At 66.0% G+C, this 108322-nt stretch carries 110 protein-coding genes, 2 tRNA genes and 1 riboswitch; of the genes, 47 read left to right on the top strand and 65 right to left on the bottom strand.

Annotated features, from left to right (window positions below; translation table 11 throughout):
- The 5 genes from Q8M85_RS22665 to Q8M85_RS22685 all read left to right on the top strand — a co-directional run.
- Positions 1-574 (top strand): MFS transporter (locus Q8M85_RS22665; protein WP_305549132.1); only part of this gene is annotated, 574 nt, incomplete at its 5' end.
- Positions 575-667: 93 nt separating this feature from the next.
- Entirely contained in the window at positions 668-793 is a 126-nt protein-coding gene (locus tag Q8M85_RS22670; protein WP_305549135.1) for a hypothetical protein, read from the top strand.
- A 182-nt stretch (positions 794-975) separates the two neighbouring features.
- On the top strand, positions 976-1878 hold the full coding sequence (locus Q8M85_RS22675) for a LysR family transcriptional regulator (RefSeq protein ID WP_305549138.1): 903 nt from the start codon (positions 976-978) through the stop codon (positions 1876-1878).
- 85 nt (positions 1879-1963) lie between these two features.
- Positions 1964-2371, top strand: a complete 408-nt coding sequence (gene wrbA / locus Q8M85_RS22680) for an NAD(P)H:quinone oxidoreductase (protein WP_305549141.1) — start codon at positions 1964-1966, stop codon at positions 2369-2371.
- 126 nt (positions 2372-2497) lie between these two features.
- The gene (locus Q8M85_RS22685; RefSeq protein WP_305549144.1) at positions 2498-3202 is read left to right on the top strand and encodes a GntR family transcriptional regulator; all 705 of its coding nucleotides are present in this window, start codon (positions 2498-2500) and stop codon (positions 3200-3202) included.
- Positions 3203-3342: 140 nt separating this feature from the next.
- Here the strand turns inward: Q8M85_RS22685 and Q8M85_RS22690 are convergent, their stop codons facing one another.
- The 5 genes from Q8M85_RS22690 to Q8M85_RS22710 are packed head-to-tail and all read right to left on the bottom strand — an operon-like array spanning position 3343 to position 8116.
- Positions 3343-4101 carry an SDR family NAD(P)-dependent oxidoreductase gene (locus Q8M85_RS22690; RefSeq protein WP_305549503.1) on the bottom strand — a complete coding sequence of 253 codons (759 nt, stop codon included), beginning with the start codon at positions 4099-4101 and terminating at the stop codon, positions 3343-3345.
- A 17-nt stretch (positions 4102-4118) separates the two neighbouring features.
- Positions 4119-4934, bottom strand: a complete 816-nt coding sequence (locus tag Q8M85_RS22695) for an ABC transporter permease (protein WP_305549147.1) — start codon at positions 4932-4934, stop codon at positions 4119-4121.
- Between the two features lie 10 nt (positions 4935-4944).
- Positions 4945-5799 carry an ABC transporter permease gene (locus Q8M85_RS22700; protein ID WP_305549150.1) on the bottom strand — a complete coding sequence of 285 codons (855 nt, stop codon included), beginning with the start codon at positions 5797-5799 and terminating at the stop codon, positions 4945-4947.
- 4 nt (positions 5800-5803) lie between these two features.
- Entirely contained in the window at positions 5804-6964 is a 1161-nt protein-coding gene (locus tag Q8M85_RS22705) for a PotD/PotF family extracellular solute-binding protein (RefSeq protein WP_305549153.1), read from the bottom strand.
- Positions 6965-6994: 30 nt separating this feature from the next.
- On the bottom strand, positions 6995-8116 hold the full coding sequence (locus Q8M85_RS22710; protein WP_305549156.1) for an ABC transporter ATP-binding protein: 1122 nt from the start codon (positions 8114-8116) through the stop codon (positions 6995-6997).
- A 99-nt stretch (positions 8117-8215) separates the two neighbouring features.
- Here Q8M85_RS22710 and Q8M85_RS22715 point away from each other — a divergent pair, with 99 nt between their 5' ends.
- A complete protein-coding gene (locus tag Q8M85_RS22715) occupies positions 8216-9007 on the top strand; it encodes a helix-turn-helix transcriptional regulator (RefSeq protein WP_305549159.1) in 792 nt (263 codons plus the stop codon).
- Positions 9008-9659: 652 nt separating this feature from the next.
- Here the strand turns inward: Q8M85_RS22715 and Q8M85_RS22720 are convergent.
- From Q8M85_RS22720 to Q8M85_RS22745, 6 genes are all read right to left on the bottom strand, one after another.
- A tRNA-Pro gene (locus tag Q8M85_RS22720) sits at positions 9660-9736 on the bottom strand.
- 46 nt (positions 9737-9782) lie between these two features.
- Positions 9783-10748 carry a DMT family transporter gene (locus Q8M85_RS22725; protein ID WP_305549162.1) on the bottom strand — a complete coding sequence of 322 codons (966 nt, stop codon included), beginning with the start codon at positions 10746-10748 and terminating at the stop codon, positions 9783-9785.
- Between the two features lie 92 nt (positions 10749-10840).
- On the bottom strand, positions 10841-11707 hold the full coding sequence (locus Q8M85_RS22730; protein ID WP_305549166.1) for a DMT family transporter: 867 nt from the start codon (positions 11705-11707) through the stop codon (positions 10841-10843).
- A 119-nt stretch (positions 11708-11826) separates the two neighbouring features.
- Entirely contained in the window at positions 11827-12909 is a 1083-nt protein-coding gene (locus tag Q8M85_RS22735; RefSeq protein ID WP_305549169.1) for a glycosyltransferase family 87 protein, read from the bottom strand.
- Between the two features lie 4 nt (positions 12910-12913).
- On the bottom strand, positions 12914-14020 hold the full coding sequence (gene leuB, locus Q8M85_RS22740) for a 3-isopropylmalate dehydrogenase (protein WP_305549172.1): 1107 nt from the start codon (positions 14018-14020) through the stop codon (positions 12914-12916).
- Between the two features lie 55 nt (positions 14021-14075).
- Entirely contained in the window at positions 14076-14951 is an 876-nt protein-coding gene (locus Q8M85_RS22745; protein ID WP_305549175.1) for a LysR family transcriptional regulator, read from the bottom strand.
- Positions 14952-15035: 84 nt separating this feature from the next.
- Between Q8M85_RS22745 and Q8M85_RS22750 the strand changes: the two genes are divergently transcribed.
- On the top strand, positions 15036-15926 hold the full coding sequence (locus tag Q8M85_RS22750) for an epimerase (RefSeq protein WP_305549177.1): 891 nt from the start codon (positions 15036-15038) through the stop codon (positions 15924-15926).
- On the opposite strand, the gene Q8M85_RS22755 is transcribed toward Q8M85_RS22750, so the two are convergent.
- The 4 genes from Q8M85_RS22755 to Q8M85_RS22770 form a co-directional block, all read right to left on the bottom strand.
- A complete protein-coding gene (locus Q8M85_RS22755; protein WP_305549180.1) occupies positions 15890-16954 on the bottom strand; it encodes an endonuclease/exonuclease/phosphatase family protein in 1065 nt (354 codons plus the stop codon). The two genes, Q8M85_RS22750 and Q8M85_RS22755, sit on opposite strands and share 37 nt — an antisense overlap.
- Positions 16926-17966, bottom strand: coding sequence for a hypothetical protein (locus Q8M85_RS22760; protein ID WP_305549183.1), 1041 nt, complete (start codon positions 17964-17966; stop codon positions 16926-16928). The genes Q8M85_RS22755 and Q8M85_RS22760 overlap by 29 nt, the downstream gene beginning before the upstream one ends.
- Positions 17967-18042: 76 nt before the next feature.
- Positions 18043-19338: an HlyD family type I secretion periplasmic adaptor subunit gene (locus Q8M85_RS22765; protein ID WP_305549186.1), complete on the bottom strand. Its 1296-nt coding sequence runs from the start codon at positions 19336-19338 to the stop codon at positions 18043-18045.
- Positions 19335-21098: a type I secretion system permease/ATPase gene (locus Q8M85_RS22770; RefSeq protein WP_305549189.1), complete on the bottom strand. Its 1764-nt coding sequence runs from the start codon at positions 21096-21098 to the stop codon at positions 19335-19337. The genes Q8M85_RS22765 and Q8M85_RS22770 overlap by 4 nt, the downstream gene beginning before the upstream one ends.
- Before the next feature lie 141 nt (positions 21099-21239).
- Here Q8M85_RS22770 and Q8M85_RS22775 point away from each other — a divergent pair, with 141 nt between their 5' ends.
- Positions 21240-22055 carry a VacJ family lipoprotein gene (locus Q8M85_RS22775; RefSeq protein ID WP_305549192.1) on the top strand — a complete coding sequence of 272 codons (816 nt, stop codon included), beginning with the start codon at positions 21240-21242 and terminating at the stop codon, positions 22053-22055.
- The gene (locus Q8M85_RS22780; RefSeq protein WP_305549195.1) at positions 22045-22653 is read left to right on the top strand and encodes a phospholipid-binding protein MlaC; all 609 of its coding nucleotides are present in this window, start codon (positions 22045-22047) and stop codon (positions 22651-22653) included. Before Q8M85_RS22775 ends, Q8M85_RS22780 begins: the two co-directional genes overlap by 11 nt.
- 64 nt (positions 22654-22717) lie before the next feature.
- Here the strand turns inward: Q8M85_RS22780 and Q8M85_RS22785 are convergent, their stop codons facing one another.
- Both Q8M85_RS22785 and Q8M85_RS22790 read right to left on the bottom strand, forming a co-directional pair.
- Positions 22718-23677 (bottom strand): sensor histidine kinase, encoded by a 960-nt coding sequence (locus tag Q8M85_RS22785; RefSeq protein WP_305549197.1) that lies wholly within the window; start codon positions 23675-23677, stop codon positions 22718-22720.
- A gap of 150 nt (positions 23678-23827) precedes the next feature.
- Positions 23828-26137 (bottom strand): transglycosylase domain-containing protein, encoded by a 2310-nt coding sequence (locus Q8M85_RS22790; RefSeq protein ID WP_305549200.1) that lies wholly within the window; start codon positions 26135-26137, stop codon positions 23828-23830.
- 274 nt (positions 26138-26411) lie between these two features.
- On the opposite strand from Q8M85_RS22790, the gene Q8M85_RS22795 reads away from it, so the two are divergent.
- The 4 genes from Q8M85_RS22795 to Q8M85_RS22810 all read left to right on the top strand — a co-directional run bounded on the left by Q8M85_RS22795 (position 26412) and on the right by Q8M85_RS22810 (position 29636).
- The gene (locus Q8M85_RS22795; protein ID WP_305549203.1) at positions 26412-26750 is read left to right on the top strand and encodes a P-II family nitrogen regulator; all 339 of its coding nucleotides are present in this window, start codon (positions 26412-26414) and stop codon (positions 26748-26750) included.
- A gap of 27 nt (positions 26751-26777) precedes the next feature.
- A complete protein-coding gene (locus Q8M85_RS22800) occupies positions 26778-28145 on the top strand; it encodes an ammonium transporter (protein ID WP_371135348.1) in 1368 nt (455 codons plus the stop codon).
- A 174-nt stretch (positions 28146-28319) separates the two neighbouring features.
- Positions 28320-28748, top strand: coding sequence for an EamA family transporter (locus Q8M85_RS22805; RefSeq protein ID WP_305549209.1), 429 nt, complete (start codon positions 28320-28322; stop codon positions 28746-28748).
- Between the two features lie 24 nt (positions 28749-28772).
- Positions 28773-29636 carry a DMT family transporter gene (locus Q8M85_RS22810; protein ID WP_305549211.1) on the top strand — a complete coding sequence of 288 codons (864 nt, stop codon included), beginning with the start codon at positions 28773-28775 and terminating at the stop codon, positions 29634-29636.
- Between the two features lie 271 nt (positions 29637-29907).
- Here the strand turns inward: Q8M85_RS22810 and Q8M85_RS22815 are convergent, their stop codons facing one another.
- The 6 genes from Q8M85_RS22815 to smpB form a co-directional block, all read right to left on the bottom strand.
- Positions 29908-31227: an acetyl-CoA hydrolase/transferase family protein gene (locus tag Q8M85_RS22815; protein ID WP_305549214.1), complete on the bottom strand. Its 1320-nt coding sequence runs from the start codon at positions 31225-31227 to the stop codon at positions 29908-29910.
- A 56-nt stretch (positions 31228-31283) separates the two neighbouring features.
- Complete coding sequence (locus tag Q8M85_RS22820; protein ID WP_305549217.1) at positions 31284-32159, bottom strand: DMT family transporter; 876 nt, start codon at positions 32157-32159, stop codon at positions 31284-31286.
- 6 nt (positions 32160-32165) lie between these two features.
- Positions 32166-33341 (bottom strand): amino acid aminotransferase, encoded by a 1176-nt coding sequence (locus tag Q8M85_RS22825; RefSeq protein WP_305549220.1) that lies wholly within the window; start codon positions 33339-33341, stop codon positions 32166-32168.
- A 119-nt stretch (positions 33342-33460) separates the two neighbouring features.
- Entirely contained in the window at positions 33461-34324 is an 864-nt protein-coding gene (gene sseA / locus Q8M85_RS22830; protein ID WP_305549223.1) for a 3-mercaptopyruvate sulfurtransferase, read from the bottom strand.
- Between the two features lie 90 nt (positions 34325-34414).
- Positions 34415-34702, bottom strand: a complete 288-nt coding sequence (locus Q8M85_RS22835; RefSeq protein WP_305549226.1) for a hypothetical protein — start codon at positions 34700-34702, stop codon at positions 34415-34417.
- Positions 34703-34834: 132 nt separating this feature from the next.
- Complete coding sequence (smpB, locus tag Q8M85_RS22840; RefSeq protein WP_305549229.1) at positions 34835-35314, bottom strand: SsrA-binding protein SmpB; 480 nt, start codon at positions 35312-35314, stop codon at positions 34835-34837.
- 49 nt (positions 35315-35363) lie between these two features.
- On the opposite strand from smpB, the gene Q8M85_RS22845 reads away from it, so the two are divergent.
- Positions 35364-35804 carry a potassium channel family protein gene (locus Q8M85_RS22845; RefSeq protein ID WP_305549232.1) on the top strand — a complete coding sequence of 147 codons (441 nt, stop codon included), beginning with the start codon at positions 35364-35366 and terminating at the stop codon, positions 35802-35804.
- A gap of 37 nt (positions 35805-35841) precedes the next feature.
- Here Q8M85_RS22845 and Q8M85_RS22850 read toward each other — a convergent pair whose 3' ends face one another.
- On the bottom strand, positions 35842-37776 hold the full coding sequence (locus Q8M85_RS22850; RefSeq protein WP_305549235.1) for a lytic transglycosylase domain-containing protein: 1935 nt from the start codon (positions 37774-37776) through the stop codon (positions 35842-35844).
- 134 nt (positions 37777-37910) lie between these two features.
- Between Q8M85_RS22850 and dapA the strand changes: the two genes are divergently transcribed.
- The 3 genes from dapA (at position 37911) to Q8M85_RS22865 (ending at position 41102) form a co-directional block, all read left to right on the top strand.
- Positions 37911-38783 (top strand): 4-hydroxy-tetrahydrodipicolinate synthase, encoded by an 873-nt coding sequence (dapA, locus tag Q8M85_RS22855; protein WP_305549237.1) that lies wholly within the window; start codon positions 37911-37913, stop codon positions 38781-38783.
- A gap of 365 nt (positions 38784-39148) precedes the next feature.
- Entirely contained in the window at positions 39149-40177 is a 1029-nt protein-coding gene (locus tag Q8M85_RS22860) for a proline racemase family protein (protein WP_305549240.1), read from the top strand.
- Between the two features lie 73 nt (positions 40178-40250).
- Positions 40251-41102: a DMT family transporter gene (locus Q8M85_RS22865; RefSeq protein WP_305549243.1), complete on the top strand. Its 852-nt coding sequence runs from the start codon at positions 40251-40253 to the stop codon at positions 41100-41102.
- A gap of 31 nt (positions 41103-41133) precedes the next feature.
- Here Q8M85_RS22865 and Q8M85_RS22870 read toward each other — a convergent pair whose 3' ends face one another.
- The gene (locus Q8M85_RS22870; RefSeq protein ID WP_305549246.1) at positions 41134-42090 is read right to left on the bottom strand and encodes an L-malyl-CoA/beta-methylmalyl-CoA lyase; all 957 of its coding nucleotides are present in this window, start codon (positions 42088-42090) and stop codon (positions 41134-41136) included.
- A 139-nt stretch (positions 42091-42229) separates the two neighbouring features.
- Here Q8M85_RS22870 and dgcA point away from each other — a divergent pair, with 139 nt between their 5' ends.
- The 5 genes from dgcA to Q8M85_RS22895 all read left to right on the top strand — a co-directional run bounded on the left by dgcA (position 42230) and on the right by Q8M85_RS22895 (position 45782).
- Entirely contained in the window at positions 42230-43192 is a 963-nt protein-coding gene (gene dgcA, locus Q8M85_RS22875) for an N-acetyl-D-Glu racemase DgcA (protein ID WP_305549248.1), read from the top strand.
- Positions 43193-43196: 4 nt separating this feature from the next.
- Complete coding sequence (locus Q8M85_RS22880) at positions 43197-44060, top strand: D-amino-acid transaminase (protein WP_305549251.1); 864 nt, start codon at positions 43197-43199, stop codon at positions 44058-44060.
- A gap of 102 nt (positions 44061-44162) precedes the next feature.
- Positions 44163-44612, top strand: coding sequence for a YaiI/YqxD family protein (locus tag Q8M85_RS22885; RefSeq protein ID WP_305549254.1), 450 nt, complete (start codon positions 44163-44165; stop codon positions 44610-44612).
- Positions 44613-44799: 187 nt separating this feature from the next.
- Entirely contained in the window at positions 44800-45486 is a 687-nt protein-coding gene (locus tag Q8M85_RS22890) for an AzlC family ABC transporter permease (protein ID WP_305549257.1), read from the top strand.
- Positions 45483-45782, top strand: coding sequence for an AzlD family protein (locus Q8M85_RS22895; protein ID WP_305549260.1), 300 nt, complete (start codon positions 45483-45485; stop codon positions 45780-45782). Before Q8M85_RS22890 ends, Q8M85_RS22895 begins: the two co-directional genes overlap by 4 nt.
- Before the next feature lie 151 nt (positions 45783-45933).
- Here Q8M85_RS22895 and Q8M85_RS22900 read toward each other — a convergent pair whose 3' ends face one another.
- The 5 genes from Q8M85_RS22900 to Q8M85_RS22920 all read right to left on the bottom strand — a co-directional run bounded on the left by Q8M85_RS22900 (position 45934) and on the right by Q8M85_RS22920 (position 48451).
- Positions 45934-46488 (bottom strand): F0F1 ATP synthase subunit B, encoded by a 555-nt coding sequence (locus Q8M85_RS22900; protein WP_305549263.1) that lies wholly within the window; start codon positions 46486-46488, stop codon positions 45934-45936.
- A gap of 3 nt (positions 46489-46491) precedes the next feature.
- The gene (locus tag Q8M85_RS22905; protein ID WP_305549266.1) at positions 46492-47016 is read right to left on the bottom strand and encodes a F0F1 ATP synthase subunit B'; all 525 of its coding nucleotides are present in this window, start codon (positions 47014-47016) and stop codon (positions 46492-46494) included.
- Positions 47017-47084: 68 nt separating this feature from the next.
- Complete coding sequence (locus Q8M85_RS22910) at positions 47085-47321, bottom strand: F0F1 ATP synthase subunit C (RefSeq protein WP_125325857.1); 237 nt, start codon at positions 47319-47321, stop codon at positions 47085-47087.
- 42 nt (positions 47322-47363) lie between these two features.
- Positions 47364-48119 (bottom strand): F0F1 ATP synthase subunit A, encoded by a 756-nt coding sequence (locus tag Q8M85_RS22915; protein WP_305549272.1) that lies wholly within the window; start codon positions 48117-48119, stop codon positions 47364-47366.
- Between the two features lie 2 nt (positions 48120-48121).
- The gene (locus Q8M85_RS22920) at positions 48122-48451 is read right to left on the bottom strand and encodes an AtpZ/AtpI family protein (protein ID WP_305549274.1); all 330 of its coding nucleotides are present in this window, start codon (positions 48449-48451) and stop codon (positions 48122-48124) included.
- Between the two features lie 193 nt (positions 48452-48644).
- Here Q8M85_RS22920 and Q8M85_RS22925 point away from each other — a divergent pair, with 193 nt between their 5' ends.
- Positions 48645-48974, top strand: a complete 330-nt coding sequence (locus Q8M85_RS22925) for a metalloregulator ArsR/SmtB family transcription factor (RefSeq protein WP_305549276.1) — start codon at positions 48645-48647, stop codon at positions 48972-48974.
- Here the strand turns inward: Q8M85_RS22925 and Q8M85_RS22930 are convergent.
- From Q8M85_RS22930 to Q8M85_RS22940, 3 genes are all read right to left on the bottom strand, one after another.
- A complete protein-coding gene (locus tag Q8M85_RS22930) occupies positions 48971-49276 on the bottom strand; it encodes a hypothetical protein (RefSeq protein ID WP_305549279.1) in 306 nt (101 codons plus the stop codon). The genes Q8M85_RS22925 and Q8M85_RS22930 overlap by 4 nt on opposite strands.
- 56 nt (positions 49277-49332) lie before the next feature.
- Positions 49333-49569 carry a hypothetical protein gene (locus Q8M85_RS22935; protein WP_305549282.1) on the bottom strand — a complete coding sequence of 79 codons (237 nt, stop codon included), beginning with the start codon at positions 49567-49569 and terminating at the stop codon, positions 49333-49335.
- A gap of 231 nt (positions 49570-49800) precedes the next feature.
- Complete coding sequence (locus tag Q8M85_RS22940; RefSeq protein WP_305549285.1) at positions 49801-52299, bottom strand: FAD-dependent oxidoreductase; 2499 nt, start codon at positions 52297-52299, stop codon at positions 49801-49803.
- 207 nt (positions 52300-52506) lie between these two features.
- Between Q8M85_RS22940 and Q8M85_RS22945 the strand changes: the two genes are divergently transcribed.
- Both Q8M85_RS22945 and speB read left to right on the top strand, forming a co-directional pair.
- Positions 52507-53796: a C13 family peptidase gene (locus tag Q8M85_RS22945; RefSeq protein ID WP_305549288.1), complete on the top strand. Its 1290-nt coding sequence runs from the start codon at positions 52507-52509 to the stop codon at positions 53794-53796.
- 136 nt (positions 53797-53932) lie between these two features.
- On the top strand, positions 53933-54907 hold the full coding sequence (gene speB / locus Q8M85_RS22950; protein ID WP_305549291.1) for an agmatinase: 975 nt from the start codon (positions 53933-53935) through the stop codon (positions 54905-54907).
- On the opposite strand, the gene Q8M85_RS22955 is transcribed toward speB, so the two are convergent.
- Complete coding sequence (locus Q8M85_RS22955) at positions 54908-55876, bottom strand: AraC family transcriptional regulator (RefSeq protein ID WP_305549294.1); 969 nt, start codon at positions 55874-55876, stop codon at positions 54908-54910. It lies immediately after the preceding gene.
- 169 nt (positions 55877-56045) lie between these two features.
- Between Q8M85_RS22955 and Q8M85_RS22960 the strand changes: the two genes are divergently transcribed.
- Both Q8M85_RS22960 and Q8M85_RS22965 read left to right on the top strand, forming a co-directional pair.
- On the top strand, positions 56046-56813 hold the full coding sequence (locus Q8M85_RS22960) for an SDR family oxidoreductase (RefSeq protein ID WP_305549298.1): 768 nt from the start codon (positions 56046-56048) through the stop codon (positions 56811-56813).
- 15 nt (positions 56814-56828) lie between these two features.
- Positions 56829-58340, top strand: a complete 1512-nt coding sequence (locus Q8M85_RS22965; protein ID WP_305549301.1) for an NAD(P)/FAD-dependent oxidoreductase — start codon at positions 56829-56831, stop codon at positions 58338-58340.
- 64 nt (positions 58341-58404) lie between these two features.
- Here the strand turns inward: Q8M85_RS22965 and Q8M85_RS22970 are convergent, their stop codons facing one another.
- Positions 58405-58959 (bottom strand): winged helix DNA-binding protein, encoded by a 555-nt coding sequence (locus tag Q8M85_RS22970; RefSeq protein ID WP_305549304.1) that lies wholly within the window; start codon positions 58957-58959, stop codon positions 58405-58407.
- Between the two features lie 115 nt (positions 58960-59074).
- Here Q8M85_RS22970 and Q8M85_RS22975 point away from each other — a divergent pair, with 115 nt between their 5' ends.
- Positions 59075-60166 (top strand): LLM class flavin-dependent oxidoreductase, encoded by a 1092-nt coding sequence (locus tag Q8M85_RS22975; protein ID WP_305549308.1) that lies wholly within the window; start codon positions 59075-59077, stop codon positions 60164-60166.
- A 10-nt stretch (positions 60167-60176) separates the two neighbouring features.
- Complete coding sequence (locus tag Q8M85_RS22980; RefSeq protein WP_305549311.1) at positions 60177-60671, top strand: flavin reductase family protein; 495 nt, start codon at positions 60177-60179, stop codon at positions 60669-60671.
- Positions 60672-60723: 52 nt separating this feature from the next.
- Here Q8M85_RS22980 and Q8M85_RS22985 read toward each other — a convergent pair whose 3' ends face one another.
- The 5 genes from Q8M85_RS22985 to Q8M85_RS23005 are packed head-to-tail and all read right to left on the bottom strand — an operon-like array spanning position 60724 to position 67277.
- Entirely contained in the window at positions 60724-62286 is a 1563-nt protein-coding gene (locus Q8M85_RS22985) for an indolepyruvate oxidoreductase subunit beta family protein (protein ID WP_305549314.1), read from the bottom strand.
- Entirely contained in the window at positions 62283-64430 is a 2148-nt protein-coding gene (locus Q8M85_RS22990) for an indolepyruvate ferredoxin oxidoreductase subunit alpha (protein WP_305549317.1), read from the bottom strand. The genes Q8M85_RS22985 and Q8M85_RS22990 overlap by 4 nt, the downstream gene beginning before the upstream one ends.
- Positions 64431-64433: 3 nt before the next feature.
- Positions 64434-64922: a MarR family winged helix-turn-helix transcriptional regulator gene (locus Q8M85_RS22995; protein WP_305549320.1), complete on the bottom strand. Its 489-nt coding sequence runs from the start codon at positions 64920-64922 to the stop codon at positions 64434-64436.
- Complete coding sequence (locus tag Q8M85_RS23000; protein WP_305549323.1) at positions 64919-66484, bottom strand: NAD(P)/FAD-dependent oxidoreductase; 1566 nt, start codon at positions 66482-66484, stop codon at positions 64919-64921. The genes Q8M85_RS22995 and Q8M85_RS23000 overlap by 4 nt, the downstream gene beginning before the upstream one ends.
- Position 66485: 1 nt before the next feature.
- On the bottom strand, positions 66486-67277 hold the full coding sequence (locus tag Q8M85_RS23005) for a cyclase family protein (RefSeq protein ID WP_305549326.1): 792 nt from the start codon (positions 67275-67277) through the stop codon (positions 66486-66488).
- Between the two features lie 129 nt (positions 67278-67406).
- Here Q8M85_RS23005 and Q8M85_RS23010 point away from each other — a divergent pair, with 129 nt between their 5' ends.
- From Q8M85_RS23010 to Q8M85_RS23035, 6 genes are all read left to right on the top strand, one after another.
- On the top strand, positions 67407-68975 hold the full coding sequence (locus Q8M85_RS23010) for an NAD(P)/FAD-dependent oxidoreductase (RefSeq protein ID WP_305549328.1): 1569 nt from the start codon (positions 67407-67409) through the stop codon (positions 68973-68975).
- 38 nt (positions 68976-69013) lie between these two features.
- Positions 69014-70537 (top strand): ABC transporter substrate-binding protein, encoded by a 1524-nt coding sequence (locus Q8M85_RS23015; RefSeq protein WP_305549331.1) that lies wholly within the window; start codon positions 69014-69016, stop codon positions 70535-70537.
- Positions 70538-70629: 92 nt separating this feature from the next.
- Positions 70630-71640 carry an ABC transporter permease gene (locus Q8M85_RS23020; RefSeq protein WP_305549334.1) on the top strand — a complete coding sequence of 337 codons (1011 nt, stop codon included), beginning with the start codon at positions 70630-70632 and terminating at the stop codon, positions 71638-71640.
- On the top strand, positions 71633-72499 hold the full coding sequence (locus Q8M85_RS23025; RefSeq protein WP_305549337.1) for an ABC transporter permease: 867 nt from the start codon (positions 71633-71635) through the stop codon (positions 72497-72499). The genes Q8M85_RS23020 and Q8M85_RS23025 overlap by 8 nt, the downstream gene beginning before the upstream one ends.
- The gene (locus Q8M85_RS23030) at positions 72496-73365 is read left to right on the top strand and encodes an ABC transporter ATP-binding protein (protein WP_305549340.1); all 870 of its coding nucleotides are present in this window, start codon (positions 72496-72498) and stop codon (positions 73363-73365) included. Before Q8M85_RS23025 ends, Q8M85_RS23030 begins: the two co-directional genes overlap by 4 nt.
- Positions 73358-74158, top strand: coding sequence for an ATP-binding cassette domain-containing protein (locus tag Q8M85_RS23035; protein ID WP_305549343.1), 801 nt, complete (start codon positions 73358-73360; stop codon positions 74156-74158). Before Q8M85_RS23030 ends, Q8M85_RS23035 begins: the two co-directional genes overlap by 8 nt.
- Here the strand turns inward: Q8M85_RS23035 and Q8M85_RS23040 are convergent, their stop codons facing one another.
- The 4 genes from Q8M85_RS23040 to Q8M85_RS23055 form a co-directional block, all read right to left on the bottom strand.
- Complete coding sequence (locus tag Q8M85_RS23040) at positions 74159-75166, bottom strand: hypothetical protein (RefSeq protein ID WP_305549346.1); 1008 nt, start codon at positions 75164-75166, stop codon at positions 74159-74161.
- 76 nt (positions 75167-75242) lie between these two features.
- Positions 75243-76025 carry a metal ABC transporter permease gene (locus Q8M85_RS23045; protein WP_305549349.1) on the bottom strand — a complete coding sequence of 261 codons (783 nt, stop codon included), beginning with the start codon at positions 76023-76025 and terminating at the stop codon, positions 75243-75245.
- Positions 76018-76785 carry a metal ABC transporter ATP-binding protein gene (locus tag Q8M85_RS23050; protein WP_305549351.1) on the bottom strand — a complete coding sequence of 256 codons (768 nt, stop codon included), beginning with the start codon at positions 76783-76785 and terminating at the stop codon, positions 76018-76020. Before Q8M85_RS23050 ends, Q8M85_RS23045 begins: the two co-directional genes overlap by 8 nt.
- Positions 76782-77264, bottom strand: coding sequence for a Fur family transcriptional regulator (locus Q8M85_RS23055; protein WP_305549354.1), 483 nt, complete (start codon positions 77262-77264; stop codon positions 76782-76784). Before Q8M85_RS23055 ends, Q8M85_RS23050 begins: the two co-directional genes overlap by 4 nt.
- A 67-nt stretch (positions 77265-77331) precedes the next feature.
- Here Q8M85_RS23055 and Q8M85_RS23060 point away from each other — a divergent pair, with 67 nt between their 5' ends.
- The gene (locus Q8M85_RS23060) at positions 77332-78279 is read left to right on the top strand and encodes a zinc ABC transporter substrate-binding protein (protein ID WP_305549357.1); all 948 of its coding nucleotides are present in this window, start codon (positions 77332-77334) and stop codon (positions 78277-78279) included.
- A 103-nt stretch (positions 78280-78382) separates the two neighbouring features.
- Here the strand turns inward: Q8M85_RS23060 and Q8M85_RS23065 are convergent, their stop codons facing one another.
- From Q8M85_RS23065 to Q8M85_RS23095, 7 genes are all read right to left on the bottom strand, one after another.
- Entirely contained in the window at positions 78383-79831 is a 1449-nt protein-coding gene (locus Q8M85_RS23065) for a cobyric acid synthase (RefSeq protein WP_305549360.1), read from the bottom strand.
- Positions 79828-80883 carry an iron ABC transporter permease gene (locus Q8M85_RS23070; protein WP_305549363.1) on the bottom strand — a complete coding sequence of 352 codons (1056 nt, stop codon included), beginning with the start codon at positions 80881-80883 and terminating at the stop codon, positions 79828-79830. Before Q8M85_RS23070 ends, Q8M85_RS23065 begins: the two co-directional genes overlap by 4 nt.
- 109 nt (positions 80884-80992) lie before the next feature.
- Positions 80993-81919 carry an ABC transporter substrate-binding protein gene (locus Q8M85_RS23075; protein WP_305549366.1) on the bottom strand — a complete coding sequence of 309 codons (927 nt, stop codon included), beginning with the start codon at positions 81917-81919 and terminating at the stop codon, positions 80993-80995.
- The gene (locus Q8M85_RS23080) at positions 81920-82684 is read right to left on the bottom strand and encodes an ABC transporter ATP-binding protein (protein WP_305549370.1); all 765 of its coding nucleotides are present in this window, start codon (positions 82682-82684) and stop codon (positions 81920-81922) included.
- Positions 82681-83130 (bottom strand): DUF1636 domain-containing protein, encoded by a 450-nt coding sequence (locus tag Q8M85_RS23085; RefSeq protein WP_305549372.1) that lies wholly within the window; start codon positions 83128-83130, stop codon positions 82681-82683. The genes Q8M85_RS23080 and Q8M85_RS23085 overlap by 4 nt, the downstream gene beginning before the upstream one ends.
- Positions 83131-83159: 29 nt before the next feature.
- Positions 83160-83385, bottom strand: a riboswitch (cobalamin riboswitch).
- A gap of 177 nt (positions 83386-83562) precedes the next feature.
- A complete protein-coding gene (locus Q8M85_RS23090) occupies positions 83563-84045 on the bottom strand; it encodes a gluconokinase (RefSeq protein WP_305549506.1) in 483 nt (160 codons plus the stop codon).
- A gap of 14 nt (positions 84046-84059) precedes the next feature.
- Entirely contained in the window at positions 84060-84815 is a 756-nt protein-coding gene (locus Q8M85_RS23095) for an SDR family oxidoreductase (protein WP_305549375.1), read from the bottom strand.
- A 65-nt stretch (positions 84816-84880) separates the two neighbouring features.
- Here Q8M85_RS23095 and Q8M85_RS23100 point away from each other — a divergent pair, with 65 nt between their 5' ends.
- Positions 84881-85783: an SMP-30/gluconolactonase/LRE family protein gene (locus Q8M85_RS23100; protein WP_305549378.1), complete on the top strand. Its 903-nt coding sequence runs from the start codon at positions 84881-84883 to the stop codon at positions 85781-85783.
- A complete protein-coding gene (gene gndA, locus Q8M85_RS23105; protein ID WP_371135350.1) occupies positions 85774-87177 on the top strand; it encodes an NADP-dependent phosphogluconate dehydrogenase in 1404 nt (467 codons plus the stop codon). The genes Q8M85_RS23100 and gndA overlap by 10 nt, the downstream gene beginning before the upstream one ends.
- An 11-nt stretch (positions 87178-87188) precedes the next feature.
- Here the strand turns inward: gndA and Q8M85_RS23110 are convergent.
- From Q8M85_RS23110 to Q8M85_RS23125, 4 genes are all read right to left on the bottom strand, one after another.
- A tRNA-Met gene (locus tag Q8M85_RS23110) sits at positions 87189-87265 on the bottom strand.
- Between the two features lie 143 nt (positions 87266-87408).
- Positions 87409-89409, bottom strand: coding sequence for a hydantoinase/oxoprolinase family protein (locus tag Q8M85_RS23115; RefSeq protein WP_305549380.1), 2001 nt, complete (start codon positions 89407-89409; stop codon positions 87409-87411).
- A gap of 73 nt (positions 89410-89482) precedes the next feature.
- Complete coding sequence (rpoN, locus tag Q8M85_RS23120) at positions 89483-90730, bottom strand: RNA polymerase factor sigma-54 (RefSeq protein ID WP_305549383.1); 1248 nt, start codon at positions 90728-90730, stop codon at positions 89483-89485.
- 58 nt (positions 90731-90788) lie between these two features.
- Positions 90789-92465 (bottom strand): DNA polymerase Y family protein, encoded by a 1677-nt coding sequence (locus Q8M85_RS23125; protein WP_305549386.1) that lies wholly within the window; start codon positions 92463-92465, stop codon positions 90789-90791.
- A gap of 166 nt (positions 92466-92631) precedes the next feature.
- Between Q8M85_RS23125 and Q8M85_RS23130 the strand changes: the two genes are divergently transcribed.
- Entirely contained in the window at positions 92632-93075 is a 444-nt protein-coding gene (locus Q8M85_RS23130; protein ID WP_305549389.1) for a cytochrome c, read from the top strand.
- Between the two features lie 56 nt (positions 93076-93131).
- Here the strand turns inward: Q8M85_RS23130 and Q8M85_RS23135 are convergent, their stop codons facing one another.
- Genes Q8M85_RS23135 through Q8M85_RS23145 form a run of 3 tightly spaced genes read right to left on the bottom strand, consistent with a single transcriptional unit; the run spans position 93132 to position 93917 of the window.
- Complete coding sequence (locus Q8M85_RS23135; RefSeq protein WP_305549392.1) at positions 93132-93395, bottom strand: I78 family peptidase inhibitor; 264 nt, start codon at positions 93393-93395, stop codon at positions 93132-93134.
- On the bottom strand, positions 93386-93643 hold the full coding sequence (locus tag Q8M85_RS23140) for an I78 family peptidase inhibitor (protein WP_305549395.1): 258 nt from the start codon (positions 93641-93643) through the stop codon (positions 93386-93388). Before Q8M85_RS23140 ends, Q8M85_RS23135 begins: the two co-directional genes overlap by 10 nt.
- A complete protein-coding gene (locus Q8M85_RS23145; protein ID WP_305549398.1) occupies positions 93636-93917 on the bottom strand; it encodes an I78 family peptidase inhibitor in 282 nt (93 codons plus the stop codon). The genes Q8M85_RS23140 and Q8M85_RS23145 overlap by 8 nt, the downstream gene beginning before the upstream one ends.
- Before the next feature lie 93 nt (positions 93918-94010).
- Between Q8M85_RS23145 and Q8M85_RS23150 the strand changes: the two genes are divergently transcribed.
- The 5 genes from Q8M85_RS23150 to Q8M85_RS23170 are packed head-to-tail and all read left to right on the top strand — an operon-like array spanning position 94011 to position 97620.
- Positions 94011-95147 carry an S-(hydroxymethyl)glutathione dehydrogenase/class III alcohol dehydrogenase gene (locus Q8M85_RS23150; RefSeq protein ID WP_305549401.1) on the top strand — a complete coding sequence of 379 codons (1137 nt, stop codon included), beginning with the start codon at positions 94011-94013 and terminating at the stop codon, positions 95145-95147.
- Positions 95144-95905: a hypothetical protein gene (locus Q8M85_RS23155; protein WP_305549404.1), complete on the top strand. Its 762-nt coding sequence runs from the start codon at positions 95144-95146 to the stop codon at positions 95903-95905. Before Q8M85_RS23150 ends, Q8M85_RS23155 begins: the two co-directional genes overlap by 4 nt.
- Before the next feature lie 3 nt (positions 95906-95908).
- Entirely contained in the window at positions 95909-96379 is a 471-nt protein-coding gene (ybaK, locus tag Q8M85_RS23160; RefSeq protein WP_305549407.1) for a Cys-tRNA(Pro) deacylase, read from the top strand.
- A 53-nt stretch (positions 96380-96432) separates the two neighbouring features.
- A complete protein-coding gene (locus Q8M85_RS23165) occupies positions 96433-96813 on the top strand; it encodes a hypothetical protein (RefSeq protein WP_305549411.1) in 381 nt (126 codons plus the stop codon).
- 51 nt (positions 96814-96864) lie between these two features.
- Positions 96865-97620 carry an NYN domain-containing protein gene (locus tag Q8M85_RS23170; RefSeq protein WP_305549413.1) on the top strand — a complete coding sequence of 252 codons (756 nt, stop codon included), beginning with the start codon at positions 96865-96867 and terminating at the stop codon, positions 97618-97620.
- Positions 97621-97667: 47 nt separating this feature from the next.
- Here the strand turns inward: Q8M85_RS23170 and Q8M85_RS23175 are convergent, their stop codons facing one another.
- Together Q8M85_RS23175 and Q8M85_RS23180 are read right to left on the bottom strand one after the other, a co-directional pair.
- Positions 97668-98534, bottom strand: coding sequence for a LysR family transcriptional regulator (locus Q8M85_RS23175; RefSeq protein ID WP_305549416.1), 867 nt, complete (start codon positions 98532-98534; stop codon positions 97668-97670).
- A gap of 372 nt (positions 98535-98906) precedes the next feature.
- A complete protein-coding gene (locus Q8M85_RS23180) occupies positions 98907-99389 on the bottom strand; it encodes a RidA family protein (protein WP_305549419.1) in 483 nt (160 codons plus the stop codon).
- A gap of 261 nt (positions 99390-99650) precedes the next feature.
- On the opposite strand from Q8M85_RS23180, the gene Q8M85_RS23185 reads away from it, so the two are divergent.
- A complete protein-coding gene (locus tag Q8M85_RS23185) occupies positions 99651-100688 on the top strand; it encodes an LLM class flavin-dependent oxidoreductase (RefSeq protein WP_305549422.1) in 1038 nt (345 codons plus the stop codon).
- Positions 100689-100718: 30 nt separating this feature from the next.
- Here Q8M85_RS23185 and Q8M85_RS23190 read toward each other — a convergent pair whose 3' ends face one another.
- On the bottom strand, positions 100719-101630 hold the full coding sequence (locus Q8M85_RS23190) for a rhodanese-related sulfurtransferase (protein ID WP_305549425.1): 912 nt from the start codon (positions 101628-101630) through the stop codon (positions 100719-100721).
- 100 nt (positions 101631-101730) lie between these two features.
- Between Q8M85_RS23190 and pncA the strand changes: the two genes are divergently transcribed.
- Together pncA and pncB are read left to right on the top strand one after the other, a co-directional pair.
- Positions 101731-102339: a bifunctional nicotinamidase/pyrazinamidase gene (gene pncA, locus Q8M85_RS23195; protein ID WP_305549428.1), complete on the top strand. Its 609-nt coding sequence runs from the start codon at positions 101731-101733 to the stop codon at positions 102337-102339.
- Positions 102340-103632, top strand: coding sequence for a nicotinate phosphoribosyltransferase (pncB, locus tag Q8M85_RS23200; RefSeq protein WP_305549431.1), 1293 nt, complete (start codon positions 102340-102342; stop codon positions 103630-103632).
- 4 nt (positions 103633-103636) lie between these two features.
- Here pncB and Q8M85_RS23205 read toward each other — a convergent pair whose 3' ends face one another.
- From Q8M85_RS23205 to Q8M85_RS23220, 4 genes are all read right to left on the bottom strand, one after another.
- Positions 103637-105115, bottom strand: a complete 1479-nt coding sequence (locus Q8M85_RS23205) for an inorganic phosphate transporter (protein WP_305549434.1) — start codon at positions 105113-105115, stop codon at positions 103637-103639.
- Between the two features lie 56 nt (positions 105116-105171).
- Positions 105172-106080 carry a phosphotransferase enzyme family protein gene (locus Q8M85_RS23210; protein ID WP_305549437.1) on the bottom strand — a complete coding sequence of 303 codons (909 nt, stop codon included), beginning with the start codon at positions 106078-106080 and terminating at the stop codon, positions 105172-105174.
- Positions 106077-106499 carry an alternative ribosome rescue aminoacyl-tRNA hydrolase ArfB gene (gene arfB, locus Q8M85_RS23215; protein WP_305549440.1) on the bottom strand — a complete coding sequence of 141 codons (423 nt, stop codon included), beginning with the start codon at positions 106497-106499 and terminating at the stop codon, positions 106077-106079. The genes Q8M85_RS23210 and arfB overlap by 4 nt, the downstream gene beginning before the upstream one ends.
- Before the next feature lie 105 nt (positions 106500-106604).
- Complete coding sequence (locus tag Q8M85_RS23220; RefSeq protein WP_305549442.1) at positions 106605-108290, bottom strand: aconitase X; 1686 nt, start codon at positions 108288-108290, stop codon at positions 106605-106607.
- Between the last annotated feature and the right edge of the window lie 32 nt (positions 108291-108322).

The following is a 108322-nucleotide window of genomic DNA, read 5'->3' on the forward strand; positions in this document are numbered from 1 at the left end:
GGGTGCCGCCTGGATCCCGCTCTGGTTCTTCCTGAACCTCTATCTGCAGACCGTGCTGAACCTGTCGGCCTTCGGTTCGGGCCTGGCACTTCTGCCGATGACGCTGGTCATCATGGTCATGATGGTCCGGCTGACCGGCCCTTTGATCGGCAGGTTCGGCGTCAAGCCGGTCATGGTCACCGGCCTGCTGTCCCTCGCCGTGGCGCTGGCGTTCTTCGCTGGCTTGCCCGCCGACGGCACCTTCGCGGCCAACGTCCTGCCGGTCTCGCTCCTTGCGGCGATCGGTATGTCGCTGGCCTATATCCCGGTCACGATGACCGGCATGGGTGGAGCGGCCCCGCAGGACACCGGTCTCGCATCAGGCCTGATCAACACGACCTATCAGGTCGGATCAGCCCTAGGCCTTGCGGTGATGGTTTCGTTCGCCGCCTCGATGCAAGGCGAACCCGAGGCGATGCTGGCGGGCTACCAGACAGCCTTCCTGGGCGCCGCCGTGGTTGCCGCGCTGGCCACCCTGGCCTCTCTGGTCTTCGTTCGCGGCGGTGCGGCCGCCGCCGACGTGCCGGTGGGCTGAACCAAGATCCCCGTGTCCCTGTCCTGCGGGGCGCGGGGACTTCCCGTCCAAACCCGACAAACACCGATCAACCTCTCACGAAAGGAACATGACATGCTTACCCAACTCGCCCGCGCCTGGCGCATCTATTCGCACGAAAAAGCCAGGTCCGCACTTGCCATTCGCCTTGGCCCGCACCTGGCCCGTGATATCGGCACCGAAAAGCCAACGGCAACCTAGATCCGACCGTCCTGCGGGGTGCCTTGCAGCCCAGGGCACCCCTAACCACAAGACTTGAGGCAGCAATCCTTTCAGCAGTGCCAACCGTCCTTGGTAAAGCGCACTCCGGATTATCCAACTTTCCCGCCGGACAGCTACCCATCATGCTTCATCAAGCAGCGCGAAGGGGACCGGACGCAAAGATGGACAAGCTTTCTGTCATGCAAGCCTTCTGCCGCATCGTTGATCGAGGCAACTTTGCGCGGGCGGCAGAGGATCTGGGAGTTTCCGCTACCCTCCTCAGCCGCGAGGTGCGGCTCCTGGAAGAAAACCTCGGCACCATGCTCATCACCCGCACCACCCGCAGCATGTCGCTGACCCAGGCGGGGCGGGTCCATTACGACGAAGCGAAGGGCATACTAGATGCTGTCCACCGGGTCGAGGACAACATCCGCGAAAGCGCGCGGGCGGTCGTTGGCCACTTGCAAATCAATGCGCCTTTGTCCTTCGGACAACTCGTGGGAGCCATGCTTCCAGCGTTTCTGCGGTGCTATCCCGATCTGCGTGTCAGCCCGACGCTGGATGACCGGGTGATCGACATGGTCGAGGGCGGCTTCGACCTGACCTTGCGCATCCGTTCCAGTCTGAAGGTCTCTACGCTCCGGGCCCGCAGACTTGGCGTGGTCCGGGTCGGCATTTCGCGGCACCCGGTTGTCTGGCCCGAACGCGGCACTCCGACGACACCGGCGGACCTCTCGGCGCATGTTGTGGTCGGCTACCTCTTGTCGGAACATTTGACACGCTGGGATCTGCGGGGTCCTGATGGGGCCTTCTCCCTCGCCGTCGACCCCTGCGCCAGGGTCAGTAGCAGCGTCGTCCTGCGGGACCTGCTGATTGCCGGCTGCGGCCTTGGCACGCTGCCCGACTTCATTTCCCGCGCGCCCGAGGTCTCAGGCGCGCTTCAGCGTGTCCTGCACCGGTTCGAACTCCCGCCGCGCGAGATCTGGGCGATCTCTACAGTAGGCCCTTCCAAGCACCTGCGGATCGCCGCCTTCCTCGACCATCTTGAACAGGCACTGGCCCGGGAACTCCCCCCTTCGGTGTAAAGTCTGACTTGCGCTGCGAGGGGTATTTCCCGCTACCCCCAGCATCGATCTTACGGGCAGAGAAACCCCTGCTAGTCAGGATCAGATGACCCGCATACTCGTGCTTTACTATTCCAGCTACGGCCATGTCCTGATCCTAGCCGACGCCGTGGCCGAAGGCGCCCGGACCGGGCCTGGAGCCGCGGTCGACCTCCGTCGCATCCCAGAAACGGTGCCGGCGGACATCCGCAAGAGTGCTGGCTTTGTCGAGGATGACGCCCCGGCTGCCAGCCCGGCCAATCTTGCCGATTATTACGGCATCCTGTTCGGCACACCGACCCGGTTTGGCCTGATGGCCGGGCAGGTGAAGCAGTTCATCGATCAGGCGGGCGGCCTCTGGATGCGCAACGAGCTGGTCGGCAAGGTCGCCGGGGTGTTCGTCTCGACCGGCTCGCAGCATGGCGGACACGAGGCCACGATGCAGCTCCAGTCGCCGACGGCTGAGCCGATGTGATAGTGCCACGCCGAACCGCGTCGTCAGAAGCGAGGTCGGGATCGTCAAGGTAAAGGTTGCCAGCGAAACGAAGCCGATCGCGTCCGTATTCTGGAACAAGGCCGGCCGGCCGGCTGGAGTTGGCTGATGAATACCCCTGACAAGGCATTGAACGATACGCGCAACCTGTCCGAACAGCCGCATGAGCGCATCCGGCGCGACCTTCTGAATGGCGAGCTGTTCCCCGGCGAAAAGTTGCAGATCGAGGCGATCTCCGACCGCTATGGCATCGGCATCGCCCCCGTGCGCGAGGCGTTGAGCCGCCTGTCTTCGGAAGGGCTGGTTGAACGCAAGAGCCAGCGCGGCTTCTTCGTGGCCGAAATCTCGATGACTTCGCTGGAAGAGCTGGTCCAGACTCGGATCTGGCTGGAAACTCTTGCCCTGCGCGAAGCGATCAAGAACGCGACCGAAGACTGGGAGGAACAGCTGGTGCTTGCCTATCACCGTCTGGCGCGCACCAACCGCCGCATGCCCGCCGAGGCGGGCCGCGAAATCTGGGAAGAATGGGAGCAGCGCCTCAAAGAATTCCATATGCTGCTGCTCGACCGTTGTGGGTCCAGCTGGTTTCTCGGTTTCTGCTCGACCATCATGGATCAGGCGGTTCGCTATCGCAAACCGTCAATGAACGTGCACCCCAGTCTCCTGCGTCGCGAGGGTGCCGCGGCCGAACACCAGGCACTTTTGAACGCAGTCATCGACCGGGACGCCGATGGAGCATGTCTGCTTCTTGCGGATCACTACAATACGACGCTCGAAGGATTGCGTGCGGTTATCGAGCCCGGCCAGCAGTGACTAATTCTGAGAAGAGCTGACCTCGCTCCAACCGCGACGAATGGGCACCAAGGTCTAAGCTCGTTGCTCCGTCCGTCTTGGACGCAGTGGCTTGATGCGGTCACATGTGCCGCCTTATCGAGCGCTTTTCAGTTCTGGACTCAGATGCACTCGGCTCCGTCGAGCACCAATGCATGACCTGTCATGAAGGACGACTGATCCGAGGCTAGGAACACGATTCCGCGGGCGATTTCTTCAGCGGTGCCCCAGCGGCCCATCGGGATGTTCCGCGTAACATAGTCCTCCAGCGCGCCGCGGCCGCCCATCTGGCGCTCGAACCCGTCGTTGAAAGGGGTGTCGACGAACCCGGGGCAGAGTGCATTGCAGCGCACGTTGTGGCTTGCATAGTCGACCGCCATCTGTCGGGTCATGGCGATGACCGCGTGCTTGGTTGTGGCGTATGCGATCATCTCGCGGTCGAACTGCACGCCCGAGTTCGACGAGGTGATGATGATCGACCCCTTGCCTTGCGCGGTCATCACCGGCATTGCCGCCCGGGCCGCCACGAAGTGCGACCGGACGTTCAGGCGCCACGAGGCGTCCATCTGGTCGGGAGTGACCTGGTCCAGACGGCCTGGGATCTGGATGCCGGCATGCGAGTGCAGGATGTCCAAGCGTCCGTGCCGGGTTGCGGCACCTGTAATCTCGGCGGTCAGAGCAGCATCGTCGCTTACGTCGACCGCGCGGGCTTCAGCCTTGCCACCGGTCTGCGCGATCTCTTCCGTCACGGCCCGCGCGCGGTCGCTGTCACGATCAGTCACGATGACAAGCGCACCTTCTGCAGCCATGGCTATTGCACCCGCCCGGCCAATGCCCGATCCCGCGCCGGTCACGAAGGCCACGCGATCTTCGAGCAGCATCTTGGAACGCATTGACATCATCCCGCCTTCCGTCCGCGCTGCAGGATCGCCTGTGCCGCGACAAGAAGCAGAAGGGACACCCCCAGGACCATCGTGCCGATGGCATTGATCTCGGGTGTGACCCCACGGCGGATCGAGGAAAAGACGTAAATTGGCAGCGTGGTCTGCGATCCCGCAACGAAGAAGGCGATGATGAAGTCGTCGAAGCTGAAGGTGAAGGCCAGCAGGAACCCGGCAAGGATGCCGGGGAAAATCTGCGGCAGCGTCACCTGCCGGAACGTGCCCCAGGGCGTCGCACCCAGGTCGGCCGAGGCCTCGATCAGGCTGCGGTCCATGCCCGCCATCCGGGCGCGGACGATGATGATGACCAGCGCCATCGCGAACAGCCCATGCGCCGCGATCAGCGAGCCGTACCCGAGCGTAAGCTTTGGGGCGGCGTCGGCCAGCGGCCAGATCGCCGCCAGAATCGGGTTCAGCCAGTCAAAGACCGTGACGAGGGCGATCAGCGTTGCGATGCCGATCACGATTCCGGGCACCATGACGGCGATGTAGATCAGCGCGTCGAAGGCCAGGCGCAGCCGTCCCCTCACCGATTGCAGCGCCATTGCGGCCATCGTGCCGAAGAGGGTGGCCAGCACGGCCGAGCTTAGCGCCACGGTCAGACTGGTGGTCAGCGCGTCCATGACGAAGGGGTTGGACAGCGCCTTTCCGTACCACTGGGTCGAAAAGCCCTGGAACTGCGAGGCGTGGCGTCCGGCGTTGAAGCTGAACAGCGCGATGATCCCGATCGGGATGTACAGGAACAGATAGACGGCAAGCGCATAGATCCGCATGGTTCCCCCCTTACATCAACGAGACATCGTCGCGCCCGCCCGCCCAGCGGCGGGTGAAGTGCAGATAGGCCGCGACGGTGACCAGCATCACCAGCACCAGCGCCACCGCGACGGCCGAGCCGAAGGCCCAGTTCCGCGACTGCAGGAACAGGTCGACCAGTGCATTGCCGATGAAGAAGACCTTGCCACCCCCCAGCATGGCCGGGATCAGGAACTCGCCCATCAACAGGATGAAGACCAGCATGCAGCCCGTCGCGACACCCGGCATCGACAGGGGCAGCGTGACCTGCAGGAAGCTGCGCCAGGGCGGGCTGCCAAGGTCCGAGGACGCTTCGAGCAGACGCTTGTCCAGCCGCTCCAGCGCCACATAGATCGGGAACACCATCAGCGGCAGATAGCCGTAGACGATGCCGACCAGCACCGCGAAGGGGGTATTGATCAGGCGCGGGTTGCCAAGCCCCAGGGCGTTCAAGAGTGAGGGGATACCCTGCCCGCCCAGTAGGTAGATCCAGGCATAGCTTCGGATCAGGATCGAGGTCCAGAACGGCACGATCACCAGGATCAGCAGCACCGTCCGCCATCTGGGCGAGGTCCGCAGCGCCAGGAAGTAGGCCAGCGGATAGGCGATCAGCAGGCAGATCAGCGTGCCAAGCGGCGCCAGGATCAGCGTGTTCTTGAACGCGGCCCAGCGGGCACCGAGGTTCAGGAAATTATCGAAGGTGAAGGCGGGCACATAGCCGCCCGCCGCCCCCCGTTCGCCAAAGGAAAACACGAAGACGACGATCAGCGGCAGGACCAGCATGCACAGGAACCATGCCCCGGCGGGGGCAAGGAACAGCCATGTCTTCAGGTCCCGCCGCTGCATGGGATCAGGCCGACTTGAAGCGCGCCATCAACTCGGCGCGGTTCGGGTCGGTCAGCGTCACCGCCGCACCGAATTCCAGCGCCGACAAGAGGTCGGCGGCGGGATACATGATCGGGTCGTTCAGCATCTCGGGCGGCAGGATCGCGTTCACCCGCGCATCCGCCACCGGATAGCCGTGGAACGCCACTTCCTTCGCGTTCACCTCGGGCGCGAGCAGGTAGTTGATCAGCGCATAGGCCGCGTCCCGGTGCGGTGCGCCCTTCGGGATGGCGAAGAAGTCGGACCAAAGCTCGCCGCCTTCCTTGCCCAGCACATAGTCGATCTCGGGCATGTCGCGGTGCAACTGCAACCCGTCGCCGGTCCAGGCGATCGACATCCAGGCATCGCCCGACCGCATCGACGGCTGGTAGTCGGAGTTGATGGCAAAGAGATGCGGCTTGGCGTCAATCAGCAGCTTCTCGGCCTCGGCCAGTTCGGCCGGATCGACCGAGTTGAAGGAATAGCCGAAGTATTTCAGCGCGTTGCCGATGGTGGTCAGCTGATAGTCATGCACCATGGTCCGGCCCGAGAACTCGGCCATGGTCATGTCCCAGAATTCCTTCCAGGTCGTCGGCTTCGGCAGGCCGCCCAGGTTCGCCGTGTTCACCACAAAGCCCGTGGTGCCCCAGTTGCGCGGGACGGCATAGACCGTGCCATTCACCGTGCCCGCGTCCGCAAAGCGCGCATCGAAACTTGCCGCGTCGTAGTTCGGCAGCATCGACAGGTCCAAGGGCTCGATCAGGTCTTCGTCGACATAGGTGGTGATGGTGTAGTTGGTCGGCACGAACACATCCCAGCCCGAGCCGCCGGCCTGAAGCTTGGCCAGCATCTCCTCATTCGATCCGAAGACGTTCAGGTCGACCGCCGCCCCGGTTTCCGCCGTGAAGGCGTCGAAGTTGGCCGGGTCGTGATAGTTCGGCCAGCTTGCCACCACCACCCGGTCGCCGATCGAGCCTTGCGCATGGGCGGCCCCACGCAGCCCCGGCACCGCGGTTCCCAGCACGCTGGTCGCCAGCCCCAGGCCCGTCACGCCAAGGAAGTGCCGCCGCGTCACCGAGCCTTTCTTGTAGCGATAAAGCTCTGCCATGAACTTCTCGCGCGAGAGGAAGTCATTCCGGTCTGTCATGGTGATTCTCCCAGTTGCTTCGTTCGTGTTTCAATCGTCCGACAGGATCAGCGCGGCCCCGTCCGTCCATGAGGCAAAGGCCTGATCCCCCGGTTCGAACCCGCCTTCGCTGGCTTCGGCCTGACGCGAGACCAGCACCAGGAAGTCGCCCAGATCGATGTTGCGGACGAGGTATTCGGTGTGTTCGCCCAGAAAGATGCGGTTGATGACCTCGACCGGCACGGTCTGGCCGGCGGTCTCGCGGGACAGCGCGATCTGCTCGGGGCGCAGGCTGGCCGTGGCGGTCTGCCCCACGGCGATATCCACCGGGGCCACGCCAGCTATCTGCCGACCGGCGGCCACTGCAAGCTCGGTCCGTCCGGCTGCAACCTTGGTCACCTTTCCGGCGAAGAAGTTCGATTTCCCGACAAAATCGGCCACATATCGGGTGGTCGGCCGGTCATAAAGCTCACGCGGACTGCCTACCTGGACGATCCGCCCGCCCCGCATGATGCAGATGCGGTCAGACATTGACAGCGCCTCTTCCTGGTCATGGGTGACAAGGATGAAGGTGATGCCCAGCTGCCGCTGCAGGGTCTGAAGCTCGATCTGCATCTCGCGACGCAGTTTCTTGTCCAGGGCCGCCATCGGTTCGTCTAACAGCAGAAGCTTCGGCTGGTTCACGATCGCGCGGGCAAGCGCCACGCGCTGCTGCTGTCCACCCGACATTTCCCATATCCGTCGCGGGCCGAAGCCGGGCATACGCACGGTCTCCAACGCCTGGTCGACCGCGCGGGCGATCTCGGTCTCGGGCGGGCGGGGGCGGCGCTGGCGCAGGCCATAGCCGATGTTCTGCGCCACGGTCAGGTGCGGGAACAGCGCATAGTGCTGAAAGACCATGTTCACCGGGCGCTGATGCGGTGGCACATCGTTAACCCGCTGCCCGTCCAATAGGATGTCTCCCGAGGTCGGCGTCTCGAACCCCGCCAGCATCCGCAACGCGGTCGTCTTGCCACAGCCAGAGGGGCCGAGGAACGACAAGAACTCTCCTCGACGGATCGCTAGGTTCAAACCCTCTGCCGCGACCACAGCGCCATAATGTTTGCTCGCCCCGCGAAGTTCCGCGATCGGGGCAGCTTGCGTTTCGGAAAAAGGTTTCAGGTTGCTTTCCATCGAACGGTGTATATGCCTTGAATCCAGGTTCACCGTAGGAACGACACCATTCGATGTATATACCACAAATTGCATACTTGGACGGTGCATGGTGGCAAGATGGATAGGGCGAGCCTCTTGGCACGAACCGGTGCTGTGGTTGATGCAATCGGACAGGATGGCTTCGCCCCCGCCCTGACGAGTCTTCTGCAGGCCGTGGCGCCGTATACCTATACTGTGGTTTTCGGCTACATCGGTTCCGCCCGACCGCTGGACCTTTACGACGATTTCCCAGACGCCAAGCGGCAGATCTTCGTGACCGATTATCAAGAAGGTCCCTACCTACTCGACCCGTTCTATCTTGCGGTGACACGCCCCGTGCCGGCCGGTCTTTACCGGATGCGCGATCTTGCGCCAGACCGATTCTATCAGGGTGAATACTTCCGAAACTACTACATTCAGACCGGGCTTGCCGAAGAGATCGGCTTCTTTGTCGATTTCCCTGATGGTGCGACGGTCATTCTATCGCTGATGCGCGATGAGCGGCCCTTTTCCACGCGCGAGATGAAAGCCCTGGCTGAAGTTCAGCCCCTTGTAGCCGCAAGCATCCGCCGGCACTGGGCCGATCTCTCTTCGCGGTTCGATACCGCGTCACAAAAGCGAAATGGACCAGCAAAAGAGACCGATCTCGAAAGGTCGTTCCACAGTTTTGGAGACGGGCTCCTTACAGCGCGTGAGCGCGAGATCGTCGAACACACACTGAAGGGTCATTCGGCCGAAGCGGTCGGCCGCATCCTGGGCAACTCGCCGGGAACGGTGCGCATTCACCGGCGCAACATCTATGCAAAGCTGCGTATAAGCTCACAGGGAGAATTGTTCTCACGTTTCATCCAGACACTGGCTCGGACTTGAACCGGAGATTGCGCACCCCCGGACCTCTCTTCCAATTGCACAACCGTGTGAAACGAAGGCCAACCCAAATCCTCGCTGCCGTTTAGGAGCATTGGCGGAAACCTGCCACCGGCCGAGTTCCCCAGATCCAGATCTAGATGATGGGCGGCGAGAAGCGCGCCGCACTCCGCTCTGCCTTGCCAAGCGCCGATCTGGGTGCCTGGCGGCATTTCGTGGTCGGCGTCGCTACGCCAAGTCGCTATGGCCCTGGCGTGCTGGGAGATGCCGAGTTGTTGGTTGTCTCGTCGGTAGGTAGCGATCACCGTTATCTTCGTCACTCCCGCAACCGAGACCGAGCGCCGCTGGCTGAACGAGTTGCGCGAAGCATCGGACGTATCCGGGGTTCTCAAACTGCAGCAGCCACAAGGAACCGATGCGCGGGTTCGTGTTCTGCGGCTGCTTCTCGACACAAGTGAAATGTGACTGAAGGAACTGTCAGCCGTTTCCAGAGAAGAATCAGGTCTGACGAGGTGTTGCGCGCGCTCCTTCAATCTTGGGTCCATCTCGACATGGGCCGACTTTCTACTGAAAAGGTCCGCCCGAGCGATCCGGGAAACTGTTCCGGACGTGCAAACTCACATTCTACAACGCTTTGATTTTTCGGGAATTTTATTGGTCGGAGCGAGAGGATTCGAACCTCCGACCCCCTGCTCCCGAAGCAGGTGCGCTACCAGACTGCGCTACGCTCCGACCGTGGGCGGGGGTTACCCCGTCCCACGGCCTTTGGCAAGAGGCGTCACGCCTGATCGCCGCCCTTGTCGAAACGCTTCAGCCAGCCCGAGATGCGGGGCAACGTGCCCATTTCCAGGCGTGAGCGGTTCTCCAGTACGGGGCGGTTCTGGCTGATCAAGGGCGTGCTTTCCCGCAGAACGATGTAGATACCCGAGGCGATGATCACGGCAGAACCAACAGCGGTATAAAAGTCGACGCTTTCGTTGAAGAACAGCCAACCGTACAGCACAGCCCAGATGATCTGGGAATACTGCATCGGTGCCACGATGATCGCCGCGGCGACCCGGTAGGCAGCGATGCTGGCCAAGGCACCGATCATGCCCAGGAAGGCCATCACCGCAGTCAGGGCCAGATCCTCGACCGGCATCGGCTGATAGACGAAGGGCATGGTCGCTCCGGTGGCGACAAAGGTCAGCACCATCGGATACAGCATCAGCACCACGGACCGTTCATCCCGCCCGATCTTGCGCACGATGATCGAACTCAGCGACCCCGTGGTGGCCGCCCCCAGCGCGGCAAGGTGGCCCAGCGAGAAGCCGTCTCCACTGCCGGGACGAAGGACGATCAGCACGCCCAGAAGACCGACGATCACCGCGATACCACGGCGCATGCCGACCTTCTCGCCCAGCATGGGGATTGCCATCAGAGTGATGAAAAGGGGCATCGCGAAGAAGATCGCGTAACAGGTCGCCATCGGCAGGACCGAAAAGGCGTAGAACCCCATCACCCCCGTCACCACCGCGCTGACCGTGCGTATTGCCGTCCACCAGGGATGGCGCGGGATCAAGGTGCTTTCGCGGCGGTCGCTCAGCAAAAGCACGGTGACCAGTGGAAAGCCCATCAGTCCGGCAAAGAACATGGTCTGGAAGGCGGAATAGGTGCCGCCCAGGTACTTCACCACGACGTCGTGGGTGGCATAGGCAGCAAAGGCGGCCAGCGACAGAAGCGCACCGCGAAGCGAAGGAGACATGCGAAAAGATCCGGGGCTGGGCGTGAAGCTCACGCCACGTTAGCGGAAACACTCTCGCCTGTTCGCCGGGCGGATGCAAGACCACGCGGGGCTCAGGCCAGGGACTTTTGCCGCTCTTGCCGCCAGACCACCAGGATGCCCGCAGCCGCGATGATGACCATGCCCAGAGCAGTGCTTGCGGTCATCGGCTCGGCAAAGAACAGCGCCCCGAAGACCGCGGCCCAGGCGATCTGCGAATATTGGGTCGGAGCCACCACCACAGGCGGCGCGGCGCGGTAGGCCGCGAACATCAGCATCGTGCCGGCCAGGCCGAAGACCGATATGCTGGCGACGGTGGCAAGATCGTGCGGCGGCATCGGCTGATAGCGGGACGGCAGCAAGAGGAAGGCAGCAATGCACTGGCCCAGCACCGGGTAAAGCAGCATCGCGACCAAGGACTCGGCCGCCCCTGTCCTACGGACGATCAGATAGTGGACCGCCGCCATCAGCATCCCCACGACAGCCGCCAGATGACCGATCCCGAAATCGATCCGCCCGGGGTTCAGCGCCACGATCACGCCGACCAGCCCCAGCACCACCGCGACCCCGCCCATCGCATCCACCCGGTCGCCCAGGATCGGCCAGGCCAGAAGTGTCAGGACCAGTGGCAGTGTGAAGAAGATCGCATAGGCCTGGGCCAAAGGCATTGCCGTGAAGGCATAGGTGACCAGAAGCGCATTGGCGATCAGCGCAACGACCCGGATCGCCATCAGCCAGGGATGCACCGGGCGCAGCTGTCCCCGGTCCTTCAGCCACAGCAGGGCGATCAGCGGCAGGGTGAACAGGCTTGCGAAGGCCACGATCTGCACCGGATTGTAGGTCCCGCCCAGAAACTTGATCGTGCCATCCGCCACCGAGAACAGCGCGAAGCCCGCCAGCCCGAGAAGGACACCCCGGACATTCGCAGAAAGGATGGACATGATGGGCTACGGTTCCTGTCGCCGTCTGGCGACTCTGGGTATTTGCAACTCTGCCGCGACGCATAGCAAGCCCGGGCTTCGGCGTCACGGTGCAAACGGCAGCGCTCTGACCGCCTGTTTCAGTCGCGGTCCAGCTGCCGTGTCGCCTGAACGGCCGCTTGCAGGACAAGGGCGAAGCCAAGCAGGACCAGCCCCGGCGTCAGCGGCGCGTTGAAAAGCCACAGGGGGATCGCGACGGTGGGCATGAAGGCGGCAAGCACCAGAAGGCTGCACCGCCGCCACGGCGCTCCCTCGGTTCCCTTTGCCCGGTCGCAGGTCAAAAGCAGCGCCGCCGCGGCGATCCCGTAGTCGTAGGTCAGCCAGTAGGGCACTGCGACCAAGGTGGTCATGATCGCAAGCGCGGCGCGCAGGTCGGCATCCCGGCACTGCCGCAGCGCCCATCCGGCGACGCCGATGACCGGGACTGCGACGGCTGCATGGACGGTCAGCGCAACCTGCGGATCAACCTCCAGCACGCGCAAGGCGCCGAAGATGGTCGGCATCATGCCCAGGAAGATCCCGAAGAAATCCGTCATGACCCGCGACTGGTAGGGCAGGGTCTGCGTCAGGTAGCCGGACCAGCTTTCCCAGCCGAACAGCACGCCGGACAGGATGACCAGCCCCGCCGCCGTCAGCGAGGCCGAGGCAATCACCAGCCAGCGCCTTTCGATCAGCAGCAGCAGCGGCAAGAGGACGCCAAGCTGCGGCTTGATCGTCAGACAGCCGATCAGGACACCGGCCAGGACAGGCCGCTCCATCCGAAACGCCAGCCCTCCCAGCAGCAGGGCCGCCGACAGAAACCCGTTCTGCGCATGGTAGAGGTTGTCGAAGATCGAGGGCAGCACCATCGCTGTCGCCAATGCCAGGCTTATGATGATCGGCCCGACGAAGGCCCGCAGCGCCCAAAGGTAGGCCACCAGCGTCAGGCCCAGGAACCCCGCCATCGCGGGGAAATAGCCAAAGAACCCAAGCGGCCAGATCACCAGCAGGTAATGCGGCGGATAGCTCCAGTTCCGCCAATGCGTGTCAGGGCCGAACTGATCGGTCAGATGCCGGAAGTAGGTGGCGTGATCGGCAAAAAGATCCAGAACCTGTCCGTTCAGCACCAGCCGCGCCGCCGTCCAGTAGTTCGCGAAGTCCTTGTCGATCAGCCATGCTTCCATTCAGTTACAGGCTTGCGTCCAGGGCTGCGATGACAGCGTCGCCCATCTGGCTGGTCGAGACCGGGGTGCCGCCCTCAGGTCCCATCAGGTCGGCGGTCCGCACGCCGTCGGCCAGTACCTTCTCGACCGCCTTTTCTACCCGAGTCGCGTCTTCGCCCATGTCGAAGCTGTAGCGCAGCGCCATCGCAAAGCTCAGGATGCAGGCGATCGGGTTGGCCTTGCCTTGCCCGGCGATGTCGGGCGCGCTGCCATGCACGGGTTCGTACAGCGCCTTCGGGCGGCCGTTGGCCATCGGCAGGCCCAGGCTGGCCGAAGGCAGCATCCCAAGCGACCCGGTCAGCATCGCCGCCATGTCCGACAGCACGTCGCCGAAAAGGTTGTCGGTCACGATCACGTCGAACTGCTTCGGCCAGCGGCACAGCTGCATCGCGCCGTTGTCGGCATACATGTGGGTCAGGGCGACATCCGGGTAGTCGCGGTCATGCACTTCCTGCACCACCTCGCGCCACAGGATGCCTGATTCCATCACGTTGGCCTTCTCCATCGAGCAGACCTTGTTGTTGCGCTTGCGGGCAAGTTCGAAGGCCGACCGCGCGACGCGGGCAATCTCGGATTCCGTATAACGCTGGGTGTTGATCCCCACGCGTTCGTTGCCTTCCTTGAAGATCCCCCGAGGCTCGCCGAAGTAGACGCCGCTGGTCAACTCGCGCACGATGACGATGTCCAGACCCGCCACGACCTCACGCTTCAGGCTGGAGAAATCTGCCAGAGCGTCAAAGCACTGCGCCGGGCGCAGGTTCGAAAACAGGTCCATCTCCTTGCGCAGACGCAGAAGCCCCCGCTCGGGTTTGACGGAAAAGTCCAGGCTGTCATATTTCGGCCCGCCCACTGCACCCAGCAGCACAGCGTCAACCGCCTGCGCCTTGGCCATCGTGGCATCGGTCAGCGGCGTGCCATGCGCGTCATAGGCGCAACCGCCGACCAGGTCCTCGGACACGTCGAAGTGGACGCCGCGCTTGGCCCCCATCCAGCCGATGATCTTCTTCACCTCGGCCATGACTTCCGGGCCGATGCCGTCGCCAGCAAGGATAAGGAGGGAAGGATTTGCCACGTGCGTGCTCCTGGAAAAAGTGTCGCGGTTCGCCTAGCCCTTCGGCCCGAAAACTTCAAGCGGCGAAGGCTGCGCCAAGGGCATCCCACACCCGACGCAACCGGGGCGATTGGCGCAGGCGGGGGGCGGCGGTCAGCCAGACCGGCAGGCTGGGCAGGTCGGGGATCACGTCGATCCGTTCCAGCAGCGGATCGAGATCGCCCAGCGCGCGCAGGATGCCGCCCAAACCGCATCCGGCACGGACGAGTTCGACATAGGTCAGCGGGTCGTCGCAGCGTACCGGAAAGAAGCTGCGGCCTACCTCCATCCCCAGCCCGCGCATGACCCGAATGATCTGGTCCATCCGGTCCTGTCCGACGAAGTCGTGCTGCATCAGGTCTTCCGCGCGGGTCGGGCGTCCCTTGCGGTCCAGGTAGCTGCGGGCGGCGAAAAGCCCCAGTGGCAGCTGGCCGATCTGCCGCGCCACCAGGTCTGCTTGTGTCGGCCGGTACATGCGCAGGGCGATGTCGGCCTCACCGAAAAGCAGGTTCTCGGTCGTGTCCGACGGGACAAGATCGATCTGGATGCCCGGCTCCTCGTCCCGCAGACGTGCAAGGATCGGAGGCAGGATCACATGTGACACGACGCGGCTGGCGGTGATCCGCACCGTCCCCTCGATCCCGTCCGTGCGCCCCTTGGCGGTCAGCGCCAGCTCTGCCGCCGCCACCTGCATCGCGCGGGCTGCTGGCAGCATTGCGTTCCCCGCCTCGGTCAGAGCCTGACCCTGCGCCGTCCGGGTGAACAACTGGACCTGCAGCGCCGCCTCGATTGCCTGGATGTGGCGGCCAAGAGTGGGCTGGCTGATCCCGGTGGCCCGCGCTGCGGCCGACAACGACCCGGCCTCGGCTACGGCCAGGTAGGAACGGATCAGTGTCCAGTCGAGTGTGCCCATTCACTTATGAATACTGGGTGGATAATTTCATGCAATTCCTTTTGCGATTGCCCGACCGCATATCCTGTGGAAAGGAGTTCGTTCATGACACAGACAGCACTGGTTCTTGGCGCGTCCGGCGGGTTTGGCGGTCAGGTCGCAAACGCTCTGCAAGGCGCAGGCTGGACCGTTCGGCGCTACAAACGCGGCACCGACATGGCACAGGCGGCGAAAGGCGCGGACCTGATCGTCAACGGGTTGAACCCTCCCGCCTATCACGACTGGGACCGCCTGATCCCCGAGATCACCGCATCGGTCCTGGCGGCCGGAAAGGCCTCGGGCGCGACGCTCCTCGTGCCCGGAAACGTCTACCCCTACGGCACCCAGCCCGGTCCCTGGAACGCCGGCACGCCGCACCGGCCGGTCAGCCGCAAAGGCCGCATCCGCGCCGAGATGGAGGCGCGGTATCGCGCTGCAGCAGACCAGGGCCAGCGCACGATCCTGCTGCGGGGCGGCGACTTCCTCTTGCCCGAGGCACCGCAGATGGTGATGAACCGCCTGATCCTGGGCGAGGTGGCCAAGGGAAAGGTCACCACGCTGGGCGATCCCCACGCGCTGCACGCCTATGCCTACCTTCCTGACATGGCCCGCGCGGCGCTGGCTTTGGCGGCATTGGGCGATGCGCTGCCCGCCTATGCCGACATCCCATTCGGTGGCCACGCCTTTACCATCTCCGACCTTGCGGCCCGGATTTCCCGCCTGTCCGGTCGCCCGATGCGCATCAAACGCTTCCCGCGCTGGATCTTCACTGTCGCCAGCCCGGTCTGGGAACTGGCGCGCGAACTGCGCGAGATGCTGTATCTCTTCGACCACCCGCACCAGCTTGATCCCGCCCCCCTGCGGCGCTGGCTGCCGGACTGGCAGGACACCGATCTCGACACGGTGATCGCGCGTCACCTTCAGGGCAGGATGATGTCGACCCAGACCGGAAAGTGATGCGACGCGGCGGCCAGTTCGGGCATCAGCGGATCGTCCGGCGCGGGCCACAGGACGCCCGCCCCGGAGACCACCAGGTCGGCGGCGGGTAGCACATAGTCCAGCCGCAGACCGCCAAGGTGGTCGTAGATCACCGTATCCAGCGCCGGATCGCCGAGGTGTGCTGGCTCTGCGCGACCGTGCTGTCCCGTCGGCTTCGGGTCCTGCAGCAAAGGATGCGCAAGAAGCCCCCCGATCCCCTCACGTCGCCCGTCGCCGTCGTCGGGGTCCAGATTGCCGTCTCCCAGCAGGACGAAGGGCGCGTCGGGCGGGTGCATCGGCAGCCTGCCGTCCAGCAACATCCCCCAGAAGGCCGCCTCGTCATGATTGCGCCGACCGTTGCGGTCCTTGGGCCCGTCAAAGACCGGCGGCGTCGCATGCCAGGCCAAGAGGTGCAAGCGACCCGCGTCGGTCCTGATCGGCACGTCCCAGAATCCGGTCGTCGCCAGGCGCTGCACCAAAGCCAGCTCTGGCGGGTCGTCGGACAGACTGCCCGGCAGGTCCCGCCACAGAAAGGCCGAGAAATCCCGCGCGCCTTCCTCGATCGGCAGCCGCGACAGCACCGCCATCCCGGCATGGCCCGAGAACAGCCCGAACCCTTGCGCATCGCGCGCATCGCCCAGCCTGCCGTTGCCGTCGATATCGAACCCGGTCTGCATCCCGGTGTTCGGTCGCAAGGCGAATTGATGGGGATAGTCCAGGCCTGCCGCACGCAGTTGATCGGCCAGCAGCCCCAGCGCGACCCCGCCCCGGTCGTAATCGACCGATGTCAGCAGCACCACATCCGCCTTCAGCGCCACGAGAACCCGAACCACGGCCCCAGCCTGCGGGTCCCCTGCGGCAAGGTCCTTTACCAGAAGTCCCGGACCCGACCGGTCCAGCGCGACGTTCCAGGTGGCGATGCGCAGCGTCTCGGCCTCTGCCGGCAGCGCAAGCAGGAACGCCAGAAGAAGAAGGCGGCTAAAGATCGTCGTCCTCGTCCTCGTCATCCGCGCTGCGGTCCAGCTTGGACGGCTCGATCGCGCCCAGGACCGCCAGCTTTGCCGCCCGCTTGATCCGTATCATGTCGGCGATCCGCGCCATCGCGACCGCCCGCATGATCAGCGCCGCGGGCAGATAGGCCCAAAGCGCCATCGCCCAGATCAGCGTCTGTGGCGAGGTCAGCGTCTCGGCCGGGATGCCGGTGCTTAGAAGTGCGACCACGGCCGGGATGACGAAGGGCAAAAGGAAGCCCACGGCCAGGTTGGCATGAGAATCCCGCACCAGCCGGTCGACGACGTCGCCCCCGGCGGTCGGCTCGAAGGTGGGCAGGTTGACCCAGACGTTGAACGCCGCCTTGGTCGACGGCCAGCCGACAAGCTTCAGCACGATCACGAACAGCGCCAGCGAGAACAGCGAGATCAGGTAGGCCGTCCCCGCCGCGATCTTGACCTGTGCGATCTGCGCGGGCGTGGCATTGGCGTCCAGCATGTAGCTGACCAGCCGCACCGGCGAATACGGGAAGTCAAGCGAGGCGCCGATCAGAAGGCCCACAGCATGAAAGAAGCGCGAGACGGTGGTCGAATGTTCGATATCGGCGACGATGGCCGACAGGATCACCACGATCGTCAGCATCATCAGAAAGCGGATCCGGTTGTAGGGCGCGCCGTCGCGGAACTCGATCAGGCTGGGGTAGACGGCGTTGTATTCGAAGAACACAAGCGCGCCGCCGAACAGCGCGACCAGCGCAACGATCTGCTTGGTGTCGGTGCCGATGCCGGGCAGGATGACCGAGGGCACGACGATCAGGATCATCACCAGAAAGGCCCGCACAGCCGCAGCCGTCGCGCGGGACAGCCAGGTCCGCGCCCAGCCGTCGGTCGACACCACAGCGGTCAGTCGCAACCTGCTGCGCAACCCTTCAATCAATGCGGTGCCGCTTGCCACAATTCCGCCCAATTCCACACCGTCTCCAGCCGACTCGCCCTGGTTGTGCGCATCTAGACCAAGCTTTGTGGCCATTTCAGGGTCAGTCTAGGCCGAACGGGCGAAGTCGTGCAGATTCATCGCACAATCTTGGTCACCTGTTGCCCAGGCGTCAGCTTTCGCGGAAGGCGCGGCCAAGGTAGTCGGTGAAGGGTTTGACCAGATAGGCAAGCGGTGTCCGGTCCCCCGTCTGCAGGAAGACATCGACCGGCATCCCGGGGAGCAGCACCTGATCGCCAAGGCGGGTCGCTTCGCCCGCGTTCAGTTCCAGCTCGGCACGGTAGTACTGCGTTCCCGTCGCGGGGTCGCGCAGCGCATCGGCCGAGACCATGACCACCGTCCCCTGCAGATGTGGCGTCGTCCGCGAGGAGAAGGCCGGAAACACAAGTTCCGCCGCCTGGCCGACGATCACCTCGTTGATGTGGATCGGGGCGATGCGCGCGGTGATCACCAGGGGCCGGTCCTGCGGAACAAGGTAAAGCACCGGCTCGCCCGCGCGCAGCACGGCGCGGGGCGTCGTCACTTGCAGGCCCAGGACAATGCCGGACACCGGTGCCCGGATCTCCAGTCGGTTGATGCGTTCGGCCAGGGCACGGCGACGCTCGGCCAGTTCCAGCATCTGCGCCTCGATGTCGCGCAGCTCGGTCGTCGCCGCTTCTCGCCGGGTGCTTGCAAGGCCGGATACCTGCATCTCGGTTTCGGTGATCTGGCCGTCGCTGCGCGCAAGCTCGGCCTCCAGCGCGCCAAGTTGCCCCGAAAGCCGCGCCTTTTCCCGTTCCAGGGACAAGAGCGGTCCGGCCCGCGCCAAACCCTTGGCGCGCAAGCCCCGCTGCACCGCCAGTTCCTGCTCGACAAACTCCAGCTGCGTGCGGACCGCGCCGCTCTGGGCCAGAAGTCCGCCCGACTGCGCGGCAATCTGGTCGATGCGCCGCAGCAGAAGCGTGCGCGCCTCGTCCAGCGTCGTGCGTCGAGCCTCGAACAGGCGGCGCTGACCGTCCAGTTGCGCCGCGACCGCGGGCGTGGTGGCGGCAAGGGCCAGAAGGTCCGCCGCGAACTCAACGACGGCGCTGCCGTCGCGCTCGGCCTCCAGGCGGGCGGCCTGGCTGGAAAGCGCGCTCAGCCGCCCATCGACGATGACCAGTTCCGACTGCAGCGCCGCCCCGTCCAACCGAATCAAAGGGTCCCCGGCCGAGACCCGTTCCCCTTCGACCACCAAGATCGCCTCCACCACGCCGCCTTCGGGGTGCTGGACGATCTGGCGGTCGCGCTCGACCTCGATCTGACCCTGGGCGATGACCGCACCCGCGATCCGCGCGGTTGTCCCCCAAAGCCCCAAGACCAGGACCAGCGCCACGAAGGCAGCCAGGCCCAGGATCACGGGCCCGCGGATCGAAAGCACTCCGCTCATGCGACACCCGCGGGGGCTGTGGTACGCGCGATGTCTCCCGCGTTCCGAACCATTTGCCGCAGGACGGCATCGCGCGCGCCGAAGGCCGCTGCGGTGCCCTGGTGCAGCACCAAAAGCAGGTCGCAGTCCTGCAGCGCCGCGGGTCGGTGCGCCATGATCAGCACGGCGGCCCCCATCTCTTTCGCGGCCCGGATCGCCTGGTTCAGTGCCTGCGCCCCCTCGTTGTCGAGGCTTGAATTCGGCTCGTCCAGGATCAGAAGCACCGGGTCGCCATACAGGGCCCGTGCCAGGCCGATGCGCTGGATCTGGCCTCCTGACAGACGACTGCCCACGCTTGCCACCTGGGTGTCATAGCCTTCAGGCAGCTCCAGGATCATCTCATGCGCTGCGGCCGCCTGCGCCGCCGCGACAATCCGGCCCGGATCGGCACCGGACTGCAGCCGGGCAATGTTCTCGGCGATGGTGCCGTCAAATAGCCCCACCCGCTGCGGCAGATATCCGATCAGGCTGCCCAGGACGTCGGGATCGAACTGGTTCAGCGCCGCGCCCTCCAGCCGGATGCGACCCGCGCTGGGCCCCCAGACCCCGATCAACGCGCGCGCCAGCGTGGACTTTCCCGAGGCCGATGGCCCGATCACCCCCAGCGCCTGCCCGGGACCCAGCCGGAAAGACAGATCCCTCAGCACCGGGGTCGCGCCACCAGGCGGCACCACGGTCAGCCCCTGCACCTCCAGCACCGCCCGCGGTCGGGGCAGCGGAGTGCGTGTCGGCACACTGGGCTCAGCCGACAACAACCCGGCGAGCCGCACCCGCGCCTGCCGCGCCCGGGTCAGGACCGGCCACTGCCCCACCGCCTGCTCGACCGGCTGCAAGGCACGCCCCATCAGGATAGAGGCCGCGATCATCGCCCCCGCCGAAAGCTCTTGCCGCAAGACAAGCCAGGCCGCGAGCCCCAGCATCGCGGATTGCAGGAACAGGCGGAACGTCCTGATCAGGACCGTATAGCGCCCAGAAGCGTCCGAGGCAGTCAGCCCCGCCACCAGCGCCTGCTCCCGCCACCGATGCAGCCGGATGAAGGCTGCCTGGGTCATCCCCAGCGCCTGGATGACCTCGGACTCGGCCTTCAGGTTCTCGGCCTGCCGGTCGGCCGCAAGCATGGCCAGGGTCGCGGTGTGCAGGGGCCGCTCGGTGCTGCGCTGGTTCAGCCAGCTGAAAAGCACGATCATCAGGCCACCGCCCAGGGCCAGCCACCCCAGCCAGGGATGGAAGACGAAGATCGCCGCTGCAAAGACCGGCGCCCAAGGCGCATCGAACAGCGCCAGAAGCACAGGGGAGGCCCAGAACCGCGCGATGGCGTCCAGGTCGCGCTGCGCGACCTGTGCCGCATGGTCCTGCGGGGCGACGGCCAGCCTGCGGAACGCGGCAGACAGGACGCGCGGATCAAGGCGGGCCTGAAGCCGGGCACCCAGCCGCGCGGTGATCCGGGTGCGGGCATGGTCTAGAAGGCCCATCAGCAGAAACAGAAACCCCATCAGCAGCGAAAGCGCCAGCAAGGTTTCTTCCGACCGAGAGACCAGGACGCGGTCATAGACCTGCAGCATGTAAAGCGGCGCGGTCAGCATCAGCAGGTTGACCATCGTCGAGAAGATCAGGGCGATCATGATGGCTTGACGCGACTCGGCTCCGGCGGCCGCAAGCTCGGCCAGTCCGGGCGCAGGACTGGGCACTTGGTCGGGCGCTGTGATCATGGGCCTTGCCATCCAACTCGTCCTTGGCGTGTTCCTGCCAGCCGCGACGTCTGTGCCACGCTTCGCCGTTGTGTTGGACAAGTCACGGACTTATGCCTTGCCAACGCCGACGCAAGACTATGCTTAGCGGCGTATTGGCCGCACAGTAGGATCATGGGTCTGAACATTTCCTTTATTTCCGGGCAGCATCTGCGCAGAACGCTTGCCCTTCTCGCAGTCGCGGGTCTTGCGGCCTGCGGTGCCGCGCCGTCGGGTGACGGCTTCAATGATCCGTTCGAACCCGCAAACCGCAAGGTCCATGCCTTCAACAAGGGTGTCGACCGTGCGCTGGTTGGTCCCGCCTCCAAAGGCTTCGGCAGCGTCCCCGAGCCGGTGAAGCGTGCGGTCGGCAATGTCGCGGACACGCTCGACCTGCCTGGCGACATCGCGAACAACCTGCTGCAACTGCGCCTCGTGGCTGCGGCCGAGAACACGCTGCGGCTGGCCGCCAACCTGACCTTCGGGCTGGGCGGCACCATCGACATCGCTTCCGAGCTTGGCCTGCCGGAAAACCCCACCGATTTCGGCGAGACGCTGCATGTCTGGGGCGTGGGCGAGGGGCCTTATGTCGAACTGCCGCTTGCCGGCCCCTCGACCGTGCGCGACACGGTCGGCAGCGTGGTCGATGTCGCGCTGAACCCGGTCCGGTTGGCACTGCCCAAGAAAGAGGCCACCGCCGCCACGGTCCTCAAGCTGTTCTCACGCCTTGGTGATCGCGACCGCTTCTCGGATACGGTGGATTCGCTCCTATATGAAAGTGCAGACAGCTATGCTCAGGCGCGGCTCCTTTACCTGCAGAACCGGCGGTTCCAGCTGGCGAAGGCGGGCGGTGCCGCCGCAGCCAACGACGACGGGTTCATTGACCCCTATGCAGATGCACCCAGCGACGACGCCTTCATCGACCCCTATGAGGACCCCTATGCCCAGTGACCTGACCCTCTCGCGCCGCGGCTTCGTGGCTGGACTGGCAACTGCCGCGGCACTGGCCGCGCTGCCCCGCCCCGCCCTGGCGCTGACGGCCGAAGCCGCGAAGGGTCTGGTCGACAAGACGGTCGCCGACATCAATTCGATCATCAACTCGGGCAAGTCCGAAGCCGCAATGCTGCGCGACTTCGAGCAGCTCTTCGCCCGCTATGCCGACGTGCCCGCCATCGCGCGCTCGGTCCTTGGCACGGCAGCCCGCTCGGCCTCGAAGGGGCAGCTTTCGGCCTATACCAAGGCCTTCCAGGGCTACATCAGCCGCAAATACGGCCGCCGCTTCCGTGAATTCCAGGGCGGCAAGATCGACGTCGCCGAGGCCCGCGCGGTGAAAAGCTACTACGAGGTAATCTCGACCGCCCGCCTCAAGGGTGAGGCCCCGTTCGAGGTGCGCTGGCACGTCAGCGACAAATCCGGCAAGAGCCTGTTCTTCAACATCATCATCGAGGGCGTGAACATGCTGGCCTCGGAACGCACCGAGATGGGCGCGCTTCTGGACCAGCGTGGCGGCAGCCTTGACCGGCTGATCGCGGATCTCTCCAGCCTCTAGGCCTGTCCGGCCCCTGCGCCCGTCCGGCCCCTGCGCCCGTCCGGCCCTTCAGACCGCCAGCCCTTCAGACTGGCGGGGACCGCTTCTCGACGGTGATCGCATAGTGCAGGCCGTCCGGCCCGAAGGTCCGGCTGGATGTGCCACCCAGCTGGGACGGGACGATCATGTCCAGGATCATCGAGCCAAATCCGCTGCGCTGCGAAGGCGCGGCGGGACCGACCCCCGATTCGATCCATTGGAAGGTGAAGCCTCGCCCGGCATCGCTTGACCAGGACACATCCAGGCTTCCGCTCGCATCCTTCAGTGCCCCGTACTTCAACGAGTTGGTCGTCAGTTCGTGGATCGCCATCGACATCATCTGCGCCTCGCTGGCCCCCAGCAGCACCTCTGGCCCACCGATGGTCATCTGGGCCGCAAGGTCATCGTGGCCGTACTGAAGCTGGCGGGCGATCACTTCGCCAAGGGACATGCGATCCCAGTTGGTGCCGATCAGGTAGGAATGGGTCCTGGCCATCGACTGCATGCGCGCGTCGAACCGTTCCAGGAAGGTCGGCAGCGTTTCGGAAGACCCCGCCGTCCGCCGGGCGATGACCTGAACCAGGCTCAAAAGATTGCCGACCCGGTGCTGAAGCTCGTGCGCAATCGCGTTCTTCTGCTCTTCCGCCCGGACCAGTTCGGTGATGTTCTCGGTGATCTGCACCACATGGCCGATGCTGCCGTCGGGACCGATCAGTGGAGTGTGGCGGCAGCGCCACCAGGCTTCGGTTGTGCGGCTCAGGTCGTTCGGGTCCGGGATGCTGTAGGCCAGCCGCTCGATTGAATTGGCTTCGCCAGCCAGCGCGCGCCGCATGGAGTGTTCCAGCGGTCTACGCCGCTCCTCGACCTCCGGGAACGCTTCGAAAAGGTGGCGCCCGATCAGCTCCGGCAAGGTCCGGCCGACCGTCTCTAGATACATGTCACTGGCCATCACGTAGCGAAGGTCGCGATCAAGCACCATCAGCGAGGCGGGCATGTCGCGCAGCACGGTGAGATCCAGAGTGGGATCAGTAGAGCCAAACATAAAGGACAATTCCCGATTAACCGCGAACCCACACCCTGCCACGGCTCAGGATAGGGCCTTCCTGGACCATATTCGAACTTCAAGACTGCCAGCGGCGTGCCCGCCGATCAAGCCTCAGTTGCCCAGCACGTCGTCCAGCAACTGTTCCACCAGATCGCCGCGCCTGCCTTCGACCGGGCCTTCCATCACCGCGCCCTCGGGCGGCGGGCCATCGAACACCGGCACATCCTCGGGCAGGGGGGCGGTATAGGCCTGGGGCAGCGGCTGTTCGTACTGCTCGCCATCGAAAAGCGGGGCGTTGGGGTCGTCGAAATAGGGCACGTCCTCAGCCGAGATCGCTCCATCACTGCCGCCGACCGGGGCATAGGTCGAATCGGGGATGTCCTTGATCAGCGGCTTCGGCGGGACCCCTTCGTTGATCCGTACCATGACTTCATGCCAGATCTCGGCAGGCAACCCGCCGCCCGTCACCCCGGTCAGCGGCGAGTTGTCGTCATAGCCCATCCAGACGCCGACGACGTAATCGGCGGTAAAGCCCACGAACCACGCATCCCGCGCGCTTTGCGTGGTGCCGGTCTTGCCCGCCGCTTCGCGGTCTTTCAGCCGTGCCCGACCTCCGGTGCCGGAATTCAGCACCTCGGTCATCATGTAGGTCAGCGCGTGGGCCGCCTTCTCCGAGATCACCCGCTCGCCGATGCCGCCGCCCGCGCCGAACAGGGGCTCGTCCATACCCTTCAGCTTCAGCGAGTCGAAGCCATAAGGCGCGACCGAGGATCCCCCGTTCAGAATCCCTGCGAAGGCCCCGGTCATGTCGATCAGCGTCGATTCCGACACGCCCAGGGCCAAAGCCGGGCCGTCGGCAAAGTTCTGCGCCAGGCCGAAGTCGGTCGCCACCTGCTTCACCAGATCGCGGCCCACCGCCTCGGACACGCGGACCGCCGGGATGTTCCGGCTTTCAGCCAGGGCTTGCGTCAGCGTGATCTGACCCTTGAACTTCTTGTCGTAATTCTGTGGACACCAGTCGCCCGACCCGGCCGTGTAGATGCACATGGGCGTGTCCTCGACATAGTCCAGCGGGCTGTAGCCCAGGTCCATCGCCACGGCATAGATGAAGGGTTTGAAGGTCGATCCCGTCTGCCGCAGCGCCTGCGTCGCGCGGTTGAAATCGCCCGCGTTGGGCAGGTTGCGCCCGCCGACCATCGCCCGCACCGCGCCATCCGCGCTCATGACCACGATGGCCGCCTGGGCCTTTGACCCCGCCTTCACCTTGTTCTCGAAGATCCAGGTCAGGGCCTCTTCGGCCTTCTTCTGCATCTCCTGGTCCAGCGTGGTCTCGATGACCACGTCTTCCGTCGTGTCCCGTGCCAGGTAGTCCGGGGTCGTCTCCATCACCCAGTCGGCGAAATAGCCGCCCGACTTCTGCCGTGCCGCCTTGGACAGCGCGGCCGGACTGGCCCGCGCGGTGTCGGCCTCGGCCTTGGTCAGGTAGCCCTGTTCCTCCATCAGCCCGACAACCACCGCCGCCCGGTTCCGCGCCCGCTCCAGGCTTGCCGTCGGCGCAAATGTGGACGGAGCCTTCAACAGCCCCGCCAGCATCGCCGCCTCGGCCGCGCTGACGTCCTTGGCCGACTTGCCGAAATACCGCTGCGCCGCCGCCTCGAAACCCCGCGCGCCCGCCCCCAGATAGGCGCGGTTGAAGTAGATCGTCAGGATGTCTTCCTTGGAGTACTTGACCTCCATAGCCATCGCGAAGGGGACTTCCTTCAGCTTGCGCCAGATGCCACCCCTGCGGCAGTCCTTCTCGTAGTCGGCCTCGGACTTCCACTTCGTCGGGTCCCACTGCACCCCCAGACACAGAAGCTTGGCCGTCTGCTGGGTGATGGTCGAGCCGCCGTTGCCTTCGAACGCGCCGCGCCCTTCGGACAGGTTGATGCGGATCGCGCTGGCGATGCCGCGCGGACTGATCCCGAAATGCCAGTAGAACCGTCGATCCTCGGTCGCCACGACCGCGTCGTGCAGGTCGGGCGACACGCTTTGTGCCGTCACCATGCCCCCGAAGGTCTCGCCCCGCCAGGCGAAGACCTCACCCTTGCGGTCCAGCATCGTCACCGATCCGCGCGCGCGACCGTCCACGACCGCCTCCAGCTCGGGCAGTTGCGCGTAGTAGTACCACACGAACCCGCCCAGAATCAGCGCCCCGATCGCCGAGCCCCGCCAGGCGATGCCCCAGATCACCCGCCAGATCGCCACAAACAGCCCGACCACCAGCCCGTGCTGCCGTCTGGGCCGTGCCGCACGCGCCCGCTTGCGCGGCTCTTTCGGCGGCGCAGGCTTGCGCGGCCCGCCACCCGACGGGGCCGCGCGCGAAGTCGAATACCTCTTGTCTGCAACAAGGGGGCCACGCCCCCGGTCTTTCGCTGCCATGCCTGCTCTGCCACTCGCAACCTGGGCCATTCCGACCCCTTTGCAGGCGACAATATCCCGGATCTGACGGAAAGCGAAGTCAGCTGGACGACGATTCGCGTCGCTCCGCCGCCCAAGAATTAGGCATACGCCAGGATAAGTGCAAAAAATGTGCACTTATGCCCCCGGCACGTCCCGGCCGCGCGGTCCATTCCTTGTGCATTCGCAGCAATGCCCGCCCTCATTCCCAACGAAGGGTCCGCGCCCTGAATGCCGCACAAGAGAGGGGAAGCACGTGAAGCTCATCATTGCAGCAATCAAGCCGTTCAAGCTCGAGGAGGTCCGCGAAGCGCTGACCGCCATCGGCGTGCGCGGGATGATGGTGACCGAGATCAAGGGGTTCGGCAGCCAGTCCGGCCATACCGAGATCTACCGTGGTGCCGAATATGCCGTGAACTTCGTGCCGAAGGTCCGGCTCGAGATCGTCGTCTCCGACGCCCTGTCCGATCAGGTCGTCTCGACGATCCAGAAGACGGCAAAGACCGACAAGATCGGCGACGGAAAGATTTTCGTTCTGGACGTAGAACACGCCGTGCGGGTCCGCACTGGCGAAATCGATGACGATGCGCTGTGAAAGCGTGGGGAAGGGGTAACCACTGACATGAGCAACCACATGAAACTTGCTGGCCTCGGTGCGCTTGGCGCAGCGCTTTTCGCCAGCCTGCCCGCCTGGGCGCAGGAGGCCACGACCGAAGTGGCCGAAGCCGCCGCCGAGGTGGTCGAGGAAGTCGTCCCCGTCATGGACAAGGGCGACGTAAGCTGGATGATGGTCTCGACCATCCTCGTCCTCTTCATGACCCTGCCGGGTCTGGCGCTGTTCTACGGCGGCCTGGTGCGGTCGAAGAACATGCTGTCGATCCTGATGCAGACCACTGTCATCGCCTGCGTGATGATGATCGTCTGGGTGGTCTACGGCTATTCCTTCGCCTTCGGCGGCTCGACCTCGCCCTGGTGGGGCGGCACGGGCAAGCTGTTCCTGTCCGGTGTCAATGCCGACAGCATGTCCGCCACATTCTCCGCCGGCTACGAGATACCGGAGTACCTGTTCATTGCCTTCCAGATGACCTTCGCCGCGATCACTCCGGCGCTGATCATCGGCGCCTTTGCAGAGCGGGTTAAGTTCAAGGCCGTGCTGGTGTTCTCGGTCCTCTGGGGCACCTTCTCGTACTTCCCGATCGCCCACATGGTCTGGGATGCAAACGGCTACCTCTTCGCCAAGGGTGCGATCGACTTTGCCGGCGGCACAGTGGTCCACATCAACGCCGGGATCGCGGCACTGGTTGGGGCCTTGGTGATCGGTCCGCGGATCGGCTACGGCAAGGACAACATGGCGCCGCACTCGATGGTGATGACGATGATCGGGGCTTCGATGCTCTGGGTCGGCTGGTTCGGTTTCAACGTCGGTTCGAACCTTGAAGCCAACGGTGGCGCGACGCTGGCGATGATCAACACCTTCATCTGCACCGCAGCCGCGACTCTGGCCTGGTGCGGCATCGAAGCGATGCAGCGGGGCAAGGCGTCGATGCTGGGTGCGGCCTCGGGCATGGTGACCGGCCTTGTCGCCATCACCCCGGCCTGCGGCACTGTTGGCCCGATGGGCTCCATCGCGCTGGGTATCATCGCCACGCTCGCAAGCTACCTCTTCGTCACCGTGGTGAAGCACAAGATGAAGTACGACGACAGCCTGGACGTGTTCGGTATCCACGGGGTCGCCGGGATTGTCGGCGCGGTCCTGACCGGGGTCTTCTCGGCTGCAGCCTTCGGTGGGGTCAAGGGCGACGACTACGCGATGATGGCGCAGCTCTGGATCCAGATCGAGGGTGTGCTGATCACCATCGTCTGGTCTGGCGTCGTGTCCTTCATCGCCTTCAAGCTGGTGGACATGACCATCGGCCTCCGGGTGGACAACGACACGGAACGCCAGGGCCTCGACCTCACCACCCACGGCGAGCAGGCCTACCACTCGTAAACGCACGACCGGCGGCAGGAACCTCCTCCCTCCTGCCGCCGCAACCAGACGGCCCGTGGGTCCTCCCCCCGCGGGCCGTTCTGCAATTTGGCCTGGCTGTACGACGTGAAGTAGGCATCGACGCGATACACCTGCGCGTGTAGCTTCGATCCTGCCGCGGGTAAGGAATTCGAGATGACATCAAGCTGGCAGTTCTGGGCCGTCTTGTCTGCCGTGTTCGCCGCCCTCACCGCAATCTTCGCCAAGATCGGGGTCAGCGGCCTGCCCTCGGACTATGTCACGCTGCTGCGCACGTGCGTCGTCCTGGCGGTCCTTGCCCTCATCGTCGCCGGGACCGGCCAATGGCAGAACCCGGCCCAGGTCTCCTGGACCACTCTGGCTGCCATCGCGCTTTCCGGCCTCGCCACTGGAGCGTCCTGGCTTTGCTATTTCCGCGCGCTGAAACTTGGCGATGCATCGCGCGTGGCGCCGATCGACAAACTCAGTGTCGTGCTTGTGGCGATCTTCGCCGCCATCTTCCTGGGCGAGCGTCTGTCTGCGGTGAACTGGACCGGGGTCCTTCTCATAGGCGTCGGGGCGGTCCTCGTTGCGCTAAAGGTCTAGGACACAAGGAAAATCAGTCAGCTCATGCCAGATCAGGGAAATCCGCTGCGCGGAGTTGGCCTTGTGGTCGCCGCGACGATGCTGTTTGCGGCCGCCGACACGCTCGGCAAACATCTCGCCATGCTTTACGCCGTGACCATGATCCTGGCGGTGCGCTACAGCGTGAACCTGGCGCTGGTCGCGCTGGTCATGGCCCCGCGTCACGGCGCGGCCCTGTGGCGGACCAACCGCACCGGCCTGGTGATCCTGCGCGGCCTCTGCCTGGCGCTGGCTTCCATCTCCATGCTGCTGGCGCTGCGGGTGATGCCGGTCGCCGAAACGGTGGCGATCATCTATGTCACCCCCGTCCTCGTCATGCTGACCGCCGCGACCGTCCTGGGCGAACGCATCAGTCGGCTTGGCTGGATCGCTGCCGCGCTGGGTTTCGCGGGCGTCCTCCTCATCGCCCGCCCCGGCAGCGGCCTTGATCCCTGGGGTGTGGCGCTGTCGCTGATGAACGCGAACCTGGCCACCGGCTATCACGTGCTGACCCGCGTCCTCGCGCGCACGGAAACCACGATGGCGCTCATGGCCCACACCGCGCTGGTCGGGGCGGTGGTCTTCATTTCCCTGACCCTGGCACTGAATACCGAGACCATGCCGTCCGCCCTTGATGCCGGCCTGATGCTGACCCTGGGCGCACTGGCGACCGCCGGGCACCTGATGTTCACCTCGGCCTACCGCGAGGCCCCGGCCTCCACCCTGGCGCCGGTCAACTACATGCACATCGCCTTCGCGACGATCCTGGGCTGGCTGGTGTTCCAGCAACTGCCCGATGCACTGGGCTTTGCCGGCATGGCCCTGATCGCGGCGGCAGGGCTTCTGGCGGCCTGGAAGGCCAGCCGATAACAGCGGAAAGCGCGTGGCGCGCATTGCGTGCCTGAACGCACGGCTCCAGGCTGCGCAGCCTCCTTTCACATTTGCCCAAATATCCCCGCCGGAGGCATAACCCGGGCCGTTTTGCGTTCTTCACGCAAAACGGCAAGACAAAAGGACTTCGCGCCGCAAGGCGCTCAATGTGAAAACCGCTGCCCCCTGCGAGGTGTTAAGAAATGCTGAACAGAAAAACCCAAGCCATTGATTCAAATGGGGACTCAGAGTTTGTCCGCCGTGGACACCTTCAGAAGAACCCCCGCGGGATCAGCCGGTGTTCATAGGCATCCCGCTCCAGCTCCTCCCGGAAATCGGGGTGCGCGATGGAAATCAGCGCCTGCGCCCGATCGGCGATCGACCGCCCCTTCAGGTTCACCATCCCGTATTCCGTCACCACATACATCATGTCGGTCCGCGGCGTCGTCACCACGTTGCCCCGTGTCAGCGCCGTCACGATCCGGCTCCGCCTCTCCCCCTTCTTCTCGTAGGTCGAGGCGAGGCACATGAAGCTTTTCCCACCCTTCGACCCATAGGCCCCCCGCACGAACTGCAGCTGCCCCCCGGTCCCCGAGATGTGCCGGAACCCGTCCGTCTCGGACGCCACCTGCCCCTGCAGGTCGATCTGGGTGGTGTTGTTGATCGACACCACCCGGTCGTTCCGCATGATCATGTGCGGCAGGTTGGTGTAATCGACCGGATGAAACTCCACCTCCGGGTTCCGGTCGATGAAATCGTACAGATACTGCGCCCCGAGCGCGAAGGTGCAGACCATGCGCCCCGGGTTCAGCTGCTTCTTCGCCCCCGTCACCCGCCCGGCGCGATACAGGTCCACGATCCCGTCGGTCATCATCTCGGTGTGGATGCCCAGGTCGGAAACCGGGCTCTCGGCCAGCAAGGAGCACACCGCGTTCGGCATCCCCCCGATCCCGATCTGCAGGCAGGACCCGTCCTCGACCTCGGCCGCGATCAGGCGGGCGACGGCCTTGTCGACCTCGGTCGCCGGGGCCTTCGGCAGTTCCGCCATCGGGCGGTCGAATCCCGGGATGATGAAGTCGACCTCGGACACATGCACGCCCGTCCCTTCGCCCATGACGTAAGGCAGCGTCGGCGTCTCCTCGACAATCACCACCTTGCCGCGTTCGACCAGAGCCCGCATCCACAGCGTGTTAGGCCCGAAGTTGAAGTAGCCCTCGGCATCCATCGGAGCGGTCTTGAAGACCACGATGTCCGGCGGGTCGATGAAGCGGCGATAGTAGTCCGGCACCTCGCCCAGGTTCACCGGCAGGTAATGCGCCATCCCGGCGTCGTGCTTCCTGCGGTCGTAGCCGGAGAAATGGGTGGAGAACCAGTGGACGTGCCGCCCGTCCGGGTCCGCCTCCAGCACCGCGCGCGGGCGGGCGGTGAGGACCGAACGGAAGCGAAGGTTGGTCAGCGGGCCCAGCCGGGCCGCCAGTGCCTCGTCAAAGGCGTCGGGCTGGCCCAGCACGGCCCCGAAGTCAAGCCACATGCCCGGTTGCACCAGCGCCGCCGCTTCCTCGGCCGTGATCCTGCGCGCCGATCTTGTCATGGCTTCCCCCCGGAGCTTGGCGGCAGTCAATCACGGGCCGGGGGTTCTGCCAAGCTTTAGCTCGACAGGCTGATCAAGGCGGTTCCGATGACCGCCAGCACGGCCCCGGCCCAGGCCGTCGGCCCCGATATCCGGCGATAGGCGGCCCAGACCATCGGCAGGATCAGGATCGGGGTGGTCGAGGACAGGGTGGTGACGATCCCGACATCCCCCCTCGCCAGCGCGGCCATCAGGAAGGACATGCCGACGACCATTCCAGCAAGGGCTGAAAGGCCGATCTGCCGAAGCTCGGGCCGCGAGGGCAGAGTGGCGGGCCGAAGTGCGGGGAGAGTGAGCAGCGCGATGAAGAAAAGCGCCCCCGTCCCGGACCGCACCACCATTGCGGCCACCGGATCGGCGCCGGCCAGCATCGCCGGGCGGGCAAGCAGGCTTCCCAGCGCCTGCGCGAAAGAGGTCACCAGTCCCAACAGGATCCCGATCCACAGCGGCTTTGGCGTCCGTGCGCCCTCGTCCTGCTTCGGACCCATCACCGCCAGCGCAATCCCGGCGACGATCAGGCCGACGCCTGCGGCCTGAAGCGGGCTGACAGTCTCGGCGCGAAAGCCGAAACCAAGGATCAGCGCGAAGGGCGACGCGGTGGTGAACAGCAGCGCCGAGATGCGCGGCCCCGTATACTGGATCGTCGCGATATAGGTCAGTGAGCCGACCATGATCCCAGACACCGAGGATGCGGTCAGCCAGAGGACCATTTCTGGGTCCAGCGACCTCCAGCCGCCCGTGACCAGCACGACGACGACGGTCATCAGGAACGCGAGGCTCATCTGCCAGCGCGACAGTTGCAGCGGCCCGACCCGCCCCGAGACAGAGTCGATGAACATGGCCGAAGCCGCAAAGGCCGCCGCCGCTGCAAGGGACAGGGCGACGGCCAGCATGCTGCGTCAGATCACCTGCGCGATGGCTGCGGCAAGGATCGGAACGGTCTTGGCGTTCAGCCCGGCAATGTTGATCCGGCTGTCCCCGACCATGTAGATTCCGTGTTCTTCGCGCAGCCGGTTCACCTGCGCCTCGGTCAGGCCCAGACGGCTGAACATGCCGCGATGATGTGCGACAAAGTCGAAGCGGTCAGAGTTGGTGGCGCGGCGCAGCTCATCGGCCAAGGCTTTCCGCAGGCCCAGCATGTTCTGGCGGACCTCCTCAAGCTCGGCCTTCCACTCGGCGGTCAGCGCCTGATCTTCAAGGATCATCGTCACCAGCCGCGCGCCGTGGTCGGGCGGGAAGCTGTAGTTCTGCCGGTTCAGGAAGTTCAGGTTGCCCTGCACCACGGCCTTGCGGTCGGGCGACGTGAGGGCCACCAGAATCCCCGTCCGCTCGCGGTAGATGCCGAAGTTCTTGCTGCACGAGGCGGCGATCAGCACCTCGGGGAAGGCGGCGGCGACCTTGCGGGTGGCGGCGGCGTCTTCTTCCAGCCCGTCGCCAAAACCCTGGTAGGCGAGATCGACGAAGGGCACGGCCTGCTTCTTCTGCAGAAGCGCAATCACCTGATCCCACTGGTCTGCGCTCAAGTTCGCACCCGTCGGGTTGTGGCAGCAACCGTGCAGCATCACCGCATCGCCCGCCGCCACGCCCTCAAGGTCGGCCATCAGGCCAGGGAAGTCGATGCCCGAGGTTGCAACGTCGAAGTAGCGATACTCCACCCCCGTCATGCCAAGGTATTTCACGATCGAGGGATGGTTCGGCCAGGTCGGGGCCGACATCCAGACGCGGGCCTTGGGGTTGGCCATCTTGATCAATTCCAGCGCCTGCCGGATCGCGCCGGTCCCGCCGGGGGTGGCGACCGAGGCCGCGCGGTCAGCAAAGCCGTCGCCCAGGATCATCGAAACCAGCGCCGCGTTATAGGCGGGTTCGCCCGCAAGGCCGGTGTAGGTCTTGGTCTTCTCCGTCTCCCACAGCTGCTTTTCCGCCGCCTTGACCGCACGCATGACCGGGGTCAGGCCGGTCGCGTCCTTGTAGACGCCGACGCCAAGGTCGATCTTGGTGGTCCGGGGGTCGTCCCGGTACATGGCGATAAGTTGCAGGATCTTGTCCTGCGGCTGGGGATTCAGGGTTTCAAGCATGGGATTTCCCGGGGGTTTGGACGCCAGCCCAGTGCCACAACGCGAAACGGACGGCAAGCGGCGAAGGGGGTAGTCGCCTGCCGGTCGCGAATACCATTCCCACTTTTCGCTGGCAGGCGTCAGGGGCCGGTCGCCACCCGCAGATCGTCATACATGCCCCACTCGGCCCAGGACCCGTCATAAAGCGCGTGGTTCCGGTGGCCGATCCGCTCCAGCGCCAATGACAGGACGGCAGCCGTCACGCCCGAGCCGCAAGAGGTGATCGCGGGTTTCTTCAGGTCGACGCCTGCCGCCTCGAACACCTCGCGCAGGGCGGCGGGCGATTTCATCGTGCCGTCGGGGTTCAGCACCTCGGCGAAGGGGATGTTCTTCGACCCCGGAATATGGCCCGACCGCAGACCCGCGCGGGGTTCCGGCGCCTCGCCCCGGAAGCGCGGGGCCGAACGGGCGTCGAGGATTTCCGCCTCGCCCAGCTTGGCGGCATGGGCGACTTGCGTCACGTCCTTCACCAGATGGTTCTGGCGGGAAACGGTCATGTGCCGGTCGCGGATCACCGGGGGCATGTCCTCGATTTCGCGACCTTCGGCCTGCCATCTGGGGAAGCCGCCGTCCAGAACGGCCACGTCGGTCTTGCCCATCAGCCGGAAGGTCCACCAGACCCGCGCCGCGCTGAAGATGCCCGCGCCGTCATAGATCACCACCTGATGCCCGTCGCCCACGCCCAGTGCCCGCATCCGCGAGATGAACTTCTCGGGCGGGGGGGCCATGTGGGGCAGGCTGGACCGCTGGTCGGAAATCTCGTCAATGTCGAAGAAACGCGCGCCGGGAATATGAGCGGCGGCGTATTCGGCCTTCGCGTCGCGGGTCTGCGCCGGAAGATACCAGCTGGCGTCCAGCACCCGAAGGTCGGGGTCACGCAAATGCCTGGCAAGCCAGTCGGTCGAGACCAGCGTCCTGGGGTCATCCTGCGGCGATGGGGTCATGCGGGCCTCCCGGGGGTTGAGCCGGATATACGCATTCAGGCGCGGCCCGTGCAAGCGGCGCGGAGACGCATTGCCCCCGCGCCAGCGTCGTTACTTCACCAGAGCCTTCTTCAGCATCCCGGCGATGACCGTCAGGATCGCGCCGCCGATGCCGCCTCCGGCCACCGACTGAATGATGGCGCCGATGTCGAGGTTGGCCGCCGCACCCGCTGCCGCGCCGGCATCACCGCCCAGCATCCCCATCAAAAGCCCGCCAAGCCCGCCGCCCACGGCGCCTACGACCGAGTTGCCTGCTGTCCCGAGGCTGAGGTTCTTCAGGCCCGCTCCCGCCGCGTTGCCGCCCAGAAGGCCTGCAATGATCTGGATGATTAATTCCATTACCCGTAACTCCCACTTTCCGCCGGTTCCCGCACCGGGTTTGCCCGGCTTACCCCCCGGACTTTCTGTCCAGTATGGGAAAGTGTGCCAGATTGACGCAGATCCGGCAAGAAATGTTCGATCAGTGCAAGATCAGCCGCGGCTGTTCTGCTTCAGAAGCCGGGCCTTGTCGCGGTCCCAGTCGCGCTTGGCGCTGGTCTCGCGCTTGTCGGCCAGCTTCTTGCCCTTTGCGATCCCGAGCTTAAGTTTCACGATCCCGCGGTCGTTGAAGTACATCTTCATCGGAACGATGGTCATGCCCTCGCGGCCCACCGCCGACCACAGGCGCGACAATTCCTTCTTCGACACCAGAAGCTTGCGCCGCCGCCGTTCGTCATGCCCGAAGGTCTTGGCCTGCAGATAGGGCGCGATGTAGCCGTTGATCAGCCAAAGCTCGCCGCCTTCCACGGATGCATAGCTTTCCGCGATGTTCGACCCGCCCTGGCGCAGGCTTTTCACCTCGGACCCGAACAGCATGATGCCGGCCTCAAGATCGCTTTCGATCGAGTAATCGAAACGCGCCCGCCGGTTTTCGGCGATCAGCTTGGAGTTGGGATCGGACTTGGCCACCATGATGATCGTCAGATAAGGTCTGGGGCAGGCTTAGTCCAGAAGGCACGCCATGTTACTGCAAATTGCCCTGGGGTCCGGGCTGCTGGTCCTGAACGTGCTGGTCATGGCCGTGGCGGCGCTGCTGCTGGAAAGTGCTTTCCGGGTGGCGCATCCTTGGCTGGTCCGTCCGCCGCAGCGGTTGAAGCTGCTTCTCTTGCTGGTGGCCGTGGGGGTCTGGGTGCTGCTGGTGCTGACCGTGAACATCTGGATCTGGGCCTATGTCCTGTTCGAGACCGGGGTCTTCAAGTCGATGGAGGAGTCGCTTTACTTCGCCATCGTGGCCTTTTCGACCCTGGGGTTGGGGGATGTTGTGCCGACGGACGAATGGCGCATCTTCTCGGCGATGGCTGCGGTAAATGGCCTGCTCAGCTTCGGCCTCTTGACCGCGCTCCTGGTCGAGGCGCTGCGCCAGGTTCGACTGGCGCAGCTGGAAATGCGGCACAAGGGCTAGCCGTCCGCCCGGAACGTAGGGCGGGCAATCTGCCCACCTACCCTTTCAATTCGTCGGTGATCCTGACAGGTCCCACCGCGCCTTTCAGCTTGGCACGGTAGATCACCACGCCCTCGGCCACCCGCATCACATAAGTGCGCGTCTCGGCAAAGGGGATGGTCTCGACCCAGTCGACCACATCCACGTCCGGTCGGCGGGGATCGCCGAATTCGCCGATCCAGCGGCGCGGACGACCGGGTCCTGCGTTATAGCCCGAGGCGATCAGCGCGATCGAGGGGCCGAATTCTCCGGCCATCTCGGCAAGGTAGGCCGATCCCATCGCGACGTTGTAGGCCGGGTCCGAGATCAGCTTGGCAGCATCGAAGGGCTTGCCCAGTTTCCCGGCCATCAGCTTTGCCGTCCCCGGCAGGACCTGCATCAGGCCCCGCGCATCGGCGGATGAACGGGCGGCAGGGTCGAACTCGCTTTCCCTCCGTGCGATCGACAGGGCCAGTGCCCGGCTGACCTTCAGCCCGTCGGGCACGAAGTCCGGGATCGGGTAATAGGCGTGCGGCAGGATCACCCCGCGTTCGGCTGCCTGCTTCGCGACCAGGACGGCCAGGTGCGGTTCACCCCATGCCAGTGTCATGTCTGCCATCTGGGCAAGGCCCGTTGCGTCCTGGCTTTCGCCAAGGTGCAACAGAAACCGCTTGGCCAGCGTCTTGTCCCCGGCCTTGCGCAGAAGCTCTGCCGCGGCCAGCACCGACGACTGAGTGAATTTCGCCCCGCGCCAGTCGGGGGTGCCGGGCCGGGCCAGAAGGCCCGCATCCAGCGACAGCCCCAGCCGCTCGGCGGCAAGCAACCCGTAGAACGCGGTCTGGTGCGCCGCCGCCGCCTTGTAGCTGGCGGTGCCGTCCTGGCCCGCCGCCTCTTGCGCCCGACCGATCCAGTAATGTGCCCGCGCCAGGCTGATTGGCGTAGAGACCCCGGCCAGCAGGTGCTGGAAATGCTTCTGCGCCGCCCCCGGATCGTTCAGCCGGCGCAGCGCGATGAAGCCCGCCAGGAATTCGAGATCGGCATAGGCCGAGGCACCGCCGTCCACCGGGATATGATGGTTCGCGGCGATCCGGTAGGCCTCCTTGGCGCGACCCTGCCGCATCAGCCAGCGCGCCAGCAACGCGCGGCGTTCGGCCCAGGGCTTCGCGCGGCCCAGGCCTTCGGCCGATTTCGAGCGTTCCAGGATCAGCTCCGCCGCCTCGTCGTAGAGGTCCTTCTTCATTCGCCAGATGAAGCGGTCGTAGGCCAGGCCCGCATCCCCGGCCTTGGCCTTCGGCACCGCCTCGATCAGCCCGCTCACGCCCTTGCTTTCCGCCTGCAGGGCCAGCCGCGCGCGCGCCAGAACCTGAAGGTCTCGGGACACCCTGGGCAGCATCCGTTCAGCTTCCCTGGTCCTGCCTTCCCAAAGCAGGGTGTCCAGCCGCAACTCATGCACAAAGCCGACCGCCTCGGGGGCAAGGCCGATCAGTTCCTTCTCCTGGTCGGGCGAGAAGGGCAGCGAAGCCCAGGCCCGCATCGCTTCGGTCTCGGCATCGGCGGCGCGACCGGCGGCCTGCAAGGCCCGGACATAGGCGATGGCCCCAACGCCGGTTTCCGGGGGGCCGGCATCGAACCAGGCGATCACGCGGGCAGGGTCTGTCGACCGCGCGACGGCCTCCTCCCCCTTCTCACGCAAAAGCGGCAAGCCAGGCCAGTCCGGCCGACGCCTGAGGAAGTCCTCATAGTCGCCCAACCGCCCCGCGCCTGCCCGAAGGCGCTGCCAGTCGATCACGTCACGCCCGACGCCCGAAGGCGCCACGGCCAGCGCGCCGTCGAAATCCTTGCCCGCGGCCAGCTCCAGCGCCGTCCGCATCGCCTGTGTCGTGTCTGCTGCTGCCGCAAGCGTCTGGAGGCCAAGGGCCAGGACCAGCGCCCGGATCATGTTCTTGCTGCTCATGCTGCTGAATCTGCCTGACTGCCGGCCTGTGGACAACCCACGAGTGCGTTAATGCGCAAGACTTGGCATCGGGACTGCCAGCCGCTATGAGAAGCGCGCTTACGGGCAATATCGCCCATCATAGGAGAAGCGTCATGATCAGAGGGTCCCTTCCTGCCCTGGTGACGCCGTTCAAGAACGGCGAACTGGATCTGGTGACGCTGAAGAAACTTGTCGACTGGCACATCGCCGAAGGCTCGCACGGGATCGTGCCAGTTGGAACAACCGGGGAAAGCCCGACGCTTTCCCATGCCGAGCATCAGAAGGTCATCGAAGAGGTCGTCGCCGCCGTTGCGGGCCGCATCCCGGTGATTGCCGGGGCGGGGTCGAACAACACCGTCGAAGGCATCAGCCTGATGCGCCATGCCGAAAAGGTCGGCGCGACCGCCGCGCTGGTCGTGACGCCCTATTACAACAAGCCCACGCAAGCGGGCCTGATCGCGCATTACACCGCACTGCACGACTGCTGCAGCCTGCCGATCGTGATCTACAACATCCCCGGCCGGTCGGTCGTGGACATGACGCCGGAAACGATGGGCACGCTTGCGAAGCTGCCGCGGATCATCGGCGTCAAGGATGCCACCGGCAAGATCGAGCGCGTCAGCCAGCAGCGCGCGTCCTGCGGGGCGGACTTCATCCAGCTTTCCGGCGAAGATGCGACGGCGCTGGGTTTCAATGCGCATGGCGGCGTCGGTTGCATCAGCGTGACCGCGAACGTCGCCCCGCGCCTCTGCGCCGAGTTCCAGGAGGCGACGCTGCGCGGCGACTACTCCAAGGCGCTGGAATATCAGGACAAGCTGATGCCGCTGCACGAGGCGATCTTCATCGAACCCGGTCTCGTCGGCGCGAAGTACGGGTTGTCGCTTCTCGGTCTGTGCTCGGAAGAGGTGCGCCTGCCGCTGGTGGGCCTGACCGATGGCACCAAGGCCAGGATCAAGGCCGCGATGAAGCACGCCGGGCTGATCTGAGCCGCCACTCGTCCACGCGTGTCCTGTTCTCCTCGCCGGGTCGCCCCCGACGAGGAGACGCAGTCGAACGAGGAGGCTCGCCGAAGCTCCGGCGCGGTCACGCCCGTGCTGCGATTCGCGCCTGAGGGTTAACCGCCCCTCTGTCCCGCGCGCGTATGGACGGAAACCAGACGCAAGGAAGACAGAAGGAAGACTGCCGTCTCCATCGGAAAACGTCGGGATTATCCCAGCGTTTCAAGGCAATTCCAGCTTCCGCCGCCCCCCGTTGCGTGCCCCTTCAAGATTCCCCCGTTCACCCTTCCTTAACCCCGCCCCGCTTGCCATTCTCTCTGCCCCGTGGTCACCCTCCCGCGATGGAGGACCCCATGCGCAGCTCGAAAACCATTCACGTCATTTCCGCCCATGCCGAGGGCGAGGTAGGCGATGTCATCGTCGGCGGTGTCACGCCGCCTCCGGGCGCGACCTTGTGGGAGATGCGCGACGCCTTGTGGCGCGACCAGACCCTGCGCAATTTCGTCCTGAACGAACCGCGCGGCGGGGTGTTCCGGCACGTCAACCTTCTGGTCCCGCCCAAGGACCCCCGCGCCCAGATGGGCTTCATCATCATGGAGCCCGAGGACAACCCGCCGATGTCCGGCTCGAACTCGATCTGCGTGGCGACCGTGCTGCTGGACAGCGGGATCATCCCGATGACCGAACCCGTGACCGAGATGGTGTTGGAAGCGCCGGGGGGACTGGTGACCGTCCGTGCCGACTGCCGCCACGGCAAGGCCGAACGCATCCACGTCCGCAACCTTCCCTCCTTCGCCGACCGGCTGGATGTGCCGCTGGACGTGCCGGGCGTCGGTCGGCTGACCGTGGACACGGCCTATGGCGCCGACAGTTTCGTCGTGGTGGACGCCGAGGCCCTGGGCTTCACCCATGCGCCCGAGGACGCACATGCGATGGCAAGGCTGGGCGTCCAGATCACCACCGCGGCGGATGAGCAACTGGGGTTCCACCACCCGGAAAACCCTGATTGGACACATTTTTCCTTCTGCCTCTTCGCGGGCCCCTTAACCCGTGTGGCCGACGGATGGGAGACGAAACACGCCGTCTCGGTCCGCCCCGGCAAGATCGACCGATCCCCCACCGGCACTGCCGTCTCGGCCCGCCTCGCGATCCTTGCGGCGCGGGGCCAGATAGGTCCGGGCGAGGTGCTGCGCGCGTATTCGCTGATCGGCGGGCAATTCGAAGGACGGATCGTCGGGGCCGCGAAGGTCGGCGACCTGAATGCCATCCTCCCCGAAATCTCGGGCCGCGCCTGGATCACCGGCACGCACCAGCACATGCTGGATCCAGCCGATCCCTGGCCGCAAGGCTACCGGCTGTCCGACACCTGGGGTGCTCGGTAATGCTTGTCGAGCGCTTTGTACGCTCCTCGCTCAGCGTCACCAACGCGTGCGCGCAGGGCTCGAGGAGGATTGCTTGCCCCTGACCGACAACCAGCGCGGCGCGCTTTACATGACCGCCTCCATGGCGGGCTTCGCGGTCGAAGACGTCTTCGTCAAGGCTGCCGCAGCAAGCCTTCCCCTGGGCCAGGTGCTGCTGACCATCGGATTTGTCGGCATGCTGGTCTTTGCCGCGATGGCTGTCAGCAAGGGCGAGGCGTTGCTGCCCGCCGCCTTCCTGTCGCGCCCCATGCTGGTCCGTTGCGGATTCGAGATCACGGGCCGGCTCTTCTATGGCCTGGCAATCACCCTGACGGCGCTGTCAACCACCTCGGCGATCCTGCAGGCCACGCCCCTGGTCGTCGTCGCCGGTGCCGCACTGGTCTTTGGCGAAAGGGTCAGCCCGCACCGCTGGCTTGCCGTGCTGCTGGGCTTTCTGGGGGTCCTGGTCATCCTGCGCCCGGGCTCGGACTTCTCTGCACTCTCGCTCCTCGCCGTCGTCGGCCTTCTGGGCTTTGCCGGACGGGATCTCGCCACACGGGCCGCGCCCAGCGGGCTGTCCAACCGCCAGCTTGGCGCATTGGGCTTTGCGATGCTGGCGACGGCCGGGGCGATCCTGCTCGTCTTCAGCGGCGGCGCGACGGTTCCCACACAATCGGGCCTGGCCTACCTGACCGGAGGAACCGTCTTCGGCGTTCTCGGCTACCATGCCCTGACCTATGCCATGCGGACGGGTGAAGTCTCGGCCGTTACGCCTTTCCGCTACACCCGGCTGATCTTTGCTATGGTGCTGGCGATGCTCCTCTTCGCAGAGCGCCCGGACCTTGCAACATGGGTCGGCGCGGCGCTGGTCGTGGGGTCGGGAATCTTTGCGCTGACCCGAAAGTAGGGTGGGCGATACCGCCCACCCTACGCTTGCGCTACCCGCCGATCAGTTCCGCCTGCCGCACGATCACTTCGGCCTGCCGCATGCTTGCGATGTCCACCAGCCGCCCCTTGTAGACCGCCGCGCCCTGGCCTGCCGCCTTTGCCGCCTCCATCGCCGCCAGGATCTCGCGCGCCTCGGTCACCGCCGCCTCGGAGGGCGTGAAGACCTCGTTCGCCAGAGACACCTGTTTGGGGTGGATCGCCCATTTCCCGACCATCCCCAACGTCGCCGACCGCCGTGCCTGGGCCTTGAAGCCCTCTTCGTCGCTGAAATCGCCGAAGGGTCCGTCCACCGGCAAAACGCCATGTGTCCGGCAAGCCGCCACGATTGCCGCCTGCGCCCAGTGCCAGGGGTCGGACCAGTATTTCGCCCCCTCGCGGTGCATGTAGTAATTCTCCTGCGTCCCGCCGATGCCGGTGGTCTGCATCCCCATGCTGGCAGCAAAATCCGCCGCCCCCAGGCTCATCGCCTGCAACCGGGGGCTACTGGCCGCGATCTCTTCGACATGGGCGATCCCCGCCGCCGTTTCGATGATCACCTCAAGGCTGATCCGCTTTGTCCGCCCCGCCGCAGCCTCGCAGGCCGTCACGAGGGCATCCACCGCATAGACATCCGCCGCGCAGCCGACTTTGGGGATCATGATCTGGTCCAGCCTTGGACCCGCCTGTTCCAAGAGGTCCACCACGTCGCGATACCAGAACGGCGTGTCGAGGCCGTTGATCCGCACGCTCAGCGTCTTTCGGCCCCAGTCCACCTCCGAGATTGCCTTGATGATGTTCGCCCGGGCCTGCGGCTTGTCCGCCGGGGCGACCGAATCCTCCAGGTCCAGGTTGATCACATCCGCCGCACCAGCCGCCATCTTGGCGAAAAGCTCGGGTCGCGAGCCGGGGCCGAAAAGCTGGCAGCGGTTCGGGCGGGCGGGGGCGGCTGGTTGCAGGCGGAAGCTCATGGGGATTCCTGTGGGTAAGGATATTACGTGGGTTGCTGGCCCAGGGTTATTATGTTGCGTGCCGCAGTGCAACATTCCATTTGCGCTTGCAGAAACCTTGCGCCTTCCACCGCCCGCTCCGGCTCGCTAAAGTCAGCGCATGATCACCGCCCAGGCCGAGACGTTCCCGCTTCGCAACCCGTTCACCATTTCGCGTGGCTCCAAGACCGAGGCGCGGGTGGTCACCGCAACCGTCACGCGCGGTGGCCATCGCGGTTGGGGCGAAGGGCTGCCCTATCCCCGCTATGGCGCGACAGTGGAGGCGGCCATTGCCGCCATTCTCGCGTTGCCGGAAGCGATCACGCGGCGCGAGTTGCAGACGGTCATGACACCCGGCGCCGCCCGGAACGCGGTGGATTGCGCGCTCTGGGATCTTGAGGCGAAGGCTTCCGGCAAGCCGGTCTGGCGGCTTGCGGGCCTTGCCGAACCGAGGCCGGTAGAGATTGCCTTTACCCTCTCTCTCGATACTCCCGAGGCCATGCGCGCTGCTGCCGCCCGCAATGCGCACCGGGCGGTTCTGAAGGTCAAGCTTGGAACCCCCGCCGACATGCCGCGGATCGAGGCGGTGCGACAGGGAGCGCCGAACGTCCGGCTCATCGTCGATGCGAACGAGGGCTGGACGCCGGAGGTATACTCCGACCTTGCGCCACACCTGATCCGCCTGGGAGTGGAAATGGTGGAACAGCCGCTGCCGCAGGGGGCCGAAGACATGCTGGCCGAGATTGCCCGCCCGCTGCCAGTCTGCGCCGATGAAAGCGCCCATGACGCGGACTCGTTGCCCGGGCTTCTGGGCAAGTACGACGTCGTGAACCTGAAGCTGGACAAGACCGGGGGCCTGACCGAGGCGCTTCGGGCACGGGACGAGGCGCTGCGGTTGGGGCTGCGGGTGATGGTCGGCTGCATGATCTCGACCTCGCTTTCCATGGCCCCGGCGATCCTGGTGGCCCAAGGGGCCGACTGGTCTGACCTTGACGGCCCCTCCGACATGGCGCAGGACCGCGACCATCCGGTCACCTACGACGACCGCCACATCCATCCGGCTTCGCCGCTTCTATGGGGATAACAGCATGACCCGCACCGTCTATGTGAATGGCGACTACCTGCCCGAGGCGCAAGCGAAGGTGTCGATCTTTGATCGGGGGTTTCTGATGGCCGACGGGGTCTATGAGGTGACCTCGGTGCTGGACGGCAAGCTGATCGACTTCGACGGCCACATCCGGCGGCTGGAGCGGTCGCTGAAGGAGCTGGATATGAGCTGCCCTATCGGGGCGGAAGAGCTGCTGGCGATGCACCGCGAGCTGGTTTCGCTGAACGGGATCGACCAGGGGATGATCTACCTGCAGGTGACGCGGGGCAATCCGGGGGACCGCAGCTTCATGTTCCCGGCGGCAGACGTGCCGGGGACGGTGGTGGCCTTCACCCAGGATATCCCGAACCTGGCGGATGCGCCCGCCGCGAAGACGGGCTTCAAGGTCATCACGATCCCGGACCTGCGGTGGAGCCGTGTCGATATCAAGACGGTGCAGCTTTTGTATCCCTCGATGGGGAAGATGGCGGCGAAGAAGGCGGGTGTCGATGACAGCTGGTTCACCGACGAGGCGGGGGCGGTGACCGAGGGGACCTCGAACAACGCCTATATCGTGAAGGGGAACCGGATCATCACCCGCCAGCTGGGCAACGATATCCTGCATGGGATCACCCGGGCGGCGGTGCTTCGCTTTGCAGCGGAGGCCCAGTTTGAAATCGAGGAGCGGCCCTTCACGGCAGAGGAGGCCCAAGGGGCGGATGAGGCGTTCTCGACTGCTGCGTCGATCTTCGTGATGCCTGTCGTGGAGGTGGATGGCAAGCCGGTCGGGTCCGGCAAGCCGGGGCCGGTGGCGATGCGGCTGCGGGAGGTCTATCTGGACGAGATGCGCAAGGCGGCGATCTGAGGTGTCCACGGTGGACAAATGCGGCGTTGCCTTTGGGATCAAGGGCTTGCGATTTTCTGTTAGGGGTTTCTTAACCCCTGTCCATGGGTGGCTGAGGGCCGCATGACGATCTATATCGACGCCGATGCCTGCCCGGTGAAGGCCGAGGCCGAGACGGTCGCCACCCGGCACAAGGTGCGGATGGTGCTGGTGTCGAACGGGGGGATCCGGCCCTCGCAGAACCCGTTCGTAGAGAGCGTCTTCGTCTCTAGCGGGCCGGATGAGGCCGACAAGTGGATCGCCGAGGCTTGCGGGCCGGGGGATGTCGTCGTCACCGGGGATATTCCCTTGGCGGCGAAATGCGTGGCGGCAGGGGCGCGGGTGGTCAAGCACAACGGCGAAGAGCTGACGGCGGCCAACGTCGGGATGGCTCTGGCGACGAGGGATCTGATGCAGGATTTGCGGTCGGCTGATCCGTTCCGACAGGGCGGAGGCAAGATGTTCTCCAAAGCGGACCGGAGTCGGTTTCTGGACGTGCTGGACCGGGTCGTACGGTCTGCGACGCGGGTTTGATCGGAGAGTCGGTCTGAAGCCCGACCTACGGGGCGGGTCCGCGTGGTGCGGGGTGTTTGGCGGCGGCGGTGCGCTGTAGCGCACCCTACGATGGGGTTGCAGTGGCGCTTCGGAAGCATAGAGTTGCGCGGGTGTCGGGCCGGGGAGTCTGGGTGAACCCCGACCTACGGGTGCGATGAGCCGGGTGTTGTTTTCCTTCGACGGATTCCGGCGCGGGGCGCGGGATGGGATGCCGCTGGCGGTGTCGATCTTCGCCTACGGGGTGGGGTTCGGGCTGGTGGCGGCGCAGGCCGGGTTTGGCGTCGGCAAGGCCGTGGCCACCAGCGCGGCGATCTATTCGGGGTCAGCGCAGTTGGCGGCGGTGAACCTGCTGCAGACCGGCGAGGCGACGCTTTGGGCGCTGTTTGCCACGATCCTGGTGATCAACGCGCGCTATCTTCTGTTCGGAGCGACCTTGCAGCCCTGGCTGTGGTCGGCGGGACCCTTGCGGGCTTATGGCAGCCTTTTGCTGCTGGGTGATGCCAACTGGATGATGACCATGCGGGCAATCCGGTCGGGAGAAGTGGACCGGGCCTATCTGGCGGGGACCGGGACGCCGGTGGCGGTGGGCTGGCTGTCGGGGACGGCATTGGGGGCTGCGGCAGTCAGTGTCCTGCCACGGCCCGAGGCGCTGGGGTTCGACCTGATGCTGGCCTGCTTCGCAGCGGCGATGATGACGGCGATGACGCGGACGCGGGCCGACCTCTTGCCCTTGGCGGTAGGGGCAGGGGCCGCGCTTGCGGTCTTCCAGGTGTTCGGTCCGGCCCCGGCGATCATCGGGGCGGGCCTTGCAGGCGCGGCGGCGGCGGCTCTGGTGCATCGCGGCGAGACATGAGCGAAAGCTTCCCGGTCTTGTTGGCAGTGATGGCGGCGGCGGCGTTCCTGTGCCGGGTGGCCGGCTTCACCCTGATGCGGTTCGTGCCGGTGTCGCCCCGGGTGGAGGCGGCGCTGCGGGCCACGCCGCTGGCGGTGATGGCCGGGATCACGGCGTTGGCGATGCAGGGGGGCGGGCTGGCGGAAGGGTTGGCGCTGGCCTCTGTTGTCGGGCTGACGCTGGTCTTGCGAAGCGACGTGGCTGCGGCGCTGCTGGGGGTGGCGGTGGTGGCACTGCTGCGCTGGGCGGGTCTTTGAGACGAATACTCCTCGTTCGCCTTCGTCTCCTCGTCGTGAGGGGGGCACCCCAGCGAGGAGTGCACGAACAGTGCTCGACGAGCGGTCCGCGCAAAGCAAAACCGGCGGCCCGTTGCGGGACCGCCGGTATTGGGTTCGGGTTTGGTACGGCCTAGTGCAGCCGGGCTTCGACCTGGGCGATGGCGTCGTCGATCGAGGCCGATGCCGCATCGGCAGTCATCTGCTTCGACAGGACTTCACCCGCAGCGGTAATCGCCACCGAGATGGCCTGCTCGCGCACCTGACGGATCGCACCGGCCTCGGCTGAGGCGATCTGTTCGGTCGCGGAGGCAAGGCGGCGGGCGATCGAGGCCTTGAGGTCCTCTTTCGCCTGGGCGGCGGCGGACATCGCCTCGTCCTTGGCTTGGGCGACGATACGGTCGGCCTGTTCCTGGACTTCCTTCTGCCGACGCTCGTAGGTCGCGAGGATCGACTTGGCTTCCTCCCGCAGGGCGCGGGCCTCGTCGAGTTCGGCCTTGATGGTCGCGGCCCGGGCGTCGAGCATGCCCAGAATCTTGGCCGGGACCTTCATGTAGACCAGAAGGCCGATGAAGCAGAGGAACGCGATCAGGACCACGAAGTTCGTGTTCTGCAAGGAGAAGAACGGACCCGTGGCCGCCATCGCCGGCGAGGCGAAGAGGGTGAGGAGGATGGAGAGCTTCTTCATCGCTTACCCTTTCAGCCGTGCCGTGACGGCAGCCGTCACCGCCGATGCATCGGCCTTGCCACCCAAGGCAGCAACCAGTTCGCCGGCCACGTCGCGCGCCACTTCGGCAACCGCCGCAGCAGCCCCGTCGCGGATCACGGCGATGGTCTTTTCCGATTCCGCAGCCTTGGCTGCAATCTCGGCGTCGGCCGTCGCGGTGGCGGCGTCGAGGTCCTTCTGGATCTCGGCCTTGGCCTGGGCGACGATCTTGGCCGCTTCGGTCCGGGCAGTTGCCAGCGCGTCGTTATAGGCCTTCTCGGCGGCCACGGCCCTCTGCTTCAGCTCTTCGGCTGCGGCAAGGTCGTTGGTGATCGTGCTTTTGCGATCCGCCAGCACCGCGCCGATGCGCGGCAGGGCGATCTTCGACAGCACGAGATAGATCACGACCAGCGTGACCAGAAGCCAGAAGATCTGGTTCGGCCAGGTCGAGAAATCGAGCTGGGGCATGCCCACAGCCTTTCCCGCCTCGCCATGTGCTTCGGTTGCCATGTGGCCTCTCCTGAACTTTTGGAACCTGGGCCGGGGCGGTGCCCGGCCCGGATGTCAGCCCAAAAAGATCAGACGGCGAACATCAGCAGAAGCGCGATCAGGAACGAGAAGATCCCGAGAGCTTCGGCGAAGGCGATGCCGACGAAGAGGTTGGCCATCTGGCCGGGGGCAGCCGACGGGTTGCGCAGGGCGCCCGCCAGGAAGTTGCCGGCAATGTGGCCCACGCCGATACCGGCGCCGCCGAGACCCATCGTTGCCAGACCGGCGCCGATGAACTTGCCCATTTCTGCGATATCGCCTTCCATGATGTCTCTCCTTTGGAATGCTGTTGGTTGGTGGTCCGAACCTTAGTGATGTGCGTCGCCGACGGCGTCGCGCAGGTACACGCAGGTCAGAATGGTGAAGACGTAGGCCTGAACGGCCGCGACAAGAAGTTCGAGGCCGTAGATCGCGGCGATGGCGGCGATCGGGACCACGGAGGCGACGCCCATCGCGCCGGCGAACCCGGCGAAGACCTTGATCACGGCGTGACCGGCCATCAGGTTGCCGCCAAGACGGATGGAGTGGCTGAGCGGCCGCACGAAGTAGGAGATCAGCTCGATGATCGCCAGGATCGGGCGCAGGATCAGCGGTGCGGACGACACCCAGAACATCGACAGGAAGCCGATGCCCTTGCGATAGAAGCCGACCAGCGTGACGGTCAGGAACACCAGGAGCGCCAGGACCGCCGTGACGGCGATGTGCGAGGTGGTGGTGAAGGACATCGGGATCAGGCCCAGCATGTTCGACAGGAAGACGAACATGAAGAGGGTCATGATGTAGGGGAAGAACTTCAGGCCTTCGTGCCCGGCAACGTCTTCGACCATCTTGTGGATGAAGCCGTAGAACATCTCGGCCACCGACTGCCCGCGCGAGGGGACGATGGCGCGGCGGCGGGTCGACAGAACCAGCAGCGCGATCATCGCAAGGACGGCGATGCCCATCCAGAGGGTGACGTTGGTCGGGGTATACCACTCGATCGGGCCGTCGCCGAACAGCGGCTTGACCACGAATTGATCCATCGGGTGGATCTGCAGTCCGCCAGCGTGCTCTTCCGTCGCCATCGTCAGTTCCCTTTGTCCTTGGCGGCCTCGTCTGCCGCCTTCCGTGCCAGTTGCCTTGCCGAGCCGAGCATCGTCTTGACGCCCGCGGCGAAGCCGAAGAGCGAAAAGATGATCAGGAAGACCGGCAATGTGCCAAACAGCACATCAAGCCCGTAACCGATGGCCATCCCGAGAAGCATCCCGGTCACCAGCTCGATCACCATCCTCCAGGCCACCTCGCCCTGCGAGAAACCCTTGACCGTGTTGGTCCGCTCTGGCGCAGCCTTTCCCTTGACCTGTTGCAGTCGCTTTTCCAGCGCCTGCAGACGGTCGGGATCGGGTTCGGACGCCATCGGCCAAGTCCCTTCACAGTCGTCGCGGTTCTACGGAGCGGGGGGTGCAGAGTCAAGCAGGCAGATCGTGCTGCAAGGTATTGAAAAATGGCTGTTTTGTGGTGGGGTGAATGTCGCGGGCATGGCAACCATGCCGGTCTACATATTCAACCCGAAGGTTGACGATCGCGTCAGGCCACAGGATAACCCCGCAATGAGCAATCGCCTTGATGCCGTCTTTGCCGCGCTGGCCGACCCGACACGGCGGGCGATCCTGGCCATGCTTCTGGAAGACGACATGGCGGTGACCGACGTGGCCGAACCCTTCGCCATGAGCCTTGCGGCCATCTCGAAGCACCTGACCGTGCTGTCCGACGCGGGCCTGATCAGCCGGGAAAAGCGTGGCCGGGTGATCTGGTGCAAGCTGGAGCCCGAGGCGATGCGCGAGGCGACCGTCTGGATGCGCGCCTTCGGGCAGGTCGATCCGCTGGACCTGGACGCTTTCGAGCGGTTCCTGGAACAGGAGTTGGCGGAAGAAGACTAGGGCCTTCGTCTGCGCCGCAGCCAGCGTTGCGTGGCGCGCCGAGACCGGATGATTGCGGTCGAGATCGGCCCGCGCAGATGCGGCAGATCGACGGCCAGAAGGAGGAGGCCCGCAGGAAGCATCCAGAGCCCAAGGATCGGCAGGAACCAGAAGAGTCCTCCGATTGTAAGCAGGATTGCCAGGGGCAGGCGGACCGGCATCCAGCTGCCGCGCCGCAAATGTGCCAGAGGCCCGCGCAATGGCGGGACCAGGCGCTCCAAAGCCTGGAACTGCCGGTGAAACCTGCGCTCGCGCCGCGACATCTGGGGACCCTCTGCGTGCAGGATAGGCCGTCGCCATGACAGAGGTGCGACAGTCGCTAGCGCCGCCGGGCGCGCCAGCGGTTCATGACCATGCGGGCCTTGCGTCGACCGCGGATGATGAAGGCCGAGATCGGCCCCCGCAAGACGGGCAGGTCGACGGCCAGCAGAAGCAACCCGAGGGGCAGCATCCAGACACCGAGGACGGGGAGGAAGGAAAAGACGCCCCCCGCGATCAGGAGGAGAGCGACGGGGAAGCGGATCGGAAACCAGCTGTCCTGACGAAGTGTGGACATCGGGCCGCGCAGGGGTGGAACGAGGCGCCCCAGCGCGTCGAACTGTCGTTGGAACCTGCGTTCCCGTCTTTGCTTGGCGGCCATCGGGTAAAGATGGGGGCGGCAGGACGCGCTTCAAGACGCGCGTAACCGGCCAAGCCGTATTCCGCCCGGTCAGTGCTGAGCCGAAAACTTCAAGGAACTCGGACCGGAGCCTTCGAAGGCTCCGATGCGATGTCTTTGAAGAATCGGTTACCCGTCGATGCGGATGCGGGCGTTCGTCGGGTCGAAGGGGCTGTCCTCGGTCACGACGGCGTCCCATTCCTGAAGCTGGATCTTGACCTTGAGCTTCTGGCCGGGTTCCGCCAGCGCGGCGGGGACGTAGCCCATGCCGATCTGCTTGCCGAAAGCCACGGAATAGCCGCCCGATGTCAGGCGACCGACCTTGATGCCGTCATGGATCAGCGCCTCTTTCCCCCACGGATCGGTGTCATCCGGCCCGTCGATCAGAAGCGTGACGCATTTCGACCGGATGCCGGTCGCCAGCATCTTTTCCTTGCCGCGGAAGTCCTTGGTCAAGTCGACGAAGCGGTCAAGCGCGGCCTCCAGCGGGGTCGCGTCGCGGCCCAACTCGTTGCCGAAGGCGCGGTAGGATTTCTCCTGCCGCAGCCAGTTCTGCGCGCGGGCGCCGACGGGTTTCAGGCCGTGCTTTTCGCCCGCTTTCAGGAGGAGATCCCAGAGGTAGCGGCCGAATTCGATGGGGTAGTGGAGTTCCCAGCCAAGCTCACCCGTATAGGCCACCCGGATCGCGCGGACGGGGCACATGCCAAGCTCGATGTCGCGGTAGCTCAGCCAGGGGAAGCGCTTGTTGCCGAGGACGGTGTCGGGGTCGGCGTCCTTGACGATGTCCTTCAGCAGGGCGCGGGCGTTGGGGCCGGCCAGCGCGTAGACGCCCCACTGGGTGGTGATGTCGTGGATGTCGATGTGGCCTTTGCCTTCGGCCATCCAGTCGTCGGCGGCCTTTTGCAGGAAGTCGTAGTCATAGGCCGTCCAGGCACCTGCCGAGATCAGGTAGTATTCGTCCTGCTTCAGCCGGACGATGGTGTATTCGGTCCGCGTCGTGCCGTGGTCGGTCAGGGCGTAGGTCAGGTTGATCCGGCCCACGTTCGGCAGCTTGTTGCAGGTGAAGTGGTCGAGGAAGGCTGTCGCGCCTGGGCCACGGACGAGGTGTTTTGTGAAGGCGCTGGCGTCGATGATGCCGACAGTGTTGCGGACGGCTTCGGCCTCGGCCTTCGCATATTGCCACCAGGCACCGCGCCGGAAGCTGCGGGAGTTGTGGTCGAAGTCAGCGGGGGCGTCCTTGGGGCCGTAGTAGTTCGGGCGTTCCCAGCCGTTCACCTGACCCATCTGCGCGCCGAGGTCTTTCTGGCGGTCATAGGCCGGGGCGGTGCGGAGGGGGCGGGCGGCTTCGCGTTCCTCATCCGGGTGGTGCAGGATGAAGACGTGGTCGTAGCATTCCTCGTTCTTGCGGGAGGCGTATTCCGTGGTCATCCAGCCGCCGAAGCGCTTGGGGTCGAGGCTGGCCATGTCGATCTCGGCTTCGCCTTCGGTCATCAGCTGGGCGAGGTAATGGCCGGTGCCGCCCGCAGCGGTGATGCCGAAGGAGAAGCCCTCGGCCAGCCACATGTTGCGCAGGCCGGGGGCGGGGCCGACCAGCGGGTTGCCGTCGGGGGTATAGCAGATCGGGCCGTTGTAATCGTCCTTGAGGCCCACGGTTTCCGACGACGGAATCCGGTGGATGAAGGACATGTATTCCTGCTCGATCCGTTCGAGGTCGAGCGGGAAGAGGTCGGCACGGAAGCTTTCCGGGACACCATACTGGAACCGCGCGGGGGCGCCCTTTTCGTAGGGGCCAAGGATCCAGCCGCCGCGTTCTTCGCGGACGTACCACTTGGCGTCGGCGTCGCGGAGGACCGGGTGCTGCGGGTTGGTCTTGCGCCATTCGACAAGGGCGGGGTCGGGCTCGGTCACGATGTACTGGTGTTCGACGACGACGGCGGGGGTCTTGATCCCCAGAAGCTTGGCGGTGCGCTGGGCGTGGTTGCCGGTGGCGGTGACGACATGTTCGGCGGTGATCTCAAAACGGTCGTCGGTGGCGACGAGGTTGCCGCCCTTTTCCTCAAGCCGGGTGCAGGAGACGATCCATTCCGACCCGGTCCAGCGGTAGCCGTCGACCTGGATCTTGCGTTCGATGGTGGCCCCCAACTGACGGGCCCCCTTGGCCATGGCTTGCGTCACGTCGGCCGGATTGATGTAGCCGTCCTGCGGGTGGTAGAGCGCGCCGATCAGGTCCTCGGTGCGGACCAGCGGCCAGCGGTCCTTGATTTCGCTCGGTTTCAGGAATTCATGGTAGACCCCGGCGGTCTCGGCCACCGAGGAGTAGAGCATGTATTCGTCCATGCGCTGCTGGTGTTGGGCCATGCGCAGGTTGCCGACGACGTAGAAACCGGGGTTCAGGCCCGTCTCGGCCTCCAGCCCCTTGTAGAAGTCGACCGAGTATTTGTGGATGTGGGTCGTCGCGTAGCTCATGTTGAACAGCGGCAGAAGCCCCGCCGCGTGCCAGGTCGACCCGGCGGTCAGCTCGTCCCGTTCGACCAGCATCGTGTCCCATCCCGCTTTCGCCAGGTGGTAGGCAATCCCGGTGCCGACTGCGCCGCCGCCGACGACGAGGGCTTTGACATGGGTTTTCATGGAAGGGACTCCCGCAATAGGTTTGCCCCTATCTGCCAGAGCCGGGGGAAACCGGGCAAGTCCACCCGACCTTTGGCGTCAGAAAACGACATGTTGTCGGTATTGACCCGACGCGGTGCGCTGCCGGACCGGACGCCACAGCCAAAAGCAAGGGCTTTCCACCGCTTTGCCGCAGTGTTGCCCGTTTCCTGGATTTGAACTCGCCCTATGGAATCGACAGAATCGTTCACGGTAGAGCATCCCAAGTCCGCCCGGCCCGCGCTGGTGGCGCTGGCGGCGATTGTCCTGTCCTGGCTGGCCGAGATCGCGGCTCAGATGGGATATTTCGGGCCGGGGGGTGAGATTTCCCATTGGGGCGTGCAAACGGCGGTGGCGCAAAGCGCGGTGATCGTTGCGGGGCTGGTGATTGCGCTGGGGCTGGTCAGGCGGATGGACCTGTTGGCGCGCAGCGTAACGCTGTTGTTCCTGCTGATGGCGGTGCTGAACCTGGCTCTCTGGACGCTGTTCCGCGAAGCGCCGCAGCTTTACCAGACCGAGGCGGGGGTCAATCTGATCCGCAACCTGTCGCACCTGCTGCAAGTGGCACTGCTGGTCTGGCTTCTGCGCGCGCCCTTGCGGCAATGGCTGCGGGCAGGGCTGGTGATGGCGGTGGTCTTCCTGGGGACGAAGGACATCGTCCTGCGCTGGTTCAGTGTCGATGAGCTTTACGTCTTCCCCGACGCCGAATGGGCCGAGGACTACACTCCGGTCGACGTCGAGGCGCTGTATGATGTGCAAGACCGGCTGATGGGCGAGCAGGTGGCCGCGCTTGCGCCCCAGACCGTAGGCGAGACCGAGGTCTTTGCGCTGGCCTTGGGCGGCACGGCGGACCAGTCGGTGTTTCTGACCGAGGTTGAAAGCGTCTCGGCGATCCTTGATGCCCAGTATGGCTCGGGGATGCGGACCTTGCGGCTGGCCAACAGCCACGACCATCCGACGCGCTATCCGATGGCGAACCGGGCGAACCTGGCGCGGGCGCTGAAAGAGATCGGCACGCGGCAGGGGGAGGAGGACCTGGCCATCCTGTTCCTGACCTCGCACGGGAGAGAAGACCTTTTCTCGCTGGACTTCCCCGAGGCGGGGACGACCGACCTGACCGCGCCGGAGTTCCGGCAGATGCTGGACGACAGCGGCATCGGTGCGGCGATGATCGTGGTGTTGGCTTGCTATTCTGGATCGTTCATCGACGATCTGGCGGCCCCGGATCGGCTGGTCATCGCCGCAGCGCGGGCGGACCGGACGTCGTTCGGCTGCCGCGACGGGGCCGAATGGACCGAGTTCGGCGAGTCCTTCTTTCACCGCGCCCTGCGGGCCGAGCCGGACCCCCGCAAGGCCTTCCCGATCGCGGTAGAGGATGTGACGCGGAAAGAACTGGCGGATGAGCTGACGCCCAGCCTGCCGCAGATCAGCCAGGGGGCCGAAATCGGCTTGGTGCTGGACCGGGTGCTGGCGCGCTGAACGGGGGCGCTCGTCGTTCGACTTCGTCGCTCCTCGCTGCGCTCTCCGACGAGAAGCCGAAGGCGCACGAGGAGGGGTGCTTGTGGTCGCGCGGGTTCTGCGCAAGGCTGGCGCGGACCAACAGGAAGGCCCGAGCATGACCCGTTTCAACCAACCCCTTGGCGGCAACGAGATGCCGCGTTTCGGCGGGCCGGCAACGATGATGCGGCTGCCCTTTGCCGCCAGCGCCAAGGGGCTGAACGCGGGCTTCATCGGAATTCCGATGGACCACGGGACCAGTAACCGACCCGGCACACGGCTTGGCCCCCGGCAGATCCGCGACGAGAGCCGCATGATCCGGCCCTACAACATGGCGACGGGGGCGGCGCCCTTCGAGCATCTGCAGGTCGCGGACCTGGGCGATGTGGCGATCAACACCTTTGATCTGAAAAAGACGGTGGACATCATCACCACCCACTACCGCGAGGTTCTGGCGCAGGGGGTGATCCCGCTGACCCTGGGCGGCGACCATACCCTCACCTGGCCGATCCTGCGCGCGATCAAGGAGCGTCACGGCCCCGTCGCGCTGATCCACATCGACGCCCATGCCGACATCAACGACACCATGTTCGGCGAGAAGGTCGCCCACGGCTGCCCCTTCCGCCGGGCCTGGGAGGATGGCTGTCTGATCGACGACAAGGTGTTCCAGATCGGCCTGCGCGCCACCGGCTATGCGGCGGACGACTTCAACTGGGGCCGCGACAAGGGCTGGACGGTGGTGCAGGCCGAGGAGTGCTGGCACAAGTCGCTGACCCCGTTGATGCAGATCGTGCGGGACCGGATCGGCGACGCGCCGGTCTATCTGAGCTATGACATCGACAGCCTGGATTCGGCCTTTGCACCGGGGACCGGGACAGTGGAGCCTGGGGGCCTGACCACCTGGCAAGGGCTGGAGATCATCCGGGGCTGCGCCGGTCTGAACCTGGTGGGCTGCGACCTGGTCGAGGTTTCGCCGCCTTACGACCCGACAGGCAACACCGCGCTGATCGCGGCGAATTACCTTTACGAGATGCTTTGCGTCCTGCCTGGCGTGCCGCAGAACCCGTCGCGGTTTTCGGGGCTGACGTTCTAGTCAGCCCTTCAGCGTATCACGGGGCGACAGGCCATAGCGCGTGCGGTAAAGCTCGGCGAAGCGGCCGAAATGGGTGAAGCCCCAGCGCAGCGCGATGTCAGTGACGCGAGTGCCGGGCGGGGCGGCCAGAAGGTCGGCGTGGACGCGCGCCAGCCGTGCCTCGCGCCAGAAGCCCAGGGGCGTGGTGCCGCGGTGTTCGCGGAAGGCCAGTTGCAACCCGCGGGGCGATATGCCTGCGACCTGCGCCACATCCTCGATGGTGATCTGCTGGTCCAGATGCGCCTCGATGAAGCTTTCGGCCAGCCGCAGGTGGCGGGGGCGGGGCGCTGCGCGGCTGCGGGCCAGCTGCGCCTGATGGTCGTGCTGCGCTTCCAGAAGGCCAGACAGGAGCGTGCTTTCGATCTGCCGCGCCATCAGCCCCGGCCCGATCGGGGGCTGGCCGGCATCGGCCTCGGCCACCAGCCACATCACCAGCCGCCGCAGCGCCGCTCCGGGACCCGACGCGATGTCGAGCGGCCCGTCGAAGGTCAGCGGCCGGTCCGAGGGTCCTCCAAGCTGGGCGGCCAGATGGTCCTGCATCGCACGGCGCGAGATCTGCACCAGGACCTGCCGGGTGCCTTCCTCCCAGGTCATCCGGGTCGGCAGGTGCGGGTTCAGGATCGCCGCGCGGTCGGGGGTGGAGAGGTAGGTGTCGCGCCCGTTGGTGATCTCGGCCCCGCCGTCAAGCGGGATTTGCAACAGGTAGAAGTTCCCCAATTCGCCCGGCGCGATCAGGGTCTTTGCACCATATTCGATGTAGTTCAGCGACAGCCGCTCACCCGGCAGATGGTGGTGGCAGGCGTCAAACAGGCTGCGCGCGCCCAGCGTCTCCAGCCGGTGCGGGCAGAAGACGGCAGCAACGCGCTCTCGCGCCTCGTCAAGATCGCGCGAGTGGAAGAGCGTGTGGTTGCGCAGCAGCGGTCTGGTCATCCGGCGGCCCCTGGCTATCGGCGTCAAGGCTAACACGCCCTGCGGCGATCCGGCGCGGTTGGGCGTCGATTTTTTCGTTTTCTGGATAGTTCCCGCGCAGCCCGGATAGACCCCTGCGCCCGGTCCGCCAGAATTCCTTCAAATTCAAAGAAAAACCGGGAGGAAGACAATGCGCGGATTGGGCGGGAAGGTGGCCATCGTGCCGGGCGGCTGCACCAAGATCGGGCGCGCGGTGGTCGATGCCTTCGTCGCGGCGGGCACAAAGGTCATGGTGGCCGACATCGCGGAGGGCGGGGGATTCGCGGAAGGGGTGGGTTTCCAGCACTGCGACCTGCGCGACGACGCCCAGATCGCGGCGCTGGTGCAGGCGACGCAGGACCGCTTCGGCCGCATCGACTTTCTGGTCAACGTGGCCTGTTCCTACCTGGACAACGGCGCGGCCTCGACGAGGGCGGAGTGGCTGGAGAGCCTGGACGTCAACCTTGTGGGGTCGGTCATCCTGATGCAGGCGGCTGAGGCGGAACTGGCGAAGAACCGGGGGGCCATTGTCAACTTCGGGTCGATCTCGTCGCGGGTGGCGCAGACCGGGCGCTGGCTTTACCCGGTGTCGAAGGCCGCGATCCTGCAGCTGACGCGCAATCAGGCGATGGATCTTGCGCCGAAGGGCATCCGGGTGAACGCGGTCAGCCCCGGCTGGACCTGGTCGAACATCATGGACCAGCTGACCAACGGCAATCGTGCCAAGACCGACAGCGTCGCCGCCCCGTTCCACCTTCTGGGTCGGGTGGCGAACCCCGAAGAGGTCGCCTCGGCCGTGCTGTTCCTCTGTTCGGACGAGGCCAGCTTCATCACCGGCACCGATATCTGCGTCGACGGCGGCTATACCGCGATGGGGCCGGAACGGGCAGACCCCGCGATCCCGCTTCTGATGTCCTGAACCCGGAGAGACCCCATGAAGATCGCCATCATCGGGGCCGGGTTCGCCGGCCTGACCACCGCCCGCCATCTGCGCGACTTCGGCCATGACGTGACCGTCTTCGAAAAGGTCCACGACGTCGGCGGGGTGTGGAGCAAGACGCGGCTTTACCCCGGCGTCAGCACGCAGAATGGCAAGGACACCTACTGCCTGTCCGACTTTCCGATGCCGAAGCACTATCCCGAATGGCCCTCGGGCCAGCAGGTGCAGGAGTATCTGAACGATTATGCCGACGCGTTCCGCCTGAAGCCGCTGATCCGCCTTTCCACCCCCGTCACCCATGCCGCGCAGGGGCCGGACGGGCGCTGGACGGTCACCTTCCAGCCCAAGGGCCAGCCGGAACAATCGGAAAGCTTCGATTTCCTGACCATCTGCAACGGCATCTTCTCGGCCCCCGCCGTGCCCGACTTCCCGGGCGCGGGTGAGTTCAGGGCGGCGGGCGGCACCATCTGCCATTCGTCCGAGTTCCTGGACCTCGATCAGGCGCGGGGCAAGCATGTCGTGGTGATCGGATATGGCAAATCGTCCTGCGACGTGGCCGTGGGTCTGGTCGAGGCGGCGGCCAGCATGACCGTCGTGGCGCGCGAGCTGATCTGGAAGATGCCGAAGAAACTGGGCGGGGTGCTGAACTACAAGTACCTGTTCCTGACCCGGATGGGCGAAGGGCTGTTCCCCTACATCACCCTGAGAGGGGTCGAAAAGTTCCTGCATGGTGCGGGGAAGCCGGTCCGCAACTCGATGCTCGGCTCGGTGCAGTCGGTCATCACGAAGCAGCTGAAGCTGAAGAAACTGGGCGCCCTGCCGCGTGGGTCGTTCGAGCGGATCGCGCGGTCCACCGTGTCGCTGGTGACCGACGGGTTCTTCGATCTGGTCGCCAAGGGGCGGATCGCGATAAAGCGCGACACGGCCATCGACCAGCTGATCGTCGAGGGCGGACGGCGCTTTGCGCTGCTGAAGACCGGGGAGAAGATCCCGGCCGACATCGTGATCTGCGGCACCGGCTGGCGGCAGGAGGTGCCGTTCCTGGACGCCGATCTGCAGGCCCGGATCATGGACGATCGCGGCAACTTCCGGCTTTACCGCTGCATCCTGCCGACGGGGGTGAGGAATCTGGCCTTCAACGGCTACAACTCGTCCTTCTTCTCGCCCCTGTCGGCCGAGATGGGGGCCTTGTGGATCGCGTCTTTGCTGGGCGGGGCCTTGCCGCTGCCACCCGAGGCCGAACAGCGGGCGGCCACCGACCGCCGCCTGCGCTGGATGGAGGAGCGGACCGAGGGCAAACATGCACGAGGGACCAACATCATCCCGTTCTCGATGCACCAGATCGACGAGCTTCTGGCGGACATGAACCTGTCGATCGGCCCGGTGCAGCGATTCATCGAGTGGCAGATGCCGGTCAAGCCGGGGCGCTATGCCCGGGTGGCGCGCGACCTGCACCGCCGTCTGGACAAGGCAGGCGCACCTGCAATCAAGCCGGCGCTCGCCTGATCTTCCCCGTCACCCGGACCCTCTCCCCCTGGCGGAGAGGGATGGGGTGAGGGGCAACCGGGTGTCAGTTGCGCCGGTGGGTGGCGGCGACGCGCGAGATTTCCTCGTAGATGCCTGACAGCAGGTTCAGCGCCCGCGTCGCCTCGGCAAGCCGATCGGAAAAGCCGGGGACGCCCGCGACCGCCTGGATCAGAAGCCGCCGCCGCACCGCGCCGTAGTCGTCGGTGACGCGGCGGCCTTCGTCGGTCACCTCGTAAGTCACGCCCGACCGCCCGGCCCCCTTGCGCAGGATCAGGCCCGCCCCGATCAGCTTGCGCAGCGAATACTGGATGTTGGGCACGTCATCGCGGTTGGTAAGGCGCGCAAGGTCCTTGATGGTCTTCGGCCGGTCGTTCATGCGGATGATGTGCAAGAGCGCATTCTCGGGCCCCGTTGCGGCCAGATCGCAGACCGAAGCCAGACATTCCGACTGCCAGCGCCCGAATCCCTCGAACGTGCGCATCAGGGCGAATTCCAGTTCGGTCGTGTCGACCTCGACCGGTCCTTCGGCGAGATGCCAATGCCAGTCGAGGCCTCGGTGTGGGCCATCGTTTTGAGTTTGAAGCTTTTTCTCAGTCATCGGACTTGCCTCCGCCCTCCGGGAGTCTGGCCGCAGTGGGCCGTTGACGCAAATGGATTTTACGATAGACTTTCAAGCATAAAATACCATCAAAACTGGAACAGGGAAGACCGACATGCCGCACCACCCGATGCTCTCGGGCGATCGCTTTCGCCTTGGCACTTTCTCGACCAACTGTTCTTCGGGGATGACGCCCACCAAGGCGCCCGAACGCTGGGTCAACAGCTGGGACAACAACCTGAAACTCGCCAAGATGCTGGACGAGGCCGGGATCGACTTCATGCTGCCGATTGCCCGCTGGATCGGCTACGGCGGCGAGACCGACTTTCATGGTGGCGTGCTGGAGACGATGACCTGGGCGGCGGGCCTTTTGGCGGCGACGAAGAACATCGCGGTTTTCGCCACGATCCACACTGCGGCCAACCCCCCCGTTGTCGTCGCGAAACAGATGGCGACCATTGACCACATCAGCCACGGCCGCGCGGGGCTGAACATCGTCGCGGGCTGGAACAAGCCGGAATACGAGGCGCTGGGCCTGACGCTGCCCGATGACCACGAGACGCGCTATGCCTATGCGCAGGAATGGTACGACCTGATCCAGAAGCTCTGGACCTCGGACGAACACTTCGACTGGGAGGGGAAGTATTTCAAGGCAAAGCGGGTGAAGGGCGATCCGAAGCCGTTGCGCGGCACGGTCCCGATCATCAATGCGGCTGGTTCGCCCCAGGGCCGGGAGTTCGCCACGGACAACGCCAATTTCCTGTTCACCCCGGCCATCGACCTGGAGCGGTCGAAGGTGGAAATCGCGGAGTTGAAGGCGCAGGCCAAGGCCAAGGGACGGGATGTCAACGTGCTGACCTTCAGCCACGTCATCTGCCGCCCGACCGAGGCCGAGGCCAAGGCCTATGCCGATTACACGGCGGTCGAGAACGCCGATACCGATGCGGTGGACAATCTGGTGCGGTTGCAGTTCGCCCATGCCCACAGTTTCCCGCATGACCTTCTGGCGCAGATCAAGCACCTTTTCGCGCTGGGCCACGGCGGCTTTCCCTTGATCGGCACGCCGGATCAGGTGGCCGAGGGCATCCTGAAGCTTCACGCGACGGGCTTTGCCGGGACAACGCTGTCCTTCGTCGACTATGTCGAGGAGTTCCCCTATTTCCGCGATACGGTGCTGCCGAAACTGGCAGCGGCCGGGATCAGGTAAGGGAACGGAAATGGCCGAAGAACCGACCGGGAAAGAGTTCCGCGATGCGATGCGGGCCTTTGTGGGCAATTGCAGCATCCTGACCGTGGGCGACGGAGACGAAGCCTCGGGCCTGGTGGTGACTTCGGCCATTTCGCTGTCGGCCGACCCGCCCCTGCTGCTGGCCTGCGTGAACCGCACCGCCTCGGCCCATCCGCTGCTGGTAAAGTACGGCCGGTTCGGCTGGTCCTCGCTTGGGGCCGGGCATCAGGCGGTGGCGGAGCGGTTCTCCGGCTTCGGCGGCGTGAAGGGCGCGGCGCGCTATGACGGGGCAGAGTGGGAGACGGCGGTCACCGGCGCGCGGCTTCTGGCTGGTGCTCCGGCGGCGTTCGACTGCACGGTCGAAGAGATGATCGACCGGGCGACCCATACGATCCTGATCGGTCGGGTGCGGGCGGTCCGGGTCACTCCCGGGGCCGGGGCGCTGGTCTACTGGAACGGCGGATACCGGGCGCTGGACGCGTGACGGCGCAAAGATTGGGCACGAAGGGGGCGGGGACGCCCCCTTTTTCGTTGGCTCAGGTGAAGCTTTCGATCGTGCGGATCGCGCCGTCCAGGGCCTTGCCCTCTTCGTCCATCAGCGCGGCCTCGCGCAGGCGGCGGCACCAGTCGGCGGCGTCGTCGCGGGTGGCGATGCGGGCTGTCGCGGCAAGCACGCGGTCGAACTTGGCATAGCCGCGGACGTGGGTGTCGGAGTAGCCCTTGATCAGGCGGCGGCAGCGGACCAGTTCCACGGCCAGGTCGTAATTGCGCGCGGTCTCGGCCAGGGCAGTCTCTAGCCAACGCGCAAGATGCGCCTGTTCCTGCGCGTGACGCAGGGTGCGGCGACGCCAGCCCTTCATCCCGCCCAGGATGTGGAGGGTGACAAAGGCGGGCAGGCTGTCGGTGCGGAGCCTGCGGCCCTTGTCGAACCAGCGTGTCAGGCGGGCCATCCACTTCGGGTCGGACTCTACCTTCGCGCCAAGGCGGGCGGGGAACATGCCGACAATCTCTTCGGCGCGGGGGTGGAAGAATTCGGTCAGTTGGAGGACGTTGGCGTCCTTTAGCCGCATTTCGCTGCGGATACGCTCAAAACGGCGGGCGCGGGTCTTCAGGTCGGCGACGCGGATGATGTCGTCGTAAGCCAGCGCGTTGGCGATGTACTTGGCGGCCTCACGCGCGAGGACCCAGCCGTGGGCGGCATCGTCGCGGGAGAGGACAGTCCCAAGGTGGTCAAGGTATTCCGCCCCGTAGCGCAGGTCCTGGAAGTCCACCACCTTACGCAGGCCGGGGAGGGCAAGTTCGGCCACCGGGGCGGGCAGGGCGGCCACGCGGGCAACAAGCTTGTCCCATTCGGCCATCAGTCGCGCTGGCCCCTGGACCTTCGGTTCGGACTTGGCGTCAGCGACTGGTGCGGCCTCGGGCGTCGGGTTCTCTGCGACCTGATAGGCCGCCGCGAAGGCGCGGAGCGAGGCTTCCGCGCCCTTGCCGCCTGCCCGGATCGCGGCCTCGAACGCCTCACGCGGGAAGGGCAGGACACCGGCCCCGGCCAGCGCGCCGAAAAGCGAGGCAGAGATGACCGAGCCGTTGCGGATCGCCAGCGCGTCGAAGTCGGCGGCGATGACGCGGCGGGCGGCGATCTCGGCGGCGGCCATCACTTCGTCGGAGGACGCAATGCCGTCACCGGGGACCATCTTTTCCGACACCGCCAGCGCGCGGTGGGTCGAGGTAATCAGGACCGTGCGGTCCGGCGTGACGAAGCCCCGGATGATGGAGCGACCGGCCTCCATCATCTCGGCGGTGATCATGATGTCGACGTCGCCGGGGGCGGGCATGAGCGAGAAGACCGGCACGGGGTCGCCGGGTGTCTGGGGCGCCATCTCGACGTAGTAGACGGTTGCGCCGGTGCGCTGCGAGACGCCTGCGACCGAGGTGGCCTGCGCGGCATAGCCTTGCGCGCGCGCCACGTCCTCGATCCAACCGGTGAGGACTCCGCCGCCCTGGCCGCCGACGGCGAGGATCGCCAGCTTGATGATGCCAGATAGGCGCGGGTCGGCCTGTTTGGACCCCAGGTCCGAGCCGATGGTTTCATGCAGCGTCATGCCGTGCCCCCGAAGTCCAGCCGTCGCGCGGCGCGGCGGGATTGCAGCCAGCCGATGATGCGGGTGCGGAAAGCGGCCATCTTCGCCTCCCATTTAGACGGGTTGTGGACCACATCGGCGCGGTAGAACGAGGGGCACAGGACGGCGGCATCCGCGACCTCGCCGCAGTTGCCGCAGCCGACGCAGGATTGGTCGATCGACGCCACGGGATCGTCGCGCAGGGGGTCGTCCAGTTTCTTCAGCGACAAGGACGGGCAGCCTGACAGCCGGATGCAGGCGTGATCGCCGGTGCAGATGTCTTCGTCGACGCCAAAGCGCGGGGCCTCGACGCGGCGGCCCTCCCTGATTGCCTGCTGCGCCAAGGGCTTCTCGCGGCGCTGCTTGTTCAGCATACATTCCGACGAGGCGACGATGACCTTGGGGCCGGGGGTGTCGGTGGTCAGCGCCTCACGCAGAACATCGCGCATGTGGCCCACGTCATAGGTCCGGTCGACCTGGCGCACCCAGTCGATCCCGATGCCCTTCAGGGCCTTGGTGATCGGGTGCTTGGTCGCCTTGGTCGGATTGTCGGCGCGGCTGGACATCACGTCCTGCCCCCCGGTCGCGGCGGAATAGTAGTTGTCGACGATCACCGCCACGCCGTCGGATTTGTTGAAGGCCATGTTGGTGAAGCTGGAACTGAGGCCATTGTGCCAGAACCCGCCGTCGCCGATGATCGAGACTGGACGACGTTCGCCGCCCCCGTCGAAGGCCGCGTTGGCGGCAGGGCCAAGGCCGTAGCCCATCGTGGCCCCACCAATCTCGAACGGCGGCAGCGCGCCGAAGAGGTGGCAGCCGATATCCGCAGAAATCTGCAGCTTGCCGGTTTCCTTCTGCACCAGCTTCATCGCCGCGAAGATCGGGCGTTCGGGGCAGCCGGTGCAAAAGCCGGGGGGCCGGATCGGGACGGTCCTGGTCAGGTCGGGGATCTGCGGCTTGTCTTCGTTCGGCGCGCGGACCATGGCCGGCAGCATCTGCGGCGCGGCCTCTTTCAGGAAGGCCGCGATCCCGTCCAGCATGACCTGCCCGGTGTATTCCCCGGCCATCGGCAGGATGCCCTTGCCGCGCAGCTTCACGCCGGAACCGGCGCGGTAAAGGAATGTGGTCAGCTGCTGTTCGATGAACTCGGGCTGGCCTTCCTCGATCACCAGGACCTGATCCTTGCCCTCGCAGAACTCCAGGAATTCCGACGACAGAAGCGGGTAGGTGACGTTCAGGACATAAAGCGGCACCTGAGAGTTGCCCCAGATGTCGGCCAGCCCCAGCCGTTGCAGCGCCCGGATGACGCCGTTGTACATGCCGCCTTGCAGGACCAGTCCGACGGGGGCGGTCGCAGGCCCGAAGACCTCGTTCAGCTTGCGGTCGCGGATGAACCTTTCGGCGGCGGGCCAGCGGTTCTTGATCTTGTCCTGTTCGTGCATGTAGGACATCGGGGGCAGCACGACGCGGGCGAAGTCGGACTGCGGGTTGGACAGGGCGTCCTTGACCGAAAGCTTCGGCCGCTGGTTGTCGCGGGTCTGGAAGCTGCCGGTGACATGGCAGGACCGGATGCGGACCATCAGCATGACCGGAGTGTTCGACGCTTCGGATAGTTCGAACCCATCCTGCACCGCCTTGGTGATGCAGGGCAGGTTGGGGCGGGGGTCCAGAAGCCAGAATTGCGACTTCATCGCGAAGGCGTGGCTGCGTTCCTGCATGATGCTGGAGCCTTCGCCGTAATCCTCGCCCACGATGACCAGCGCACCGCCGTTCACGCCCGAAGACGCAAGGTTCGCGAGGGCGTCCGAGGCGACGTTGACCCCGACCGAGCCCTTGAACGTCACCGCCCCACGGATCGGGTAATGGACGCTGGCCGCCAACATCGCCGCCGCCGCCGCCTCGTTCGCGTTGGCCTCGAACCGGATGCCAAGCTCGGCCATCAGGTCCTCGGCATCGGCGAGGACGTCCATCAGGTGACTGATCGGCGCGCCCTGGTAGCCGCCGACATAGCCCACGCCGTTTTCCAGCAGCGCCTTGGTGATCGCAAGGATGCCTTCGCCGGTGAAGGTATCCCCCTCGCCCTTGCGCAGGTGTTCGACTTCGGCCTTGAAGGAGCGTTCGGCCATGTCTCAGATCTCGTGTTTGCGGATGTTGGTCAGCATCTTTTGCAGAGTGCCGACAAAGGCGCGGCGTTCGTCGGCCGGGATGCCACGGAACATGCGTTCCTGGGCTTCGGCCATGCGGGGCCAGAGCGTTTCGAAATGGGTGCGGCCGGTGTCGGTGATGTAGACCCGGGTGGCGCGGCTGTCGGAGGCGTCGGATTCGCGGCGGATCAAGCCTTCGGTGGCCAGTTGGTCCAGCGCGCGCGACAGGGTGGACTGTTCCACCACCGAGAAGACAGCAAGCTCGCGGATCAGGGGGCCTTCGATCACCGACAGGACCGCCAGCGCCCGCATCTTTGGTGTGGTCAGGCCAAGCCCGGCCATCTCCTCGCGCAAGCTGGCGTTGTAGCGTCCCATGATGCGGTTCATCAGGTAGGGCGCGTAGTTGGTCAGTCCGATCTCGCCCAGCCGGGGCAGGGTCTCGGGCGGCTTTTCCGGGGGTGACTGGTCGGTCATGCGCCCAGCCTTTTCGCTGCAAGAAAGCCCGAGCCGCCGCCAAGGCCGGGGCCGGGGTGGGTCGAGGCACCGATGTGGGTGAAGCCTCGGATCAGGTTGGTGCCGTTGGTCGAATGGGCGTAGGGGCGGAAGATGAAGAACTGGTCGATGGTGCAGAGCCCGCCGTAGGGGTCGCCGCCGACGAGGTTGATGTTCATCTTTTCCAGGTCCGCAGGCGAGTAGGCGCGTCGGGCCAGCTTGATGGCGTCGAAGTCCTTGATATGGCGCTTCAGGATGGCTTCGATCCGGTCGGCGAACGCTTCGCGGCTGGCTTCGGACCAGGTGCCGTCGCTGGCAATCTGGTCGGCGGCGTCGCCCTTCACCACACGGGGCGCATCCGGGATTTGCAGCCAGAGGATCGCTTTTCCGTCCGGGCAGCGCGAGGGGTCCAGCCGGTGCGGTTGGCCGACGCAGATCGTGGGGGTGGCAGGCAGCATCCCGCGTTCTGCCTCGTTAGAAGCTTTCGATACGCTGTCGATGCCATCCGCCAGGTGGATCAGCGCCACATCGTCAAGGCCAGGTGTCAGCCATTCGGGGTGCCGGTCCAGGGCATAGTGCAGCTGGAAGTTGCCGCGCCCGTGGCGAAATGCTTTCGCGGCAGCCTTGTCCTCGGGCAGGTTCACGTCGCGCAGAAGGCGGTCCTGCAACTGGCCGGGCGCGACGGAGGCGAGGACGGAAGCGCAGGCGATCTCCTCGCCGCCCTGCAGCTGGACGCCCCGGACCTTGCCGTCCTGCACAAGGATACGGTCCACGTCCGCGCCGCAACGGATTTCGCCGCCTTTTTCCTCGATCAGCGCCTTGAAGGCGGCCACCCCGGCGCCAGAGCCGCCCTTGACGATGGGGGCGCCTGCGGCCTCCATTGCGAAGGCGATGACCTTGCCCATCTGGCCCGAATAGGTGCTTTCCGGGGTCAGGCCGGTGTGCAGAACCCAGGGCGCGTAAAGCGCCTGGACGGTGGGCGAGGCATAAGTCGTCTCCAGCCACCCCCGCGCCGGGACCAACGCGCTGCCGAACCAGGCGGCAAGGCCCCGCAGGCCACGTTTGCGGACCTGGCCCCAGAGGAGTTTCGCCGTGGGCCAGGACCAGAGCGCCCCGCCCAGCAGTGCGAAGAGGAACGGCGCGTCGGCCTCGATCCCGCCCACGTCGCGGGCATGGGCGTCGCCGTCGCCAGCCGCCAGCCTGTTGAACGCAGCAATGTTCTTCGCGCGGTCCGTGGTCAGCACCAGCGCCTGACCATCGGGGCGGAGCACGGCGGTCGGGTGCGGTGTATGGCAATAGTCGAAGCCGTGCCGCGCCAGGTGGGGGCCAAGCGCGGCCCCCGCCGGGGAGGTCATGAACAGGACCCAGGTCGCGGCCATCACGTCATGGCGAAAGCCCGGCAGCGTGATCTCCTCGGTGCGCAGGCAGCCGCCAGGGACTGCCTCCCGCTCCAGCAGCAGGACGCGGTCGCCCTTCAGGGCAAGCATCGCCCCGGCGACCAGCGCGTTGATCCCGCTGCCGATGATGACGTGATCGGGCCGCATGTTACGACTTCGGCACCAGCGCCAAGGCGCGGATGGGCGAGCCGGTGCCCTGCTTGATCTTCAACGGCGCGGCAATCAGGATCGCGCCCTTGGCGGGCAGCTTGTCCAGATTGGCAAGGCTGGCCAGCCCGAAGCAGTTGTTCTTGTGCAAGAGGTTGTGCGCCGGGAAGGGCGGAGTCATCCCGCCTGCCTGGCCCGCGTCGGTGCCGATGCATTGGCTGCCCCAGCCGACGATGCCCTTGGACAGCAGATACTCGATCACCTCGGCGGTCGGGCCGGGGGTATGGGGCCCGGTCTCGTTCGCATTTAGAAAAAGTTTTTCATCATGCGCGCGCTGGTCCCAGTCCGACCGCAGCACGACCCACTCGCCCGCATTGATCGCGCCATGCTTGGCCTCCCAGGCCTTCACATGGTCGATGGTCAGCAGGAAATCCGGGTTGGCCGCACATTCGGCGCTGAAATCCAGCACGTTCACGGGCGCCACCAGCCGCTGCACATCCAGCGTGTCGGTGTAGCCGTCGGCATAATCCTTGCCGGTGATCCAGTGGTGCGGCGCGTCGAAGTGGGTGCCCGAGTGTTCGCCCAGTTCCAGCCAGTTCCAGGCCCAGAACGGCCCGTCCTTGTCATATTCGCTGATCCGGTGGATCTTGATCGGCGGGGTGTCCTTGGCGAAATCCGGCGGCAGCTTCAGCAGCGGGGTTTCCGGGCCAAGCACGCCCGAGCAGTCCACCACCTCGATCCCGCCCGAGGCAAGCATCCCCGCCAAGGATTGCAGCACGTTTGCTGAGGTCATCTTTCTCTCCCTGTTGGCCGGACCCGTCCGGCAAGGCCCTGCCGGGCGTATCCCCGGTCATCATGGAATCATGCTAGACATATTTAAATGCATTTGCAAATATCCCTGCGGCAGTCGGGCGGGGAAAGCATGGCCGAGACCTTCGATGCAGTCCTGATCGGGGCGGGGCACAACACCCTTGCCGCCGCGCTGCATCTGGCCGCGAAGGGCTGGCGTGTGGGGGTATTCGAGCAGGCCGCCACGGCGGGTGGCGCGGTAAAGACCGGAGAGTATACGCTGCCAGGATTCCGCCACGACTGGGCGGCAATGAACCTGTCACTTTTCGCTGGAAGCCCGTTTTTCAAGGCTTACGGCGCGGAACTCGCGCGCCACGGCTGTGAGTTCGTGCCTGTGGACCGGCCGTTTGCGTCCGCCTTCCCGGACGGAACCTGGGCGGGTGTCTCGACCGTTAGCGACGAGACGGTGGCGGGCTTTCAGGCGCTGTCGCCCGGGGATGCCGCAGTCTGGACAGAGCTGACCAGCCGATTCGGGGCCGAGGCTCCGCATCTCTTCGGGCTTCTCGGATCCGAGATGAAATTCCGTGCGCTTGCATATTTCATGTTCAAAACGTTGCGCGCCAAGGGTGTGGCTGGGACGCTGGACTTGGGGCGGTTCCTTCTGTCCTCGCCGCGCGCCTGGCTGGAGGAAACCTTCGCACATCCGCACATCCGCGCGCTGCTGGGGGCCTGGGGGATGCACCTGGACTTTGCGCCCGATGTCGCGGGAGGCGCGATGTTCCCCTACCTGGAAGGCATGGCGGGTCAGGCCTTCGGCATGGTCATCGGCAAGGGCGGGGCGGATACCGTCGTGAAGGCGCTGGTCGCGGCGATCATCGCACGCGGCGGTAGGGTGGAGACCGGGGCCACCGTCACACGCATCCTGCGGGAGGGAAATCGCGCCACGGGGATCGAGTTGGCCGATGGTCGCCGGATCATGGCATCCCGCGCGGTGATCGCGGGCACTTCTCCGAAGGGGTTGCGGAAGCTCACCGGCGATACGGCCCCGGCCTTCGACCGCGCGTTGGACAGCTTCCGCCATGCGCCTGGGACGATGATGATCCACCTGGCGCTGGACGGCCTGCCCGACTGGCGGGCGGGAGAGCAGCTAAAACGCTTTGCCTATGTCCACCTTGCGCCCAGCCTGGACCAGATGGCGCGGACCTATCAGCAGGCGCAGGCCGGGCTGCTGCCGGACGAGCCGATCCTTGTCGTCGGCCAGCCCACCGCCTTTGACGCCTCCCGTGCGCCGGAGGGCAAGCATGTGCTCTGGGTCCAGGTCCGCATGGCGCCCGGGACGATCGCGGGCGACGCGAAGGGCGAGATTGCGGCGACCGACTGGGCGGAGGCCGCAGAACCCTTCGCCGACCGCGCTTTGGCGATTCTGGAAGCCCATGCCCCCGGCACGCGCGCAAAGATCCTGGCCCGCCGGATCGTGACGCCGCTGGAGCTGGAGGCGGACAACCCCAACCTCGTCGGCGGCGATCAGGTCTGCGGCAGCCACCACCTGTCGCAGCATTTTCTGTTCCGCCCCGCGCGCGGCCATGCAGACGGCAGCACTCCCGTTGCCAACCTGCACCTTACTGGCGCGGCCGTCTGGCCGGGCGCAGGAACGGGCGCGGGACCCGGATTCCTTCTGGCGCGGAAACTCGCCGGGACATGACGACCACCAGAACAAAGACCAGCAACAGGGATACGACCATGAACCTCAACCGCCGGAGTCTTCTCAAGCTCTCTGCCGCCACGATGGCCGCGGGCAGCATGGGCCTGCCGTCCTTTGCGCAAGCGATCGACGAGCTGGTCATCGCCTACAACGTCAACCTGCCGTCCTGGGACCCGACGGTCGGCCCCAGCGCGGTGAACCCGACGATCCAGGGCCTGTATCAGTCGGTTTTCGACCAGTACATCCTGCAGCAGCCCGACCTGTCGCCCGCGCCCGGCCTCCTCACCGAATGGGGCTGGAGCGATGACAAAAAGCAGGTCTGGATGACCGTGCGCGAAGGCGTGACCTGGCACGATGGCAGCCCCTTTACAGCCGAGGACGTGGCCTGGTCCCTCGCCCGTGTGGCGAAACCGGAAACCGGCAGCCCGATCCAGTTCGTCTGGGGCACGCTGGCCAACCACCGGGTCGAGGGCAACAAGGTCATCGCCGACGTCGCCCAGTTCGACCCGACGATCTTCAAGTGGATGTATTTCCTGACCGGCTACGTCCTGCCCAAGGCCTACTACGAGAAGGTCGGCGCGGAAGGTTTCGAGGCCGCGCCCATCGGCACCGGCCCCTACATGGTGGAAAAGTTCGAGCGCAACGCCTTCGTGCGCCTGAAGGCCAATGCCAACTACTGGGGCGGCAAGCCCGACTTTGACACCGTGACGATCAAGTTCGTCCCCGACGCTGCCGCCAGGGTGGCCGAGGTGGAATCCGGCAACTCTCACGTCACGCTGGAGATGCCGTATGAAGAATACGACCGCTTGAAGGGTGGGCCGCTGGCGGGGGTTTCGGCGCCGATCAGCGACATCGGGATGATCTTCCTGAACGACATCGAGGTGATGACCGACCCGAACGTGCGGATGGCCGCGGCGCATGCCATCGACAAGCAGGCGATCATCGACCGGCTGCTGTCGGGCTACGGCGTCAAGATCGACACGCTGCAGACCCCGGAATACGACGCCTATGACGCCGGCATCGCCGTCCCCTATGACGAGGCAAGAGCCATCGAGCTACTGGCGGCTTCGGGCTATGGGCCGGACAACCCGGTAAAGTTCAAGATCCAGACCACCAAGGGCTTCAAGCCCAAGGATTACGAGATGATCCAGGCCATCGTCGGCCTGTGGCGCAAGGTCGGGATCGAGGCCGAGATCGAGGTCTACGAGATCGCAAAGCACTATGAGCTGCGCGCCGCCGACCAGCTGGCTCCGGCCGCCTTCTACAACTGGGGCAACTCGGTGGGCGATCCGACAACCTCGACCGGGTTCGCGATGTTCGGGCCGTCGCCGCACAGCGTCTGGGACGGCGAGGACCTGATCGGCATGATCGGCCCCTTGTGGGGCGAGGCGGATGAGGCGAAGCGGATCGAGGGCTGGAAGGCGGTGGACAAGTACATCGCCGAGAATGCTCTGGTGATCCCGCTGCTGCAATATGTCCAGCCGATCCTGCACGCGCCGGGCGTGGTGGTGACGCCACATGCGAGCGGGTCACTGCTGCCGCATCTTATGAAGCGGGCATAAGGGACGACCCCCGGGGGGTTTCACACCCCCCGGCCCCCCGTGGGATATTTGTGGACAGATGAAAGCGGGGCAGTCTGCCCCGTCCGGGGCCCATGCCGTTTCTTCGCATCCTTTTCGTCAGACTTCTGACCACCGCCATCACCCTGGCCGGTGTCGCGGTCATCGTGTTCTTCGTGATCCGCGTCGTCCCGGGCAACCCCATCGCCATGATGCTGCCCCCCGGCGCGACAGAGGAGGACATTGCCCGCCTTTCCGCCCTTTATGGCCTCGACAAGCCGATGATCACCCAGTTCGGCATCTGGATTGCGGGCGTCATGCAGGGCGACTTCGGCACTTCGATCACCACGCGCCAGCCGGTGCTGAACCTTGTCCTGGGCCGCTTGCCCGCCACGCTGGAGCTGTCGATCATGGCGCTGGTCATGGCGATGATCCTGGGCGGCGCGGCGGCGTTGACCGGGACCCGCTTCCGGGGCGGCAGGACCGAGGGCGCCATCGACGTGGCCAACGGCATGGCGCTGTCGGTGCCGGATTTTCTGTGGGGGCTGGTGCTGATCCTGCTCTTCGGGGTGTTGATGCCGGTGTTCCACATCTCGGGCCGGGTCACGCCATCGCTGGACCTGCCCTTCACCACAAACTTCTACCTCTTCGAAAGCCTGATCCGGCTGCGCTTTGATCTTTGGGCCGACCTCGTCGCGCATATGTTCATGCCCGCGCTGGCGCTGGCGATCCCGCTGGCCGCGATCATCGGACAGCTTCTGAAACAGAGCCTGAAAGAGACGATGAACCTGGATTATGTCACCCTTGCCCGCACCAAGGGCTATGGCGAGACGCGGGTGATCCTGCGCGAGGCCTTGCGCAATGCCGCCCTGCCCACGCTGACGCTGGTGGGGGTGCAGTTCACCTTCCTGATCGGCGGGACGGTGATCATCGAACGGCTCTTTTCCTACGAAGGCCTTGGCAACATGGCCATCGACGCGGTGATCAACCGCGACCTGCCGCTGATCCAGGGCATCGTGATCCTGTTCGCGGTGATCTTTACCGGAGTGAACCTGATCGTCGACCTGCTTTATACCGTCCTGAACCCAAGGCTGCGGCATGGCTGAGGCAAAGGCAATCGACGGCCGTTCGCTGGTCCGCCGCCGGGCGGGGCTGCGGTTGTGGCTTTCCGCCAGCTGGCTGGGGCTGTTGTGTCTGGTCGCGCTCTTCGCCCCCTGGATTGCGCCGAAGGATCCGCTTGCGCAGGACCTGTTCCTGGGTCGCCTGCCGCCGTTCTGGATGCCGGGGGCCGAGCCGGGCTACTTGCTGGGCACCGACAGCCTTGGCCGTGACGTCCTGAGCCGCATCGTCCACGGCGCGCGGGTGGCGCTGGCCGTGGCGCTGATCGCGGGCACGATCACCTGCCTGATCGGCGCGACGCTGGGCCTTCTGGCCGGGTTCCTGCGCGGCTGGGTGGACATGATCATCAGCCGTATGATCGACATCTGGATGGCCTTTCCGCCGGTCCTGTTCTCGATCCTCCTGATCGCGGTGCTTGGTCCCGGCCTGGTGTCGATCATCATCGCCATCGTCGTCATCGACTGGACCCGCTTTGCCCGCGTCGTCCGGGCCGAGGCGATGGCACAAGGCGCGATGGACTATGTCGCCTCGGCCCGCGTCGCCGGGCGCGGGCGGCCGGGGACGATGGTGCGCGAGATCCTGCCAAACGTCCTGCCCACAATCGTCGTCCTGCTGACGCTGGAGATGGGCATCGCCGTGATCGTCGAGGCAATCCTGTCCTTTGTGAACCTGTCGATCTCGACCGATGACCCGACCTGGGGCGGGATGATCTCGGAAGGGCGGACCAGCGTGCATCAGGCATGGTGGGTGCTGGTCTTCCCCCTTGTGACACTGTTCCTGACCGTTCTTGCCTTCAGCCAACTGGGCGAGGGGCTTAAGGACCGCTTCGATCCGGTGCTGCGATGAGCTTCCTGTCCATCCGCAACCTGTCGGTCAGGCTGAAGAAGGGGCAACCCTTGCTCCGCCGTGTCTCGCTGGACGTGTCTGCGGGCGAGGTGCGGGGGCTGGTGGGCGAATCCGGGGCGGGCAAGTCGATGATCGGCAAGGCGGTGCTGGGCATCCTGCCGCCGTCGATCGAAGTGACCGAGGGCGAGATCCTGCTGGATGGCGTGGACCTTCTGCGGCTGCCACCTGCGCTAAGGCGCAAGCGCATCGGAGCCTTGGCGGCGCTCATCCCGCAGGACCCGCTGACCGCGCTGAACCCCAGCCACCGGATCGGGCCGCAGATCACTGACCGGCTGGTCGACATCCTGGGTTGGACCCGCGCCAACGCCGATGCCCGCGCGCGTGAACTGCTGTCCGAGGTCCAGATCCCCGACCCTGACCGGGTGCTGCGGTCCTATCCGCACGAGTTGTCGGGCGGCATGCGCCAGCGCATCCTGATCGCCTCAGCCTTTGCCGCTGAACCGAAGCTGATCGTCGCGGATGAGCCGACCACGGCGCTGGACGTGACGGTGCAGAAGCAGATCCTGAAGCTGATCGCCGGAATGCAGACGCGGCACGGCACGGCGCTTCTGTTCGTGACGCATGACTTGGGCGTCGTGTCGAAGGTCTGCCAGAAGCTCTCGGTCCTCTATGCCGGGATGGTGGTCGAGGATACCTCGGTCGCCGACTTCTTCGCGGCCCCGCGCCATGCCTATTCGGCGGCGCTTCTGGCCGCGACGCCGAAATACACCGACCCTGCGGCCGGACTTCAGCCGGTTCCCGAAGCCGTTATCGCCGCCGTGCAGGCCGAAGTGGCCGCCTTCGACCGGAGGGCTGCGCATGGCTGACCTTTACAGCATCGAGGCCCTGCGCCTGTCGCTCGCGGACATGACGGCAAAGCCGCTGTTCGGCGCGGCACCGCATATCGAGATCCTGCGGGGCCTTAGCTTCACCATCCCCAGGGGCGCGGTGGTCGGCATTGTCGGCGGCTCCGGTTCGGGCAAGTCCACCCTTGGTCGGGCGCTGGTGCGGCTGCTGGAGCCTTCGGGCGGGGCGATCCGCTTTGACGGGACCGACATCACCCATCTGCCCGAAGCCGCGTTGCGCCCGCTGCGGCGGCGGTTCCAGATGATATTCCAGGACCCGATGTCATCCCTGAACCCGCGCCACCGGGTTGCAACCATCATCGCCGAACCCCTGCGACTGCACGGCTTTGACGCCATCCCCGACCGGGTGGCCCGGGCGCTGGATCACGTCGGTCTGCCCGCCCATTTCGCCAGCCGCTACCCGCATGAGCTGTCGGGAGGCCAGCGCCAGCGTGTCGGCATCGCACGGGCCATCGCGCTGGAACCCGACTTCATCCTGGCTGACGAGATCGTCTCGGGGCTTGACGTCTCCTCCCAGGCGCAGGTGCTGAACCTTCTGGAACGGCTGGTCGGCGACCTTGGTCTGACGCTGGCTTTCATCAGCCACGACCTGAGCGTGATCCGCCGCCTATGCCAGCGGACCATCGTCCTTCATCGCGGCGAGATCGTCGAGGATCGACCCACGGCCGACCTCTTCGCCGACCCGCAGGCGGCCTACACCCGAGAGCTGCTTGAGGCGATCCCGCTGCCCGATCCGGCTCAGGTCTGGACCTGACTAGTCCGAGGTCCCGACGCTGCACCGCTTGACCCCGTCCTTGCCGGTGGTGCAACGGGCGCTGGTGCCGGGGGCAGGCTCTGCCGGTGCGGCTGCTTCGGCACCACCGCCAAAGAGACCGCCAAGAAAACTGCTGCCCGACCCGTCGGCCACGGGCTGCGCGGTGGCTTCGGCCTCTTGCTGCTGCGCGGCCTCACGGGCGGTCGCTTCCGCTTCGCGCGCCGCGACGTCGGCGACGTAGGCCTCGCGCGCAGCCGTTTCCAAAGCCGACGCTAGCACGATCACCGGCACATCGCCCAGACCTTCCACCTTGTCGATCACCCCGGCATTCATCGCCTTGACGTGCAGAGTCTGAAAGAAGGGCACGAGGTCTTCGTCGGTCATGCGTTTGGGGGCCAGCACCCGCAGATGGATCTGCGCGCCGACATCCGCGATGAAATATCGGCCGCGGAAGCCTTCCGGGAGCAGGTCTTCGGTCACGTCCAGACCGCGGACGGTCATGAATTCGGTCCCGCGAAACTCGGCCGTCATCATCCGCAGTTCCATCCGCTGCTGCATGGCGGCGAAGCTTGTGAAGATGATGTTGGGGTAGCGGACCGCCTTGACGACGACCTTGCGATCACCCTTCTCGTAAGTCAAAGCGACGACCTCGGTGCCGGAACCGCCGTCAGTCTGACCGACCTTCGTCACGGCAGCGACTGCCTTCTTGTCCGCCTTCTTGGTCGATTTGGGCAGGAACCCTTCGACATCCGCGGCTTCGGTCGGGCGGACGGTCCAACCCTCGGGCGGCTTGGGCATCATGTCGACCAGCTTGGTCGGCAGCCCCGTTGCAGCAGCCGACCCGCCGAGACCCGCCAGCCGACCGGAGAGACCCGAGAGATATTCGGTGAAGGTCAGACCTTCGGTATCTTCGCGCCCGGACCAGCGGGCGGACATCTTGTAGTCAAAGAAAACATAGCCGCCGGCGGTGGCGGTGAACATCACGAGGAAACCGATCAGGCGAAACACGGGGCCAGTCCTTGCTGATTTGCTCTGCTGATAGCCGCGAATTTTGGCAAGGTTCGGGCAAGAGAGAAGTTTTCTGTCAGACCCGCCGGATTGCCGAGGTCAGCGCGAACAGTGCGGCGGCGACCACGATGATCGAAGGGCCGGTCGGAGTGTCCTGCCACAGCGACAGGCCCAGGCCGCCAAGCCCCGAGACCGCGCCAAGGATGACGGCGGCGACGGCCATCGCCTCGGGCGTGCGGGCAAAGCTGCGGGCGGCGGCGGCGGGGATGATCAGCATGGCGGCGATCAGCAGCGCACCGACGATCTTCAGCGCGACGGCGACGACAAGCGCCAGGGCGATGACCAGGACCAGGCGCTCGCGGTCGGGCTTGATCCCGGCGGCATGGGCCAGGTCCTCGGACAAGGTGGCGGTCAGCAGCCGCTGCCAACGCCAGGCCAAGAGCCCAAGAACCGCAATCGAGCCAAGCCAGACAACCGCCAGCTCGGGCCGTGAGACGGCAAGGATGTCGCCGAACAGGTAGCTCGACAGGTCAGTGCGGACCGTGGGGAAGAAGCTGACAGCGACAAGACCGAAGGCCAGCGCAGAATGGGCAAGAACGCCCAGCGTGGTGTCCATCGCCCAGCCGCGCGCGGACAGCCCCGCGACAGTTACGGCCATCGCCATCGCCACAGCCAGGGTGCCAAGGCCGATGGGCAGGTCTGTCGCCAGCGCCAGTGCTACGCCCAGAACGGCGGCATGGGCCGTGGCGTCGCCGAAATAAGCCATGCGCCGCCAGACCACGAAGGACCCAAGCGGCCCCGTGGCCAGCGACAGGCCGACCGCAGCAAGGCCTGCGCGGACCAGGAAATCATCAAGCATGGTCGTGCTCGTGGTGGTGGTGGTGCGGATGGCCGTCCTCGTGCGCGTGGTCATGTTCGTGACGGTAAAGCGCCAGCGCCCCTTGTGTCCCCAGGCCGAACAGGGCCCGATATTCCGGCGCGGTCGACACGACGCGCGGCGTGCCTTCGCAACAGATGTGGCCGTTGAGACAGATCACCCGGTCGCTGGCCGCCATGACGACGTGCAGGTCGTGGCTGATCATCAGCACCGCCGCGCCGGTCTGGTGCCGGACCTCTTCGATCAGCCGGTAGAAGGCCGCCTCGCCGGGCTGGTCAAGGCCCGAGGTCGGCTCGTCCAGCATCAGAAGCTGCGGCCTGCCCAGCAGCGCGCGCGCAAGCAGGATACGCTGCAACTGTCCGCCCGACAGCGTCGTCATCTGCTCGGCCCCCTGGCCCGCCATGCCGACCCGCGCCAACACCTCATCGGCGGCCAGATCGGAGACCCTGGTCGGCAAAGACAGGAAGCGTCGCACGGTGATGGGCATCGTGCGGTCGATGGTCAGCTTCTGCGGAACATAGCCGATCCGCAGGCCCGCTTGTCGCATCAGGCGACCCTCGGCAACCGGAATGATGCCCAGCAACGCGCGCAGAAGTGTCGACTTGCCCGAGCCGTTGGGGCCCAGGATCGTCACGATCTCGCCCGGATCGACTTTCAGGCTGATGTCGTGCAGCACCTCGTCGGCCCCGAAGCGGACGCAGACATGCTCGGCCGCGATAAGGGTCGCGCCGGGAAGGCTCATGCCTGCCCCCGGCAGTTCGGGCACAGGCCAAGTGCCTCGATGGTGGAGCGTTCGACCAGGAAGCCGGCCTTTGCCGCCTCGGCGTCAAGCGACACGCGGGCGGCACTGGCTTCGGCCTCGGCGACCATGTGGCAGGTGCGGCAGATCAGGAAGGCGGGGGCGTGGTCCTTGCCGGGATGGACGCAGGCGGTAAAGGCGTTCAGGCGCTGGATGCGGTGGGCAAGGCCCTGGTCCACCAGAAATTCCAGCGCGCGATAGGCGACGGGCGGCTGGTTGCCGAAGCCTTCGACCGCAAGACGGGCCAGAACGTCGTAGGCACCCAGGGCCTTGTGTTCCTCCAGCAGGATTTCCAGCACCCGGCGGCGGACCGGGGTCATCCGCGCACCGGCGGCCGCGGTAACCGCCTCGGCCCGCGCCAGAGCGTCCTGGGCGCAATGCGCGTGGTCATGCGCCGCAAAGGCAAGATCGGGGTCGGGCATCTTCGGGCTCTTGACCTGTTATGATATTACATACATAGAGCGGAGCGACGACAGAAGGAAGCCGCCGATGCGTTATATCATTACTCTCCTGGCAACCGCCACCCCCGCTCTGGCCACCGCCGCCCTGGCCGAAGTGCCGAAGGTGGTCAGCGACATCCCTCCGGTTCATGCGCTGGTGGCGCAGGTGATGGGAGACCTTGGCGTGCCGGAACTGCTGCTGGCCCGGGGGGCGGACGAGCATGACTTTCAGCTGAAGCCCAGCCAGGCCAGGGCCGTCGCGGATGCGGATCTCGTGGTCTGGATCGGGCCGGAACTTACGCCCTGGCTTGACAGCGCGCTGGACAGTCGGCCCGAGGGCGCGGCGGCTCTGGCCTTGCTCGACGCGGAGGGCACGGTGCGGCGGGCCTATGGCGCGGCGAAGAACGCTGTTGGGCACGGGGACGAGCATGAGCAGAAGGATCATGCCGAAGCGGAACGGCATGAAGACGACCACGGCTCTGAGGACCCGCATGCCTGGCTTGATCCCGGCAATGCGCAGGTTTGGCTGGGGTTGATCGCGACCGAGCTTGGTCGCCTTGATCCGGGCAACGCGACGGCCTACGAGGCCAATGCAGCCGTGGCCCGCGAGCGGATCGCGGCGCTGGACGCCGAGCTTGCCGCCCTGCTGGCGCCGGTGCGGGACAAGCCGCTGGTGACCTTCCACGATGCCTACGGCTACTTCGTGGGGCATTACGGGCTGACGATCGCCGGCAGCATCGCGCTTGGGGATGCCTCTTCGCCGGGGGCGGCGCGGCTGTCCGAATTGCGGGGCGAGCTGGAAGCGGGCGGTGTGGTCTGCATTTTCTCCGAGGCCCAGCATGACCCGGCGCTGGTCAAACAGCTGACCGAGGGAACCGCGGTGAAGATCGGCGGGGAACTGGACCCGGTCGGGTCCTCGCAAGAGCCGGGACCGGGCGCCTATGCGGCGTTGCTGACCGGAATGGCGCGGACCATCGCGGACTGCGCGGGCGGCTGATGCTGTCCACGCAGGACCGGCCTTGGGACCCGTTGATCCTCAATGGCTTGAGTGCGGTCGTCAAGGATTTGGCAAGGGAGTAGGGTGGGCGATATCGCCCACCCTACTCTTGCGCCAGGTCCAGAAGTCGGGCGTAGTCGACATGCGAGGCTAGGTGGTCGGCCAACGCATCCAGGGTTTCCTCGACCGTTCGGTCGTAGCTGACGGTGCCGGGCGTCGCGCCAAGGCTGGCAAGATACGCCCGGCGAAACGCGTCCTGGGTGAACATGCCGTGCAGATAGCTGCCCATCACCCGCCCGTCGTCGCGCACCGCGCCCTCGGGCTGGCCGTTGACCGTGAACATCGGTCGGGCACGGTCCGGCCCTTCCGTGCGGCCAAGGTGGATCTCGTAGCCCCTCACTTGCGTCCCTGAGGCAGGATGCAGCGCCATGGTCTCGGTCACTCGCTTGTCCGGGGTCATCACGGTGGCAAGGTCCAGGAGCCCCAGACCGGGGACCGAGCCGGGTTTGCCCTCGATCCCCTCCGGGTCGGCGATCTCTCGCCCCAGCATCTGATAGCCGCCGCAAAGGCCAAGGACCTTGGCCCCCCGGCGCAGGGCGGCGGCAAGGTCGATGTCCCAGCCCTGGGCGCGCAAGTGGCTCAGGTCCGCGATCGTCGCCTTGCTGCCCGGCAGGATGATCAGGTCGGCCTCGACCGGCAGGGGCTGGCCGGGTTTGATGATCGTCAGCGTGACGCCGGGTTCCTGCGCCAGAGGGTCGAGGTCGTCGAAATTGGCGATGCGGTTCAGGTGGGGGACGGCGATCAGGAATTTGCCGCTGCCGCGTGTGCCGCCAAGGTCGGCGGCGTCCTCGGCGGGCAGGCGGTGGGCGTCCGCGAACCAGGGCATGACGCCAAGTCCCTGCCAGCCGGTGCGACTTTCGATCAGGCGGTAGCCGTCATCGAACAGCCGGGGGTCGCCGCGGAACTTGTTGATCAAAAAGCCCCGGATCATCGCGGCGTCTTCGGGGTCCAGCACCGCCTGTGTGCCGACAAGCTGCGCGATCACGCCGCCCCGGTCGATGTCACCTGTCAGGATGACCGGCACATCGGCGGCGCGGGCGAAACCCATGTTGGCGATGTCGCCTGCGCGCAGGTTCACCTCGGCCGGGCTGCCCGCGCCTTCGACGATGACAAGATCGGCCTGGGTCTGAAGGCGGCGGAAGCTGTCCAGCACCGGGGCCATCAGCTGCGGCTTCAGCGCCGCATACTCTCTGGCGCGCACGGTGGTCAGGCGCTGGCCCTGCACGATGACCTGCGCGCCGGTTTCCGACTCGGGCTTCAGTAGCACCGGGTTCATGTCGACATGCGGCTGGACGCCACAGGCGCGGGCCTGCAGGGCCTGGGCGCGGCCGATCTCCCCCCCCGTCGCCACAGCGGCGTTGTTCGACATGTTCTGTGGCTTGAAGGGCCGGACGGTCAGGCCCTGCCGGGTGAACAGCCGACAGAGGCCCGCGACCAGCATCGACTTGCCGACGTTCGACCCGGCGCCCTGGATCATGATGCGCCGCGTCATGCTCTGCGCGCCATGAGCCAAAGGAAGAACACCCCGCCGACCAGGCCGGTGACGACGCCTATGGGCATGTCCTCGGGCGCCATGATCACGCGGGCCAGCGTGTCGGCAAGGACCAGAAAGACCGCCCCGAACAGCGCCGACAGGGGCAGGACGCGGGCGTTGTCGCCCCCGGCGACCAGGCGGACCAGATGCGGCATCATCAACCCGACAAAGCCGATGATCCCCGAAAAGGCGACCATCACCCCGGTGACCAGCGCGCCTGCGACAAAGACCGAAAGCCGGAACCGGGCCACGGGGATGCCAAGGGAAGCGGCGGTCTCATCCCCCAGCGACATCGCGTTCAGGGCGGGGGCCTGGCTCCAGAGCCAGAGGCCTGCCGGGACAAGGACGGCCAGCGGGTAGATCAGGTGGCTCCACTGCGCGAGGCCAAGGCCGCCCAGCATCCAGAAGACGACGGTGTGGGTCGCCTTGGGGTCGCCGAGGAAGATCAGGATATTGGCCCCGGCCATGATGATGAAGCTGACGGCGACACCCGCAAGGACCAGGCGGTCGGCGCTGGTGGCCCCAGTCACGCGGGCGACGGCAAGGACAAGGACGGTGGCGGCCAGGGCACCGCCGAAGGCCATCAGCGGCACGGTCAGAAGGCCAAGGAAGAGGCCGGTGTGCAACAGGGCCGCAATGGCCCCGAAAGCCCCGCCCGACGAGATGCCAAGAAGGTGCGGGTCGGCAAGCGGGTTTCTGGTGACCGATTGCAGGGCTGCGCCGGTGATCCCAAGCCCGGCCCCGACCAGAGCGGCCAGAAGGGCGCGGGGAAAGCGGATGTCCCAGACGATGGCCTCGCGCCCGGCGGTCCAGTCTGGGGTCACGATGCCGGGAACCAGCTCGTTCGCCAGCACGCCCCAGACGGTTGCAAGGGGGACGGGCACCGCGCCGGTCGAGACGGCGACAAGGATGGCCGCGAAAAGCATCCCGCAGCCGCCAAGCACGACGCCCGCCTTGCGCGACAGGCGCAAGGCGGGATGGGCGGCAGTGGCAAGCGGGGTTTCGGTCATGTCGGCGCCCCGCTCTGCTCGTCGAAGCACGTCGTGCACTCCTCGCCAGCGGCACGGTCCAGGTGGCAGCGAAGAGCGGCGCAGCCAGGCGATGAGCGGCGGTCGGGCATCATTTCCCCCAGAAGCCCTTCACCAGCTTTTCCACTGCGCGGATGTTGCGCGGGCCGGGGGTGGCTTCGACGTATTCCAGCACCACATAGCGATCATTCTTCACCGCGTCGACATTGGCGAAGGCCGGGTTCGCCTCAAGGTAGGCGATCTTCTGGTCCGCCGTCACGTCGCCGTAGTTGACGATCACGATCACCTCGGGGTTCCGCTCGACCACCGGCTCCCAGGCGACGGTGGCCCAGCTCTTGTCGAGGTCGTCCATGATGTTGCGACCGCCTGCCGCCTCGATCAGGGCGGTCGGGATCGCATAGGCCCCGGCGGTGAAGGCGGTTTCCTCGCCCGAGTCGTAGACGAAGACGCGCAGCGGGGTGGTACGGTCCACAGCGGCGGTGATCTCGGCCAGCCGCGCCTCATAGCCCGCGACCAGCGCAGTCGCCCGGTCCCCGACCCCGAAGATGGTGCCCAGGTTCAAAAGGTCGTTGTACATGTCCTGCATCGAGGACTTGGCCTTGGGGCCGACGAAGATGCAGCTTTCGGTCAGCTCGTAGGTCTTGATCCCCAGGGGCTCCAGCGTCTCGGGCGTGACCTCGCCGCCGACCTTCATGCCGTAGTTCCAGCCGGCGAAGAAAAAGTCGGGTTCGGCCCCAAGCAGCACCTCACGCGTGGGATACTTGGCGGAAAGCTCCGGCAGTTCGGCGATCCCGGCGCGGAGCTCCTCGTCCAGGGTCTTCCAGCCGGAGACGCCGGTATAACCGACCATCCGGTCCTGCAGGCCCAGGGCCAGCATCATCTCGACCAGGTTCACGTCATTTGCGATGGCGCGGGCGGGCGGGGCATCGAAGGTGACCTCGCGGTTGCAACTTTGCACCGTTACCGGGAAGGCCAGTGCGGGGGTGGACAGAAGGAGAAGGGCGAGCAGGGCTTTCATCTAGTGGTCCAACTGAAAGGAGAAACGGGGGGTCGTGCCGGATCGGTCGATCCTTGTGGCGACCTGGAAGGCGCGGGCGATGGTGGCTTCGGTCAGGGCCTGGGCCGGGGGCGCGTCGGCGATCACGCGGCCTTGCTCCAGGATCAGCACGCGGTCAGCGAACTCGGCCGCAAGGGTCAGGTCGTGCAGCGTGCAGACAACGGCCAGACCTAGCCCGCGCAGCAGGCGCAGAAGCTCCAGTTGATGCCGGATGTCCAGGTGGTTGGTGGGCTCGTCCAGCACCAGGATGCGCGGCTCCTGCGCCAGGGCACGCGCGACCATGACCCGCTGACGCTCGCCGCCGGAAAGGGTGCCGAACGGGCGGTCGGCAAGGTGCGACAGGTCCATCCTGACCATTGCCGCATCGGTGATGGCGGCATCGCGCACCCCCGGCCCCATGCCCTGTCGGTGCGGCAGACGGCCAAGCGAGACGATGTCGCGCGTGGTCAGGGCAAAGTCCGTCGGCTGTTCCTGCAGGACCGCCGCCACGATCCGCGCCGCTTCACGCGCCGGGCGCAGCCAGAGGTCGCGGCCCTCGACGATGACCGAACCGGAAAGCGGCGCCTGGTGGCGATAGAGCAGCCGCAAAAGTGACGACTTCCCCGCCCCGTTCGCGCCGCAGATCGCCAGGACCTCGCCATCTGCCAGGCGGAACGAGATGTCGTGCAGGATCGCGGGCGCGCGCTTCGGACCCCAGGTGACGTTGCGCAGTTCAAGCACGGTCACTGGATCGCCCCTTCCTGCGTCACGATCATCGCGGCCGGGATGCGCGCCAGGGTCGTATCGCAAAGCTGCGGCGGCAGTTCGCGGCCGGTCATCCAGCCGTCGTCCCGTGCGGCATAGCTGCGGGCGAAGGCAACCAGATCGTCCAGCGGCTGATCGGGGTCGATGTCGCCGAAAAGCCAGGTCGCCTTGCCGGTCGCGCGCCAACCGACGACGCAGGGCTCGCCGTGGTCCGGCACACAGCCCGCAAGACAGGCCGTGCCCGAGACCTCGAACGCCTCGTCAAGCCCCGCAGCCGAAAGAGCGGCCCGCAGCTTTTTCAGCAAATCAAAGCCGGGCTTGCAGACATCGCCCTTGTGCTTGCAGGCCTTGCAGACCAGCACCTGATGCGGCGCCGATTGCGCCACGGAATACGTCCGGGGCCGGGACCCCTGGGGAAGTTCGTCCATCGAAGTCTCCTTCCGGGGCACCCCGCCCGGTGGGTTACGGCTTCGATGGCAGGTCTCCTGACTTCGCGGGTCGCCGCTTCCCCTTGCCTTCCCGGTGCCGTTGAAACGGCAAGCCAGTGGCATGAGAGGGGTCGCTCGCCGCTTACAGTTGCGGGGGCAGTCGGGGATTTGGCGGCTGATGCCTACACCTCACCCCGTTCCCTTTTCACCCGGCCGCGCGTGGTTTGGCCGGGAACCATCCCCCTCTGTCTGCGCCGGAATACCGGACGGTTCAAGATCGAAAACGACCCTGTTCCGCCAGGTCCCGTCAGCCTTTCACATTTGCACAAATATCCTCTGGGGGTTTGGGGGGCGAAGCGCCCCCAACGGCCGAGCGCTTTTGCGTCCTTCACGCGAAAGCGCGAGACAAAAGGAACGCGCGAAGCGCTCGATTCAGGAACCGCCCCGATCCTCGGGCAGCCGGTCCAGCACAGCCTCGACCAGATCGGGCAGCTCCAGCGCGATATCGACCGTGATCGCCTCTTCCGGGCCAGGAGGCTCCAGCGCCGCGAACTGGCTGTCCAGAAGCGAGGTCGGCATGTAATGCCCGGTCCGCGCGCCCATCCGCGAGGCGATCACCTCCCGGCTGCCCGCAAGGTGGACAAAGGTCACCGGCCCGCCCGCGCCTGCGCGGATGCGGTCGCGGTAGTCCCGCTTCAGCGCCGAGCAGCCGACGATTACAGGGGCCTTGTCCTGCAGCACACTGGCCACCCGGTCCAGCCAGGGCCAGCGGTCGGAATCGGTCAACGCAATCCCGTCGCGCATCTTGGCCACGGCATCGGGAGTATGCAGGTCATCCCCGTCGAAATACGGGATGCCCAGCCGCAGGGCCAAAGCCGCGCCGACCGAGGACTTGCCGCAACCCGAAACGCCCATGATCACCAGCCGCCTCACAGCGACGCCGTGATGCCGCCATCGACATAAAGGATATGGCCGTTGACAAAGCTGGCCGCCTCCGAGGCCAGGAAAATGCAGGCCCCCTGCAATTCCTCCACCTTGCCCCAGCGCCCCGCCGGGGTGCGCTTCTTCAGCCAGGCGTCGAACTCCGGGTCGGCCATCAGGGCGGCGTTCAGCGGTGTCTCGAAATAGCCGGGCGCGATGGCGTTGCAGGTCAGGCCGTGCCGCGCCCAGTCGGTTGCCATGCCCTTGGTCAGGTTGCCGACCGCGCCCTTCGTGGCCGTGTAGGGCGCGATGCCGGGCCGTGCCAGTGCCGTCTGGACGGAGGCGATGTTGATGATCCGCCCCCGCCCGCGCGCAATCATGTGGCGCGCGACGGCCTGGCCGACATGAAAGACGGATGCCACGTTGGCCTGCAACAGCCGCTCGAATTCCTCGGCCGGGAAGTCCTGCAGGGGCGCACGGTGCTGGATGCCCGCGTTGTTGACCAGGATGTCGATGGGCAAGCCCCGCGCCTCGAACCCGTCCACGGCAGAGCGCACCGCCTCGTGCTCGGTCACGTCGAAGACCAGCACCTCGGCCCCCGGGATCGTCGCGGCCGCCGCCCGGGCCCGCGCCTCGTCCCGCCCGTTGATCACCACCGCCGCGCCGGCCTTGGCCAGGCCCCGCGCAAGCGCCAGACCGATCCCTTGCGAAGCCCCTGTCACCAGCGCGCGCCGCCCGGTCAGGTCGAACATGGAATGCGTCATCGGCCCCTCCGCGTCTTGTGCCCCCGCCTCCGCTGGGCGAGAGTGAGCGCTAACGGAGGTGACCCATGTCCGCAAGCGCTTCGTGGTTCGAGATCGTTGATCCGGTGTTCGGACACTATGTCCTCTTCAACGCCCCTCTGAAGAAACTGGCCGAGGGCTTCGACTGGGCCGAGGGTCCGGTCTGGTTCGGCGACCAGCAGTGCCTTCTCTTCTCGGACATCCCCAACGACCGCATCCTGCGCTATGGTGAGGATGGGCTTACCACGTTCCGCCAGCCCGCCAACTTTGCCAACGGCCATACTCGCGACCGGCAAGGGCGACTGATCACTTGCGAACACGGCACGCGCCGGGTGACGCGGACGGAATGGGACGGGACCATCACCGTGATCGCCGACAGCTACCAGGGCAAGCGACTGAACAGCCCCAACGACGTGGTGGTCAGCCGCGACGGGGCGATCTGGTTCACCGATCCGCATTACGGCATCGTCAGCGATTACGAAGGCTTCAAGGCCGAAGCCGAACTCTCCTGTTCGGTTTACCGTGTCGACCCCGACGGAACCATTCAGGCGGTGATCACCGACATGGCCTGCCCCAATGGCCTGGCCTTCAGCCCCGATGAAAGCCGCCTTTACGTCGCCGACACCGGCCGCGCTTTCCATGCGGACCCCCAGCATATCCTGAGCTTCGACATGGGAACCGGGCGGCCGACGCGGGGTTCCATCTTCCACAAGATCGAACCCGGCTGTGCCGACGGGATCAGGGTCGACAACGAGGGCAACCTCTGGTCCTCGGCCCGCGACGGGGTCCACTGCATCGCGCCGGACGGGCATCTGATGGGCAAGATCTTCGTGCCCGAGGTGGTCTCGAACCTTTGCTTCGGGGGGCGGGCGAAGCATCGGCTGTTCATTACAGCGACGACCGGGCTCTACTCGGTCGTCCTCAACCGAAGGGGCGCGCAATGGCCGTGACGAAACCGCATGTCGGCCTGGTGGGCCTGGGCACGATGGGCGCGGCGCTGGCGCTGAACATCGCCGAGAAGGGCTTTCCCATCGCCGTCTGGAACCGAACCGCCTTGGTCGCGCGCAACTTCCACGCCGGGGCAGGAAACCTTGCCGACAGGATCGTGCCGACCGAAACGCTGGCGGACCTGGTCGCCGCGATGGCCGCGCCCCGCGCGATCATCCTGATGGTCCCGGCCGGAAAGGCCGTGGATGCCATGCTGGCCGCTCTGGCCCCGCGGCTTGGCCCGGAAGATCTGGTGATCGATGCGGGCAACGCCAACTTCCACGACACCAATCGCCGCGCCGCGCAGGGTCTGCCGTTCCGCTACATGGGCATCGGCGTCTCGGGTGGCGAAGAGGGCGCGCGGCATGGTCCCGCGATCATGGCCGGGGGCACGCCCGAGGACTGGACGCGTATGGCCAGTGTCTTCCGCGCCATCGCCGCGAAAGCCGAGGATGGCACCCCCTGCGCCGACCACATGGGGCCGGACGGAGCGGGGCATTTCGTCAAGGCGGTCCACAACGGCATCGAGTATGCCGACATGCAGATGATCGCGGAAACCTACGGCGTCATGCGTGACGGGCTGGGGATGGGAACGACCCAGATCGCCCCGGTTTTCGCCCGCTGGAACGAAGGCGTGCTGCGGTCCTATCTGGTGGAGATTTCCGCCGCCGTCGCCGCGGCCTTCGACCCTGTGACGGGTGGGCCGATCCTGGATATGATCGTCGATGCCGCAGGCCAGAAGGGCACCGGGCGCTGGACCGCAATCGAAGCGCTGAACCTTGGCGCGCCAATCCCGGTGATCGAGGCGGCCGTCATGGCGCGCAACGTCTCTGCCCGCCGGGGCGAACGGGCGGCGGGCGAGGCGCTGCATGGCCCCGCGCCCTCTCGCGCCGAGGTCTCGCTACAGGACCTGGAACAGGCGCTGATCGCCGGCAAGATCCTGTGCTACGCCCAAGGGTTCGCGATGATGACGGCGGCGGCGGGCGAATTCGGCTGGGCGCTTGACATGCCTGCCATCGCGCGGGTCTGGCGGGCGGGCTGCATCATCCGCTCGGCGATGCTGAACGACATGGCCGAGGCCTTGAGCCAGGACCCAACCCGCAACCTGATGCTGGCCCCGTTCTTCGCCGACCTCTTGCGCCAGACGACCCCCGCCCTGCGCCGCGTGGTGGCTGCGGGTGCGCTGCACGGGCTGGGGCTTCCCGCGCTGTCGGCGGGCCTCGCCTGGTTCGACCTGATGCGCACCGCGCGCGGAACGGCGAACATGATCCAGGGCCAGCGCGATTTCTTCGGGCTGCACGGGTTCCAGCGCCTGGACGGCCTGGACCGGCCGCATGGACCCTGGGCACCCAGTTGATCGGGGGTAAGTGGTGGCGAGGGGGGGACTCGAACCCCCGACCCCGCGATTATGAGTCGCGTGCTCTAACCAGCTGAGCTACCTAGCCACTGCGGCGCGGATTAAGGGGGCGGCGGGCCAAGGTCAAGGGTGAATCGGCAGGCTTCCCGGCGACACTCCTCGTTCGACTTCGTCTCCTTGTCGGTTAGGATCGCAGCGAAGAGCGACCGAAGGAAGCGATGAGCGGTCGGCCTAATGCGCCACCCGTGGCCGTCCCGAGGCGGTCGCGGTGATGCGCGCCTCGATGAACATGGTCCGGCCCTCGATCTCGACCTCCTTCACCTCGCGGTCCACCGTTACCCGCAGATCCACCGCGCCCGCCTCTTTCGCGCGCGCCGACGCCTCGCCGACCAGAGCTGCCTCCAGCGCGGCCAACGCGGCCCCGGAGGAGGCAAAGCTTTGCAGACCGTCCGCCATATGCGCCACGAAGCGGCCCTCGGCGGGGGAGGAAACGGTGCCTGTCGCGCGTTGGCTGACCTGGCCCGCAACCGCGCCGATGGCGTTTGCCACCCCGGCGTGTTCGGGCAGGATCATCGGGCAATGCAGCCGTTCCCCGACCGCGCCGTAGTAGGACGGGGCCGAGGCGCCAAGGCCGATCACCGGGACCCCCAGCCTGACCGCGACCTCGACCACCCCGCGATGCTGCGCGAGCCCTTCGGTGGTCAGCCGGTGCCGGGCAAGCGTCTGCGGGTCCTCGCCCGCAAAGCCTTGATCCTCGCCAAACGCGGCTTCAAGGAGGCAGTCCACCGTCTGCTGCGTCAGCTGGTCGATCACCGCCTGCGCAAAGGCCTCTGGCCCGGTGGAAAAGCGGTCTCCCGCCCCGGTCCGCCGCTTGGCGATCAGCCGCAGGGTCTTCTCCGCCGCCGCGCCGTCCCAGTCGGCAAGTCGCCCCAGCACGTGGCTTGCGTCCGAGGGTGTCACACCTGAAATCATCACCAGTCCGCGCGCCACCAGCCGCTCCAGCGCCGCCACCTCCAGCCGCGAGGTCAGGGCGGCGACCATCGGCATTGGATGCGTGATCCGCTCCAGCACCGCCAGTTCGCGGGCGTTCAACCCGCCGCGCTGGCCCGACATCGGCACGACGAAACGCCCGTCCATCTCGCCCACCGCCTCGGATGACAGCCAGCGGTCCAGCGCGGCATGGACCATGGGTCCGTGATCCACCGCCAGCAAAGACACCGGCATCAGGCGACGGGGGCCAAGGCGGAGGCCGCCCTTCAGCCCTTCGGTCACCAGATGCACCTCGCTGTCGCCGCCAAGGCCCGTGGTGCGCATCGCCACCGCCTCGACCATGGTGCGAAAGCCGCCGACGCGGGCGCCCTCGGGGTCGATCTCGGGCAGGCCGTCGCGCAGGAGGGCGACGTCGGTGGTCGTGCCGCCGATGTCCGAGACCAGCGCATCCGACGCCCCGGTCAGCCAGCGCGCGCCGACGATGCTGGCTGCGGGGCCAGAGAGGATCGTCTCGATCGGGCGTTCCCGCACCATCGCGGCCGAGATGAGCGCGCCGTCGCCACGGACGACCATCAGCGGCGCGTCGATGCCCAGGGCGGCGAGATGCCGCTCGCAGGCAGCCACCAGCCGGTCGATCATCCCGATCAGCCGGGCATTCAGGACGGCGGTCAGGGCGCGCTTCGGGCCGTTGAGATTGGCGGACAACTCGTGCGAGCAGGTCACGGGGCGGCCGGTGACGCGGCGGATCAGGTCCCGCGCCGCGATCTCGTGCGCGGGGTTACGGGTGGCGAATTGCGCGGCGACGGCGAAGCCCGACACGTCGTCGCCCAGTTCGCGCACCATCAGTTCCAGCAGCGACAGGTCCAGGGCCGCGACCTCGGTCCCGGCATGGGTGTGGCCGCCCGGAAGCCGTATGACCGGGTCGCCCTTCAACGCCTCGGTCAGGCCGCTGCGGCCAAGGTCGGCGTCGTCGAAGCCAAGGAAGACCAGCGCCACGCGGGCACCCTGGCCCTCGACCAGCGCGTTGGTGGCAAGGGTCGTGGACAGCGAGACCAGCGCCACGTCCGAGGCCATGACCCCGGCGGCGGCAATCGCCGCGTCGACGGCCTGGCCGATCCCCACGGCCAGATCGTGCCGGCTGGTCAGCGCCTTGGCCTTGCCAAGGACGACATTCGCCGCCTCGTCCAGGATTACCGCGTCGGTATAGGTGCCCCCGGTGTCGACACCCAGAAAATAGGCCATTTCCGTCCCTGATCCGCCTGTGCTTTCCGCCAGCTAGTGCAGGATCAGCCCGCTGTCAGCCCCGGAAGCGACATCACGGTCGTCGCCTGCGCCGATGGGCGGGGGGCAGGTTCAGCATCGCCCGGTATTTCGCCACTGTCCGCCGCGCGATGGGCGCGCCGCCCTCGGCCAGCGCCGCGGCCAGCGCCTCGTCTGACAGGGGGGCATCTGGGTCTTCGTCGGCCACCAGTCTTGCCAGGCGGTCGCGCAGCGCCCCCGCGGCCGGGCCGCCCTCTCGCGGGGCCTTGGTGAACAGCGCCCGCAGCCACCAGGTCCCGCGCGGGGTGTCGACCGCCGTGCCGGACACGACGCGGCTGATGGTGCTTTCGTGCAGGCCTAGCGTCTCGCCCACCTCGGCCATCGTCATCGGGACCATCGCGCCCAGGCCTGCCTCCAGCGCCGCCGTCTGCCGGGTCAGGATGTCCTGCGCCACAGACAGAAGTGTGGCATTCCGCCCCTCGATCATCTTGATCAGCGCCCGCGCCTCGGCCCGCCCCTTCCCCCGTCCCTCGGCCACCGAGACCGAGGGCAGGGCAGAGCGGTTCAGCGAGACGATCCAGCCCGAGGCCCCCTTCTCGGCGATCAGGTCGGGTTCACGCACCGGGGCGGCGTTGGCTTCGAACCCGGCGCCGGGCTTCGGGTCATAGCTGCGCAGCCGCCCGAAGGCCTGGCGCAAGTCGGCGGGGTCAAGGCCCGCCTCGCGCGCGATCCGGTCGATCTCGCCCTTGGCCAGCAGGTCCAGCCGGTCAAGGATCGCGGTCATCGCCGGGTTGAGCTCGCCCGCCTCCTCGGCCTGAAGCCGCAGACATTCGGCGAGGTTGCGGGCGAAGAGGCCCGTTGGTTCGGCGCTCTCCTGCAATCGTCTCAGCACGGTCTCGACGGCCGGGATGCCTTGGCCCAGTTGCGCGGCGATCACAGCGACCGACCGTGCGATCCAGCCCGTCGGCTCCAGCGCCTCGGCCAGGGCGATGGCAATCCGCTGGTCGTCCGGGTCCAGCCGCAGCGCCTCGATCATCCCCAGGACGTGACTGACAAGGCTTGGCCCTGCCGCCGCCTGTTCGGGCCGCTCGGCATCGGACGCGAAGGCCGATTTCCAGCGCGGCAGCCAGTCCTGCACCTGCGGCTTTGCCAGAAGGATCTGCGGGTTTTCTGCCGCCTGTTCTTCCAGATAGCGGCTGAGCCCCGCGGCATCGGCGCGCAGGATGCGGATCGAGGTCGCAAGCCCCGTCGTCAGCGCCATGCGCTGCGTCTGCTGCACCGAGATGCGGTTGCGGGACTTCATGCATGATGGTTCCCACGGATGGGCCGGTGTCGCAAGCGGCGAGCGGGCGCGCGCCCGTTCAGGTGAAGACGCCCTCGCAATACCACTGGTCGGTCACCGCGCCGCCCTGGCCGTAGAACAGCCAGAGCCGTTCGCCCCCTTCCGTCTCGACCCGCCAATAGTCGCGGGTGCCGCCGCGCCAGTCGGGGTCCTCGAACCACCATTCGGGTTGCAGCCGTTCCGGCCCCGCCGCCATCCGCAGGGCGAAGTCGCGCCTGCGCCAGCGGAAGCGGGCGGGCAGGTCGCGGACCTCGGGTGCCTCGACGGGTTCGGGACGGAACATGACCAGGGGACGCGGGGCAGGGGGGGCGGGCCAGGGGCCGTCATGCGGCTGGCTCCAGGCCGCCATCAGAAGCTTCGCCGACTTGGCGGGGACATGGCTGTCGGCGGGATGGAGCCGCAGCACCGCCTCGGTCCCCAATCTTGCGCCAAGGCGGCCGATCAGGTCCTCCAGCGCCTGCACCGAGCCTGCGGGGACGCGGCCCGCATTGGCCAGCGCCTGCGCCGTCACCTCAAGCTGCCCCCGGTGCTGGACGGCGCTGACGGCTTCGGTGGCCAGCGCCTCGAGCCGCAGGCAGTCGATCCCGAAACCGGCGTCGATCTGGTCCAGCTTCAGGTGCAGAAGCGGGCGGATGCGGTCGGGGCTGTCGGCGGCGCGGGCCAGGCCCACCTCGACCGAAGCCACCCCGCCATCGGCGCGAAAGCCCTGGAACAGCACCCGCCGCGCCCCCCGGCCCTTGGCGCGCAGCTTGTCGCAGAAGGGCGGCAGCAGGCGGTCCAGTGCCGCCTCGATGTCCGTGCGCAACCCGATGGGGTCGGGCAGCGTCAGCCGCACGGCGAAATGCATCGGCGGGCGGGCGGGGCTGACGGGTTCGGGTTCCAGCCCCATCGCCTGATCCAGCCGCCGCAGCGTGTCGGCCCCGAAGCGCCGCGCCAGGGCCGCACGGGGCAGGCCCATGATGTCGCCCACCCGGCGCAGGCCCAGCCGCATCAGCCGGTCGACGACATCCCCGTCCAGCCGCAGCGCGGCGAGGGGCAGGCCGGACAAAGCCTCGTACAGCCGGCCGGGGGGCGAGATCACCGCCGCCTCGGCCCCGCGCGCGGTGACCGGACGGGGGGCACCGCCGCCGCGTTCCCAGCCCCGGCGCTTGACCGCGCGCGACCGTGTCGCCCGCGCCTCCTGGTCTATGGCATCGCCTGACCGCACCGTGCCAAGACCACCGCCCGCATACCGCGCGAGGCCCCAGGCTGCCCCTGGCGTGTCGGCGATGGCCGCCCGCACTGTCAGCCCCAGACCCGCGCAATCCTCGGCCACCTGGGCCAGCACGCCCTCTTCCCCGCCATGCAGATGTGCGGCCCCCGTGAGGTCGATCAGCAACCCGGCAGGCGGTTCCTCGGCCACCCAGGGCGAGAAGCGCCCGGCCCAGCGGCGCAGTGTCAGACGGAAGCGCGCCTCGGCCAGGGGATCGGCGGGAACGGTCAGGAGCGCAGGACAGATCGCGGTCGCATCGCGCAGCGGCTGGCCCAGGGACAGGCCTGCGCCCTCGGCCTCGACCGACAGCGAGGCCAGCACCTGTGCGCCATTCCGGTCCTCCACGACGGCCAGCGGCCCCGGGACCGCATCGGCCCTGAGCCGCATCACACGCTCCGCAGCAAGCCGCGGAAACCAAAGGGAAAGGATACGGCGCCCTGCCATTTTTGACTCGGATGTTCACTATCCGTTCCAATGATGTCACCCTGCCGCGATCCTGTCGAGTCTCACACCACCGCAGATGACAAGTGCGTGAGAGCAGAGCGCGGCGGCTACCGCGGCGGAATGCCGCGCCTATAGTGGCCCCGCTAGCCAACGAGGGAGCCAGTATATGAAGTTCGTGAAAGCCGCAGTAATCGGCGCACTCCTGACCGCAGGGGCCGCTTTTGCCGAAGGAGACCGCACCGACCCGAACGCCATCGCGCGCTCGGCCCTGATGAAGGTGATCGGAAAGAACACCGGCATCCTCGGCGATATGGCCGGTGGCAAAGCCCCGCATGACGCCGCCGCCGCCGAAGGCGCCAAGGCCGCGTTGATCGAGGCTGCTGCCAAGATCGAGGAAACCTTCAAGGAGCAGGGCGCAGCCGACCCGGCTTCGGAAGCCAAGCCGGAAATCTGGGCGAACTGGGACGAATTCCTTGCAGACGCGAAGGCGCTGGGGGATGCGGCGGGGGCGATGGATGTCGCTTCGGCTGAAACGATCGGCGCCGGCATGGGCGCGCTGGGCGGGGCTTGCAAGGACTGCCACACCGACTTCCGCGTGATGAAGCAGTAACAGCCTGCTTCGGGCACCACGAAAGAAGGCCCCGGTCGCAACACCGGGGCCTTATTCTATCCGCAAAACACGTTGAGGATGCGGTCCTGTCCGTCCACGGTCACGCGGAGGCGATCCGGGAATTCCTCCAGCGTCACGGTTCCGTCCGGGGTGGGGCGGTCGACCTTGAAATCCTCGGCCGGACGCTGCGCCTCGAGCGCCGAAAGCGGTTGCCCGACAAGCGACTGGTACGCCTCGGCCCCGCAGTCGGAAAGGCCGCCCGACGTCACGCAGGCCGACAGCAGGCCGGGCACGAGGATGAGCCAGGCTCTTATCCGCACCACAGCCGGGTGATCCGTCCGCCGGCGTCAATATCGATGTTCAGCCGGTCGGGGCGGTAATCCTCGGTCACCGCCGTGTCAGGGCCGATCAGCCGGGTTCCCGCCGGGAAGGTCATCGCCGCAAGGACCGCTTGGTCCCGGCCCACGAGGTCCTGCATCCCGGCCGCGCCGCAGGCGGTCGGTCCGGTGGTGTCCACGCAGGCTTGCAACCCAAGTGCCAGCAGCCCGGCAAGGGCCAGCTTATCCACAGGTCACGCGCTCGATCACGTCGCGGCGGTCCAGCCAGAAGTTCAGCCGGGTGGGGTTATAGTCCATCGTCACGGCCATGCCGTACTGGATCACCCGCACGTCCTGGCTGAAGCGCATGCCATCCAGGACCACGCCGGGCCGACCGACCAGATATTGCAGCCGGTCCGCGCCGCAGCTTGCCAGGTTATCGACGGGGGGCGTCGGCACTGGCTCCATCACGCAGGCAGACAGCAGAAGCGGAGCACAGAGCAGCAGGGAAAAGGCACGTTGCATTGTCGTATCCTCATATGTCGGGATCGAATCCCGCATTGCTTTACGCACCAGATTGGCACAGGTTCCGGGAAATATTGAAGGAGGGAATACCAGATGCGCACCCGTGCTGCCGTCGCCATTGCCGCAGGCCAACCGTTGCAGGTCATGGAGGTCAACCTTGACGACCCGAAAGAGGGCGAGGTCCTGATCGAGATCAAGGCCACCGGCATCTGCCACACCGACGAATTCACCCTGTCGGGCGCGGACCCCGAGGGAATTTTCCCCTCGATCCTGGGTCACGAAGGCGCGGGCGTCGTCGTGAAGTGCGGTCCGGGGGTGAAGTCCCTGAAACCGGGCGACCACGTGATCCCGCTTTACACGCCGGAATGTCGCGAGTGCCCCTCCTGCCTTAGCCGCAAGACCAACCTCTGCACGGCCATTCGCGCCACGCAGGGGCAGGGCCTGATGCCGGACGGCACCACCCGGTTTTCCATGCTGGATGGCACGCCGATCTATCACTACATGGGCTGCTCGACCTTCGCGCAGCACACCGTCATGCCGGAAATCGCCCTTGCCAAGGTCCGCGACGACGCCCCCTTCGACAAGATCTGCTACATCGGCTGCGGGGTGACCACCGGCATCGGCGCGGTGCTGAACACGGCTCAGGTGGAAATCGGGGCCAAGGCCGTGGTCTTCGGTCTGGGCGGCATCGGCTTGAACGTCATTCAGGGCCTGAAGATGGCTGGGGCCGACATGATCATCGGCGTTGACCTGAACAACGACAAGAAGGAATGGGGCGAGAAGTTCGGGATGACCCACTTCCTCAACCCCAAGGACCTGCCCGAGGGCACTTCGGTCGTGCAGGCCATCGTCGACCTGACCAAGACCCCCTTCGACAAGATCGGCGGCGCGGACTACTCGTTCGACTGCACCGGCAACGTCAAGGTGATGCGTGATGCGCTGGAATGTACCCACCGCGGCTGGGGCCAGTCGATCATCATCGGCGTGGCGCCCGCGGGCGCGGTGATCGAGACCCGGCCCTTCCAGCTGGTCACCGGCCGGGTCTGGAAAGGCACCGCCTTCGGTGGCGCGCGCGGCCGGACCGATGTGCCAAAGATCGTCGACTGGTACATGGACGGCAAGATCGAGATCGACAGCATGATCACCCACATCCTGCCACTGGAGCGCATCAACGAAGGCTTCGACCTCATGCACGCCGGCAAGTCGATCCGGGCGGTGGTCGTCTATTGATCACGGCACCGGCACATGTCGCCACGGCTCCGCCCGCGGGGCCGTGGAAACGGCGGCAGTTCCGGGTCCTTGGCTGGCTGGCGGGGTTCTGGCTCGTCTCGGACCTCGCCTATTACTTCGGCCTTCCGGCGCTGGGCGTCGGGACAGACTACAACAGTCACCCGATGCCCATCGCCACCTTCTACCTCTTCTGGTCCGGCCTGGCCGCCATCGTGTTCTGGCCGCTTTACAGCCGCTGGAACGCCGATGCGGCCTTCCCCACCCTGCGCAACCGGATCGTTGCCGCGCTGATCTGGACCTCAACCTTCCTGGCTGTCCTTGCCTTCCTGCACTGGACCTTACCCGCCCTGCCGCAAGCCACCTGGCCCGCAGAGCTTGGCAAGGCGCCGGACCTTCTGATGGCCACACCCGCCTATTTCTTCCCCAAGACGATGGAGATCGTCTTCCAGCAGCTTCTGGTGCTGGCGATGATCGTCAGCCTTTCCATCGACGGGCTGCCCCTGCGCACCATCGCGCTTTTCGTGGCTCTGCTCTTTGGGGGGATGCACATCCTGCTGGCCTTCTCTGGTATCCCGCCGCGCGCGGTAATCATGTTCATCGCGGCCTCGACTGCGTTTGGCCTGATCCTGCCACGTCTGATCCTGAAAACCAGGTTCGGCCTCGCCGCCGCCTTCGCGCTTCACTGGACCTTCTACGCCGCCGTGCTGACCCAGGCGCGCATCTTTGGCCCCCATGTCACCCAGTCCGTCATTGGCTGACCCATGTCCTCCACTCCCGCCCTCCGTGCCTTGGCCTCGCTTGGGATCGACGTCACGCTCCATCCCTACACCTATGACCCCAAGGCCGAGGCGACGGGTCTGCAGGCAGCCGACGCGCTGGGGATCGACCCCGCCCTGATGCTGAAGACGTTGATGGTCGAGGTTGACGGCAAACCCGCTTGCTGCATCATCCCATCGGACCGGCAACTGTCGATGAAGAAGGTCGCCGCCGCCCTTGGGGGCAAGGCCGCCGCGATGATGCCCGCACCCAAGGCGGAGAAATTGACCGGCTACCACGTCGGCGGCATCTCGCCCTTCGGCCAGAAGCGTGCCGTCCCCACAGTGATCGAGACCACTGCTGCCACCGCCCCCCGCGTCTGGATCAACGCCGGCCAGCGCGGGCTTCTTCTGTCACTCGCGCCCGAGGCCGCACTTCAGGCGCTGAATGTGAAGGCCCTGCCGCTGATCGTCTGACTTGCCGGACAGCCTGCGCCCGCTATCCTCTTCCGCAGCCGTAAAGGGACCCCATGCGCCTAGCCCCAGCCCTCGTCTTTCTCGCGGCTCCCGCCTGGGCCGAGCCGCCGCGCCTGTCACTTGTCTTTGGTGTTGATCGGCTGGACGCCCAGGCCGCGGACATCCCGGCGACCCGACGGATCGACGAAGAGCGCGGCTCGGCGCTTTACATCCGGCTCTCGCCCGGCTTCGACGCGGCGATGCGGGTTCTGACCACGACCCATGTCGGCGATACCGGAGACCTGCGGATCTGCGCAGAAACCGTGCTGGCGCCGGTCATCCAGGCCCCGATCGACGAAGCGGTCTTCGTCATCACCGACACGGATCCGGCCCGGATCGACCGGCTGCAGGCCCTGCTCTCGGGTCCGACCTGCGCCGAGGTGCCGGGGGGCTGATCTCTCGACACCGGCCCCGCGACCTGCGACTGTCCCGGGAAAGGAGCCACCATGTCCGCAGACCCCCGCGCCCCCCGCCTTGCCGTCCTGATCGACGCCGACAACATCCCCGCCCGGCATATCGAGGCAGTTCTGGACGAACTTGCCACCTATGGCGAGCCTTCGGTGCGCAGGGTCTATGGCGACTGGTCCTCGCAGGCGCTGTCGCAGTGGAAGGAAAAGGCCCGCAGCCTGGGCCTGGTGATGCACCAGCAGTCCGCCAACACCAAGGGCAAGAACGCCAGCGACATCGGCCTGGTGATCGACGCGATGGACATTTTGCACCTGGGCAAGGTCGATGGCTTCGTCCTGGTGTCATCCGACAGCGACTTCACCCGCCTTGCCAGCCGCATCCGCGAGGACGGGTTGCAGGTGATCGGCGTCGGCGAAGAGAAGACCCCGGAATCGCTGCGCAAGGTCTGCAACCGCTTCATCTTCCTGGAAAACATCGCCGCCGCCCCCGATGCGTCCCGTGCTGCCGACCCTGCGCGCACCGCGAAAGAGTCCGCAAAGCCCGCCGAACCTGCGCCTGAAAAGCAGCCGCCGTCGAAAGCGATCCCGCTGGTCCTGGCCGCAATGAAGAAGATCGGGATCGAAGAGGACAGCTATTCCCTTGGCCAGTTGGGCCAGGTCCTGACCCAGCTTTACCCGGACTTCGACAGCCGCAGCTACGGCAGCGCCCGGCTGTCGGACCTGCTGAAACGCACGGGCCGGTTCGAGGTGCAGAAGGGCGAAGGCAACCACCTCGTCGTGCGCGACAAGGCGTGAAACTCGGGTGGCGTGAAACTCGGGTGGCGTGACATTCGGGGCGTCACCTAGAAGATCGTCGCCAACCAGCCCGCGAAGACCTCTACTGCCGGGCGTCGCGGGCCGCGGGGCAGGACCACCGCATAGGTAACCACCGGCAGCCCGCCCAGTGGCAGGCGCACCAGCCGTCCAGCCTCCAGATCGGCCCGGCAGATGATCTCGGTCGCCGTGCCCGCGCCCAGACCCTGACGGCAGGCCGACATCTCCAGGTGCGGGCTGCCCACCTCCACCCGCTTCAGGCGGGTGACATCCAGACCGGTGCCAGCAACCTCGGCCAGTTCCCAGTGCTTGTCGGCCCCGATCACCCAGGGCATGTCCTGCGGATGCATCCCCGATGCGGCCAGCGCGGGCGCGCAGACCGCAATCACCTGCGACCGGCACAGCGGCCTGATTTCATCCTCCGGCGCCTCGACCCAGCCATCGGACAGCGCCCGGATCGCCATGTCGAACCCGTCGCGGGCCAGGTCCAGTTTGGAAGGGCTTGGTGACAGTGCCACCTCGACACCGGGGTGCCTGGCCCAGAACTCCGGCAGGCGCGGCATGACATGGGTTTCGGCGATGAAGGTTGTGGTCGTGACCCGCACCACCCTCCGCGCCTCGGCCTCGCGCAGCGCCGCGATCCCGGCGGCCACCGTGCCGAACCCGTCGTCCAACGCGCGGGCAAGCCGCTCGCCCGCTTCGGTCAGCACCACCGTCCGCCCTGCCCGGCGCACCAGCGGCACCCCCAATTCTGCCTCAAGGCCGCGCACGGCCTGCGTGACCGCCGCATGGGTGACGTTCAACGCCCGCCCCGCTTCGGCAAAACTGCCGCTGCGGGCCGTGGCGTCAAAAGCCCGCAGCGCCGACAGCGACGGAAGCTCTCGCCAACGCAACATACAAGTTCAACTTTCGTCCCAAGGAAATTCCTGAGTCGGATTATGCCACGTTTCATGGCAAACCAAAGGGGCAATCCTGCTACGGGACGTAAGCCATGCACGGCGTCAACCTTGACCTTCTCCGCACCCTTCCGCATCATCCCGACGGGCGGCTCAAGGACCCGCACGCCCACCACCGGGCCGAGCACCTTGCGGCGCTAAAGGCGGAACGCTCCTTGCGGCGGCAGTCAGCCCTGTCGCGGCTTCGGCAACTGCTGCGGTGGCCTGCGCGGGGTCGGAAAATGTCCGCGCCTTGCAACTGATGCTCTTCGATGACTTCGTCACTCATGGCTGGACCCCCGCGACGAGAAGACGAAGTCGCACGAGGAGCCGTCACTCCACCTCGACCGTGACCCAGGTCTCGAAGCACACCCCGTTCGCCAGCGCCATCACCCCGATCGTTGCCCGCCCGCCCAGACCCCGCTCTGGCCCGAAGACCTCGACGAACAGGTCCGACAGGCCCGAGGACACCTTGTGCACCTCCTCGAACTCGGGCGTGCAGACGACAAAGTTCAGACTGCGGACAATCCCCTTCACCCGGTCCAGCGATCCTACCGCCTGCCGGATGCCGCCCAGTACGTTCAGCCCGGTCCGCCGCGCCGCCTGGTAGCCTTGTTCAATGGTCACGTTCTGGCCAAGGCGCCCCTTGTGGGTGATCTCTGCCCCGATCTGCGCGACGTGGCCGGACAGGAACAGCAGGCTGCCGACCCGGTGATAGGGTTTCATCGTTCCGTAATCTGCCCCGTAATAGCCGTCGCGGTCGAAGTCGGGGATATCAAGGCCCATGTCGAGGGCCAGCCGTTCGGGTAGGGTCATGTCGGTCTCCTTCGCCGCGACCCTGCCCCTCCCGATGATTCGCCGCTATCCTTAATCGGTTGCAGCCCATCCGCGCGTATGTACGGAATCCATACGGTTTCCATATGGACGGAATACCTGGAAACGGGTGCCGTCCGGGCGAATTAATCCAAAGGCCGCAAGCACTTCGCCCGTCGCGTGCGCCGCTGAACCGCTCCTCTCTCGAAATCCACATTCATTTGTCGCCGACCGCTCCCTACCTTGTGGACAAAGGAGCTTCCCATGACCCAGCTATCCCTAGGCCTCGACACCTTCGGCGACGTGACGGTCGGCCCCGAGGGCCAGCCGCAATCTATGGACCGAGTGCTGCGCGAGGTCCTTGACCAAGCCACGCTCGCGGACGAGATCGGCATTGACTTCATAGGCTTGGGCGAACACCACCGCCCCGATTTCGCGATCTCCGCGCCGGAGATCGTGTTGGCCGCCATCGCCGGGCGAACGCATCGCATCAAGCTGGGGACTGCCGTCACCGTGCTGTCCACCGACGACCCGGTCCGGGTCTTCCAGCGCTTTTCCACGCTGAACGCGCTGTCGAACGGCCGGGCCGAGCCGATCCTGGGGCGCGGGTCCTTCACCGAAAGCTACCCGCTCTTCGGGCACGAGTTGCACGATTACGACCAGCTTTTCGAGGAACGGCTGGACCTCTTCGCCCACCTTCTGCGGGAACCCCGGGTGACCTGGTCCGGCCAGACCCGTAGCCCCTTGAATAATCAGCCGGTTTTCCCGCAACTCGGTCAACCGATGACTGTGTGGGTCGGGGTCGGCGGCAGCCCGGAAAGCGTTGTGCGCGTGGTCCGGCAGGACCTGCAACTGATGCTTGCGATCATCGGCGGCGATGCCTCGCGCTTTGCACCCTACGTCGACCTCTACCAGCGCGCCAGCGCCCAGCTGGGCAAGCCAATGCGGCCGATTGGCGTCCACTCCCCCGGCTTCGTCGCGGAAACCGATGAAAAAGCGCAGGAAATCCTGTGGCCGCACTATGCCGACATGTTCGGTCGGATCGGCCGTGAGCGGGGTTGGCCCCCGGTCACCAAGGATCGCTACCTTAACGAAGTCCATCAGGGTGCACTGTATGTTGGCAGTCCCGAGACGGTGGCCCGCAAGATCGCAAGGACGGTGAAGACCCTGGGCATCCAGCGTTTCGACATGAAATATTCGACCGGCCCGGTGCCGCATGTCGACCTGATGGAGTGCATCCGGCTTTATGGAGAGAAGGTCATTCCGATGGTGCAGGAGATGCTCGCCGACAAGGCCGCCTGATCAGGCGTAGGGTGGGCGATATCGCCCACCCTACTCTGGCGCAAATCCCAGATGTTGGGTCCCTCGCTGTGCAGCAAGCAACATCTGGCGGTGCCGCTCGCGGAAGCGCGTCCGGTCCTTGGCCGAATACTCTTCGGCGCAAGCCGGGCAGCAGACACCTTCCTCGTAGGACGGATCCGTCTGGTCCGTTTCTGTCACCGGTCTCCGGCAGGCGCCGCAGACCTGAAGGCCGCCGGGCACCAGCCCATGCCCAACCGACACCCGATCATCGAAGACAAAGCACTGCCCCTGCCAGAGGCTCTGCTGCTCGGGGACCTCCTCCAGATACTTCAGGATTCCGCCCTTCAGATGGAAGACCTGGTTAACCCCTTGACCCAGAAGATAATTCGTCGATTTCTCGCAGCGGATGCCCCCGGTGCAGAACATCGCGATCCGCTTGCCAGCAAACCGGTCGCGGTTGGCCTGCCACCAGTCTGGAAACGCGCCAAATGCCTTCGTCCCCGGATCCACCGCGCCCTGAAAGGTGCCGATGGCGACCTCGTAATCGTTGCGGGTGTCGATCACCACTGTATCGGGGTCCAAGATCAGATCGTTCCACTCCGACGGCGCGACGTAGTTGCCCACCCGCGCAAGGGGGTCCACGTCCGGCTGCCCCATCGTCACGATCTCGCGCTTCAGCTTCACCTTCATTCGGCCGAATGGCATTGTCTCGGCGGGGCTTTCCTTCCACTCCAACCCGTCGCAGCCCGGCAAGGCCCGGATCGCGGCGAGTGCCGTGTCGATCCCTGCACGCGAACCCGCGATGGTCCCGTTGATCCCCTCGGGCGCCAGGAGAAGCGAACCCTTAACCCCCTGCGCCTGACACAGGTGCAGAAGCCCCGGCTTCAAGGCGGCGGGGTCGGGGAAGCGGGTGAAGTGATATAGTGCGGCGACGGTCAGCATAGCCTCCCCTTTGCGCCGAAGCTTCCCGAATTTCAAGCGCTTCGCTTGACGCTTTCCTCCCCCGGACTTACCCAAGGAGGATAACCACGGGGAGGCCGCCATGAGACCCGCAACCGAAGCCCTGATCGTGATCGACGTGCAGAACGACTTCTGCCCCGGCGGCGCGCTGGCAGTGGCGGGGGGTGACGAAATCATAAGCCGGATCAACGGTTTGATGGAAGCTTTTGCCACGGTGGTCCTGACTCAGGACTGGCATCCAGCAGACCATGCTTCGTTCGCGGCGAACCATTCGGGCGCCCAGCCCTTCAGCCTGACGACGATGCCCTACGGCCCTCAGGTGCTTTGGCCGACCCATTGCGTGCAGGGGACAAAGGGCGCCGAGTTCCATGCCGCCCTTCGCACCGTTCCGGCTCAACTGGTCATCCGCAAGGGCTTTCGCCCGCAGATCGACAGCTATTCGGCGTTCTTTGAGAACGACCACAGCACCGCAACCGGGCTTGAGGGCTACCTGCGCAGCCGGGGGGTGACGGCAGTTACGCTGGTTGGCTTGGCCACCGACTACTGCGTCGCCTATTCGGCGCTGGATGCGGCACGGCTGGGGTTCAAGGCTACGGTTCTGGAGGGTGCCTCCCGGGCCATCGACCTGAATGGCAGCCTGGCCGAGGCGCGGGACAAGATGCGCGCCGCCGGCGTGGCGCTGGAGGCATAGATGGTGGACATCGCGACACGGGTCTGGAACCACAAGTGGAAGATCGACCCCATCGTGCGGTCGCTGATCGACACTGATTTCTACAAGCTATTGATGTGCCAGTCAATTTTCCGAAACAAGCCGGACACGACGGTGGTGTTCAGCCTGATCAACCGATCCACCAAGGTGCGCCTGGCGGACCTGATCGACGAGGGCGAACTGCGCGAACAGCTGGACCATGTGCGGTCGCTTTCCCTGACCCGTGGCGAAAGCACATGGCTGCGAGGGAACACCTTCTACGGCAAGCGGCAGATGTTCCGGTCGGATTTCATGGAGTGGTTCGAGGGCCTGCGGCTTCCCGCCTATCACCTGGAAAAGCGCGATGGCCAGTTCGAGCTGACCTTCGAAGGCCGCTGGCCCGAGGTCATGCTGTGGGAAATCCCGGCGCTGGCCGTGCTGATGGAGTTGCGCAGCCGCGCTGTCCTGCACGACATGGGCCGGTTCGAGTTGCAGGTGCTTTACGCCCGGGGCATGACCCGGCTTTGGGAGAAGATCGAACGCCTCAGGGGGATCGAGGGCCTGAAGATCGCCGATTTCGGCACCCGGCGGCGGCACGGGTTCCTTTGGCAGGACTGGTGCGTCCAGGCAATGCAGGAGGGGCTGTGCGGAAAGTTCATCGGCACCTCGAACTGCCTGATCGCCAAAAGCCGGGATGTGGAAGCGATCGGAACCAATGCCCACGAACTCCCCATGGTCTACAGCGCACTTGCGGACACCGACGAAGATCTGCGCCAGGCGCCGTACCGAGTGCTGGCAGACTGGCAGGACGAGCACGAGGGCAATCTGCGGATCATCCTGCCCGATACCTATGGCACCGAGGGCTTCCTGAAGAACGCGCCGGACTGGCTGGCGGGCTGGACGGGCATCCGCATCGACTCGGGTGATCCGGCCACGGGGGCCGAGACGGCGATCCGCTGGTGGCAGGAGCGCGGCGAGGACCCGCGCCAGAAGCTTGTGATCTTCTCGGATGGTCTGGACGTCGAGAAGATCGAAGAGCTTTACGCCCGGTTCAACGGTCGGGTGAAGGTTTCCTTTGGGTGGGGCACGATGTTGACCAACGATTTCCGGGGATTGGTCGCGGGCGATGCGCTGGCGCCGTTCAGCCTGGTCTGCAAGGCGCTTTCGGCGAACGGGCGACCGACGGTCAAGCTGTCGGACAACCCCGCCAAGGCGATGGGCCCGGCGGACGAGATCGAACGCTACAAGCGGGTCTTCGGCGTGGGTGAACAGCAGGTGCAAGAGGTCGTGGTCTGAGCCGTCAGAAGACGGTGTTCATGACCAGGAACAGCACTGCCGACAGCGCCGCCGTCATGGGCACGGTGACGACCCAGGCCGCCCCGATCGACAGGACATGCGCGCGGCGCACGAGCTTGCGACGTCGACGCTCGTCCGGCAGAATCGGCGTTCCCTTTTGCAGGTTCAGCGCCCGCGCCCGCCGCTCGGCGTGCCATTCGCGGTAGAAGCCGACCCCGAACACCCCGCCCACGGCGATATGGGTCGACGACACCGGCAGCCCCAGCCACGAGGCGAAGATCACGGTGATCGCAGCCGACAGGGCCACGCAATAGGCGCGCAGGGGGTTCAGCTTGGTGATCTCTTGCCCGACCATACGGATCAGTTTCGGGCCGAACAGCAGCAGACCGAAAGAAATGCCGAAAGCCCCGATCGTCATGACCCAAAGCGGGATGGACACCTTGGCAGCGGTTCCCTGATCCTGGACGGCGTGGACGATGGCGGCAAGCGGCCCCACCGCATTGGCGACGTCGTTGGCCCCATGTGCAAAGGACAGCAGCGCCGCAGACATGATCAGCGGCACGGCGAACAGCTTCTTCAGCGATTTCTTGCGGTTCTCCAGACCCTCGGATTGGCGGATGATGATCGGGCGCATCACAAGCGTGACGAGGACGCCGATCACGAGGCCGATCAGCGCGGCATTGCCCAGCGAGATGTCGAAAAGCCGCTTCAGCCCTTTCAGTGCCAGATAGGTCGCAAAGGTTCCGGCCATGATACCGATCAGGGCAGGCACCCAGCGTCTGGCCGCGCCGATCTTGTCGGGGACATCGTTGATCCTGGCCTTGATGAAGGCAAGGAACAGGGCGGCAACGACGCCTCCCATGACGGGAGAGATAACCCAGCTGGCCGCGATCTGACTCATCTTGGCCCAGTCCACGGCCCCAAAGCCTGCGGCCATGATCCCCGCACCCATCACCCCGCCCACGATGGAGTGGGTGGTCGAAACCGGAGCACCCATCCAGGTCGCAAGATTCAACCACAGGGCCGACGCGATCAGCGCCGACATCATCGCCCAGATGAAGGTGTCGGGGTCCGCCACCGCGTCGGGTGCGACGATCCCACCCGAGATGGTGCTGACCACGTCGCCGCCGGCAATCAGCGCGCCCAGCGTCTCGAAGACGACGGCGATGACCAGCGCGCCGCCCATCGTCAGGACCTTGGCCCCGACGGCAGGACCCATGTTGTTGGCGACATCGTTCGCGCCGATGTTCAGCGCCATATAGGCCCCGAACGCAGCGGCTGCCACGATGATCAGGGTGCCGGACTGGTTGCCCATCAGCACGAAGGCAAACAGCGCGCAAAGCACGACGAAGACGAAAGCGATGCCGGTGGCGACCACCGGCTTGCCGATGGCAGCCGTGGCGGCCTCAAGCTGGCTGAACCGCGCAAGGTCCTTGTCCAGCGTCTTCCACTGGTTCACCCGGGGGTCGGCCTCGTCTGTCATGGAATCGTTACCCCGCCGTTACGTTCGGGGCGGTGAATATCTGTTCGACTACCCCGTCACAAGGATTTCAGCAGCCGCGTGGCGCAGAAGGTGGCACGCGCCAGATGGCTGCGGTGGATCGGATCATCGGCGGCCAGCCGGGGTATGGTCCAGCCGACCGAGGCCAGCGTGCGGGCAAGAATGAAAGCCTCGACCATCTCGGTCTCGGTGGTGCCATAGCCGGCCATCAGCGCCTCGCGGAGCTGGGTATGTTCGGGGTGCTGGACGGTCTGCACAAGTGCAGTGCCAAGGTCATGCAAGCGGAAGCCGAAGCCGCTGTCGTCGAAGTCGATGAGTGAAACCGAGCGATCGTTCACCAGAACGTTCTCGCGCAGGACATCGGCATGGATCAGGCCGATCTCACCCGCAAGCCGTTCGCGCAGGGCATCGCGGGCGCGGATCAGCGTGGCGCGCTGGTCGGGGGTGGCGACCGGATGCTCCCAGAACCGGCCCCAGAGCGGGTTCTCCCCCACCAATCCGTCCCGGTCCCAGCGGGGGCGGGTGAAGTCTGGGGGCAGGGTCAACCCGTCCGTAGCCCGGTGGACCCGCGCCAGCAGCGCGCCAAGAGCTTGGTAAAGGTCCAGCACCTGCGCCAGCGGTCGGTTGAAGGGTTTCGCCGCTTCTCCCAGAGCCTCGCCCTCTATCCAGGCGATAGCCGAGGCGTGGCGACCGTCGGACAGCGTCACGAGCATGGAGCCGTCGCGGGCCGGGAGCGCTGCTGGGAGCGGAAGCCCCGCCTGCGCCAGCGAGGCGCACCACCAGAGTTCCGAGCGGATCGCCTCCGGGGCCTGGTAACCCGCTCGATGCAGGCGCAGGGCAGTGCGGCCCTGGGGCAAGGCCATCTCGAAAACATGGTTCTCGCGGTCGCGGATCAGACGCAGGATGCGGCCATCCCAGTGGCGGGCCGCTTCTTCTGCCGGGGTCATTCCTCGTCCCCCACTTTGCCGCGCAGGGTCTTTACTTCACCGCGCTGGGTCTTGGCAGCGATGCGACGGCGTTGGCTGCCAAGCGTGGGCTTGGTGGCGATCCGGCGTTTCGGCGTAACCAGCGCGGCGCGGATCAGTTCGACCAGCCGCTCGCGCGCAATCTCGCGGTTGCGGGCCTGGCTTCGGGTTTCGTCGACCTGCAAGACAATGGCGCCTTCGGTTGTCCAGCGCCGCCCGGCCAGTTTCTTCAACCGTGCCTTGACGCCAGGGGTCAGATGCGGCGAGCGATCCGCCTCGAAGCGCAACTCGACGGCGGTCGAGACCTTGTTGACGTTCTGTCCACCGGGCCCGGAAGCCCGCATGAAGCTTTCGGACAATTCCCAGTCGGCGATGGCCAGAGTTTCGGTGACGTGCAGCATGCGGGCAGGCTATTCGGGACCGGGCGAAAGAGAAAGGGTTGCCTGCTCAGGCTGATGCAAGCCTGATACGGGCCTGGCTACGTAACACTTCTTTGCCTTTCCATGCTACTGCGCGGCCTCCAGCCAATGTGGAAGCCCTTTGGGCGCACGTCCCGTTACAGCTGTCTCTGCACAGGCGGCGAGGCCCGCGAACCGTACCGCGCGGCCGGAAAGCCCGGGTCCATAATGTGCGTACTTGCCCGAGTTTGTCATCAGCGCCCGTGTGCCAGGCGGAAAGACAGGCTCCGAAATAGAGCACCAGCAAAGGTCGGGCAGAACCTGAACGCCCGAAGCGGAAAGTCGGGCCAGAGTGCCGTCGGCCTTTGCCTCTTGCAGCACTGCGCGGCCTGCGGTGACGATGGTTGCTATTGCGACACCCCGCCCGGCCAGTGCATCGGCCAGAGCCCGACATTCGAGCATCGAGGCATGCGGACTTCCGATTGCCACCAGTTCCACAGCCTCGGGGCCGTCGTTCAATAGGTGCCAGCCTGCGGCCATGTCCGAAAGCGTGATGTGAACATGGTCGGCATCGGGCGCCACGCGGTGCGCTTCCGGTGTGACGCCTTCGACATGCAGCATGGGCGAAGCCGATGTCGTGCCAAATGCGGCGCAAAGGGCCTTCAGCGCTTCGGGCGTCGGCTGCGCCTTGCTCAGGCCGCGCAAGAGCGGGATGCGGTCCGGCGCGGACTTTCCAGCCAGATAACCGATCAATGGCCAGAAGGCATCGTCGATTCCTGGCGGCAGGTCGATCTCGATGATGCGCATCGCCTGCCGGTTCTCGTCCAGATAGACGCCGGACAGGGGAGCGCGTCCGGTCATCGCGCTGCAAAGGTCAAGAAAATCCGGGTGCTTGGCCGTGCGGGCGCCAAGCACGCTGTTGGCATAAATCACTGCGTTGGATTCCGACCAGGCGATGACTTCGCCTTCCACCGGGGCCGTTTCAAGCAGGTAGGGCGAGCAGGTGAAGGTCGGCTGGCAACCCATCCGCACATAGGCGTCGGCAAGCCGTTGCGCCGGTCCACCGAAGCTGGGCGGAACGCCTTGGGCACGCCAGTTGGCGTGGTCGACCGAAATCGCATTCATCGTAGTCGCGATGCGCACGCGCGCGCCCATGTCAGCCATCTTTTCGGCGAAGGTCAGGTTGGCGGGGCTGGCGTAGATGCAGCCGTCGATATGCCCCTGAGTGACGTCGATCAGTCGTGCGGCGCCCTGGTTCACCGCCATGGCGCACAGGATGCGCATCGCCTGGGCTGTTGCATCGCCGTCTTCGCCGGCCAGCATTGCGCGGTCATGCTCACTCAGCTCCAGCGCACCCGTTGCAGGATCGGCTACAGGAAGGTGCAGGTCCTCGGTCTCGAGCATCGTCTTGGTGATCTGTGCAGTTGTCGCCTTGGCAAGGCGGGTCCATGCCTCCGGTGACAGGCGCAGGACAGGCAGGGCCTTGCCGAACATCTCGGCGGCAATCAGCGCACCAAGAGTTGCGACGTCCTCCGGCTCGGAAAAGACCAGCGCCGCCGGCGCGTTCCCGTTCAGGACCATGTCCAGAAGCACACCGGAGCCGGTGCATGATCCCCGGGTGCCAGGCATCACCAGGATGCGGCCCGCCATGTTCTGCCCCGCGAGAGGGTGGTGGACGTCGATCACCCGGCCCGTGGCCGGATCAACGCCACCCCAGAAACTGATCGGCTCAGTGGTGGCCAGCACCTCGCCTGCTGCCTGGCCGGGAAGGATGAAGCGTGCCGATAGGGTCATCTGGCTGGAAATCCATGCGTAAGGGGTGCGTG

Source organism: Tabrizicola sp. (assembly GCF_030694085.1).
In the GTDB taxonomy this organism is placed as follows: domain Bacteria; phylum Pseudomonadota; class Alphaproteobacteria; order Rhodobacterales; family Rhodobacteraceae; genus Tabrizicola.

What these genes read in the sequence shown, in the direction of transcription:
- Q8M85_RS22670 (WP_305549135.1), top strand. Translation starts at nt 668, where the DNA reads ATGCTTACCCAACTCGCCCGCGCCTGGCGCATCTATTCGCACGAAAAA.
- Q8M85_RS22675 (WP_305549138.1), top strand. Translation starts at nt 976, where the DNA reads ATGGACAAGCTTTCTGTCATGCAAGCCTTCTGCCGCATCGTTGATCGA.
- wrbA (WP_305549141.1), top strand. Translation starts at nt 1,964, where the DNA reads ATGACCCGCATACTCGTGCTTTACTATTCCAGCTACGGCCATGTCCTG.
- Q8M85_RS22685 (WP_305549144.1), top strand. Translation starts at nt 2,498, where the DNA reads ATGAATACCCCTGACAAGGCATTGAACGATACGCGCAACCTGTCCGAA.
- Q8M85_RS22690 (WP_305549503.1), bottom strand. Translation starts at nt 4,101, where the DNA reads ATGCTGCTCGAAGATCGCGTGGCCTTCGTGACCGGCGCGGGATCGGGC.
- Q8M85_RS22695 (WP_305549147.1), bottom strand. Translation starts at nt 4,934, where the DNA reads ATGCGGATCTATGCGCTTGCCGTCTATCTGTTCCTGTACATCCCGATC.
- Q8M85_RS22700 (WP_305549150.1), bottom strand. Translation starts at nt 5,799, where the DNA reads ATGCAGCGGCGGGACCTGAAGACATGGCTGTTCCTTGCCCCCGCCGGG.
- Q8M85_RS22705 (WP_305549153.1), bottom strand. Translation starts at nt 6,964, where the DNA reads ATGACAGACCGGAATGACTTCCTCTCGCGCGAGAAGTTCATGGCAGAG.
- Q8M85_RS22710 (WP_305549156.1), bottom strand. Translation starts at nt 8,116, where the DNA reads ATGGAAAGCAACCTGAAACCTTTTTCCGAAACGCAAGCTGCCCCGATC.
- Q8M85_RS22715 (WP_305549159.1), top strand. Translation starts at nt 8,216, where the DNA reads ATGGATAGGGCGAGCCTCTTGGCACGAACCGGTGCTGTGGTTGATGCA.
- Q8M85_RS22725 (WP_305549162.1), bottom strand. Translation starts at nt 10,748, where the DNA reads ATGTCTCCTTCGCTTCGCGGTGCGCTTCTGTCGCTGGCCGCCTTTGCT.
- Q8M85_RS22730 (WP_305549166.1), bottom strand. Translation starts at nt 11,707, where the DNA reads ATGTCCATCCTTTCTGCGAATGTCCGGGGTGTCCTTCTCGGGCTGGCG.
- Q8M85_RS22735 (WP_305549169.1), bottom strand. Translation starts at nt 12,909, where the DNA reads ATGGAAGCATGGCTGATCGACAAGGACTTCGCGAACTACTGGACGGCG.
- Q8M85_RS22745 (WP_305549175.1), bottom strand. Translation starts at nt 14,951, where the DNA reads ATGGGCACACTCGACTGGACACTGATCCGTTCCTACCTGGCCGTAGCC.
- Q8M85_RS22750 (WP_305549177.1), top strand. Translation starts at nt 15,036, where the DNA reads ATGACACAGACAGCACTGGTTCTTGGCGCGTCCGGCGGGTTTGGCGGT.
- Q8M85_RS22755 (WP_305549180.1), bottom strand. Translation starts at nt 16,954, where the DNA reads ATGACGAGGACGAGGACGACGATCTTTAGCCGCCTTCTTCTTCTGGCG.
- Q8M85_RS22760 (WP_305549183.1), bottom strand. Translation starts at nt 17,966, where the DNA reads ATGGCCACAAAGCTTGGTCTAGATGCGCACAACCAGGGCGAGTCGGCT.
- Q8M85_RS22765 (WP_305549186.1), bottom strand. Translation starts at nt 19,338, where the DNA reads ATGAGCGGAGTGCTTTCGATCCGCGGGCCCGTGATCCTGGGCCTGGCT.
- Q8M85_RS22770 (WP_305549189.1), bottom strand. Translation starts at nt 21,098, where the DNA reads ATGGCAAGGCCCATGATCACAGCGCCCGACCAAGTGCCCAGTCCTGCG.
- Q8M85_RS22775 (WP_305549192.1), top strand. Translation starts at nt 21,240, where the DNA reads ATGGGTCTGAACATTTCCTTTATTTCCGGGCAGCATCTGCGCAGAACG.
- Q8M85_RS22780 (WP_305549195.1), top strand. Translation starts at nt 22,045, where the DNA reads ATGCCCAGTGACCTGACCCTCTCGCGCCGCGGCTTCGTGGCTGGACTG.
- Q8M85_RS22790 (WP_305549200.1), bottom strand. Translation starts at nt 26,137, where the DNA reads ATGGCAGCGAAAGACCGGGGGCGTGGCCCCCTTGTTGCAGACAAGAGG.
- Q8M85_RS22800 (WP_371135348.1), top strand. Translation starts at nt 26,778, where the DNA reads ATGAGCAACCACATGAAACTTGCTGGCCTCGGTGCGCTTGGCGCAGCG.
- Q8M85_RS22805 (WP_305549209.1), top strand. Translation starts at nt 28,320, where the DNA reads ATGACATCAAGCTGGCAGTTCTGGGCCGTCTTGTCTGCCGTGTTCGCC.
- Q8M85_RS22810 (WP_305549211.1), top strand. Translation starts at nt 28,773, where the DNA reads ATGCCAGATCAGGGAAATCCGCTGCGCGGAGTTGGCCTTGTGGTCGCC.
- Q8M85_RS22815 (WP_305549214.1), bottom strand. Translation starts at nt 31,227, where the DNA reads ATGACAAGATCGGCGCGCAGGATCACGGCCGAGGAAGCGGCGGCGCTG.
- Q8M85_RS22820 (WP_305549217.1), bottom strand. Translation starts at nt 32,159, where the DNA reads ATGCTGGCCGTCGCCCTGTCCCTTGCAGCGGCGGCGGCCTTTGCGGCT.
- Q8M85_RS22825 (WP_305549220.1), bottom strand. Translation starts at nt 33,341, where the DNA reads ATGCTTGAAACCCTGAATCCCCAGCCGCAGGACAAGATCCTGCAACTT.
- sseA (WP_305549223.1), bottom strand. Translation starts at nt 34,324, where the DNA reads ATGACCCCATCGCCGCAGGATGACCCCAGGACGCTGGTCTCGACCGAC.
- Q8M85_RS22835 (WP_305549226.1), bottom strand. Translation starts at nt 34,702, where the DNA reads ATGGAATTAATCATCCAGATCATTGCAGGCCTTCTGGGCGGCAACGCG.
- smpB (WP_305549229.1), bottom strand. Translation starts at nt 35,314, where the DNA reads ATGGTGGCCAAGTCCGATCCCAACTCCAAGCTGATCGCCGAAAACCGG.
- Q8M85_RS22845 (WP_305549232.1), top strand. Translation starts at nt 35,364, where the DNA reads ATGTTACTGCAAATTGCCCTGGGGTCCGGGCTGCTGGTCCTGAACGTG.
- Q8M85_RS22850 (WP_305549235.1), bottom strand. Translation starts at nt 37,776, where the DNA reads ATGAGCAGCAAGAACATGATCCGGGCGCTGGTCCTGGCCCTTGGCCTC.
- dapA (WP_305549237.1), top strand. Translation starts at nt 37,911, where the DNA reads ATGATCAGAGGGTCCCTTCCTGCCCTGGTGACGCCGTTCAAGAACGGC.
- Q8M85_RS22860 (WP_305549240.1), top strand. Translation starts at nt 39,149, where the DNA reads ATGCGCAGCTCGAAAACCATTCACGTCATTTCCGCCCATGCCGAGGGC.
- Q8M85_RS22870 (WP_305549246.1), bottom strand. Translation starts at nt 42,090, where the DNA reads ATGAGCTTCCGCCTGCAACCAGCCGCCCCCGCCCGCCCGAACCGCTGC.
- dgcA (WP_305549248.1), top strand. Translation starts at nt 42,230, where the DNA reads ATGATCACCGCCCAGGCCGAGACGTTCCCGCTTCGCAACCCGTTCACC.
- Q8M85_RS22880 (WP_305549251.1), top strand. Translation starts at nt 43,197, where the DNA reads ATGACCCGCACCGTCTATGTGAATGGCGACTACCTGCCCGAGGCGCAA.
- Q8M85_RS22885 (WP_305549254.1), top strand. Translation starts at nt 44,163, where the DNA reads ATGACGATCTATATCGACGCCGATGCCTGCCCGGTGAAGGCCGAGGCC.
- Q8M85_RS22895 (WP_305549260.1), top strand. Translation starts at nt 45,483, where the DNA reads ATGAGCGAAAGCTTCCCGGTCTTGTTGGCAGTGATGGCGGCGGCGGCG.
- Q8M85_RS22900 (WP_305549263.1), bottom strand. Translation starts at nt 46,488, where the DNA reads ATGAAGAAGCTCTCCATCCTCCTCACCCTCTTCGCCTCGCCGGCGATG.
- Q8M85_RS22905 (WP_305549266.1), bottom strand. Translation starts at nt 47,016, where the DNA reads ATGGCAACCGAAGCACATGGCGAGGCGGGAAAGGCTGTGGGCATGCCC.
- Q8M85_RS22910 (WP_125325857.1), bottom strand. Translation starts at nt 47,321, where the DNA reads ATGGAAGGCGATATCGCAGAAATGGGCAAGTTCATCGGCGCCGGTCTG.
- Q8M85_RS22915 (WP_305549272.1), bottom strand. Translation starts at nt 48,119, where the DNA reads ATGGCGACGGAAGAGCACGCTGGCGGACTGCAGATCCACCCGATGGAT.
- Q8M85_RS22920 (WP_305549274.1), bottom strand. Translation starts at nt 48,451, where the DNA reads ATGGCGTCCGAACCCGATCCCGACCGTCTGCAGGCGCTGGAAAAGCGA.
- Q8M85_RS22925 (WP_305549276.1), top strand. Translation starts at nt 48,645, where the DNA reads ATGAGCAATCGCCTTGATGCCGTCTTTGCCGCGCTGGCCGACCCGACA.
- Q8M85_RS22930 (WP_305549279.1), bottom strand. Translation starts at nt 49,276, where the DNA reads ATGTCGCGGCGCGAGCGCAGGTTTCACCGGCAGTTCCAGGCTTTGGAG.
- Q8M85_RS22935 (WP_305549282.1), bottom strand. Translation starts at nt 49,569, where the DNA reads ATGTCCACACTTCGTCAGGACAGCTGGTTTCCGATCCGCTTCCCCGTC.
- Q8M85_RS22940 (WP_305549285.1), bottom strand. Translation starts at nt 52,299, where the DNA reads ATGAAAACCCATGTCAAAGCCCTCGTCGTCGGCGGCGGCGCAGTCGGC.
- Q8M85_RS22945 (WP_305549288.1), top strand. Translation starts at nt 52,507, where the DNA reads ATGGAATCGACAGAATCGTTCACGGTAGAGCATCCCAAGTCCGCCCGG.
- speB (WP_305549291.1), top strand. Translation starts at nt 53,933, where the DNA reads ATGACCCGTTTCAACCAACCCCTTGGCGGCAACGAGATGCCGCGTTTC.
- Q8M85_RS22955 (WP_305549294.1), bottom strand. Translation starts at nt 55,876, where the DNA reads ATGACCAGACCGCTGCTGCGCAACCACACGCTCTTCCACTCGCGCGAT.
- Q8M85_RS22960 (WP_305549298.1), top strand. Translation starts at nt 56,046, where the DNA reads ATGCGCGGATTGGGCGGGAAGGTGGCCATCGTGCCGGGCGGCTGCACC.
- Q8M85_RS22965 (WP_305549301.1), top strand. Translation starts at nt 56,829, where the DNA reads ATGAAGATCGCCATCATCGGGGCCGGGTTCGCCGGCCTGACCACCGCC.
- Q8M85_RS22970 (WP_305549304.1), bottom strand. Translation starts at nt 58,959, where the DNA reads ATGACTGAGAAAAAGCTTCAAACTCAAAACGATGGCCCACACCGAGGC.
- Q8M85_RS22975 (WP_305549308.1), top strand. Translation starts at nt 59,075, where the DNA reads ATGCCGCACCACCCGATGCTCTCGGGCGATCGCTTTCGCCTTGGCACT.
- Q8M85_RS22980 (WP_305549311.1), top strand. Translation starts at nt 60,177, where the DNA reads ATGGCCGAAGAACCGACCGGGAAAGAGTTCCGCGATGCGATGCGGGCC.
- Q8M85_RS22985 (WP_305549314.1), bottom strand. Translation starts at nt 62,286, where the DNA reads ATGACGCTGCATGAAACCATCGGCTCGGACCTGGGGTCCAAACAGGCC.
- Q8M85_RS22990 (WP_305549317.1), bottom strand. Translation starts at nt 64,430, where the DNA reads ATGGCCGAACGCTCCTTCAAGGCCGAAGTCGAACACCTGCGCAAGGGC.
- Q8M85_RS22995 (WP_305549320.1), bottom strand. Translation starts at nt 64,922, where the DNA reads ATGACCGACCAGTCACCCCCGGAAAAGCCGCCCGAGACCCTGCCCCGG.
- Q8M85_RS23000 (WP_305549323.1), bottom strand. Translation starts at nt 66,484, where the DNA reads ATGCGGCCCGATCACGTCATCATCGGCAGCGGGATCAACGCGCTGGTC.
- Q8M85_RS23005 (WP_305549326.1), bottom strand. Translation starts at nt 67,277, where the DNA reads ATGACCTCAGCAAACGTGCTGCAATCCTTGGCGGGGATGCTTGCCTCG.
- Q8M85_RS23010 (WP_305549328.1), top strand. Translation starts at nt 67,407, where the DNA reads ATGGCCGAGACCTTCGATGCAGTCCTGATCGGGGCGGGGCACAACACC.
- Q8M85_RS23015 (WP_305549331.1), top strand. Translation starts at nt 69,014, where the DNA reads ATGAACCTCAACCGCCGGAGTCTTCTCAAGCTCTCTGCCGCCACGATG.
- Q8M85_RS23020 (WP_305549334.1), top strand. Translation starts at nt 70,630, where the DNA reads ATGCCGTTTCTTCGCATCCTTTTCGTCAGACTTCTGACCACCGCCATC.
- Q8M85_RS23025 (WP_305549337.1), top strand. Translation starts at nt 71,633, where the DNA reads ATGGCTGAGGCAAAGGCAATCGACGGCCGTTCGCTGGTCCGCCGCCGG.
- Q8M85_RS23030 (WP_305549340.1), top strand. Translation starts at nt 72,496, where the DNA reads ATGAGCTTCCTGTCCATCCGCAACCTGTCGGTCAGGCTGAAGAAGGGG.
- Q8M85_RS23035 (WP_305549343.1), top strand. Translation starts at nt 73,358, where the DNA reads ATGGCTGACCTTTACAGCATCGAGGCCCTGCGCCTGTCGCTCGCGGAC.
- Q8M85_RS23045 (WP_305549349.1), bottom strand. Translation starts at nt 76,025, where the DNA reads ATGCTTGATGATTTCCTGGTCCGCGCAGGCCTTGCTGCGGTCGGCCTG.
- Q8M85_RS23050 (WP_305549351.1), bottom strand. Translation starts at nt 76,785, where the DNA reads ATGAGCCTTCCCGGCGCGACCCTTATCGCGGCCGAGCATGTCTGCGTC.
- Q8M85_RS23055 (WP_305549354.1), bottom strand. Translation starts at nt 77,264, where the DNA reads ATGCCCGACCCCGATCTTGCCTTTGCGGCGCATGACCACGCGCATTGC.
- Q8M85_RS23060 (WP_305549357.1), top strand. Translation starts at nt 77,332, where the DNA reads ATGCGTTATATCATTACTCTCCTGGCAACCGCCACCCCCGCTCTGGCC.
- Q8M85_RS23065 (WP_305549360.1), bottom strand. Translation starts at nt 79,831, where the DNA reads ATGACGCGGCGCATCATGATCCAGGGCGCCGGGTCGAACGTCGGCAAG.
- Q8M85_RS23070 (WP_305549363.1), bottom strand. Translation starts at nt 80,883, where the DNA reads ATGACCGAAACCCCGCTTGCCACTGCCGCCCATCCCGCCTTGCGCCTG.
- Q8M85_RS23075 (WP_305549366.1), bottom strand. Translation starts at nt 81,919, where the DNA reads ATGAAAGCCCTGCTCGCCCTTCTCCTTCTGTCCACCCCCGCACTGGCC.
- Q8M85_RS23085 (WP_305549372.1), bottom strand. Translation starts at nt 83,130, where the DNA reads ATGGACGAACTTCCCCAGGGGTCCCGGCCCCGGACGTATTCCGTGGCG.
- Q8M85_RS23090 (WP_305549506.1), bottom strand. Translation starts at nt 84,045, where the DNA reads ATGGGCGTTTCGGGTTGCGGCAAGTCCTCGGTCGGCGCGGCTTTGGCC.
- Q8M85_RS23095 (WP_305549375.1), bottom strand. Translation starts at nt 84,815, where the DNA reads ATGACGCATTCCATGTTCGACCTGACCGGGCGGCGCGCGCTGGTGACA.
- Q8M85_RS23100 (WP_305549378.1), top strand. Translation starts at nt 84,881, where the DNA reads ATGTCCGCAAGCGCTTCGTGGTTCGAGATCGTTGATCCGGTGTTCGGA.
- gndA (WP_371135350.1), top strand. Translation starts at nt 85,774, where the DNA reads ATGGCCGTGACGAAACCGCATGTCGGCCTGGTGGGCCTGGGCACGATG.
- Q8M85_RS23115 (WP_305549380.1), bottom strand. Translation starts at nt 89,409, where the DNA reads ATGGCCTATTTTCTGGGTGTCGACACCGGGGGCACCTATACCGACGCG.
- rpoN (WP_305549383.1), bottom strand. Translation starts at nt 90,730, where the DNA reads ATGAAGTCCCGCAACCGCATCTCGGTGCAGCAGACGCAGCGCATGGCG.
- Q8M85_RS23125 (WP_305549386.1), bottom strand. Translation starts at nt 92,465, where the DNA reads ATGGCAGGGCGCCGTATCCTTTCCCTTTGGTTTCCGCGGCTTGCTGCG.
- Q8M85_RS23130 (WP_305549389.1), top strand. Translation starts at nt 92,632, where the DNA reads ATGAAGTTCGTGAAAGCCGCAGTAATCGGCGCACTCCTGACCGCAGGG.
- Q8M85_RS23145 (WP_305549398.1), bottom strand. Translation starts at nt 93,917, where the DNA reads ATGCAACGTGCCTTTTCCCTGCTGCTCTGTGCTCCGCTTCTGCTGTCT.
- Q8M85_RS23150 (WP_305549401.1), top strand. Translation starts at nt 94,011, where the DNA reads ATGCGCACCCGTGCTGCCGTCGCCATTGCCGCAGGCCAACCGTTGCAG.
- ybaK (WP_305549407.1), top strand. Translation starts at nt 95,909, where the DNA reads ATGTCCTCCACTCCCGCCCTCCGTGCCTTGGCCTCGCTTGGGATCGAC.
- Q8M85_RS23165 (WP_305549411.1), top strand. Translation starts at nt 96,433, where the DNA reads ATGCGCCTAGCCCCAGCCCTCGTCTTTCTCGCGGCTCCCGCCTGGGCC.
- Q8M85_RS23170 (WP_305549413.1), top strand. Translation starts at nt 96,865, where the DNA reads ATGTCCGCAGACCCCCGCGCCCCCCGCCTTGCCGTCCTGATCGACGCC.
- Q8M85_RS23175 (WP_305549416.1), bottom strand. Translation starts at nt 98,534, where the DNA reads ATGTTGCGTTGGCGAGAGCTTCCGTCGCTGTCGGCGCTGCGGGCTTTT.
- Q8M85_RS23180 (WP_305549419.1), bottom strand. Translation starts at nt 99,389, where the DNA reads ATGACCCTACCCGAACGGCTGGCCCTCGACATGGGCCTTGATATCCCC.
- Q8M85_RS23185 (WP_305549422.1), top strand. Translation starts at nt 99,651, where the DNA reads ATGACCCAGCTATCCCTAGGCCTCGACACCTTCGGCGACGTGACGGTC.
- Q8M85_RS23190 (WP_305549425.1), bottom strand. Translation starts at nt 101,630, where the DNA reads ATGCTGACCGTCGCCGCACTATATCACTTCACCCGCTTCCCCGACCCC.
- pncA (WP_305549428.1), top strand. Translation starts at nt 101,731, where the DNA reads ATGAGACCCGCAACCGAAGCCCTGATCGTGATCGACGTGCAGAACGAC.
- pncB (WP_305549431.1), top strand. Translation starts at nt 102,340, where the DNA reads ATGGTGGACATCGCGACACGGGTCTGGAACCACAAGTGGAAGATCGAC.
- Q8M85_RS23205 (WP_305549434.1), bottom strand. Translation starts at nt 105,115, where the DNA reads ATGACAGACGAGGCCGACCCCCGGGTGAACCAGTGGAAGACGCTGGAC.
- Q8M85_RS23210 (WP_305549437.1), bottom strand. Translation starts at nt 106,080, where the DNA reads ATGACCCCGGCAGAAGAAGCGGCCCGCCACTGGGATGGCCGCATCCTG.
- arfB (WP_305549440.1), bottom strand. Translation starts at nt 106,499, where the DNA reads ATGCTGCACGTCACCGAAACTCTGGCCATCGCCGACTGGGAATTGTCC.
- Q8M85_RS23220 (WP_305549442.1), bottom strand. Translation starts at nt 108,290, where the DNA reads ATGACCCTATCGGCACGCTTCATCCTTCCCGGCCAGGCAGCAGGCGAG.